Origin of the sequence: Bradyrhizobium sp. LTSP857 (assembly GCF_000938285.1) — a bacterium.
Taxonomy (GTDB): domain Bacteria; phylum Pseudomonadota; class Alphaproteobacteria; order Rhizobiales; family Xanthobacteraceae; genus Bradyrhizobium.
In genome coordinates this window covers 226325-308728 of record NZ_JYMS01000019.1, presented here as the reverse complement: position 1 = coordinate 308728, position 82404 = coordinate 226325, and the positions used below count along the sequence as shown (strand labels likewise).

Sequence of the window (82404 nt, the reverse complement as noted above, 5' to 3'; positions counted from 1 at the left end):
TAGAGCGTTTCACATTTTGATTGAAGCGTATCCTGCATTAGCGAAGTAGTTGCTGCATTCGCGGGGATTGAAGGTGCCGACGAGATGGCCGATATGACGCCATGTCTCTTCGACGGTGCGTTTTTGTGCGACACGCATGCAGTGCTTGATCTTGGCGAACGCCTGCTCGATCGGGTTGAGGTCGGGCGAGTATGGCGGCAGATACCAGAGCCTTGCGCCGGCGTCGGCAATGAGGCGGCGCACCGCTGCGGATTTGTGGCTTCCCAGATTGTCCATGACGACGATGTCGCCTCGCTTCAGCACCGGGACGAGCTGATGCTCGACATAGGCGCGGAAGCTGTCGCCGTTGATCGGACCGTCGAACACGCAAGGGGCGGCGAGCCGATCGCAGCGTAACGCACCCAGGAAGGTCATGGTGCGCCAATGGCCGTGCGGCGCGAAGCCCCGCAACCGCTCGCCTTTTGGCCCCCAGCCACGCAGCGGAGCCATGTTGGTCTTGATCCAGGTCTCGTCGATGAACACCAGCCGCTGCGGGTCAAGGCGAGCCTGGAAGCCATGCCAGCGCTGCCGCCGGCGCGCCACGTCAGTTCGGCCCTGCTCAAGGGCGAACAGTGTTTTTTTTAAACCGCAGGCCTTCGCGCCGCAGAAACATCCACACCGCGTTGTGCGAGACCTTGATGCCTTGCGCGACGAGTTCGTCCTTCAACTGGTGCAGCGTCAGATGCGGCGTCTGCTTGAGCCGCTCGACGATGAATGCCCGATGCGGCTCCAAAACCGGCTTGCGATGACCGCCCATCTTGCCCGGTGCCACTGAGCCGGTCGCGCGCTGGCGCTGGCACCACTTCACGACCGACGACACCGCAACCCCAAAACGGCTCGCCACCGCCCGGCAGCTATCTCCGGCCTCGACTGCCGCCACCGCCCTGACCCGAAGATCATTCGAAAGAGGTCGGACCATCTGATGCTGGCCTCCAATCCAGCCAGCATCTTGAATCATAAACCGACCTCTGAAGGAATCCCTCTCGATTCAATTAATCAAGGAAACGCTCTAACGCGCAGCAGGTCGCCGGCGACGCTTGCGACACCATCCGCTGTCCGGCCGGAGAGACCCTTCGTCCGTCTGGTCTACACACCCGGAACCGGGCGATCCGATATCGCACGTCGGCCTGCCCGAGCTGCAGGTTGAAGCCGCGATGTACGCCCGGTGTCCAGCGCACCATCCATAGGTTGGTCGATCTGGGCGCTCTGGACCGAATGGAGGCGAGAATTTGCGCCGACCCCAGCTTGATGACGATCCGACGATGTACCGTTGAGCGCCCCTTCGGGACGATCAAACGCATGTCGGGCGGTGGAAGGTTCCTCACCAGGGGGCTTAGGCGGTGAAAGGGAACGGAAAGAGCTGTGCCGTCGGCCGAACTCGACCAGACTTCAACCCATCACGCTACAGGCGCCTGGTAAAGCCGTTGCTCCGTCGGGCAAAACAGGAGCACGATGCCATCGTCGGGCACGTTGGCTTTTTTGCGTCATTGCGATTGATCCCGTCAGGCGCAATGTCCTCGCCCGCGCCCGACTTTCCCAATCGCACGAATTTCGTCATCGCATGATTTTGCGCATTCGCACGATCATCTGCGGCCGTCACCAGCGCATCTGACGAAAACGCGTCAAAACATGACGATTATCATCTCAATTAGCCCAAAAGCGTAGCACGTAGCGCCGCACAAAGTCGTGAACGTCATGGCCTGACGCGTCAGTCGCGCAAATATGCATTGCTGAAATTTCGATGCTTCATCGTTTGCATCGGTATAATTGTGGTCGCGCCAATTCGCCGACCTGATCGCCGTAAGCGATCGCCAGGCAAGGAGATGCATATGGCAACTGTTCTCACCATCAACGGCGAGACGAAATCCTTCGATGCGCCGCCCGAAATGCCGCTGCTCTGGGTGCTGCGCGACATCCTGGGGATGACCGGCACCAAATTCGGCTGCGGCATCGCGCAATGCGGCGCCTGCACGGTGCATGTCGACGGCAAGGCCGTGCGCTCCTGCGTGCTGCCGGTCAGCGCGGTCGCAAACCGCGCGATCACCACCATCGAACATGTCGGCACCACGCCGTCGGGCGCGAAGGTCCAGAAGGCCTGGCTCGATGCCGAAGTGATCCAGTGCGGCTATTGCCAGTCCGGCCAGATCATGTCGGCCGCGGCGTTGCTGGCGGCAACGCCCAACCCTGACGATTCCGACATCGACGCCGCGATGGCCGGCAACATTTGCCGCTGCGGCACCTATGTGCGCATCCGCGAGGCCATCAAGCTGGCCGCCTCCGGCCGTCAGTCGTGAGGCCCGCTATGATCACAGAGAAGACTCTTCCGAACGTTTCCCGCCGCACGCTGCTGACCGGCGGTCTCGCCACCGGTTTCCTGCTTGCCTTCCATCTGCCGTTGCGCGCCGCCGTCAACGAGCCGGTTCAGCGCGATGCGACCGACGGCAAGTTCGCACCCAACGCCTTCATCCGCATCGACGAGACCGGCCGCACCGTTCTCATGATGCCGCAGGTCGAAATGGGCCAGGGCACCTACACCTCGATCTCGGCGGTGCTCGCCGAGGAGCTCGACGCCGACTGGAGCAAGGTCGAGGTGCAGCACGCCCCGCCCAACGACAAGCTCTACGCCAATCCGACCTTCGGCCTCCAGGTCACCGGCAACTCCAACTCGATCCGCGCATGGTGGATGCCGCTGCGCAAGGCCGGCGCCACCGCGCGCGCGATGCTGGTGCAGGCCGCGGCCAGCCAATGGGGCGTTGACGCCGCAAGCTGCACGGCATCAAAGGGCGAGGTCGCGCATGCCGCAAGCGGCCGCAAGCTCGGCTATGGCGAGTTGGCGCTCGCCGCGCAGGGCCAGACGCCGCCCAAGGACGCCGCGGTCAAGGACCCCAAGGACTTCGTCCTCATCGGCCAGCCGCTGAAGCGACTCGACACGCCGGACAAGGTCAACGGCAAGGCGCTCTACGGCATCGACGCGATCCTGCCCGGGATGAAGATCGCCGCGATAGCCAATTGCCCGGTATTCGGCGGCAAGGTCGGGAAGGTCGACGACAGCGCCGCGATGAAAGTTGCCGGCGTGCGCAAGGTTGTCGTGCTCGACGACGCCGTCGCCGTGATCGGTGATCACATGTGGGCGGCAAAGAAAGGTCTCGAAGCGCTCAAGATCGAGTGGAACGAAGGCCCGCACGCAGGGATCAGTACCAAAGACATCTGGCAGGACCTGCGCGATGCCAGCGCCAAGGATGGAGTGGTCGCGAAGTCCACCGGCGACATCGCCAAGGCGCTCGCAACCGGCGACAAGTTCGAGGCAAGCTTCGAACTGCCGTTCCTCGCGCACGCCTCGATGGAGCCGATCAACGCCACCGTCCACGTCAGGCCGGATGCCTGCGAGATCTGGACCGGCACGCAGATCATGACGCGCGTGCAATCGGAGGCCGCGAAGGCGGCCGGCGTTCCCGCTGACAAGGTGATCGTCAACCAGCACCTGCTCGGCGGCGGCTTTGGGCGCAAGCTCGAGCCGGACATGGTGGTCGCGGCGGTGAAGATCGCCAGGCAGGTCGACTATCCCGTCAAGGTGATATGGACCCGCGAGGAGGACATCCAGCACGACGTCTACCGCCCGGTCTATCGCGACCAGGTCACGGCAACGCTGGTCGACGGCAAGGTCGCGGCCTGGAAGTACAAGATCGCGGGCTCGGCGATCCTGGCGCGCTGGCTGCCGCCGGCGTTCCAGAAGGGCATCGACATCGACGCGATCGATGCCGCGGTCGATGCGCCCTACGACTTCGCCAACTTCCACGTCGAATATGTCCGTGCTGAACCGCCGGCGGTGCCGACCGGCTTCTGGCGTGGCGTCGGTCCGAACAACAACGTGTTCGCCATCGAATGCGCGATGGATGAGCTGGCGCGCAAAGCCGGCAAGGATCCGATCGACTTCCGGAAGTCCATGCTGACCAAGAACCCGCGCATGCTCTCCGTGCTCAACCAAGTGGCTGAAAAATCCGGCTGGGGCCAGCCGCTGCCGGCGCGCGTCGGCCGCGGCGTTTGCGTACAGCCGTCATTCGCGAGCTTCATCGCGACCGTGGTGGAAGCGGAGATCGACGACATCGGCGAGATCGTGCTCCGCCGCATCACCTCGGTCGTCGACACCGGCATCGCCGTCAACCCCGATACGGTAAAGGCGCAGATCGAGGGCGGATTGATTTTCGGCCTCACCGCCGCACTCTATGGCGAAATCACCATCGACAAGGGTCGCGTGCAGCAGTCGAACTTCCACGACTACCGCATGATGCGCATCAACGAGACGCCGAAGATCGACGTCACCGTGGTCAAGAGCGGCGAAGCGCCCGGCGGCATCGGTGAGGCCGGCGTCAACGCCGGACCGCCGGCGCTGCGCAACGCGATTTACGCCGCAACCGGCGTGGCGCTGCGGCGCCTGCCGATCGACCGCAAACTCCTGGCTGCCGGGAGGAAGGCATGAGCAAGACAATGCGCATCCTCGCAAGCCTGGTCGTGATCGCCATCGTCGCGGTGGCGCTCGGCGTCTGGATCATCCGCGGGCCCGGCCCGCTCGATTTCGCCGGCGGCACCAAGGTGGCACTGGCGGATTATCGCGCCGGCAAGCCGACAGGCGTGCCGGCTTCGCTGGAGAAGGCGAGCCTGGTCGAACGCGGTGAATATCTGGCGAAAGCGGCCGACTGCATGGTCTGCCATACCAAGCCCGGCGACAAGGAATACTCCGGCGGGCTCGGCTTCAAGCTGCCGTTCGGCACGCTCTATTCGACCAACATCACGCCGGACAAGGACACCGGCATCGGCAATTACAGCGACCAGGATTTCCTCAACGCGGTCCAGCATGGCAAGCGCCATGACGGCGCGCGGCTCTACCCGGCAATGCCGTACACGTCCTACACTTTCATGACCGACGAGGACGTGCTGACGGTGAAGGCCTATCTGTTCAGCCTGCCGGCGGTGGCCGCAAAGGCGCCGGAGAACACGCTGTCGTTCCCGTTCAACCAGCGCTGGGCGATGATGTTCTGGTCGGCCGTGTTCAATCCGGACACGCGCTTTGCGCCTGATGCCTCGAAGAGCCCGGAGTGGAATCGCGGCGCGTATCTCGCCGAAGCGCTGGCGCATTGCGGCGAGTGCCACACGCCGCGCAATCTCGGCTTTGCGCTCGACAACCGCAAGAAGTTCGCCGGCGCCATCACCGCCGGCTGGCACGCCTTCAACATCTCCTCCGACAAGGCGACCGGTCTCGGCAATTGGCGCGACGAGGATCTGATCGCCTATCTGTCGCTCGGCCACGCGCCGGGCCATGGCTCGGCCTCGGGTCCGATGGGCGAAGCCGTCGACCACAGCTTCAGCCAGTTCGCCCCCGAAGACATCCGCGGCATCGTTGCGTATCTGCGCAGCGTGCCGCCGGTGCCCTCGCCCGACCTTCCGGCCGGCACCGCGCCGATCGCGCCCGCCTCGCACAAGGACGGCGTGACGGCGGATGCCCGCGGCAAGAAGGTGTTCGCCAGCGCCTGCGCCAGCTGCCACGGCTGGAGCGGCGAAAGCCCGGTGTCGCCGATGGCGACGCTGACCGGCACCTGGGCCGTCAACGACCCCGCCGCCACCAACGTCGCGCAGATCGTGCTCTCCGGCACCAAGCGCCACACGCCCGACAGCGCACTCTCGATGCCGGCGTTCGGCAATGCGTATAGCGACGACGAGATCGCAGCCGTGGCGAACTACGTGACGGCGCGGTTTGGGACGAAGGGCTCGAAGCTCACGGCAAAGGATGTCGCGGAGCTGCGGGAGCAGACGGCGGAGTGATTATCGTCGTCCCGGCGAAGGCCGGGACCCATACCGCGTGATCTATCGATTGAGGACGGCGCCAGTCCCGAAACAACCAGTCTTCGCCAAACTACTGCCTGTGGTTATGGGTCCCGGCCTTCGCCGGGACGACACTGAATGTGTGGCTGCGCCGTTCAGCTCAACCAGAACTTCGGCGTCGCCGGCTCCAGCCGGCCACCTGCGCGCACCGGCGCGATCCGCAGCGCGAGGCCCGTCGCGTCGTCCGTTTCCACAGCCACGCCACTGAGCGTCGCGACACCCGCTGCCGGCTCGAACCTCCCCGACGGAATCCCCGACGTGAACCGCCGCAGCGGCTCTTCCTTCTGCATGCCGATGATGGAGTCGTAGTCGCCGGTCATGCCGGCGTCGGTCATGTAGGCGGTGCCGCCGGTGAGGATCTGGTGGTCGGCGGTCGGCACATGGGTGTGGGTGCCGACGACGAGGCTGGCGCGGCCGTCGCAGAAGAAGCCGATGCCCTGCTTCTCGCTGGTCGCCTCGCAATGGAAATCGACGACGATCGCGTCCGCCGCAATGCCGAGCGGGCAGGCGCCGAGCTCGCGCTCGAGTGCTGCGAAGGGATCGTCGAACGGCGTCATGAAGACGCGGCCAAGCGCGTTGACGACGAGCGCATGCTTGCCGTTCTTGGTCTCGACCAGCGCAGCTCCACGGCCGGGCGTGCCGCGCGGATAGTTTGCGGGCCGCACCAGGCGCTCGGCGCGCTCGATGAACACCAGCGCCTCGCGCTGGTCCCAGGAATGGTTGCCGAGCGTCACCGCGTCGGCGCCGGCGTCGAGAAACTCCTGGTAGATCGCTTCCGTGATGCCAAAGCCGCCGGCGGAATTCTCGCCGTTGACGACGACGAAATCGAGCGACCAGTCCTTGACCATGCCGGGCAGATATTCGGCGATGGCATTGCGTCCCGCACGGCCGACGACATCACCCACGAAGAGAATGCGCAACTTCAGAGCTCCGGAAATCAAACACGTCCGATTCCGTTAGCACATAATCCAGCGCGACGTCGTGGGATAGTGCCGGAACGGCTTCGATCTCTTGCGCTGCAAAAGCAAGCCCGATCCCGACGATCTGCTTGGTCTTGCGCAGGTGCGCGAAGGTGAAATCGTAATGCCCCGCGCCGTAGCCGATGCGATGGCCGAGCCGGTCGAAGGCCGCGAGCGGCGTCAGCATGATGTCCGGGATGATCTCGGCCGCTGCCGGCGACGGTTCGGGAATCCCGAGCGGGCCGAGCATCAGCCGGTCATTCGGATGCCAGATGCGGAAGACCAGCGCCTGGCCGCGTGCGGTGACGCAAGGCAGCGCAAGCCGCGCGCCCTCCTCGGCGAGCATCCTCATTAGCGGCACGGGGTCGATCTCGCTGCGGATCGGCGAATAGCCGGAGACGATGCTGCCCGGCAGGAGCTTGAACGGCAGCCCGCGCTTGGCGAGCTTGGTGGCGGAGGCGGTGCGCTTCTTCTCGCTCAGCGCGTCGCGTTTAGCGAGGGCTTTGGCGCGGAGTTCGGCTTTGGAGTTGGACATGCGCTGGGTCTCCGTCGTCATCACCCGCGAAGGCGGGTGATCCAGTATTCCAGAGGCGATGGTGTTCACACTCGAACGCCGCGGCGTACTGGATGCCCCGCCTGCGCGGGGCATGACACCGAAATTGAACCGTAAGCATGCCGGGGACGCAATTTCGACAGGCACGAACCGGAAGAAAACAAAGTGCGAAGCCGCAAACGCCGTTGAAGCGGCGATCCCGGAGTTCCCTACGAAAGTAGGTGGGCACCATATGTCCGGGCCCACGGGCCCGGCCAGGGACAGTTCCCTAAAGGATCGATAAGGCCCCGGGGATATATGGCTCCGGACGCGCGTCGCAGCCTCGCCTGGCCAATGTAACAACGATACTGACGAATCACCAGCCCGGTGAACGGTCAGCCGATGGCGATCCCGTTGCCGACGGTCCGGTTCAGGACCTGGGTCGACTTCTCGATGCGCTCGGCGGCAGAGTTCAGCGCATTCACCACCGCGGTCTGGGTCATCCGGGCGCGCTCGACGGCGGCATTGCGGAAATCCCGCAGCTCGCCCATCTCCTGCTCCATGGTGCGGATGCGGTTGCCGGCGTCCAGCAGCTCGTCGCAGACGGTCAGCGCCGCCATCACGGTGAGCCGCGCATCGCCGATCTCGCCGAATTTTCCGCGCAGCGACTGGATCCGTGTCTCCAGGCTTTCGGCGAGCTTCAGCAGCCGCACCTCCTGGCCCTCCTCGCAGGCCATGCGGTATTGCCGGCCGTTGATGGTGACGTTGATGTGGCTCATCCATCCTCTCCGGTATCAAGTACCGAGCGTATCGTGACGATCGCGGAATCCAGCCGATCGGAGATCTCGCGGTTGGTGCGCTCGAGCTTGCGCGCCTTCACCAGCGCGCCGTCGAGCTCGTCGGCAAGCCGCGAGCGGTCCGCGCCCAGCGCCTGGATTCGCGTCGCAAGCTCGTTCTCGTCGCGATCGGCATCGCGCCGCCGCTCGACCGCGCTCTCGAGCGAGTCGAGCGCCGCCATGAGCCTGCGGGTCGCAATCTCGATCTCGACGGCCGAGGACTCCGTCATGGCGGAACTGTTGGAAACGCGATCGTTCATGCAGTCAGCGGCGGACCTTGTGGCCTTTGAATCCGGGCTTGCCGGCCGGCAAAAGACTCGGTTCGGCAAGCGGTTAGAAGCAGAAATTTACGTGGCAAGCTAGCGAAGCGCAACGCCGCCGCGAAACTATGCACTGCTAAGCAACTTTTACGGCCAAACCAGCGTTTGATTGCCTTGGACTCCCGGAACCGAGGTGCTATTTCAGCCCCGACCTCCAGTGGCCGAAAGGCTCCTTCCCGCGCGGGCGTACACCGTCGCCAAGCGCCTCATTTCAGACGGATTTCAGACATGACGCAGGTCGACCACACCCGTATGGCCAACGCGATCCGCGGCCTCGCAATGGATGCCGTCGAGAAGGCGAAGTCCGGCCATCCTGGCCTGCCGATGGGCGCCGCCGACATGGCCACGGTGCTGTTCACGCAGTTCTTGAAATTCGACGCCGCCGCAATTGACTGGCCCGACCGCGACCGCTTCGTGCTCTCCGCCGGCCACGGCTCGATGCTGCTCTATGCGCTGCTGTATCTCACCGGCAATGCGGACATGACGCTGGACCAGCTCAAGCAGTTCCGCCAGCTCGGCTCGCTGACGCCCGGCCACCCCGAGAACTTCCACACCAAGGGCATCGAGACCACCACCGGCCCGCTCGGCCAGGGCATCTCCACTGCGGTCGGCATGGCGCTCGCCGAGAAGATGCTCGCCGCCGAGTTCGGCAAGAAGATCGTCGACCACCACACCTATGTGATCGCCTCCGACGGCGACCTGATGGAGGGCGTGTCGCAGGAAGCGATCGCGATGGCCGGGCACTGGAAGCTCAACAAGATGATCGTGCTGTACGACGACAACGGCATCTCGATCGACGGCCCGACCTCGATCTCCGATTCCGTCGACCAGGTGAAGCGATTCAAGGCTTGCGGCTGGGCCGCCGAGAAGATCGACGGCCAGGACCAGGCCGCGATCGCAGCCGCCATCACCCGCGCCAAGAAATCCAGCAAGCCGACGCTGATCGCCTGCCGCACCACCATCGGCTACGGCGCGCCGCACAAGGCCGGCACCGCGAAGGCGCATGGCGAGGCGCTCGGCGCCGACGAGCTCAAGGCGGCCAAGGAAAATCTCGGCATCTCGCTCGAGCCGTTCTCGGTGCCGGACGACGTGCTCGAGGCCTGGCGCGCAGCAGGCAGCCGCGGCGTAGCCGCACGGCAGGAATGGGAGGGACGGCTCGGTGAGCTCGGCAGCCGCAAGCGCGCCGAGTTCGAGCGCCGCCTGCGCCATGAGCGTCCGGCCGCGCTCGCAAAGGCGGTGCGCGCCTACAAGAAGGAGCTCTTGGAAAAGCCGATGACTGCGGCGACCCGCAAATCGTCGGAAGCCGTGATCGAAGTCATTGCTGGCGCCATGCCGATGGAATTCCTGGCCGGCTCGGCCGACCTCACCGGCTCCAACAACAACAAGGCGAAGTCGGCGACCGGCTTCTCGGCCAAGACGCCGAAGGGCCGCTTCATCCATTACGGCATCCGCGAGCACGGCATGTGTGCCGCCATGAACGGCATCTTCCTGCACGGCGGCTTCGCGCCGAACGGCGCGACCTTCCTGGTGTTCACCGACTATGCGCGGCCGGCGATGCGCCTCGCCGCGCTGATGGGCGCCGGCGTCGTCTATGTGATGACGCATGATTCCATCGGGCTCGGTGAAGACGGCCCGACCCATCAGCCGGTCGAGCATCTCGCAGCACTTCGCGCCATTCCCAACATGCGCGTGTTCCGCCCCTGCGATTCCATCGAGGTTGCCGAGTGCTGGGAACTCGCTCTCAATCGCATCGACGGGCCGACAGTCCTCGTCCTGACACGGCAGAACCTGCCGCAGCTCCGCACCAATGCGCCGAACGAAAGCCCTTGCCAGCAAGGCGCCTACGAGCTGGTCGCGGCCCAAGGCGAGGCCAAAGTATCGCTGTTCGCCTCGGGCTCCGAGGTCGAGATTGCGGTCGCCGCCCAGAAGCAGCTCGCCGAGCGCGGCATCGCGTCGCGGGTGGTCTCGGTGCCCTCGCTCGAGCTGTTGTTAGCGCAACCAGAGGCCAAGCGCGCCGCCATCATCGGCAACGCCCCGGTGAAGGTCGCGATCGAGGCCGCCGTGCGCTGGGGCTGGGATGCCGTGATCGGCCAGGATGGCGAATTTATCGGCATGCATTCCTTCGGCGCGAGCGCGCCGGCCAAGGACCTTTACAAGCACTTCGGCATTACCGCCGAGGCCGCGGTTAACGCTGTCCTGAAGCGCGTTTCCTGAGAGTTGAGCTTGCCAAAAAAAAGGACTACGTAATTCCTCATATGATCAAGCTCCGCCCGGCCGAACCGGGCGTCCGCCCTAAAAAACCCTCGCTGACGCGTTAGCCGCGCGTCCGGCGGGATGACAACGGTCATTGAAGGAGACGAAAGATGGTAGTCCGCGTTGGAATCAACGGTTTTGGCCGCATCGGTCGCAACGTCCTGCGGGCGATCGCAGAGTCCGGCCGCAAGGACATCGAGGTGGTCGGCATCAACGACCTCGGCCCGGTCGAGACCAACGCCCATCTGCTCCGCTTCGATTCCGTTCACGGCCGTTTCCCCGGCACAGTGACCGTCGATGGTGACTCGATCAGCCTCGGTGGCAACAAGATCAAGGTGACCGCCGAGCGCGATCCCTCGAAGCTGCCCTGGAAGGATCTCGGCGTCGACATCGCGATGGAGTGCACCGGCATCTTCACCTCGAAGGACAAGGCCTCCGCGCATCTGACCGCCGGCGCCAAGCGCGTGCTGGTCTCGGCGCCCGCCGACGGCGCCGACGCCACCATCGTCTACGGCGTCAATCACCACGTGCTGACCAAGGAGCATCTCGTCGTCTCCAACGGCTCCTGCACCACCAACTGCCTCGCGCCGGTTGCCAAGGTCCTGAACGATACCGTCGGCATCGAGACCGGCTTCATGACCACGATCCACGCCTATACCGGCGACCAGCCGACGCTCGACACCATGCACAAGGATCTCTATCGCGGCCGCGCGGCGGCGATGTCGATGATCCCGACCTCCACGGGTGCTGCCAAGGCGATCGGCCTGGTGCTGCCGGAACTGAAGGGCAAGCTCGACGGCGTCTCCATCCGCGTGCCGACCCCAAACGTCTCGGTGATTGATCTCAAGATCGTCGCCAAGCGCGCCACCGACCCGAAGGAAATCAACGAGGCGATGAAGCGCGCCTCCGAGCAGCAGCTCAAGGGCATCCTCGGCTTCACCACCGCGCCCAACGTCTCGATCGACTTCAATCACGATCCGCACTCGGCCACCTTCCACATGGACCAGACCAAGGTGCAGAACGGCACGCTGGTGCGCGTGATGGCCTGGTACGACAACGAGTGGGGCTTCTCGAACCGCATGGCCGACACCGCCGTCGCGCTGTCGAAGGTGATCTAAGCGTTACTCTCGTGTCCCGGACGCGATGCAGCGTGAAACGCTGCGTCGCAGAGCCGGGACCCATTCAACCGCGGGACTCGCCGCAAGGTGGGTCCCGGTTCTGCACAGCGGCGCTACGCGCCGCAGTGCGCCCGGGACAAGGGCCTTCCAATGACGAAATCATTCCGCACCCTCGACGACGTCGACGTGAAGGGCAAGCGCGTGCTGCTGCGCGTCGATCTCAACGTGCCCATGGACAATGGGCGCGTCAGCGACGCGACCCGGCTCGAGCGTGTGGCGCCGACCATCACCGAAATCTCGGGCAAGGGCGGCAAGGTCATTCTGCTGGCGCATTTCGGCCGACCGAAGGGCCGCGATGCCAAGGACTCGCTCAAGCCCGTTGCCGAAGCGCTGTCCAAGGTCGTGAACAAGCCCGTCGCCTTCGCCGATGATTGCATCGGCGAGCCCGCGGCGACTGCTGTGGCGGCGTTGAAGGACGGCGACATCCTCTGTCTCGAAAACACCCGCTTCCACAAAGAGGAAGAGAAGAACGATCCGGCGTTCGTCGCGGAGCTCGCAAAGCTCGGCGACATCTGGGTCAATGATGCCTTCTCGGCTGCGCACCGCGCTCACGCCTCGACCGAAGGCCTAGGCCACAAGCTGCCGGCCTATGCCGGCCGCACCATGCAGGCCGAGCTGGTGGCGTTGGAGAAGGCGCTGGGGTCGCCGACCAAGCCGGTCATCGCGATCATCGGCGGCGCAAAGGTCTCGACCAAGATCGACCTGCTCGAAAACCTCGTCACCAAGGTCGACGCGCTGGTGATCGGCGGCGGCATGGCCAATACCTTCCTGCACGCCCAGGGCGTTGGCGTCGGCAAGTCGCTGGCCGAGAAGGATCTTGCGCCCACTGCACTCCGCATCATGGAGAAGGCCGAGGCCGCCAATTGCGCCATCATCCTGCCGGTCGACGCCACCGTCGCCTATCATTTCGCGGCGAACGCGCCGTCGCATGCCTACGGCCTCGATGCGATCCCGGCCGACGGCATGATCCTCGACGTCGGCCCGCAATCGATCGTCCGCATCCATGCCGCGATCGACGATGCCGCCACGCTGGTCTGGAACGGACCACTCGGCGCCTTCGAGATGCAGCCATTCGACCGCGGCACGATGGCGGCCGCCAAGCATGCCGCCGAGCGCACCAAGGCCAAGAAGCTGATCTCGATCGCGGGCGGCGGCGACACGGTCGCGGCCCTCAACCAGGCCCATGTGGCCGGTCAATTCACCTATGTCTCGACCGCAGGTGGCGCATTTCTTGAATGGATGGAAGGCAAGCCCCTGCCCGGTGTCGAGGTCTTGCGCACCAAGTAGATAGCGGCCGAACTGGCCCAAACGGGAGAAAGATACAGATGGCTCGGATCACGTTGCGTCAATTGCTCGATCATGCGGCGGAACACGATTACGGCGTACCGGCCTTCAACATCAACAACATGGAGCAGGCGCTGGCGATCATGGACGCGGCCAACCAGGTCGATGCGCCCGTCATCATCCAGGCCTCGCGCGGAGCACGCTCCTACGCCAACGACATCATGCTCAAGCACATGATGGACGCGGTCACCGAGATCTATCCGCACATCCCGGTCTGCGTGCATCTCGACCACGGCAACGAGCCGGCGACCTGCATGACCGCGATCCAGGCCGGCTTCACCTCGGTGATGATGGACGGCTCGCTGAAGGCCGACGGCAAGACCCCCGGCGACTGGGGCTACAATGTCGGCGTCACCAAGACCGTGACCGACATGGCCCATCTCGGCGGCATCTCGGTCGAGGGCGAGCTCGGCGTGCTCGGCTCGCTCGAGACCGGCATGGGCGACAAGGAAGACGGCCACGGCGCCGAGGGCAAGCTGAGTCACGACCAGCTCCTGACCAATCCGGACGAGGCCGTGAAGTTCGTCCAGGAGACCCAGGTCGACGCGCTCGCGATCGCGATGGGCACCTCGCATGGCGCCTACAAGTTCACCCGCAAGCCGGACGGCGACATCCTCGCCATGAAGGTGATCGAGGAGATTCACCGCAAGCTGCCGAACACGCACCTTGTCATGCACGGCTCGTCGTCGGTGCCGCAGGACCTCCAGGACATCATCAACGCCTATGGCGGCAAGATGAAACCGACCTGGGGCGTGCCGGTCGCCGAGATCCAGCGCGGCATCAAGAACGGCGTGCGCAAGATCAACATCGACACCGACAACCGCATGGCGATGACCGGCCAGATCCGGAAGGTGCTGAAGGACAATCCGGAAGAGTTCGATCCGCGCAAGTACCTGAAGCCCGCCATGGAAGCCATGGTCAAGCTGTGCAAGCAGCGGCTCCAGGAGTTCAATACCGCAGGCCAGGCCTCCAAGTTCAAGAAGGTCCTGACGCCCGCCGACATGGCCAAGCGCTACGCCAAGGGCGAGCTCGACCCCAAGATCGCTTAGCGATCGCGCACCCTCTCCCGTCATTCCGGGCACGCGAAGCGTGGGCTATGATGCGCAATTGCGCATCTGAGAATCCATAACCACAGCCTGGGGTTATGGATTCCGGGCCTGCGCCTTTTGGCGCATCCCGGAATGCCAGAGTACGGCTTTACCTTGCGACGAACGTTAACTCGGCAATTGCCCGAGAACGGTCTATTTTCGCAGGCAAGGCAGAATCGTTTTGGGAGGACCTCTCGATGAATCTGACTGAGCTCAACAGGATCGCGACCGCCATGGTCGCCCCCGGCAAGGGCCTCCTTGCCGCCGACGAATCCTCCGGCACCATCAAGAAGCGGTTTGACGCGATCGGCGTGGAATCGACCGAAAGTAGCCGCCGCGACTATCGCGAGATGCTGTTCCGGTCGAAGGACGCCATGAGCCAGTACATTTCCGGCGTGATCCTCTATGACGAGACGATCTGGCAGGACGCGAAGGACGGCACGCCGCTGGTCAAGCTGATCGAGAGCAGCGGCGCCATCCCCGGCATCAAGGTCGACGAAGGCACGCAAGCCTTGCCGATGTGCCCGGGCGAGCTCGTCACCGTCGGGCTCGACAAGCTCGCCGAGCGCCTGACGAAATACTACGAGCGCGGCGCGCGCTTCGCCAAATGGCGTGCCGTGATCGACATCGGCAGCGGTATCCCTTCGATGACCGCGATCGGCGTCAACGCCCACGCGCTGGCACGCTATGCTGCGCTGTGCCAGGCCGCGCAGATCGTGCCGATCGTCGAGCCGGAGGTCCTGATGGACGGCGATCACGATATCGACCGCTGCTATGAGGTGACGCAGCGCGTGCTCAACAAGACGTTCCAGGAATTGCGCGTGCAGCGCGTCGCGCTCGAAGGTATGGTGCTGAAGCCGAACATGGCGATCTCCGGAAAGAAGTGCGCAAAGCAGGCCTCCGTCGAGGAGGTCGCCGAGAAGACGTTGCGGCTGCTGAAGGCGTGCGTGCCGGCGGCAGTGCCAGGCATCGCCTTCCTCTCCGGCGGGCAGTCGGATGAGGAAGCAACTGCGCATCTCAACGCCATGCACAAGCTCGGCCCGCTGCCCTGGGGCCTGACCTTCTCCTACGGCCGCGCGCTGCAAGCCGCGCCGCAAAAGGCCTGGTCCGGCAAGGCCGAGAACGTTACGGCTGGACAAAACGCTTTCAGTCATCGCGCGCGTATGAATGGCCTCGCTTCCAAAGGCGAATGGCAAAGCAGCCTGGAAAAGAAAGCAGCCTAGATCTTGTCGAACAAATCGCCTCCACCGCGCCCGGCGCCGCGCCTCTATCTCGCGACGCCGCGGGTCGATGATCCCGCCTCGCTGGTGGCCGAGTTGCCAGGCCTGCTCGCCTCCGCCGATGTCGCGGCCGTGCTGGTGCAGCTGACGGAGACCGACCAGCGCACCATGATCTCGCGCATCAAGGCCTTGGCGCCGGTGGTGCAGAATGCGGGCGCAGCCCTCCTCATCGATGGCCATCCTGAGCTCGTCGCGCGCGGCGGCGCCGACGGCGCACATCTGGCAAACATCGCGGCGCTGGAAGAGGCGATGCCATCGCTCAAGCCCGATCGCATCGCCGGCGTCGGCGGGCTTGAGACGCGGCACGAATCCATGAACGCTGGCGAGATCGGCGCCGATTACGTGCTGTTCGGCGAGCCCGATGCGAAGGGCCAGCGGCCGTCGTCGCAAGCCATCGCCGAGCGGCTGGACTGGTGGGCGGAGCTGTTCGAGCCGCCCTGCGTCGGCTTTGCCACCTCGCTCGATGAGGCCCACGACTTCGCCGCCAGCGGCGCCGATTTCGTGCTGGTCGGCGAGTTCATCTGGGCCGATCCGCGCGGGCCCAAGGCCGCGCTGGTCGAGGCCGACGCCGCGATCAAGAAGGCTCATGCGGCTCTCGCCGTGGGCCAGAGCTAGCGCCCGAGATGAAGCTTTCGCGCATCACCTGTCTGGCCGCGCTGCTCTTGACGGCGCCTGCGGCGGCGCAGCTCCAGATCACGCCGCCGGCTGCGATTCCGAGCCCGCCGACCGAAAAGCAGAAACCCAAGGAAGCGGCAAAGGAAAAACCAAAGACCGCGCCGCACACGATCACCAGGAAAAAGGAAGCCGCGCCGGCGCCAAAGCCGTCCGCCTCGCCGAGCCCGGCCGCGACCGTGATCCCCGCGCCGGCGACCGACAATTCCAACGTCGATCTGGTGTTCGGCGCCTATCAGCGTGGCCAGTACAAGACCGCGTTCGACCTCGCCACTGCGCGCGCCAAGACCGGCGATGCCAAGGCCATGACCATGCTCGGCGAGCTCTATTCCAACGCCATGGGCATAAGGCGCGACTACGCCAAGGCGGTCGAATGGTACAAGCGCGCTTCTGATGCCGGCGACCGCGAGGCGATGTTCGCGCTCGCCATGATGCGCATCGCGGGCCGCGGCGGCCCGGTCGACAAGGGCGAGGCGGTCAAGCTGATGGCCTCCTCTGCAAAACTCGGCGAGCCCAAGGCCGCCTATAATCTCGCTTTGCTCTATCTCGACGGCCAGACCCTGCCGCAGGACGTCAAGCGTTCCGCCGAGCTGCTACGCCAGGCCGCCGATGCCGGGCTTCCCGAAGCGCAATACGCGCTCGCGACCTTCTACAAGGAAGGCTCCGGCGTGCCGAAGGACGCCGACAAGGCGGTACGGCTGCTCCAGGCGGCGTCACTGGCGGACAATGTCGATGCCGAGGTCGAATATGCCATCGCGCTGTTCAACGGCACCGGCACGCCAAAGAACCAGCCGGCGGCCGTGGCGCTGCTCCGCAAGGCGTCACGCCAGGGCAGCGCGATTGCGCAGAACCGGCTCGCCTGGGTCCTGATCAACGGCATGGGCGCGACCACGGACAAGGTCGAGGGGTTCAAATGGCACCTGGTGGCCAAAACCGCTGGCAAGGGCGATCCGGAGCTGGACAAGCAGCTCGCCGATCTGCCCGCCGACGATAGGGCCAAGGCCGAGGCCGCCGCCAAGAAATGGCTCGGGACCAAATGACTTGACGTTTGGCCCCTCGCGGGGCACCCAATCCCCTCAAATGGCGCGATCGCGCCCCTTCCCCCGATCAAGACCAGAGCTCATGCTGTATTCCGCCACTATCAACGTCATGGTCAAGGCCGCGCGCCGCGCCGGCCGCAGCCTCAAGCGCGATCTCGGCGAGATCGAGCATTTGCAAGTCTCGCTGAAGGGTCCGGCGAATTTCGTCTCGCTCGCCGACAAGCGTGCCGAAGAGATTCTCTACCAGGATCTCGCCAAGGCGCGGCCCGGCTACGGCTTCATCGGCGAGGAAGGCGGCATGCGCGAGGGCGGCGACAAGAGCCACACCTGGATCGTCGATCCCCTCGACGGCACCACCAACTTCCTGCACGGCATCCCGCAATTCGCGATCTCGATCGGGCTGTCGCGCGAAGGCACGATCATCGCCGGCGTGATCTACAATCCCGCCAATGACGAGCTCTACATCGCCGAGCGCGGCAAGGGTGCCTTCCTCAACGACCAGCGCCTGCGCGTAGCCGGCCGCCGCCAGCTCAACGAATGCGTGGTGGCCTGCGGCCTACCCCATCTCGGCCGCGGCGACCACGAGGAATTCCGCCGCGAGATGACCGCGATCCAGGACCGCCTCGCAGGCCTCCGCCGCTTCGGCGCCGCCTCCCTCGACCTCGCCTTCGTCGCCGCCGGCCGCCTCGACGGCTACTGGGAGCGCAATCTGCAATCCTGGGACATCGCCGCCGGCCTGATCATGGTGCGCGAGGCGGGCGGCACGGTGAGCGACATCGACACCCCGGGCGACGCAGTGGTGACGGGTGACGTCGTGTGCGGGAATGAGTTTGTGCACGGGGAATTGGTGAAGGTGCTGCGGAAGTAGGGGTCCTGTCCTCCACTACATGCAGAAGCAAAACGGATCATTCGGATCGCAATCGCAGTTCGATAGCGAGTGAGGCGTCGCGAGCTTCTCGTGCCCGGCGAGCTCCTTGAGTTTGTCGAAATTGTTCCGGTTGACCTGAACGAATACCGCCTTCTTGGTTTTTCCGATCGCACTTTTGAAATCTTTTGCAAGTCCCGCCTTGCGGGCTGCCTTCTTGAGGCTCTCCAAGCTCTTCGCATGGATATGAACCGTCGCCGGCGCGACCGTCTTGCTCTTCTTCGCGCCCTTCTTGACTGCTTTCTTGGCCATCTATTCCTCCATCGTCACTGTTGAATAACTATTGTCGGCCTGAATATCTTCTGTTGCAGGAATTGCTCAACCGCTCTCGCAGCGCCGAGCTCCGCTCGTCCTCCGGTCGCCGTAATCAGAAAGCCCGAGAAGCCGTCGAACAAGGCAGTACGGACATTCTTGACCTCCTTGGCGCCACCCTTATCGAGGTAGAGGCCCATGGTGAGCTTATGGGTGTCCCTTCGCATGGCTGAAACACCGAGGGTCGCATCGGAGACCTGGAACGCCGGCCCGATCGGGGCGAAAACCACCTTGGGCGTCGCCGACCCTCCAATCGTGGTCTGGAATTCGAGCTGGTCGACCATCGTAGGTGGCGCGCTCGCGCTGAGGCTGATGAAATCTTTACTTCCGTCTCCGGTGAGGTTTCCGAAGAAGGCCAGCAACATAAAATCATAGACCATCTTGTGGACGCCAACTTTGCCGTAGATCGGATAGATGATGTTGGCTTCGACAATGGAGTTGGTGCAGTAGGATTCGGGAACGTTCTTGATCAGACCGTAGAAATTGTCGGTAATCGTGAACGACCGCTCATTCTGGCGGTATCGATCGAAATTTCCTTTGAGCCCCAACTGCACCTGGGTCGAGACGGGCAGCGGACGGATGAAATTGATTTCAGGATCGATATTGTTCTGCTCGTACCCGGTCAGGTCGAAATTGTAGGCAACGCCGGTGGCAAGCAGGACATCGACGACGTATCGCGCGAAGCCGGTAAGTTTTCTCGGATCAAATTTAGCGATCGAAGCTTTATCGACCTCGTACTCATCAAATGTCGTCACAGCGTATCCATAGGAATTATCATCGACCTTCTGAAATGTTCGGCCACCAGGCACCGAAATGACCTGCCGGTCCTTTGGATCCAACAGGAAATTGCGAAGAGATTCGATGACCGCCTGACGCGTCTCGCAGCGGATTTGCCTGACGATGTTGTATGTCGATATGTGAGCCGTATCGTCCGGCAACGGATGAATCGCGCATCCGCTGATAATCAAAGCGCAAAGGACAACAGCAATTGCGCGTCGGCAATTCGCGAAATCTCGCGCCAACATGACCGCCCCCTGAAATATTCCCCAGAGCGATTATGCACGGAATCAAATCCACCGAAAGTTGAATCTTTTGCGCAAACCACCCAGGAGGATCGAATTACCATCCGGGCCTTTTGTGCGGCAGCGAAGTTCGCGCGCTATGCGCTGGGCCAGCATGCAATATCTTACGCCGCTCGCGCCGGCGCGGCGGGACAGTCAGCGGCATCAAAGCCCCGGGCGACGCGCTGGTCACGGGCGACGTTGGATGCGGGAATGAATTCGTGCACGGCGAGTTGAGGATTTTGAGGAAGCAGGAGAAGCTTTCCTCACGTCGTGCCAGAACTGAATGTCGTTGCGTGAGACCAAAGGAATGGAGGCCGCAAAATCGCGGCCTCCGGTCTTATGTCGATCAGCGACCTACCACGCTACCCACTTGTGACCGCGCCAATAGCCTCGGCCCTCGTGCTCCTTGAAAGCAAACTTTTCGTGCGGTCCCGACTTCCAATTGTCCTCATGAACGACGACACCCGCTTCGTGAGGGAAGTCGTACGCTTCGTGCGTATGCCAGCAGGTGTGGCCCTGACATACGATCGCCGCCGATGCAGTAAAGGTCGACATCATCAGCACGCCGGTGCCGACAGCGGCAGCGGAAAGGATTTTCTTCAGCATTTCTGCGATTTCTCCGTGGAACCCCTAACCCCGCGTGCAAACACATTTGCCGGCGTTGGGTTCCGTCAGAGAACGTGAAGCTTTCGTAAGGATTCTTGCGTGGAGTGCGCCCGCGTTTATGGCTTCACCGGCGCTGGCGGCCCATACGCCTCGCCTTCCTTCTCCGCCGCCTTCTCCCGGTCCCCCGCCAGCACGCGCTGCACCGAGACGAAGAACACCGGCACCATCAGCAGCGCCAGAATCACCACCGCGATCATGCCGCCCATCACGACGGTGCCGAGCGATTGCTGGCTGGCGCCGCCGGCGCCGTGGGCGATCGCCATAGGCAGGACGCCGCAGATGAAGGCGAGGCCGGTCATCAGGATCGGGCGGAAGCGCAGGCGGCAGGCCTCGATGGTGGCATCCACCAGCGGCTTGCCGTCCTTGCGCAGGTCCTTTGCGAACTCGATGATCAGGATCGCGTCCTTGGCGGCCAATCCAATGATGGTGATGAGGCCGACGGTGAAATAGACGTCGTTGGGCAGGCCGCGCAACATCGCCGCAACCACCGCGCCGACGATGCCGAGCGGCACGGTCAAGAGCACCGCGAGCGGAATGGTCCAGCTCTCATAGAGCGCGGCCAGACACAGGAACACCACGAACACCGACAGTGCCAGCAGGAACGGCGCCTGCGAGCCCGACAGCTTTTCCTGGAGCGATTGGCCGGTCCATTCATAGCCGAAGCCGCGCGGCAATTTCCCCGCAAGCCGCTCCATCTCGGCGATGGCGTCGCCCGAGGTGAAGCCGGGCTTGGCCTCGCCGGAGATGCGTACCGCCGGATAATAGTTGAAGCCGGCGATCTGCGTCGGGCCGCGCGCCCATTCGATCGTGGCGAACGACGAGAACGGCACGAGCTGGCCATGGCTGTTCTTGACGTTGTAGTTGAGGATGTCCTCGGTCTTCATGCGATCGCGGCTATCGGCCTGCACCACGACGCGCTGCATGCGGCCGCGGTTCGGGAAGTCGTTGATGTAGTTCGAGCCGAGATTGGTCGAGATCGTGTTGTTGATGTCCTCGAAGGTGACGCCGAACGCACCGGCCTTCTCGCGGTCGATCACGAGATTGACCACGCCCGCCTCGGGCAGGCCCTCGACATAGACCTTCTGGAGCACCGCGCTCGCATTGGCCTCCGCGATCAGCTGGTCGGCGGCGCGCATCAGCGCCGGATAGCCCTTCTGACCACGGTCCTGGAGCCGGAACGAGAAGCCCGAGGAGTTGCCGAGATTGTCGATCGGCGGCGGCTGCAGCGCGGAGATCTTGGCGTCGCGGATCGACGACGACAAATCGCGGTTGATGTCGGCGACAACAGCAGCCGCCGACTCCTTCGGCCCGCGCTCCGACCAGTCCTTCAGCGTGATGAAGGCCTGTGCGGTGTTCATGCCCTGGCCGGAAAAGCTGAAGCCGGTGAGGAAGGTGACGTTGTCGACGCCCGGCCGCTGCGCCAGATATTTTTCGACCTTCTCGATCACGGCTTCGGTGCGGCCATAGGACGAATCCGACGGCGTCTGCACGTCTGTGGTGACGAAGCCCTGGTCGTCGACGGGCAGGAAGCCGCCGGGCAGATTGACGAACGCCCAGGACAGGCCCGCGAGCAGCGCCACATAAACCAGCATCAAGCGTCCGGTGCGCTTCAGCGAGAAACCGACCGTGCGGGAATAACCTTCCTTGCCGCCTTCGAGCATGCGGTTGAACCAGCCGAACACGCCCTTCTTGGCATGGCCGTGCCCCGCCGTGACGGGCTTGAGCAAAGTCGCGCACAGCGCCGGCGTCAGCGACAGCGCCAGGAACGCGGAGAAACCGATCGCGGCGACCATGGTCACCGAGAACTGGCGATAGATGATGCCGACCGAACCCGGGAAGAACGCCATCGGCACGAACACCGCCATCAGCACCAGGGTGATGCCGATGATGGCGCCGGTGATCTGCGACATCGCCTTGCGCGTCGCTTCCTTCGGCGGCAGGCCCTCCTCGGCCATGATGCGCTCGACGTTCTCGACCACGACGATGGCGTCGTCGACGAGGATGCCGACCGCCAGCACCATGCCGAACATCGACAGCATGTTGATGGAATAGCCGGCGAGCAGCAGCGTGGTACAGGCGCCCAACAGCGCCACCGGCACCACGATGGTCGGAATGATGGTGTAGCGGATGTTCTGCAAGAACAGGAACATCACCACGAACACCAGCACCACGGCCTCTAACAGTGTCGTCAGCACCTTCTTGATCGAGGCCTCGACCACGGGGGTGATGTTGTAGGGGATCTCGTAGCCGATATTGGCCGGGAAGAAGCGCGACAGCTCCTTCATCTTCTCCTCGACCGCGCTCGCGGTTGCGAGCGCATTGCCGGTCGGCGACATCAGCACGGAGAGACCGGCGGTCGGCTTGCCGTTCAGGCGGGTGTTGAACTGGTAGCTGAGGCCGCCAACCTCGACGCGCGCGACGTCGCGCAGCCGCACGGTCGAACCATCGGCATTGGCGCGCAGGATGATGGCGCCGAATTCATCCGGCGAGGACAACTGGCCCTTGACCAGCACGAGTGCTGAGGTGCGCTGGCTGCCCGTCGACGGCTCGGCGCCGATGCTGCCGGAGGCGACCTGCGCGTTCTGCGCAGCAATCGCCTTGTTGACGTCGTCGGCGGTGAGCCCATAGCCGACGAGCTTGGCCGGATCGACCCACACACGAAGACTGCGCTCGGTCGAATAGAGCGTGGCACGGCCGACGCCGGGAATGCGGCGGATTTCGCCGAGCACGTTGCGGATCATGAAGTCGCCCAGCCCAACCTCATCGAGGCTGCCGTCGGTCGAGTTCAGCGTGATGATCTGGAGCACCGCGCTGGAGGCTTCCTCGATCAAGATGCCCTGCTGGATCACCGCGCGCGGCAGGCGCGCTTCGACGCGCTTGATGCGGTTCTGCACCTCGACCGAAGCCGCGCTGGTGTCGGTGCCCGGCACGAAGTTAGCCGTGATCTCGACCTGGCCGAGCGAGTCGCTGGTCGATTCGAAATTGAGGATGCCGGAGGCGCCGTTGAGCTCCTCCTCGATCAACCGGGTGACGCTGTTGTAGAGGTTCTCAGGCGACGCGCCCGGATAACTCGTCGAGATCGAGATCGAGGGCGGCGCGATGATCGGATATTGCGCGACCGGCAGCAGCGGGATCGAGATCGCGCCGATCAGACAGATGAACAGCGCAACGACCCAGGCGAAGATCGGCCTGTCGATAAAGAAGCTGGCCATGGATGCGTTACCGCGTGAGCTTCTGAGCGTGACGATTGTCGGCGGTCGCATCGGCTTCCGACCAGGATTGCGGCTTGACCTTGTCGCCGGCTGCAAACTTCTGAAAACCTTCGACCACGACCTTGTCGCCCGCCTTCAGGCCCTCGGTGACAAACCAGATGCCGTCCTGCACCGAGCCGGTGCGCACCGGCTGTACTGCGATGCGGTTGTCGTCCTTGACGACGAACACCTCGCTGCCGCCGCCGCCATTACGCTGCACCGCCTGCTGCGGCACCGCGATCGCGTCGGAGTCGAGACCCTGATCGAGGCGGACGCGGACATACATGCCCGGCAATAGTTCACGCTTGGGGTTGGGAAACTCGCCACGCAGCGTCACCTGGCCGGTGTGGGCGTCGACCTTGGCCTCGGAGAACAGCAGCTTGCCGTCGAGCGAATAGACGGTGTTGTCGTCGAGCACGAGGCGCACCTTGACGGCATCGGCCTCGATGCGATCGAGGTCGCCGCTCTCGAGGGCGCGGCGGAGCTGGTTGAGCTCGGTCACCGACTGGGTGAAGTCGGCATAGATCGGATCGAGCTGCTGCACCGTGGCGAGATTGGTCTCATTCTGGACCGCGAGCGCGCCCTCGCTGACCAGGGCAGCACCGACCACGCCGTCGATCGGCGCGCGCACGGTGGCGTAGTCGAGATTGAGTTTTGCGCGAGCGAGATCAGCCTTGCGCCCCTCGACTTCGGCCCGGGCCTGTAGCTCGGTAGCGATCGTCTTTTCGTTCTCGGCTTCGGGCGCGGCACGCTGGCTGGTGAGCGTCGCGATGCGGCGCGCCTGCTGCTGGGCCTGCATCAGCGCCGCCTCGGCCTTGGCGACCGCCGCGTCGTTGGCCATCACCTCGACCTCGAACGGACGCGGATCGATGCGGTAGAGCGCATCGCCCGCCTTCACCTCGCTGCCCTGGCGGAACAGCCGCTCGACCACGATGCCGGACACGCGAGGGCGGACTTCGGCGACGCGCGTCGGCGATATCCGGCCCGGCAGCTCACGCACCACGGCGCGGGCCTGCGGCTTGACGATGACGATGCTGACATCCGGATCGGTGGACTGGGCAGCGGAGACGGCGGAGCTGGATTCGTCGCAAGCACCGAGCAGCGGCGCAAAGGCCGCGAGCATCATAGCAACGCAAACCGATCGCGCACGAAGTCCTGACATGAAATGGGGTGCCCCGAAATTGTTGAAACTGATTACACGTCGCGGCAAGCCCGTTCTGGGCAATTTTGCGCGACTGATGCCATCAAAATAGGAGGGACTTGCTGCAACGCAACGCGTTGCGCAGGCGGCTCAATGTCACACGAGGTATCAGGCTGAGTTCAGGCCGCTTTTTGGGACTCACCGGATTGTGAGTCGGGTTCCATCGCGGCGCGCTGCGACAGAACATCGCAATGCTGAGAGCGGAATGGCTTCAGGTTAAGTCGGTTGAGCCGCGCTCTCTCCACTCCCGCATGCGGACCGTGCTATCGCATACGACGTTTGATGTCCGCTCACCTAGGCTTGCCTCAATGTGAACTATGGTTTACAGTGCCATTCGTGGTCGCTGTTGTACAGACAGAAGCATTTCGGGGCTGGCTTGCCGGATTACGCGACCGCCGTGCCGTCGCGCGCATTGCAAGCCGAATCGCATTGATCGAACGCGGCTCGCTTGGCGACGTGAAGTCTTTGGGCGCGGGCCTTTCTGAATTTAGAATCGACTACGGCCCGGGATACCGTCTCTATGCGGCGCAACGCGGAACCGTGACGGTCATCCTGCTCTGTGGTGGCGACAAGCGAAAGCAACAGGCGGACATTAAGCGGGCACGGGCGATGCTTGCGGAACTGGAGTAGTGCAATGGCGCTGAAAACAACACCATTTGATGCGGCGGAATATTTGGATACGCCGGAAGCACAAGCTGAATTCATTACGGCAGCGCTGGAGACTGGCGACGCGGCATTCATCCGTGACGCTGTGAATACGATTGCGCGTGCCCGCGGCATGAGCGAGATCGCAAAGTCTACAGGGCTGAGCCGCGAAGGGCTGTACAAGGCACTCGGTGAGGCCGGAAATCCGGAGTTTTCAACAATGCTGGGGGTGTTCCGCGCACTGGGCTTAGGTCTGACCGCACGTCCCTTACCCAGAAAGCCCGGTAAGCCGCGCAGGTCAGCGAAGCCGCGAGCCCGCAAGGCTGCTTAGGCTCGACACTCCGCCGCCTTCATCCGGTAGTGGCTCACCCCCCACTCCGTTCCGTCGGCATAGCCGAACAGGCCCGCGGTCGCGAGGAAGAACCAGCGCCAGCGGCGCATCCACAATGCGGTGTCCTCGCCATAGACATTGCGCAAGCTCGCCTCGATCGTGTCGCGATGTGCGTCGAAATTGGCGAGCCAGTCATTGGCGGTGCGCTGATAATGCGTGCCGCTCCAGCGCCATTCCTTCTCGATCGCGAAGATGTCGTCGTATTGCCGGACCAGATGATGGCTCGGCATCACGCCGCCGGTGAAGAAGTGCTGCGCGATCCAGTCCTCGCGGTTGGCGCGGTCGAACGCGTAGGAGCCGGCGCGATGGGTGAAGATGTGCATGAAGACGCGCCCCTCCGGCGCGAGCCATGCGCGCACGCGCGACATCAGCTTGCGCCAGTTCATCATGTGCTCGAACATCTCGACCGAGACGATGCGGTCGAACTGGCCCTCGGGCGCGAACACGTTCATGTCGGCGGTGACGACGCGCAAATTGAGCAGGCCGCGCAGCCGCGCCTCCTCCTCGATATAGGCGCGCTGCGACTGCGAGTTCGACACGGCCGTGATCTTCGCATGCGGGAATTGCCGCGCCATCCACAGCGACAGCGAGCCCCAGCCGCAGCCGAGCTCGAGGATGGTCTGGCCGTCGGCGAGAGCGGCATGCTCGGCGGTCTGGCGCAGCGCCTCCTCTTCCGCCTCCTGCAGGGTGCTCGCATCGGTCTTGTAGAAGCAGGACGAATATTTGCGGTTGGGACCGAGCACTTGCGCGAAGAAGTTTTGCGGCACTTCGTAGTGCTGGGTGTTGGCTGCATCGGTGTGCTCGGCAATTGGCCGCAGCATCATCCGCCCCGCAAAGGCGGCATCGTCGGCCGCGTCGTGCGCGGCGAGGCGGGTCGCGGTGCGCGAGCACAGCCGCTGGATCGCGGCGCGGATCACGATATCCGGCAGCGGCACGCGTTCGGCAGTCCCGATGATCGTGGAGACGACGCTCATGCGGCCATTCCCTCTCTGGGTGGCAGGGGAAAGAACATGCTGGTTCGGGATTGATAGGCGCGGTAGCGCTCGCCGCGCGAGGTCAGCATCTGCGCTTCCAGAGGCGGGATGCCGGTGACGTGGACCAGGATCCAGTACATGAAGATTGGCGCGAGCAGGCTGGCCCAGCCCCACGGATATCCGCTCGCGAGGCCGATCACGGGATAGGCGAGCCAGCCCAGCCATTCGAAAAAGTAGTTCGGATGGCGCGACCAGCGCCACAGCCCAACATCGCACACCCGGCCCTTGTTGGCGGCGTCATGCCGGAAGCGGCGCAACTGCGCATCCGCCAGCGCCTCGCCCGCGATTCCGATCAGCAGGATCACCGCACCGAGGACGTCCTGAACGCGCAAGGCCGGCTCGGGGACGTGCGCGGCGACGAAGATCGCAAACACCAGCGGCACAGAGCCCAAGGCCTGGTTTTGCAGGAAGATGAACATCCGCCGCGGCGCGTTGAGGCCCCACTCGGCGGCAAAGCGGGGGTCGTCGGTGATCCCCTTGGTGCGGATCGCGATATGCGTCCCCAGCCGGATCGACCACAGCGCGATGAGGCCAGCGACCAGCCATTGCCGCGCATTGGGGCCCTCGCCCGCCAGCGGCCAGAGGGCCGCGCCTGCGCCCGTCAGCCCCACCGCAAAGGTCCAGATGGTATCGACCCAGCCGGAATTGCCGGTGTGCTGCTGCACACCCCAGGCGAGCGCCATCAGGATCGCGAGCGAGAGCGCGATTGCCGCCAGCCCCCCAAGAAACATCGCCATGCAAAAAATCCGAGCTAAGTCTGTGGAATGCCGAAGTTTTGCAAAATACGTGGATATCAAAGCGCGGTTTCAGGATTGGGTTCCCGATCGGGCCCTGAAATCGGCACATCCGGCGCTTTTTTTGGGCTGGCGCTGTGCCATAGTGCCGACGCAAGCAAGCTTTCGTAACGGATGATACCGGACATGCCGTCAGGCGCCTCGCCCCGCTCCACCATCGATACCGAGTACACAAAACTATCCTCGCCCAGCGTTTTCCTGGTGCGGATGCTGGTCTTCCTGGTGCTGTGCGCGCTGGTCGGTGTGGTGCTCTACAAGCAGATCATCCAGGCCTTCTTCGCCAATCCCGGGCTCAACGCCCTGATCGGCGGCGTGATGTTCATCGGCATCATCCTGGCGTTCCGCCAGGTGATCCGGCTCTATCCCGAGGTCTCCTGGGTCAACAATTTCCGCATCGCCGATCCCGGCCTGGCGCCGGCCCGGCACCCGAAACTGCTGGCACCGATGGCGATGATCCTGGGCGGCGAGCGCACCGGGCGGATGACCATCACCCAGACCACCATGCGGCATCTGCTCGATTCGATCGCAACCCGCCTGGACGAGGCCCGCGACATCTCGCGCTACATGACCGGCCTCTTGGTCTTTCTCGGCCTGCTCGGCACCTTCTGGGGCCTGATCGAGACGGTCGGTTCGGTCGGCAAAGTGATCGACGGGCTCAAGGTCGGGGGCGATTCCGGCGCGCTGTTCGATACGCTGAAGGAGGGGCTGGCCGCCCCGCTCGGCGGCATGGGCATCTCGTTCTCCAGCTCGCTGTTCGGCCTCGCCGGCTCGCTGATCCTCGGCTTCCTCGATTTGCAATCGAGCCAGGCGCAGAACCGCTTCTACACCGACCTCGAGGACTGGCTTGCCACCACCGTGCGCGAATATGGCAGCGGCGAGGTGGGCGTTGCATCAAGCGGCGGCGTTGCGAGCGGCGAGCTCCAGGCGGCGGTCGAGCGGCTGCGTCTCGTGCTCGAGGAAGGCACCGCCAGCCGCAGCACCACCGCGTCGATGGCCAGTCTCGCCGAAGCGATCCAGGCGCTGGTGTCGCACATGCGCACCGAGCAGCAGATGATCCGCGAATGGGCCGACGGCCAGGGCGAGCAGAACCGCGAGATCCGCCGCCTGCTGGAACGCATCGCGCGCCAGCCGGAAAAGAGTTAGCTGATCGAGAACGGCCATGCTGGACCACGTCACCATCGGCATCACCGATATCGAGAGATCGAAGGTATTCTACGATCATGCCTTGCGGCCGCTGGGGATCACGCGCCTGTACGCCGAAGGTGAGCGCTTCGCCGGCTATGGCATCCGTCCGAAAGCCTTCTTCTGGATCGGCCTGCGTGAGCCGACCCAAACCGGCGCACATATCGCCTTCGCGGCGTCCGACCGGGCGACCGTGAAGCGCTTCTACGATGAAGCGATCGCCGCGGGCGGCAAGGACAACGGACCGCCCGGATTGCGTCCGCATTACCATGCAAACTACTACGGAGTCTTCGTGCTCGATCCGGACGGACACAACATCGAAGCCGTCTGCCACCTCCCATAACGCCAGGGCAGACAACAACAACGCAAAGGCACTTGAATGGCTCTAGCCCGTGGCCGCCGCAGCGAAGCCGGCTTCAACTACTGGCCCGGATTCGTCGACGCACTGTCGACGCTGGTGCTGTCGATCGTGTTCCTGCTGTCGGTGTTCTTGGTCGTGCAGTTCTTCCTGTCGCAGGAGGTCACCGGCAAGGACAAGGCGCTGGAGCAGCTCAATGCCAAGATCGCGCAGCTCAACGAGCTCTTGTCGCTGGAAAAGCTCGGCAAGCTCACGCTCGACGACCAGGTCTCATCACTCAAGGCAGGCCTCGCTTCGGCCGAGAGCGAGCGCGATCGCATCAAGGGCCTCTATGACGGCCTCGCCGCCGCCGGCAATGACGCGCAGGGCAAGAGCACCGAGCTCGGCAAGGCGCTCGACTCCGAGAAGTCGGTCTCGGCGCGAGCGCTGGCGCAGATCGAGGTGCTGAACCAGCAGATCAGCGCGCTGCGGCGGCAATTGGCAGCACTCGAAGAGGCACTCGACGCTAGCGAGAAGCGCGACAAGGAATCGCAAAATCGCATCGCCGATCTGGGTTCTCGTCTCAACGTGGCATTGGCGCAGCGCGTGCAGGAATTGTCGCGCTATCGCTCCGAATTCTTCGGCCGCCTCCGCGCCATTCTCGGCAACCGCCCCGACATCCGCGTGGTCGGCGACCGCTTCGTGTTCCAGTCCGAAGTATTCTTCGACACCGGCCAGGCGACGCTGTTGCCGGAGGGCCGCGCCGAGCTCGACACCGTCGCGAACGCGCTGATCGAGCTCGACAAGAAGATCCCGACCGAGATCGCCTGGGTGCTCCGCGTCGACGGCCACACCGACGTGCGGCCGGTGAGCGGCGCGAACTTCAAGTCGAATTGGGACCTGTCTGCGGCGCGCGCGATCTCGGTGGTGCAATATCTCATCACGCTCGGCGTGCCGGCGCAGCGCCTAGTCGCCGCCGGTTTTGGCGAATTCCAGCCGCTCGACAGCGCCAACACCGAAGACGCCTACAAGCGCAACCGCCGCATCGAGCTCAAGCTGACGGAGCGGTAGTGAGCGCGCTCCACCTCCGCCCTTACGTCGCCGCCGACGAAGCGGCTGCGATCGACCTCTGGCATCGCACCTGGCAACAGGCCTATCCGCAGATCGACTTCGCCGCGCGGCTGGACTGGTGGCGCGAACGCTGGCGCAAGGATCTGGTGCCGAAGTCCTCGATCGTCGTCGCCGAACAGGACGGCACACTGACCGGCTTCGTCACCATCGATAGCGAAGGCTATCTCGACCAGCTCGTGGTCGATCCGGATCACTGGGGCTCCGATGCAGCGCGGCTATTGGTGGACGAAGCGAAGCGCCTGTCACCCACAGGCGTCACGCTGCTCGTCAACAAGGACAACACCCGCGCCATCCGCTTCTACGAGCGCAACGGCTTTGCGCATGCGGGCGATGATTTGAACCCGACCTCGGGCCGGCCGGTGCTGAAGATGGCGTGGCGGGCGTGACGCTTGTCACGCCGGGAGCCTGCGGCGTCTGTTATTCGTGGCCGCGATGGCAAGCAGATGGAGGCGATCGATGCGGCTGAGCGACCTCGCCAAGGGTTCTACAGTCCTGCTGGGCATCATCGTCGCCGGATATTTATCGACGACCTATGTCGACCAACGCTTCGCCGAGCCCAAGGTCTCCAAATGGGCAGCGCCGGCGTCAACATCGGCTTGTGTCGATTCGGGCGGAAGCTGGAAGAACTGGCCGTGGCCGAACGTGCCGGCGCTCTCGCCGAAGTGCGACTGATGTCCGCTGGCGCGGTCACGACCAGCACTCAAAAACACGCAAGCTGAGAGTGCGCCCGACCGTTTCCAGGCACACTCTCTTCGATGTTCAACCGACCTCGTCGGACAATGAGCGAGACCGCGTTTCAGGTGCAACAATCGCCGCGATCAGGCTCACCAAGGCGAGGCTTGCGAGCCAGGCGGGCGCCGGCCAATAATTTCCATCAGCCCATTTGACCAATGCCGTCGCGATCAGAGGCGTCAGTCCACCGCCGAGTGCGGCTGACAATTGATAACCGAGCGAAGCGCCGGTGTAGCGGACGTTGGTCTTGAAGAGTTCGGGGCCGAACGATCCCATGATTCCGAACAGGACACCGTTGGCTATTCCGCCGATGGCCATGCCGAGGAAGATCAATGACGTGACTTTCGTGTTCACCAACCAAAACAGGGGGAATGCGAACAGTATCGTGAAGATCGCGGCCGCCATGAAGACCGGCCGGCGCCCGATCCGATCGGAAAACGCGCACACCGGGACAATGACCAGCAGTTCGGCGATTGCGAATGTCAGCACACCGTTGAGCATCAGCTCCCTGGACAGGCCGAGATTGGTCGAGCCGTAGGCGACCATGAAGGTCACATAGACGTAGAAGCCGCCGCTCGTCACGAGGAACAACCCACCTGCGAGCAGCACCTCACGCCACTGGGTCCGCAACGCTTCTGCGAGCGGAAATGCCGCGATCGCGTTGGTGCGCTTGGCTTTCGAAAAAGCCTGGCTTTCAGGCATCGAGAATCGGGCGAACGCGCCAACCACCACCAGCACGATGCTCAAAAGGAAAGGCAGTCGCCAGCCCCACGCGGCAAATTGATCGGTGCCCAGGGTTGCCGTGGTTGCGGCAAAGACCAGTGTCGCGATCACTAGTCCCGCAGGAGAGCCCAATTGCGGGAGACTGCCGAGGAGCCCACGCCGGGTTTGCGCCTCGCCTTCGGTCATGACCAGCACAGCGCCACCCCATTCGCCGCCGAGGCCAATGCCCTGGATGAGACGAAGCAACACGAGCAGGATGGGCGCAAATATGCCGATCGTATGGTAGTTCGGGAGACAGCCGACGAGGAGGGTCGCGATCCCGGTCAGCAGGAACGTCGCGATAAGCGTCGATTTGCGACCGATGCGATCGCCCATGTGCCCAAAGATGATCGCTCCGATCGGACGCGCGAGAAAGCCGACGGCGAAAGTGGCGAATGACAGCAGCGTGCCGGCCCATGGATCGAAGTTCGGGAAGAACTGCGAATTGAAAACGAGGGCCGCAGCCAGGCCGTAGACTTGGAAATCGTACCACTCGATCGTGGTGCCCACCGTGGCTGCCAGAGCCGTCCGGGGGAGCGAGCTGCCCTGCCCGCGGGTCGCAATGATCGTTATCTCCGAAATTTCCGCCATATTTCAACTCCTTACGCGGCCGATCGCGGCTGTAATGGCCTCTTGATTTCATATCGATCTTCGATTATCGATAATCTAAGATCACGTGATACGACAGGAATGTCAAGAATGACGCTATCCGACGCCCTCGCAGGCATCTCGGCGGTAAGGGTCTCCACGTCAGACCTCATCGCCGAGCAGTTGCGCCGCGCGATCCTGCTGGGAACGATCTCCGGCGGCGCACAGCTCAAGCAAAATGATGTTGCCGCGCGGTTTGGCGTCAGCGTCGCCCCGGTGCGGGAAGCGCTTCAGCGGCTGATCGCCGATGGGCTGGCGGTGCTGCATCCCAACCGCGGTGTGACCGTGTCTCCGATCTCGGAGCAAGATTTTCTTGAGATCGCCGAGTTGCGCAGTCTGCTCGAACCGCATGCGCTTCGTCACTCGGCGCCACGGCTCACCGCTGCCGACCTGCAATATTCCGAAGCCGTTCTGGCCAAGGCCGCCCAGGCGTCAGACCCGCTCGACCGCGCCAATTTACACTGGGAGTTTCATCGCAGCCTTTACAAACGGGCCGAGCGGCCGCGTCTGCTCGCGCAAATTGGCGGCCTGTACCAGGGGATCAATCGGTACCTGCTTCCGGCATGGGCCAATTCCGGCCTCAGCTCCGACTGGGTCGACAGCCATCTCCTCATCGTCTCGAAGATTCGCAACGGCGACATCGAAGATGCCTGCCGCTTGATCGTCGATCAGACGGACGCCTCCACCAAGCGCGTGCAGGCGCAGCTCCATCGGGAAGAGCTTTCCAAGGAAGAAAAGTAAATGCTCGCGTTCTCCAAATTCAAACTGCTGACGTTCGACTGCTACGGAACGCTGATCGACTGGGATACATCCATATCGAAGCTGGTGCAGCCCTGGCTCCTGCAGATGGAGTCCCAGGTTCCTCCGGATCTCGTCGTCAGCACGTTCGCTCTCATGCAGGCCAAGCACCAGCAGACGCGTCCGGCTTTGCTTTATCCCGAAGTGCTCCGACGCTCATGGCGCGACATCGAGGAACAGTTTGGCTGGGATGAAAACCCCGCCCGTGCGGACGAGTTCGCTCGGTCCGTGCCGTTCTGGCGTCCATTCGCGGACACCGTCGAGAGCCTGCGATATCTCAGCCAGCACTTCGCGCTCGGCATCCTCTCGAATGTCGACAATTCTTCGCTCGCGGGGACGCTCAGGATGCTGGAAGTGCCGTTCCTGTTCACGGTCACGGCGGAAGATGTGGGCTCTTACAAGCCCGGCCAACCGCATTTCGATGCAGCCATCCAGCAAGCTGCGCGGCACGGGATCGAGAAGAGAGAAATACTCCACGTCGCCCAAAGCAAGCACCACGATATCGCGCCCGGAAACCAGATCGACCTGACGACCGTTTGGGTGAACCGCCGCCATGGGAAGAAGGGCACTGGAGCGACCCTGGCTGCCGCGGCCGATCCGTCTCTGACGGTCAACTCGCTCGCCGAGCTGGTCGATCTTCACAAATCGGCTGTACGCTAGACACGCGAATGCACACCGGAGCATTCAGCGTGCCAACGCGCCCTCACGCCCCCTCGAACTGCAACCTCGCCAGCCGCGCATAAAGCCCGTTCACCGCCACGAGCTCGGCATGCGTGCCCTGCTCGACGATCTTGCCCTGGTCCATCACCAGGATGCGGTCGCAGGAGAGCACGGTTGCGAGGCGGTGCGCGATCACCAGCGTGGTGCGGTGGCGCATCAGCTCTTCGAGTGCGGTCTGCACCAGCGTCTCGCTTTCGGCGTCGAGCGCGGAGGTCGCTTCATCCAACAGCAGCAGCGGCGCATCGCGCAGGATCGCGCGGGCAATCGCGATGCGCTGGCGCTGGCCGCCTGAGAGCGTCACGCCGCGCTCGCCGAGCGGGGTCTCGAAACCTTCGGGCATGCGGCGGATGAATTCGGCGGCGTGCGCGAGCTCGGCCGCACGCTCGACCTCGGCATCGGTCGCACCGGGCCGGCCGAAGCGGATGTTCTCGCGGGCGCTTGCCGCGAACACGTTGGATTCCTGCGGCACCAGCGCAATGCGGGCGCGGAAGTCGCGCGGGTCGGCCGATCTGACCGGCACGCCGTCGAGCGAGATCGCGCCGCCACGCGGATCGTAGAAGCGCAGCAGCAGATGGAAGATTGTGCTCTTGCCGGCGCCGGAGGGGCCGACGATCGCGACCTTCTCACCGGGGCGCACCGTGAACGACACGGCGTCGAGCACGTTGACGTCGGGCCGCGCCGGATAAGAGAAGCTGACGCGATCAAACCCGACCTCGCCACGTGCCGGCACCGGCAGCGCGCGCGGCGACGCGGGCGCTGCGATCTCGGGCTGCACATGCAAGATTTCGAACAGGCGTTCGGCGGCGCCGGAAGCCGCCGAGACCTCGCCCCAGACTTCGCTGAGCTGGCCGAGGCCGGCGGCAGCGAACGCGGCATAGAGCACGAACTGGCCGAGCCGGCCCGGCGTGATCGTGCCGGTGAGCACGTCATGCGAGCCGATCCAGAGGATCGCGACCACGCTTGCGAACACGATGAAGATGATGATGGCGGTGAGCACCGCGCGCGCCTGGGTCGAGGTGCGCGCCGCCTCATAGGCCTGCTCGACCTCGCCGCCAAAACGCTTCGCAGCCAGCCCTTCGCTGGTGTAGGCCTGCACCGTGCGGATCGCGCCGACCAGCTCGCCCGCATAGGCGGAAGCATCCGCAAGCGTATCCTGCGCATTGCGCGACAGACGCCGCACCCAGCGACCAAAGGCGACCAGCGGCAGTACGATCAGCGGGATCGCGAGCAGCACGAAGCCGGAGAGACGCGGGCTGGTGATCACCATCATGGCTGCCGCGCCAAAAAACATCATCAGATTGCGCAGCGCGATCGACACGGAAGCGCCGACCGCGGATTTGATCTGCGTCGTGTCGGCGGTGAGCCGCGATACGAGCTCGCCGCTGCGCGCGGAATCGAAGAAGGAAGGCGAGAGCGAGAGCAGATGCGCGAAGACGTCACTGCGCAGATCGGCGACGATGCGCTCGCCGATCGTCATCACGAGGTAGTAGCGCGACGCGCTCGCGAGCGCGAGCACGGCGACGACCGCGATCATCACCGAGAAGTAGCTGTTGATCAGGGCGATGCCTTCCGGCGTCAGGCCGAAATCGATCATCCGGCGCACCGCGACCGGGACCAGCAGCGTGGTCAGTGCGGCGACCGTCAGCGAGACGAAGGCGAGCGCCGCGCGGCCGCGGTAGCGGGCCACATAGGGCGCGAGCGCCATCAGCGGCCGCAGCTTGGCGCGGCTCTTCGCCGGCGCCTCCATCAGTTCGGCTTCGATCGACGGGGCCTCTGCGGGCCCGGTTTCAAGCCGTTCTACTGCGCTCATGAGATCCGACCAAAAGAGAGAAGTCTGCTCCAGATAGGCCGGGGGACCGGTCGTGGCAAATCCGGGATGTCCCTTAAGTGACCGTCCGGTTCTGCTTGTCCCACAATGGCTTGTTTTAGGGTCCCCTGTGGGGTATAGAGCCGCCAAATCCGTCATCGACATCACTCAAGCGAGCGGCGCCGGTCGCCCTAGGAATTGCCATGAAAGCCGAGATTCATCCGAATTATCATACGATTAAGGTCGTGATGACCGACGGAACCGAGTACCTGACCCGCTCCACCTGGGGCAAGGAAGGCGACACGCTGAACCTCGACATCGACCCGAAGTCGCATCCGGCCTGGACCGGCGGCAACGCGCAGATGCTGGATCGCGGCGGCCGCGTCTCCCGCTTCCAGAAGAAGTTTTCGGGCTTCCTCAAGAAGGATTGATCCGGCCGTTTCGGCCGCGAACGAAAACGCCCCCGGGAAACCGGGGGCGTTTTTGTTTTTCGGGCTACCGCCGCGTCACTACCAGACCCGTCATCCTGAGGCGCGAGCCATGCGACGCAACGCGTCGCGTGGAGAGCCTCGAAGGATGTACGGCCGAGATGCAGCCGGGCCGTCGCCCTTCGAGGCTCGCCGAAGAGGCGAGCACCTCAGGGTGACGGTGAGAGATTGGATCTTACCGCTCGAACGCCGCCTTCAGCGCGTTGAGGTGCGGCACCAGCGGATTGCCGATCGAGGGATGATCGGCCGGCGGAGTGTGGATCGTGGTGTCGAGGCGGCGCACGCGGGTCTGGAGGCTCATCGAGCGATGGATCAGGTCCTGCAACTGCGAGGGCAGCTTCTCGATGGTGTCGGCGGCACCGGGATCGGCGGCCGAGAGCTTGACCTTGGTCTTCTCGCGGTTGGCCTGGCCCAGCGTCATCTCGCCTTCCTTGACCGCGCGATGCAGCAGCAGCCATGAGGCGAGCTGCATCAGGCGGGTGGTGAGGCGCATGCTTTCGGTGGCATAGGTGAGGCTGACGGAGCGGTCGAGCGCCTTGGCCTCGGTGCGGCCGGCGCCGTCGAGATAGGCGGCGGTCTCTTCGACCAGGTCCATGCCCTCGCGGAACAGGACGCCGAACGCCGCAGAATTGGTGAACCGCTCGCTGAGTTGAACGAGAGCGCCTTCGGCTTGCAAACGTTCCATGGTTAACGCCCCTTACGCAACTGTTTACCGGTCCGGCTTTGCGCCAGCTTATGATGAACAAATCATTGCGCGGGCGGGACGCGGAGTCCAGCGGCAAGCGCGGATATGGTTTCCGCGGGTCTTTCCTCGGAATTCAACCGCAGTGAGCTCTTCGTTTGACGCGTTTTCTTGACGCGAACCGGTATCCACTTCGCTCGAAAACGCTTTGGACCAAAAAAAGAGCCGCCGGAAAACCGGCGGCTTTGAAAGTTGATAACAGGGAGGCGTCAAACAGAGTGGACAGGAGCCACTCGGTGTCCAAACGAGGACAGTTCCAGTCATAAACCCGAAAGCTTAATCGGGAGTAAACGAGCGATTTTTTTGAGGGTTCGTTAGCCATGTCGGCCGCTGGCTGAGTGCGTGCGGAACAAGGCTCTCGTCGCCCCGGCGAAGGCCGGGGCCCATAACCACAGAGAGTGGTTTGACGAAGACTCGTCGTTCGGTACTGCTGTCAAAGCCCATAGACAGATCACGCGGTATGGGTCCCGGCCTTCGCCGGGACGACACCTGTGGTGAGACGACTACGACTTGAAGACGCTATTCGCCGCATCGCGCGAGGCGCGCTTTTTGGTGGTGGCTTCCTCCAGCCTCGCGATTTCGGTCTTGAGCAGGGCGACGCGCTCGGTCAGTTCCTCGACCGATAACAGTGAGAGGTCCTGTCCGATCTCGTGGGTGATTTTCTTGCGCGGGCGGTCGTCGTCTTCCGTCGCCATCGCCGTTCCTCCTGCATGCGTAGAAGTGGTTGCCAGCGTGGACCGCGCTGGCTAATCAAAGGCCTCATTCCATCCCGCACCTTCGCTCAAGGACAAATCATGGACAAGCTGCCCGCGCAAATGACCGTGGTCGCCATCTCCAAGCCCGGCGGACCGGAGGTGCTGGTGCCGGAACAACGCAGCATTCCGCAGCCCGGGCCCGACGAGATCCTGGTCAAGGTGCAGGCCGCCGGCGTCAATCGGCCCGACGTGGCGCAGCGCTCCGGCGCCTATCCGCCGCCGCCCGGCGCCAGCGACCTGCCGGGACTTGAGATTGCTGGCGAAGTGGTGGCCATCGGCAGCAACGCCAAGCGGCACAAGATCGGCGACAAGGTGATGTCGCTGGTCGCCGGCGGCGGCTATGCGCAGTACTGCATCGCGCAGGACGCCCAGGCCATGAGCGTGCCGCCGTCGCTGTCGATGAAGGAAGCCGGCGCGCTGCCGGAAACCCTGATGACGGTCTGGCACAATGTGTTCGAGCGCGGCGGGCTGAAGGCCGGCGAGACGCTTCTGATCCACGGCGGCTCCTCCGGCATCGGCACCATGGCGATCCAGCTTGCGAAGGCGTTCGGCGCGAAGGTGTTCGTCACCGTCGGTTCGCAGGACAAGATCGATGCCTGCCTCAAGCTCGGGGCCGATCGCGCCATCAACTACAAGAACGAAGACTTCGTCGCCGTGGTCAAGGAAGAGACCGACAAGGCCGGCGTCAATTTGATCCTCGACATGGTCGCCGGCGACTATGTCGACCGCAATTATGACGCCGCCGCGGTCGACGGCCGCATCGTGCAGATCGCAACCCTCAACGGCCCCAAGGTCACCGTCAACATCGCCAAGGTGATGGTGAAGCGGTTGACCCATACCGGCTCGACGCTGCGTCCCCGTAGTAATGCGGACAAGGCGGCGATGGTGGCCGCGATCGAAGCCAAAGTGATGCCGCTTTTGCGCGAAGGCCGCGTCAAACCGCTGATGGACAGCGCTTTCCCGCTGGAAAAGGCATCCGACGCACACCGGCGCATGGAGACCTCCGCACATATTGGCAAAATTGTGTTGGAGGTCTAGGCCGCTGGCCCACAGGACTGGGCGGAAACCCTTTGATTTCCCTCGCTTTCGTGGCATCTATCGCTGCGCGCCGAACCACTTCGGTCCGGTCTGAAATCGCCTTTGCGTGCCAGTCTTGCACACACAGTTTGCGTCGAACGCGGAGAATTGACCTTGCGTCTGATCAGGCGCCTCGCGCCCATCGCGCTGGGCCTCATGATTCTTGTCGCCGCGTCGCCTGCACGCGCGCTTGACGCTGTCAGCGTCCGCGGCGACGCGCCCGCGATCGACCTCACCGGCGTGCTCGAGCACCAGCGCAGCGACGCCGACCGCATCCAGGTCTCCACTGCGCCCGGAACCGACGGCATCGTCCGCCGCATCGAGGTGCGCGCCCGCGAAGGCGGCCAGAACTGGGTGGTGTTCGCGCTCGCCAACAACACCGACGACCAGCTCGACCGCCTGATCGTCGCCCCGCATTACCGCATCGTCTCTTCGGGCCTGCTGTGGCCCGACCTCGGGCTGTCGCGCATCGCGACCATCACGCCCTCGACCGGCGACCGGCCGGAGCGGCAGGAGAGCCCGACCGCCGACGTGTTCCGCATCACGCTCGATCCCGGTGCCGTCATCACCTTCGTCGCGGAACTGCGTACCGACAAGCTGCCGCAGCTCTATCTGTGGGAGCCGGAAGCCTACAAGGACAAGGTCAACTCCTTCACGCTCTACCAGGGCATCGTGATCGGAATCTCCGGTCTGCTTGCGCTGGTGCTGACCATCCTGTTCGTCGTCAAGGGCAGCATCATGTTCCCGGCCGCCGCGGCGCTGGCCTGGGCGGTGCTGGTCTATATCGGCGTCGATTTCGGCTTCTGGGGCAAGGTGCTCGACATGTCGAACAACGCCGAGCGCATCTGGCGCGCGGCGGGTGAAGCGATCCTGGCGGCCACCCTGCTGGTGTTCCTGTTCGCCTATCTCAATCTCAGCCGCTGGCATGTGCGCTATTCGCACATCACGGTGGGCTGGCTCGCCTTTTTAGGCTCGCTGGTGGCGCTCGCTTTGTTCGACCCGGCGGTGGCCTCCGGCATCGCGCGCATATCGCTGGTGCTGATCGCCTTCGCCGGCTTCGCGCTGATCGTCTATCTCTCCACCCACGGCTTCGACCGCGCGGTGCTGCTGATCCCGACCTGGTTCCTGCTGGTGATCTGGGTGGTCGCGGCCGGCATGACGGTGGCGGGCTCCGTCACAAACGACATCGTCGGCCCGGCGCTGCTCGGCGGCCTCGTGTTGATCGTGATGCTGATCGGCTTCACGGTCATGCAACACGCCTTTGCCGGCGGCGGCGCCACCACCGGCGTCGTCTCCGACATCGAGCGGCGCGCGCTGGCGCTGGCCGGTTCCGGCGATTTGATCTGGGACTGGGACGTCTCCGCCGACAAGGTTTTCACCAGCCCCGAGACCGAAGCCCTGCTCGGCCTCAAACGCGGCACGCTCGAAGGCCCGGCCGCGTCGTGGCTGGAAGTGTTGCACCCGCTCGACCAGGACCGTTTCCGCGCAGCGCTCGACAGCGTGCTCGACCAACGCCGCGGCCGCCTGGTGCAGGATTTCCGCCTGCGCACTCCGGACGGACATTTCATGTGGTTCGCGCTGAAAGCGCGCCCCGTGGTCGGCTCGGACGGCGAGGTCTCGCGCGTGGTCGGCACGCTCACCGATGTCACTGAGCTGCGCAACGCCGAGGAGCGCCTGCTGCACGATTCCGTGCATGACAATCTGACCGGCCTGCCCAACCGCAAACTGTTCATGGACCGGTTAGGTGCGGTCGCGCACTTCGCCAAGACCATGCCGACGCTGCGGCCGACGCTGATGGTGATCGACCTCGACCGCTTCAAGCAGGTCAACGATTCCGTCGGCATCGCGGTCGGCGATTCCATCCTGCTGACGCTCGCCCGCCGCCTCACCCGCATCCTGAAGCCGCAGGACACGCTGGCGCGGCTCGCCGGCGACCAGTTCGGCCTGATCCTGCTTTCGGAGCAGGACCCTGCCCGCATCACCGCCTTCGCCGAGACCATCCGCAAGACCATCCGCGCGCCGATCGCCTTCAACGACCGCGAGATTTTTCTCACGGCCTCGATCGGGCTCGCCCTTTCTGATCCGCAAGTTCAACTGACTGACGAGATCATCAAGGACGCCGAGCTTGCGATGTACCATTCCAAGCGCATCGGTGGCGACCGCATCGACGTCTACAAGTCGGCAATGCGTGCCCGCAAAACCGACCGCCTGACGCTGGAAAGCGAGCTGCGCCGCGCCATCGAGCGGCAGGAGCTCACCATCCTGTATCAGCCGATCGTGCGGCTGGAGGATCGTTCGGTCGCGGGCTTCGAGGCGCTGGTGCGCTGGGATCATCCGAAGCTCGGGCGCATGGCGCCGTCGGAATTCATCACCATCGCCGAAGAGACCAGCCTGATCATCGACCTCGGCATGTTCGTGCTCGACCAGACCGCAAAGCAGCTCTCGATCTGGCAGCGCGCGATGCGCTCGCGCGAGCCGATCTTCGCCAGCGTCAACGTTTCCTCGCGGCAGTTGCTGCGCCACGACCTGATCCACGACATCCGCACCGTGCTGTCGCGCTCCTCGGTGGCGCGCGGCACGCTGAAGCTGGAATTGACGGAATCGCTGGTGATGGAGAACCCGGAGCACGCGGCACAGATGCTGACGCGGATCCGCGAGCTCGGCACCGGACTGTCACTCGACGATTTCGGCACCGGCCATTCGTCGCTCGCCTATCTCCAGCGCTTCCCGTTCGACACCATCAAGATCGACCAGTCCTTCGTCCGCACCACCAATCGCGGCACCCGCCCGGTGATCCTGAAGTCGATCATCGCGCTCGCGCATGATCTCGGCATGGACGTGGTTGCGGAAGGCGCCGAGACCGATTCCGACGCGGTCGAGCTCTATCAGCTGGGCTGCGAATACGCGCAGGGCTTTGCCTTCGGCGAGCCGATGGACGCGGACGCCGCGATGCGGCTGCTGACGGAAGTGCGGCTGGAAGCGGCGAGCTAGTCGCTCTTTGCCGTTGGACGCCGCCGGTCACTCTTCAGCTTCGTGAACCGCACGGTCTGGCCGTCCGGCATCCGCGTGGCCTTGAAACCCGCGGAGAGGCAGGCTTCGCGCTGCGGCATCTGAATATCTGGGCTGCGCGAGGTGTCCCACCATGAGGCACGATTCGCCGCGCGCGGCAGAGCCCCGCCGATGATCTCCTCGATCTGCTCAAAGCTCAGCACGAATTCCGCCTGCTTGTGCCGCATCAGGTAATCGCGCAACGCGTCGTAGTCGTTCACCGCCGTCCTCTATCCATTTGTCCGCGGCCTGATCTGCTCAAAAGCAGGACTCGCGGAAACCAATTCTTAACTCATTGCGGCAGCGCCGTCCCGGCTTAAACACTACGCAAGATTTCAGGCGCATCCACTAAGGTCGGGAGCAACGGATGCTGTCTGGATGGCGCGAAGTCACGGCCCGCCGGCCGTGGCGAATTTCGGCGAAGCTGCTGATCATCTCGTCCGTCGTGACGGTGATCGGCTTTTCCGCCGTTTGCGTCAACGTGATGCTGGACATGCGTCGCGGCGAGGAGGCGTTGGCCCGCCAGACACTGGAAAACCTGGCCACGACGATCGAAGCCGACATCAGCCGCAATATCGAGATCTACGACCTGTCCCTGAAGGCGGTCACCAGCAACATGCTGCTGCCCGAGATCGCCTCGGTCTCGAAGCCGGTCCGCCACCTCATCCTGTTCGATCATGCGACCACGGCCCGGCATTTCGGCGCCATCCAGGTGTTCGATGCTGACGGCAGGCTGACCATCGACGCCTCCACGCTCGATCCCCTGCTGGAGAACCGCGCCGAAGAGGACTATTTCAAGGTTCATCGTGACAACCCCGGCATCGGACTGTTCATCAGCCGGCCGATGTTGTTCCGCGGCGCCTATTCGATCGTGCTGAGCCGCCGCATCAGCGATACCGACGGCGGCTTCATGGGAGTGGTCGCCGGCTCGATCCGCTTCAGCTATTTCCACGAGCTGTTCGAGCGGCTGAGCCTCGATCCCGAGGATACCATCACCGTGCTGAAGCGCGACCGCACCATCATGATGCGGCGGCCGTTCGACCTCGACATCATCGGCAAGAACCTCGGCGATCAGCCGGTCTGGAAGTCCGACAATCTCAAAGTGGGCGGCTCGTTCGCCGGACAGGGACCGATCGACGGCACACCGCGGCTCTATGTCCGCAGCAGCGGGACCAGTCCGTTGTTCGTGGTGGCCGGAAAGCCGCTCAGCTCGGTGTTCGCGCTGTGGCAGAGGGAGGCGCTTCGCATCGGCGCCGTGATCCTGGTGCTCGCCCTGTTCGTGCTGGGGTCGGCGATCCTGCTCGCGCGCGAGATCGGCCGCCGCGCCGACGCCGAAAGCAAGCTCGAGGAGATGGCGACGACGGACGCGCTCACGGGCCTGCGCAACCGCCGCAAGTTCGACCATGTCATCGATATCGAATGGCGCCGCGCCATGCGCCAGAAGACGCAGATCGCACTGCTGATGATCGATGCCGATCATTTCAAGGCCTACAACGACACGTTCGGTCATCAGGCCGGCGACCAGGTGCTGGTCGGCATCGCCATCTGCATCTCCGATTCGGTGCGCCGCGCCGGCGACTGCGCCGCGCGCTATGGCGGCGAGGAATTCGCCGTGCTGCTGCCGAACACCTCGGTCACCGAGGCCTTTGAGGTCGCCGAGATGATCCGCGGCAAGGTACAGGGCTGGTCTGACGACGGGGCCGGATCGACCGTCTCCTGCGGCATCGCCAGCCTCGTTCCCACCGCCGGCCTGGACTGGACTGTCCTGGTCGCCGCCGCCGACAAGGCGCTTTATGCCGCAAAAGCCGGCGGCCGCAACCAGTCCGTGGTGGCAAACCTTCCGAGGCTGTCGCTGGTGGCGTGAGGCGCTGCGATTGGGCGGTGAACACCAAATCCTCAGGTGTCGTCCCGGCGAAGGCCGGGACCCATAACCACAGGGAGTGGTTTGGCGAAGACTCGCAGTTCGGTACGCCTACCGCTCGCAATCGATAGATCACGCGGTATGGGTCCCGGCCTTCGCCGGGACGACGGCGGCTACTGCCCCAGATACTTCTTCATCTCCGCGATCAACCCGTCACGCAGTTCCGGCCGCTTCAGGCCGTAGGCGATGTTGGCGCGGAGGAAGCCGGGCTTGGAGCCGCAATCATGGCGCTCGCCCTCGAACTCGACGCCGTAGAATTTCTGCGACTTGGCGAGCCCGATCATGGCGTCGGTGAGCTGGATCTCACCGCCGGCGCCGCGCTCCTGGGTCTCCAGGATCTTGAAGATTTCCGGCTGGAGAATGTAGCGGCCGGTGATCGAAAGGTTGGAGGGCGCGGTGCCCTTGGCCGGCTTCTCGACCATGCCGTCGACCTCGAACATCTTGCCGGTGCGTTTCCCCACGCCGCAGATGCCGTATTGATGGGTGAGATGATCGGGCACCGCCTCGACCGCGATGACATTGGATTTTTCGCCGAGCTTGTTGGCCGTATCGATCATCTGCTTCAGGCAGCCGGGCGAATTGAGCACGAGCTCGTCGGGCAGCACCACCGCGAACGGCTCGTTGCCGACGATGTCGCGCGCGCACCAGACCGCGTGGCCGAGGCCGAGCGGCGCCTGCTGGCGGGTGAAGCTGACGGCGCCGGCTTCGGGCTGGTTCTGCGCCAGAACGTCCTGCTCGGCCTTCTTGCCACGCGCGGCCAGCGTCGCGTCGAGCTCGAACATCCGGTCGAAATGATCTTCGATGACATTCTTGTTGCGGCCGGTGACGAAGATGAAATGCTCGATGCCGGCTTCCCTCGCCTCGTCATAGACGTACTGGATCAGCGGCTTGTCGACGATGGTGAGCATTTCCTTTGGCATCGCCTTGGTGGCGGGCAGGACGCGGGTGCCGAGGCCGGCGACGGGGAATACGGCTTTGCGGATTTTCATGTGATTGATCGAATACCTTGGGGCGCACGTGAAAGAAGCAATGGCATCTTGCTAGCCGTTTTGCAGCCGGCAACAAAGGCGGTTGTAGGGCTCCGTCCCAGGGAATTTGAGAAAAAGGTCACCAGCAAAAATTCACCTTTGTTAAGATATTGGCAACCGTAACGAGGCCTCCTGATGGCGGATTTTCGGCCGGACAGGTGGGACATGAGGCAATTGGTGACAGGGATAGCTTTATCTTGGACCGGCGCAACAATGCTTGCGGCCGCCCTGCTGTTCCCACCTGCTGCGCAAGCGCAGTCCCAGAATGGTCTGTCGAACCTATTCGGTGGCATTTTCTCCGGCTCGAGCCCGGCGCCCTCGCAACCCGCCCCCGGTCCCGGCGGCGCTCAGCCTTGGAGCGGCGAGGACGGCGCCTCCGGCCATCCGCTGATGACCGCCGCGGCGATCCGCGAGGCGGCGTCCAATTTCAACAATTGCGTCGCCGGGATGTGGCCTGATGCCGCACGGCGAAACATCACCCAGGAGAATTTTCAGCGCTTCACCGCAGGGCTCGCGCCTGATCTGCGCATCATGGACCTGATGGATTCGCAGCCGGAGTTCACCAAGTCGATCTGGGACTATCTCGACATCCTCGTGAACGACAACCGCCTCGCCAAGGGCAAGGAAGTCCTCGCCAAATACAAGGCGCAGTTCGACGCCACGGAAAAAGCCTATGGTGTCGACCGCTATATCATCGCGGCGATCTGGGGCATCGAGTCCAACTATTCGACGCAGATGGGCGACCGCAGCGTACTGCAATCGACCGCGACGCTTGCCTGCGTCGGCCGCCGCCAGGCCTATTTCAAGGACGAGTTCCTCTCCGCGCTGGAAATCCTCAACCGCGGCGATCTCAGGCCCGAGCAGATGCGCGGCTCCTGGGCCGGCGCGTTTGGCCCGACCCAGTTCATGCCGACCGCGTTCAAGCGCTTTGCCGTGGACGGCGATGGCGATGGACGGCGCGACGTCGTCGACAATCCCACCGACCTGATCGCCTCCACCGCCAACAATCTGAAGAAGGACGGCTGGCAGACCGGCCAGACCTGGGGTTTTGAGGTCGTGGTGCCGCAGGGCTTCAACTACATGCTGGCCGACCGCGCCAAGGCGATGACGATCGCGCAGTGGGAAAAGCTTGGGCTCAAGCGCCCGACCAACCAGCCCTTCCCGCATCCGGCGGAGAACGCCTATCTGCTGGCGCCGGCCGGCGCGCAAGGCCCGGGCTTTCTGATGATGCAGAACTTCCGGGTCATCATGAAATATAATCCGGCTGAGGCCTATGCGATGGCGATCGGCCATTTCGCCGACCGCCTGCGCGGCGGCCAGCCCTTTGTGCAGCCCTGGCCGCGGCAGGAACGGGAGCTGTCCCGCACCGAGCGGCTGGAACTCCAGCAGCTGCTGGTCCAGCGCGGCTTCTACAAGGGCACGCCGGACGGCCAGTTCGGCGGCCAGACCCGGGAGGCGCTGCGCAGCTTCCAGGCCTCGATCGGGGTGCCGGCGGACGGATTTGCCTCCTCCGACGTGCTGGAACGGCTGCGCGGGCGGTAAAATCGCGCCGAAAGTAACCCTGAAGCGGGATTTTGGCCGATCCCCGGTGTATTGCCCCAAGAATCTGCAACAGAATTTGCCCGTTTGCGGCCTGATTCCGTTATTATATTGAGCTACTTCCAGACCCCATTGCGCGTGCCCGAGATCGCATGTCGAAGCACAAGTCCCTGTTGAAGGCACTGACCGAGACCGGCCCGTTGATCGCGCTGGGGACGGCGCTTGCGATCCTGGTCCTGATCGCGGGACCCGCATCGGCGCAGTTCTTCAACTTCCCCGGCTTCGGCGGCCCACCGCAACGTCAGGCTCCACAACAACGGGGCGGCGGCCGCGACGGTGGCTGGTTCGGCGGCGATTTCTTCGCACCATTCCAGCAGCAACAGCCGCAGGCCCCGCGCCAGGATTTTTCGCGCGCGCCGGCGCCGACCAAGCACGACGGCATTCCGGACAAGAACGTGCTGGTGATCGGCGACGCCATGGCGGACTGGCTCGCCTACGGCCTGGAAGACGCCTACACCGAGCAGCCCGACATGGGCGTGATCCGCAAGCACAAGACCACCTCCGGCCTGATCAAGTACCAGCCCAAAGGCGAGCCCTCGGACTGGGCAGCCGCTGCGAAGGGAATCCTGGAAACCGAGAAGCCCGAAATCATCGTCGTCATGCTCGGCCTCAACGACCGCATCTCGATCCGCGAACCCGTCGCGGACAAAGCGGACAAGGCATCGGATAAGGCTTCGGACAAGGACAAGAAGAACGACAAGGGCGCGCGCGCCAAGCCGCCAGGCAAGCCAGGAGATGGCAAGCCGGGCGACGCCAAGCCGAACGGCACCGACACCGCCGCCAAGCCCGACGACAAGCCGGCCGACACCGACCTTCCGCAGGACGATGCCGACAACGCCGACACGCCGGTAGCAGCCCCCGAAAAGACTGCGCGCAATCCAAACGGCCTCTACGAATTCCGCGACGACCGCTGGGTCGAGCTCTACAGCAAGAAGATCGAAGAGCTCGCCGCCGTCCTCAAGACCAAGGGCGTGCCGGTGCTCTGGGTCGGCCTGCCTGCGATCCGCGGGCCGAAGGGCACCGCGGACATGCTGTTCCTGGATTCGCTCTATCGCGAGGGCGCGGCCAAGGCCGGCATCACCTATGTCGACGTCTGGGACGGCTTTGTCGACGAAGCCGGCCGCTTCCTCCAGAAGGGCCCGGACTTCGAAGGCCAGATCCGTCAGCTCCGCAGCTATGACGGCGTCTATTTCACCAAGCCCGGCGCGCGCAAGCTCGCGCATTATGTTGAGCGCGAGATCACGCGCCTGCTCGCAGGCCGCTCCGGCCCGATCGCGCTGCCGAGCGAGCCGGCGACGCCCGACACCAGCGCCGAGCCCGGCAAGCCCGCGCCACGGCCGCTGGCAGGCCCGATCGTGCCGCTGGTTGCGGCCTCGATCTCGACCGATCAATTGCTGGGCGGACCGGGCACGCGTCCCGCTGCCGTCGATGCGCTCGCCGCGAAGACGCTGGTGAAGGGCGAGCCGCTGGCGGCGCCCGCGGGCCGTGCCGATGATTATGCCTGGCCACGCCGCGAAGTCGGGCGCGAGCAGGCCAAGGGCGATACGCCGATGGCGGCAACGACGCCGGATGGTGGTGCTGCTGCTCCCGGCACGCCGGGTGCGGCCGCAGCGATCGCGCCGCCAAAGCTGACGCCGAAGAAGCCCGCGGTGCCGCAGCAGCCCGCGCAGGCCACGCCGTCAATGCGCGATTTCTTTGGCTTCGGATCTCCGCAGCCACCGCCGCGACAGTTGGCGCCGGCACCGGGGCCGCGCAATCCGAATCCCGCGATCCCGCGTCCGCCGGGCAATGTCGGACGATCGGCGGAAGTGATCCGGTAGGCCACTGATCTCTTGTCCCGGCCGCAGAGCCGGGGCCCAGCTCTACCAACACCCACAAAGAATGGGCCCCGGCTCTGCAACGCGGCGTTTCACGCCGCATTGCGTCCGGGGCACGAGAGATGCGTGGTTCGTCGCTCAGCCGTAATAGCGCCAGCGCGGCGGTGGGCGGCGTGCGGGACGCGACATCAACAGAGCGAGCGCAAAACCGATGCCGCCGGCGATCAGGAGTGAGCCAAGCGGATTGTCCTGCACCTTCCGCGAAATCGCCTGTGAGCCATCGCGCAAAGTGTCGCTGGGGTTCTCGTAGGCATCCTTGGCATAGCCGGCCGCGGTCTCGCCGGCGTCACGCACGGCATCCTTGGCCTGGCCGTAGAGATTCTGCACGGTACCGGCAGCTTCGCGCGCCTTGCCTGACGCCTGTGTCTGCGCATCGCCAGCAAGATCACCGACGGCACCTTCCGCGCGGCCAGCGAATTCCTTGGCCGATCCAACAATCCGATCCTTGTCCATGATGATCCTCCTCGGGGGTCTGCCGGAGTAACCGATCAGGAGCAGCGCAGTTCCAATCGCCGAAAGAATGAGTGCGTAGCCCGGGTGAGCGCAGCGATACCCAGGAACGGTGCATGAAAAGTCCCGGATGTCGCTTTGCTCATCCGGGCTACAGAATGAGTCCGCCGTCAACGACCAATGTCTGGCCGATGATGTAGGAGGACAGCGGCGATGCCAGGAACAGCGCCGCGCCCGCCATGTCGGCCGGCGTGCCCAATCGCCGCAATGGAATGCGCGACAATGCGCCTTCGAGCCGCTTGGGATTGTCGGTCGTCACTTTCGTCATCTTGGTGTCGACGAGGCCGGGCGCGATGCCGTTGACGCGAATGCCATCCTCGGCCCAGGCCTCACCCAACGTCCGCGTCAAGCCGACCGCCCCAGTCTTCGACGCGTTGTAGGCGGGGTTGCCCATGGTGGAGTGATAGGCTGCAGTCGACGACACCATGATCAGTGATCCCTTCGAATCCCGCAACATGGAATGAAACCTTGTCGCGCACGCCATCAGGCTCATCAGATTGACCTCGACGACCTTGCGGAAACCGCTCATCTCGAATTCGCCGCGGCGATAGAGCACGGCGCCTTGCGCCAACACGAGCACGTCGAGCTTGTCGAAGGACGGCTTGAACGCTTCGATCGCGCCGGCATTGCTGACATCGAGCTGCACATAAGCAAGCCCCGTCAGATCAGAACCTTCCTCCGCCGAATATTCCGCAGGCCGAGCACGCGTGCCGCAAACCGCGACATGCGCGCCCTTGGCGCGGAAGGTCTGTGCGATACCGTTGCCGATGCCGCTGGACCCGCCGACGACCAGCACCTGCTTGCCTGAGAAATCCAGCTCGTTTGCCATCGCGGCCTCCCTTTTATTTTGCTTGTTTGACCTGTCTGCGGATCGATGCCAGCCTCGTCAATCTCATAACAAAAAACAAGCACTCCGCGAGGAAACCGCATGTCCGACTTCAAGCAGCTCAGCCGGTCTGTGAAGGGCCTGACCGTTCTCGTCACCGGCGCTGCGAGCGGCATGGGCCGCGCGACTGCGCGCGTGTTCGCCGCTGAGGGCGCGAACGTCGCCGCAACCGATTACGACGAGCAGGGCGCGCTGGCCGTTGCGAAGGAGATCGCCGCGAGCGGCGGAACGGCGAAGGCGTGGAAGCTCGACGTCGCCGACGTCGGCGAGATCAAGCGCGTCGTCAATGACGTCGCGACGCATTTCGGCGGGCTCGACGTGGTCGTCAACAACGCCGGCATCTCCGTCCGCGTCGCGATCGACGACGAGGCGTACGAGGACGCCTGGGCAAAAGGCATCGCCGTGATGCTGACGGCGCATCCGCGCATCATCCGCGCTGCCCTTCCGCACCTGCGCAAATCGAAGAGCCCGCGCATCGTCAACATCGCCTCGACCGAGGCGCTCGGCGCCACCGCTCTGCACAGCCCTTATTCGGCGGCGAAGGGTGGCGTGGCGAGCCTCACCCGCTCGCTGGCTGTGGAGCTTGGCCGCGAAGGCATCACCGTCAACTGCATCTGCCCGGGCCCGATCCGCACCGCCATCACCGACCGCATCTCGGAAGAGCACAAGACCATCTACGCCAAGCGCCGCACCGCACTCGGCCGCTACGGCGATCCCGAGGAGGTCGCGCATATGACGCTGAGCCTGTGCCTGCCGGCGGCATCGTTCCTGACCGGCGCGGTGATCCCGGTCGATGGCGGCCTGATGGCGCGCAACGCGTGAGAGAGGTGTAGCCCGGATGGAGCGAAGCGCAATCCGGGGAGGTTTTTCCGTGGAGTGAGAGCCCCGGATTACGCTGCGCTCCATCCGGCTACGGGCTGCTATGCGCAGCCAGCGTTGACAACGCCGGATGCGGGAGTAGCTTTTTCGCCAACAGAGCGGGCCAACCGCTCGCGGTCCGCGGAGAAACGCCATGACGATCGCCATCCGGCAGCTTCAGACGCATTTTGCCGGCGAGGTTTCCGGCCTCGATCTGCGAAAGCCTCTTACCGAGAGCGAGGCGCGCGAGGTCGAGTCCGCCATGGACAAATACGCGGTGCTCGTCTTTCACGACCAGGACATCAACGACGAGCAGCAGATGGCCTTCGCGCTCAATTTCGGCCAACGCGAGGACGCGCGCGGCGGCACCGTGACCAAGGCGCAGGACTACCGGCTCCAGTCCGGCCTCAACGACGTCTCCAATCTCGGCAAGGACGGCAAGCCGCTGGCCAAGGACAGCCGCACGCATCTGTTCAATCTCGGCAACTGCCTCTGGCACTCCGACAGTTCGTTCCGTCCGATCCCTGCAAAATTCTCACTGCTCTCGGCCCGCGTGGTGAACCCGAAGGGCGGCAACACCGAATTCGCCGACATGCGCGCAGCCTATGACGCGCTCGACGACGAGACCAAGGCGGAGCTCGAAGAACTCGTCTGCGAACACTCGCTGATGTATTCGCGCGGTTCGCTTGGCTTCACCGAATATACCGACGACGAGAAGGCGATGTTCAAGCCGGTGCTGCAACGGCTGGTGCGGACCCATCCCGTCCATCGCCGCAAGTCGCTGTATCTCTCATCACACGCCGGCAAGATCGTCAGCATGAGCGTGCCTGAGGGGCGCCTGTTGCTGCGGGACCTCAACGAGCACGCAACGCAAGCAGAGTTCGTCTACGTCCACAAATGGAAGCTGCATGACCTCGTGATGTGGGACAACCGCCAGACCATGCACCGCGTCCGCCGCTACGACCAGTCCCAGCCCCGCGACATGCGGCGTGCGACGGTGGCGGGGACCGAGCCGACGGTGCAGCAGCAGGCGGCGGAGTAGCGCGTCATCCACCGTCGGAGGTGGTCATCGCCCGGCTTGACCGGGCGATCCAGTACTCCGAGACGTTTGTGATTGAATCGATCGGCCGCGGCGTACTGGATGCCCCGGTCAAGCCGGAGCATGACAGCGGAGAATGAGGCTACGCGTGCCCGGCCTCGTTCGACAGCATACCGGGATCGATGCCGATCTTGCGCAGGGCGCGTCCATACTTTTCGTCGACGTCATCGCCGAAGATCAGATCCGCATCCGCGTCGCAATGCAGCCAGCCATTGCTCTGGATCTCGGTCTCGAGCTGGCCCGGCGCCCAGCCGGCATAGCCGAGTGCGAGGATGGCGTGCTTGGGTCCGGAGCCCTTGGCGATCGCGCGCAGGATGTCCACGGTCGCGGTGAGGCAGACGCCGTCGTCGATCCGCAGCGTCGCGTTGTCGATGTAGAAATCGCTGGAATGCAGCACGAAGCCGCGGCCGGTATCGACCGGGCCGCCGCGCAGCACCTTCATGCTTTCGGCGTTCTCCGGCAGCTTGATCTGCTCACCCTTCTTGATGATCCCGAGCTGCACCAGGAGCTCGGGGAAATCGATGCTGCCGGCCGGATGGTTGACGATGATGCCCATCGCCCCCTCCGCCGAATGGGCGCAGAGATAGATCACCGAGCGCTCGAAGCGGGAATCGCCCATCACAGGCATCGCGATCAGGAGCCGGCCGTCGAGATACCCGGCCGAACTGGGAAACGCCGAGCCCGCGACCCGGGTGCTGTCGCCAGTCCTTTTGCCAGTAGGAGCCATCGGTAAAGCACTCCGGTTTCCATTCCTATCCTGATGTCGGGCTCGGCCGCTGTCAAATCAAGGCTTGCAGAGAGCTGATTCAAGTGCATCCATCACAAGCAATTCAATGGTTTGCCCCGGAGTGACCCTGTAAAGACGTGCCATGCTCAGCATAGTTCCCCTGCGTGCGGCGATGGGCGTCGCAACAACCTTGCTCGCGTCGTCGCTGGCGCTTGCGGCGCGCGCCGACGACGCCTCGCCATGGCAGCGCGACGGACATTCCGCGGTGCGGCTGCTGGCGGGGTCGCGCAGCGGTGCGGTCCTGCTCGGCGGTATCGCCTTCCAGATCCAGCCGGGTTGGAAGACCTACTGGCGCAGCCCCGGCGATTCCGGCGTTCCACCGCGATTCGACTTCTCGAAGTCGGATAATGTCGAGGCGGTGACGATCATGTGGCCGGCGCCGCTGAAGTTCGACGACGGCGCGGGCGGCCATTCGATCGGCTATCACGACCAGATCGTGCTGCCGCTCCGCATCGTTCCGAAGACGGCCGACAAGCCGGTCACGCTACGCGCCGAGATCAATTACGCAGTGTGCGAAAAGCTCTGCATTCCCGTCGAGGCCAGCGCCGAGCTTGGCTTCAACAGCGTCGCCTCGACCGAGGACGGCGCGCTGTTCGCGGCGCTCGACACCGTACCCAAGCCCGCCACGATCGGCGACCCCAATCCGCTGACCATCCGCGACGTCAAGCGCGACGGCGCCAAGTACGTGGTGGTCGATGTGGTTGCGCCGGACAAAGGCAACGTCAATCTGTTCGTGGAAGGACCGACGCCCGACTGGTCACTGCCGATCCCAGCGCCAGTCGAGCACAGCCCGCCAGGGGTGAAACGCTTCTCCTTCGAGCTCGACGGGCTGCCGCCAGGCGCCAAGCCCGACGGCGCAGCGCTGAAGTTCACGCTGGTCGGACCGGAGAAGTCGTACGAGTTCAATACGAATTTGGAGTGATGGTCGTCCTGGCGAAAGCCAGGACCCATTGCCACCGAAAGTGGTTGGACGAAGACTCGTGGTGACCAGCTCGCGCAGCAACTTCTCCCTGGGGTAATGGGTCCTGGCGTTCGCCAGGACGACAGGGGGGCCAGAGCAAGCTCCACCCAACCGAATCTTAACGAATGGTTGCTAATTCCCAGGGATACCGCACATGGCTGCCGCAGCATGCGGGACGCCTGGGGATTCTTCGAATTGGCCGTGATGGATGCAGAACCTGCCTCGACCGGACCGGCCGGCCTGATCGCACGGCTGCGGGCCAAATTGACGGGCGGCTCAAGCGAAGCGTCGCTGACGCGGCGGCTGGCCGGCACCATCTTCGTCATCCGCGTGATCAGTGCGGGCCTCGCCTATGTCGCGCAGGTCCTGCTCGCGCGCTGGATGGGCACGTCCGACTACGGCATCTATGTCTACGTCTGGACTTGGGTGCTGCTGCTCGGCAGCATGATGGATTTCGGCATCTCGGCCTCCGCACAAAAAATCATTCCGGAGTACCGCACCAGCGGCGAGCATGCGCTGCTGCGCGGCTTTCTCTCCGGCAGCCGCTGGCTGACCTTCGCAGTGTCCACGCTGGTGTCGCTTGCGCTTGCCGGTATCGTCAAACTGCTCTCGCCCTGGATCGATCCGGCCGAGGTGCTGCCGCTCTATATCGGCTGCATGACGTTGCCGGCCTTCGTTGTCGCCAACACCCAGGACGGCATCGCACGCTCGCATGACTGGATGCAGCTCGGCCTGATGCCGCAATTCATCATTCGCCAGGCGCTGATCATGGGCATCACGGCGTCTGCCTTCCTGCTCGGCTATCATCTCGGCGCGGTCGCTGCGATGGTCGCGAGCCTAGGTGCGGTGTGGATCGCGATGACCGGGCAGATGGTGGTGCTGAACCGCAAGCTCGCCGACCACATCGCGCCCGGTCCCAAGGCCTACGACATCGGCGGCTGGCTCGCCGTCTCGCTGCCGATCCTGCTGGTCGAGAGTTTTTACCTGCTGCTGTCCTACACCGATGTGCTGGTGCTCCAGCAATTTCGCCCCTCAGACGAGGTCGGCGTCTATTTTGCGGTGGTGAAGACGCTGGCGCTGGTGTCCTTCATTCACTACGCGATGTCGGCGACGACGGCGCATCGCTTTGCCGAATACAATGCGCTCGGCGACAAGGCGCGCCTGTCGGCCTACGTGGCGCACGCCATCAACTGGACGTTCTGGCCGTCGCTGGCGGCGACCGCCGTGCTGCTCGGGCTCGGCAAGCCGCTGCTGTGGCTGTTCGGACCGCAATTCGTGATCGGCTACGACATCATGTTCGTCGCCGCGATTGGCCTGGTGGTGCGCGCCGCGATCGGCCCGGTCGAGCGGCTGCTCAACATGCTCGGCCAGCAGAAGATCTGCGCACTGGCCTATGCGCTGGCCTTCGTGATGAACCTCGTGCTCTGCATCGCGCTGGTGCCGCGCTTCGGCGGCCATGGCGCCGCGGCCGCGACCTCGATTTCGCTGACCTTCGAGACGGTGCTGCTGTTCTGGATCGTGCGGCAGCGCCTTGGGCTGCACGTGCTAGCGTTTGGCAAGTAGTCAGACCGTACTCGTCCGTCCCCTCGCCTTTCCCCCACGCAACGTCCATTTCGCAAGACACTAGCTAATGGGGCAAAATGACTGCCTATTCCTCGATCCAGGCACGATTTTTCTTATTCGCCCGAAGCAGTTGCCTCTCTGTGAAAGTTTATTCTACGTCATATTGCCCTGCTGACGAGATAAACCTAAGATTCCCCAGACCATGATTGATCCACTCTACGTCGCCTCGGGATTCGGCGTCGGCCTGCTTGTCGGGATGACCGGCGTGGGAGGCGGCTCGCTGATGACGCCGCTGCTGATCCTGCTGTTCGGCATCCATCCCTCCACCGCTGTCGGAACCGACCTGCTCTATGCGGCCGCAACCAAGACCGGCGGCAGCGTCGTGCATGGCTGGTCGCGCAGCGTACACTGGCCGGCCGTGCTGCGGCTCGCCTGCGGCAGCATCCCCGCAAGTGCGCTCACGCTGCTCGTGCTGTGGAAGCTCGACCTCAGAGCCGATTCCGAGCGCAATCTGGTCAATCTGGTGCTGTGCTTTGCGTTGATGCTGACGGCGACATCGCTGATCTTCCGCAAGTCGCTCATGGAGCGCTATCGCCGGCGCCTGGAACAGGTCGACGCGCGCACCACGGCAATCGCGACCGTCGTCACCGGAATCGTGCTTGGCGTCCTGGTCTCGATCTCGTCCGTCGGCGCTGGTGCGGTCGGCGTGACGGTGCTGCTGCTGCTCTATCCGCGCCTGCCGATGGCGACCATCGTCGGCTCCGACATCGCGCATGCGGTGCCGCTGACGCTGGTGGCCGGCACCGGGCACTGGATGCTCGGCTCGGTCGACTGGCACCTGATGGGCGTTTTGCTGCTCGGTTCGCTGCCCGGCATCGTTCTCGGCAGCTACAGCGCGACGCGCGTGCCGGAAACAGTCTTGCGCTTCGCGCTCGCTAGCGTCCTGTTCGTGGTCGCCGGCAGGATCATGTTCACGGAATTGAACCTGTCATCCGCGATCGTGACGGCGCTGGCCTGGAGTCATTGAACGGAGCGTGGCGCCGTCTTGTAGGGTGGGCAAAGCGAAGCGTGCCCACCGCGTCTCCTCGATCAGAGAAGGATGGTGGGCACGGCGCTCGCGCGCCTTTGCCCACCCTACGGTCCGAGGCCCTACTCCGCGGTCCAGCCGCCATCGATCGAGAGGTTGGAGCCGGTGATCTGCGCGGCGTCGTCGCCGCACAGGAACAGCGCAAGTGCTGCGACCTGCTCGGAGGTGACGAACTCCTTGGTCGGCTGCGCATCGAGCAGCACGTCGTTGATGACCTGCTCGCGCGTGAGACTGCGGGCCTTCATCGTGTCGGGGATCTGCTTCTCGACCAGCGGCGTCCAGACATAGCCGGGGCTGATGCAGTTGCAGGTGATCTTGTTGGTCGCGACTTCCAGCGCCACGGTCTTGGTCAGGCCAGCGATGCCATGCTTGGCCGACACATAGGCCGACTTGAAGGGCGAGGCGACCAGCGAGTGCGCCGACGCCGTGTTGATGATGCGGCCCCAGCCCTTCTTCTTCATGCCGGGAACGGCGGCGCGGATGGCATGGAAGGCCGAGGACAGATTGATCGCGATGATCTGGTCCCACTTCTCGGGCGGGAATTCCTCGATCGGCGAGACGAACTGGATGCCGGCATTGTTGACGAGGATGTCGACCGAGCCGAACGACTTCTCACCGAGTGCGATCATCCCGGCGATCTCGGCAGGCTTGGTCATGTCGGCAGGCGAGTAGACCGCCTTCACGCCGAAGTCGGATTCGATCTTGGCGCGCTCCTTCTCGATGTCCTCGGGCGAGCCGAAGCCGTTGATAACGACATTGGCGCCGGCGGCGGCGAAGGCCCGCGCATAGGCGAGCCCGATGCCGCTGGTCGAACCGGTCACGACGGCGTTCTTGCCTGACAAACTACCCATGTTATTCGCTCCTTTTTGGCGGGGGCGCGGTGACGTCCCCCGTGAGATCGTAGGTCACCATGGTCTCGTCCGACTGCGGCCGCTCGAGCCAGTCCTTGTGGCGCATCGACAAATGCACGTCGCGCACGCCGCTTTCCCAATGCTCGACCATGGCGACATGCGAGAAGTCGTAGTCCTTGGACGAGGATTCATAGTTCTTGCTGCGATAGATCAGGTGCACCACCGTGACGGTGCTTTCGCGCGACGCTTTCGCCAGGTATTCGACGGACGGATCGTTCTTCAGATAATCCGGCAATTTGCCGATCAGGTCGCGCACCGCCCTGCGGGCGTTGTGGATCTGCTTGTTCTTGTCGGTGTTCATCCGCGTGCGGCTGGAAAAGCGGATGTCCTTCTCGCGCTCGGCGGCCTCGAGCAGAGAGGTCGGGAAATCGCCGCGGGCGCTGAACAGGTCGACCTGGAAGATCAGGAGGTCGCGATCGATCTCCGCATCGAGCACGAAGTCGAGCGGCGTGTTGGAAGCGATGCCGCCGTCCCAATAGTGCTCGCCGTCGATGAGCACGGACGGAAAGCCGGGCGGCAGCGCGCCGGAGGCCATGATGTGCTCGGGGCCGATCTTCTTGCCGAGTTTCTTGAACTCGTAATTGTCGAAATATTTGAAATTGCCCGAGGTGACGCCGACGGCGCCGACCGACAGGCGCGTCTTGAGATCGTTGATGCGGTCGAAATCGACCAACCGCTCCAACGTCTTCTTCAGGGGTGCGGTGTCGTAATAGCTCTCCGCCTGGGGATGGCCCGGCGGCCACATCGGCGCGGGCGGGACGCGCGGGACGAAGAAGCCCGGCACGCCGAAGGTCGCGATCAGCGCGGCGCTGGTGGAGTTGAACAGCTCGCGGCTGTGGTCGCTCTTGCCGAACGGCTTCCACGGCACCGGCGCCGAGACCATCTCCCAGAATTCCTTGAGCCGCTTGACGCGGGTGTGGCCCTCATTGCCGGCGATGATGGCGGCGTTGACCGCACCGATCGAGATGCCGGCGACCCATTCGGGCTCGAAGCCATAGCCGCACAGGGCCTGATAGCCCCCGGCCTGATAGGAGCCGAGCGCGCCGCCGCCCTGTAACACCAGGACACGTTGCGCATTCGCGGGGACGCTGGCGGATTCCGGGCTGTTATGATCAATCATGCGGGAACAATAGCAGATGGCGAGCGACCGTGGCGACAGTTCGCCGCGGCGTCAATGCATCCCGGGATCAAGTCTGGCTTATCGGGGGTCCGTCGACGCCAGGATCATGGTCCAGAACACCTTGTACTTGGTGCCCGGAGCATAGCCCGCCGCTATGCCCAATTTTGTGACACCGCTCTTGAGCATGTTGGCCCGATGAGGCGGCGAATCGCGCCAGCCGGAAAATGCTTCCGCCAGCGTATGATAGCCGGCCGAGACGTTCTCGACCGCCACGGTCGCGGGATAGTTGCCGGCACTGAGGCGCTTGGCCAAGGGCGCGCGGACGTCATGGTCCATTTTGTTGGCCGCCGCCATGGCCTGGGACTGCGATTCCGCAAGCCGCATCAGGTCGGGATCGATGGCGACGATGCCGAGGCCGTTGTTCTGGCGGTACTGCGAGATCATGATCGCCGCAGCCTGCGCATCGAGCTTGGAGCCCGGCACGGACATATCGGCATACATGGACGGCTGCTGAACCGGCGCTTCGTTGCCTGCACAACCGGCGAGCAGCAAAAGGAAGAGAATTGCGGCCGCGGCGCGCATGAATCAGGCCCCCAATGAGGGGCCGTTGTTGCATACCAACCGTGGCTGAAAGGTGAATTTTGCAGAAAATTCGAGCTGTCGTCGCGGCTCAGGCGCCCGCAAATATCCGGTAGCGCCGGGGATTTAGCCCGATCGTGTCGCCGGCCCGGAGTTCCTTGTCGCGCGGTGCGTCGATCTCGATGGTTTCGCCGCCGAGCAAGGCAATTTCGGCCCGCTGCACGGGACCGAAATTCCGCACATGCTGCACGGCGCCCTCAAAGGCGCCGCTGCCGGGCGGGCCGATCAGCATGTCATGTCGTCGTACGAACAGTTTTGACGCGCCAGGCGCAAGGCCGTCCGCGATCAGGGTGAGCGGTCGATCGCCAAGCCGGACCACGCCGCCTTCGACCTGGACCGGCAGCTCGATGGATTCGCCGATGAAGCCGTGCACGAAAGCTGTCGCCGGGCTCTCATAGACGTCATTGGGCGAACCGATCTGCTCGATCTTGCCCTTGTCCATCACCACGACGCGGTTGGCGACTTCCAGCGCCTCCTCCTGGTCATGGGTGACGAAGATCGAGGTGACGTTGATCTCGTGATGCAGCGAGCGCAGCCATTTGCGCAGCTCCTTGCGTACCTTGGCATCGAGAGCGCCGAAGGGCTCGTCGAGCAACAGGATACGCGGCTCGATCGCAAGCGCACGGGCCAGCGCAATACGCTGGCGCTGGCCACCGGAGAGCTGGCTCGGATAGCGGTCGGCGAGCCAGTCGAGCTGCACGAGATCGAGCAGCTCCTTCACGCGCACACGGATGGTCGCCTCGTCCTTGCGGATCGCACGCGGCTGCACGCGCAGGCCGAAGGCGATGTTCTCGAACACCGTCATGTGGCGGAACAGTGCGTAGTGCTGGAACACGAAGCCGACGTGACGCTCGCGCGCGCCCTGCGCCAGCGCGTCTTCGCCGTTGAAGGCGACTTCACCGGAGTCGGGCCAATCGAGCCCCGCGATGATGCGCAGCAGCGTGGTCTTGCCCGAGCCGGATGGGCCGAGCAGCGCCAGCAATTCGCCGTTGTCGACCTTGAGGTCGACACCGTCCAGCGCAGCAAAGCTCCCGAATTTCTTGACGAGATTCCTGACTTCAATGGTCACGGGCGTCGTGTCCTTCGTCCAGATGACTTTCGAGAACGGTTTTTGCGATCAGCGTGATCAGCGCCAGCATCGCCAGCAGCGAGGCGATCGCGAAAGCCGCGACGAACTGGTATTCGTTATAGAGGATCTCGACCAGCAGCGGCATGGTGTTGGTCTCGCCGCGGATGTGGCCGGAGACGACCGACACCGCGCCGAACTCGCCCATCGCGCGGGCATTGCAAAGCAGCACACCGTAGAGCACGCCCCATTTGATGTTGGGCAGCGTGACGCGGAAGAAGGTCTGCAAGCCGGAGGCGCCGAGCGAGATCGCGGCTTCCTCTTCCTGCGTGCCCTGCTCCTGCATCAAGGGGATCAGCGCGCGCGCCACGAAGGGGAAGGTGATGAAGGTGGTTGCAAGCGCAATGCCGGGCACCGCGAACAGGATCTGGATGTCATGATCGCGCAGCCAGCCGCCGAAATAGCCCTGCGCGCCGAACAGCAGCACGAAGACGAGTCCTGAGATCACCGGGCTCACCGAGAACGGCAGGTCGATCAGTGTGATCAGGAACGTCTTGCCCTTGAACTCGAATTTTGCAATCGCCCAGGACGCGACCAGGCCGAAGATGAGGTTGAGACCGACCGAGATTGCGGCGACGACCAGTGTCAGCCGGATCGCCGAAAGTGCCTCCGGCTCGGCGAGCGCGGCGAGATAGGCGACGATGCCCTTCGAGAAGGCTTGCGCGAACACCACCACGAGCGGCAGAACGACGAAGACAGAGAGGAACAGAATCGCCAGCGTGATGATGACGATGCGCACCGCTTTGGGCTCGGTGCGGAGGTTGTTGCGCGCAGCTGCCGCATGCGCGCGTGCCTTCGCATCGGGCGGGGAAAGCGAGACCGTATCGGCGATTTGCATCGTCATCGTCTCGACCTCAACGCGCCGGAATCCGGTTTTGCGCCCAGCGCTGCAACCGGTTCACGGCAAAGATGATGACGAAGGAGACAACGAGCATGACGACCGCGATGGCGGTCGCATCAGCATAGCGGAATTCGGACAGCCGGATCACGATCAGGAGCGGCGCGATCTCGGAGACGTTCGGCAGATTGCCGGCGATGAAGATCACCGAGCCGTATTCGCCGACCGCACGCGCGAAGGCGAGCGCGAGCCCGGTGAGCAACGCAGGCGCGAGCGACGGCAGGATCACGCGAATGATGGTCTGCCAGCGGCTGGCGCCAAGACTGCCCGCGGCTTCCTCAATCTCGGGATCGAGATCCTGGAGCACCGGCTGCACGGTGCGGACCACGAAGGGGATGCCTATGAAGATCATGGCGACGAAGATGCCGAGCGGCGTGAACGCCACCTTGATGCCGAGCGCCGCAAGTGGCGCGCCCAGCCAACCCTTCTCGGCGAACAGCGAGGTCAGAGCGACACCGGCCACCGCCGTCGGCAGCGCGAACGGCACGTCGACAATGGCATCGAACAGCCGCCGGCCGGGGAAGCGGTAGCGCACCAGCGCCCAGACGATGATGCTGCCCATCACCAGATTGACGCAGGCCGCGGCAAAAGCGAGTCCGAACGAGACACGCAATGCATTCAGCGTGCGGCGGCTGGAGAGGATGGCCCAGAACTGCTCGGGGCTCAGCTCAAAGGACTTCAGAAAGAGGCCGGCGAGCGGGATCAGGATGATCACGGACAGCCAGGACAGCGTCAGTCCCATCGTGAGACCGAAGCCCGGCAATGTCCGGCGTCGTACTGCGATTGCGCTCACCAGGCCCCCTGCTAAAGCGACAGCGCCCGATCAGTTTTTGTAGATCTGATCAAAGACGCCGCCGTCGGCAAAATGTTCCTTCTGCGCCTTGGTCCAGCCGCCGAACACATCGTCGATCGTGAACAGCTCGACCTTTGCGAAGGAGTTTTCATACTTTTTAGCGATCTCGGCATCACGCGGACGGTAGAAATTGCGCGCGGCGATCTCCTGACCTTCCTTGGTGTACCAATACTGGAGATAGGCATCGGCGACGTTGCGGGTGCCTTTTTTATCGGCAACCTTGTCGACGATCGCGACCGGCGGCTCGGCGAGGATCGATTGCGGCGGCGCAACGATCTCGAATTTTTCGGGACCGAACTCCTTCAGTGCGAGATACGCCTCGTTCTCCCAGGCGAGCAGCACGTCGCCGACGCCGCGCTCGACGAAGGTCACGGTCGCGCCGCGCGCACCGGTGTCGAGCACCGGTACCTGCTGGTAGAGCTTGCCGATGAAATCCTTGGCCTTGTCGACCGAGCCGTACTTCTTCTGCGCAAAACCCCAGGCCGCGAGATAATTCCAGCGCGCGCCACCCGAGGTCTTCGGGTTGGGCGTGATCACGGCGACGCCCGACTTGAGCAGATCGTCCCAGTCCTTGATGCCCTTCGGATTGCCCTTGCGCACCAGGAACACGATGGTCGACGTATAGGGCGATGAATTCTGCGGCAGGCGCTTTTGCCAATCCGCCGCAGTGAGGCCCTTGCCCGCGATGGCGTCGATGTCATAGGCGAGCGCGAGCGTCACCACATCCGCCTGCAATCCGTCGATCACGCTACGCGCCTGCGATCCGCTACCGCCATGCGACTGCTTGATCTCGACGCTCTTGCCGGTTTCCTTCTGATAGGCGGCCGCGAACGACTTGTTGAAGTCGGCGTAGAGCTCGCGCGTCGGATCATACGACACGTTCAACAGATTGATGTCAGCGGCGAGAGCCGAGCTTGCCAAGAAGCCTGTCACGAGCAGGCCAGCCGCGAGCGGAACGATACGGCGGATCATGTCCATCTCCATTTACCTCGACGACATCGGCGTCATCGATGGCATGCGGGCATAACTCGGGGCGAAACGCTCTTAAGTCAACGGAACCGGATTTTCTTGTTCGCGGCGCTGCAGCCTGACTGTGCTACGGAATCTTCATCGTGTGGATGCCGCATTCTGTCTTGGCGCGACCGCGCCAGCGACCGGCGCGTTCGTCCTCGCCCTCAGTCGTTCTGCTCGTGCAAGGCATACACCCAACCGACAGAAAACCGGACTCTGTGAGTGGATGACGCGGCAATTTGGCGCGGACGAAAATCGCCTCGAGCTCCTCGCGCGAGACGTTGGCAAAGGGATTGAACTTCAGCCGCGCGCCGTCGTCCTCGACCACCGGAATGTCGGCGCGCGCGTTGCCCTGGAAGCGCTTGCGCCCGTTGATCCAGGCCGAAAACGGCTTCAGTGCATGCGCCAGCGGTTCCACCTTGCGGATGCGACAGCAGGCATCAGGATCGGAGAACCAGAGGTCGCGGTCGGCATCCTCGCGCGACAGCGTCTCTTCCGCGGGCTTGATCGAACGGACATCCTTTAATCCCAGCGCCGCGATCAGCGTGTCGCGATAGGCCAGCGTCTCCTCGAACAACCAGCCGGTATCGAGGAAGATCACAGGAATCGCCGGGTCGACATCCGCCATCACCTTGAGCAGCGTCGCCGATTCCGTGCCGAACGACGACACCAGTGCAAGCTTCTCGCGACCCACCGCCTTCAGGGCCGCGGCGATAACCTCCGCGGGCGATGCATCGCGCAACGCGCGATCGAGCTCCTCCGCTAATGGCAGCGCAGAGACGGATACCGACGAAGCCTGAGGCGCAATTGCGTTCACGTGCCGACACCTTCGGAGTGACGCAACTGCATGCGCCGGTGCAGCGCCGTGATCCGGCCGTCACCGGTCGGCTGGTAGAACACCGAATAGCGCTTCGCCGTCTGCATGAAGGCTTCCGCATCGGCCTGCTTCTTGACCTCGAAGGAATCGAAGCCGGCGCGCAGCATGAACACGAACTGGTCGCGCAACACCTGGCCGGTGGCACGCAGCTCACCGCGATAGTTGTAGCGCTCGCGCAGCAATCGCGCCTGGCTGTAGGCGCGGCCGTCGCGGAAGCTTGGGAACACCAGCGCGACGACGGCGATCTTGCCGAGATAGGGCACGAGCTCGGCGATATCGCGATTATTCGGCCAGATCACGCCGATCTTGCCGCCGCGCTTCAGCAACGCGTCCGCATCGCTCAGGAAGCGCTCGGCCGGCACCAGGATGTCGCCGCCCTCGGGCAGCTGCGTGTCGACGGCAAGCTTGACGAAGCCGTCCGCGACGATCTTTCCGCCGTTAACGAGTGGCATAGACGCGCTCCTTGAAGGGTTCGACACCGAGGCGCTTCACCGTGTCGACGAACAGCTCCTCCGGCCGCTCGCGCAGCGCCAGATAGGCTTCCACGATGTCCTCGACGACGTCGGCGACCTCGTCGAACTTGACACCGGGACCGATCAGATTGCCAAGCGCGGCATTCTCGTCGGCACGGCCGCCGATGGTGATCTGGTAGACCTCCTCGCCGTTCTTCTCGACGCCGAGAATGCCGATATGACCGACATGGTGATGGCCGCAGGCGTTGATGCAGCCGGAGATGTTGATGTGCAGCCGGCCGATCAGATTGGCCAGCTCGTGGTTGGCAAAGCGCCGCGTCAGCTCTTGCGCGATCGGGATCGAGCGCGCGTTGGCCAGCGAGCAATAATCGAGCCCCGGGCAGGCGATGATGTCGGTGATCAGATTGACGTTCGGCGTCGCGAGGCCAAGCTTGTCGAGCGCCTTCCACAGCGCCGGCAGGTCGCGCTTCGCGACATGCGGCAGAGCCAAATTCTGCTCATGACCGACGCGGATTTCGCCGAAGGAATATTTGTCGGCGAGATCGGCGAGCGCATCCATCTGCTCGGCGGTGGCATCGCCCGGAGGCGCGCCGATCGGCTTCAGCGAGATCGTGACGATGGAGTAGCCCGGATTCTTGTGCGAGGTCACCGAATTCTTGCGCCACACCTCGAAGTCGGGATCGGCCGCAGCTTGCCGCAACTCGTCCGGCATGTGCGGCAGCTTCTCATAGGCCGGATAGATGAAGCGCGAGCGGATGTCCTCGATCACCTCGTCGTCGATCTGAAGCGAGGAGTTGCGGATATGCTGCCACTCCTCCTCGACCTCGCGGGAGAACTTCTCGATGCCGAGCTCGTGCACCAGGATCTTGATGCGCGCCTTGTAGATATTGTCGCGGCGTCCGTACTGGTTATAGACGCGCAGGATGGCCTCGATATAGCTCAGGAGATCGCGGCCATGGACGAAGTGCTTGATGGTCTTGCCGATGAACGGGGTGCGGCCGAGGCCGCCGCCGACTAGAACCTCGAAGCCGGTCTCGCCCTTCTCGTTCTTGATCAGACGCAGGCCGATATCGTGAACCTTGATCGCGGCGCGATCGTGGTCCGATGCGGTGATCGCGATCTTGAACTTGCGCGGCAGGAACGAGAATTCCGGATGCAGCGTGGTGTGCTGACGGATCAGCTCCGACCAGATGCGCGGATCCTCGATCTCGCCGGGCGCGACACCAGCCCACTGGTCCGAGGTGACGTTGCGCATGTTATTGCCGGAGGTCTGCATCGCGTGGATGCCGACCTCGGCGAGATCGGCCAGCGCATCCGGCAGGTCCGAAAGCTTGATCCAGTTGAACTGGATGTTCTGGCGCGTGGTGAAATGGCCGTAGCCGCGGTCATATTTGCGCGCGACATGGGCCAACTGCCGCAACTGGTTCGACGCCAGCGTTCCATAGGGAATCGCGACGCGGAACATATAGGCGTGCAGTTGCAGATAGACCCCGTTCTGCAAGCGCAGCATCTTGAATTCGTCCTCGGTCAACTCGCCCGAGAGACGGCGTTGCACCTGGTCGCGGAATTCCGAGACGCGCTCGTTGACCAGCGTGCGATCGATTTCGTCGTAAGCGTACATGATTAAATGCCTTAGAGCTCGACCCGCGGTTAAACCGGCAAGTCGATTGTCACACCATCGCGGCGGATCTGCTCGCGCAGATTTCCGGGCACGATCTTGCCATCCTCACCGATCTGGACCGGAGCGATATAGGGACCAATCGCACCGACGTCATCGGCCACGGCCTCGGCGAGCAACGCTTTCGCCTCATCGGAGTTTCGCACGATCGCGGCGTCCGCGAGGTCAGCCGACCAGCCCTTGGCAGCGGTGCGGTAGACGACGACACCATCCCAGGTGCGGTTGGCGGTCACCACGGAGGAACCGGCGATTTTGAGTTTCTGTTGCAGAGGAGAGGTCATTCGGCAGCATCCAACAGGTCAGAGATGATTTGTTTGGGGGTTTCGCGGCGAAGCGAACCGGCATGCCGGACCACGTCGCCGATGATGAGGATGGCGGGACCGCCATTGGTCCGCCGCACGAGCTCGGGCAGGTCGCGCAGCGTGCCGATCGCGCCTTGCGCATCGGGCCGCGTCACGCGGGCAAACACGCCGACCGGCGTTTCCGGCGAGCGGCCGGCTGCGAACAGGCCGGCGCGGATAGCGGGCGCAGCTGTCAGGCCCATGTAGACCACGACGGTCATTTTGGTATCGGTCAGCGTCGACCAATCCACCGTTTCGGCATCGCGCGCCTTGTGCGCGGTGAGGAAGGTGATGCGGGTCGCTTCATGACGGTAGGTGAGCGGCACCTCGAAATCGGCGGCGCCGCCGAGCCCGGCGGTGATGCCGGGAATGATGGAATAGGCGATTCCGGCCGCGCGCAGGGCTTCGACCTCCTCGCCACCGCGACCGAACACGAAGGGATCACCGCCCTTCAGCCGCACCACGCGCTGGCCGGATTGCGCCGCCTCGATCATCCGTTTGTTGATGGCGTCCTGGCCGATGCCGGGCTTGCCGATACGGCGGCCGACCGGAACGCGCGTGGTGTCGCGGCGAATGCGGTCGAGGATTTCAGGTGAAACCAGTTCGTCATGGAAGACGACATCGGCATCCTGCAACGCGCGCAGCGCCTTGATGGTGAGAAGATCGGGATCGCCGGGGCCGGCGCCGACCAGCGCGACGGAGCCTTCCGGCTTGTCGGCACGCGCGAACGCGGACGGATCGGAAATAGCCTTGAGCGTCGCGTCCGCCTCGCCTTTGCGGCCGGCGAGCACGGAGGCGCCGATCGGCCCGTCGATCACGCGCTCCCAGAAGCGACGGCGCAGCGGAAACTCGGCGATGCGCTCATTGATGGATTTGCGGAAGCCGCCGATGAACTCGGCGAGCTCGCCAATGCGTGCCGGCAGCAGCGCCTCGATCTTCTCGCGCACGCGCCGCGCCACCACCGGCGACGTTCCGCCGGTGCCGACCGCGACCACGACATCGCCGCGATCGACGATCGCGGGAAAGATGAAGCTGGAATGGTCGAGATCGTCCATGACGTTGACGGGCAGGCCCAGCGCCTTGGCGCGGACCGACATCGCCACGCCGACATCGCCCGCACCCGCGCAGACGATCGCGATGACGCCGGCAAGATCGGCGGTGAGCGGATCGCCAGCCGCGATGTCTATGCGCGCTGCATCCTCGGAGCTGACGCCCAGATCATGATTGCCGTCGATCGCATGCACGCGAATGCGCGCGCCGGCCGCGGCGAGCACGCGCAATTTGGCGCGCAAAAGCTCGCCCGCGCCGATGAGGACCACCGGACCGGCCTTGAGATCGAGGAACACCGGCAAGAACCGCATGCGACACTCGCTTCCCCCACATCCGGGGTTGACTGGAATTATTTTCTATATATGTGTCGTTCTGAGTGCGCAAAGAGAAAATTTTTTCTTCTCTTCTGCACCGCAACTATAGAATTTTCGCCTCCAAACGCAAAGTGGCAGAGATGCATCTTCTCAGCACTGATTCCGGCGCAGATCGACTGGGCTCCGCGACTCCCGTTTCCCGGCATATTTCGGTCGAGCCGACCGCCCCGAGCATGGACCATCTCGACCAGCTGGAGGCGCAGAGCATCTATATCTTCCGCGAAGCCTTCGGCCGCCTGAAGAAGATCGCCCTGTTGTGGTCGCTCGGCAAGGACTCCAACGTCATGATCTGGCTGGCGCGGAAAGCGTTCTTCGGCCGCCTGCCATTCCCGGCTCTCCATGTCGACACCGGCAAGAAGTTTCCCGAGATGTATCGCTTCCGCGATCATTACGGCAAGGAGTGGGAACTCGATCTCCGCGTCGAGCCCTGCCCGCCGATCGATGCCGTCGACCCAACGCTGCCGCCGGCCGCCCGTTCCGCCGCGCGCAAGACCGAAGGGCTCAAGATGGCACTCGGCAAATACGGCTTTGACGGCCTGATCGCCGGCATCCGCCGCGACGAAGAAGCCACCCGCGCCAAGGAGCGCGTGTTCTCGCCGCGTGGCCTGGAAGGCAATTGGGACGTACGCGACCAGCCGCCGGAGTTCTGGGATCATTTCAATGCGTCGCCGCCGCAAGGCGCGCATTTGCGCATCCACCCGATCCTGCATTGGACCGAGGCCGACATCTGGGCCTACACCAAGCGCGAGAACATCCCGATCATCCCGCTCTATCTGTCCCAGAACGGCAAGCGCTACCGCTCGCTGGGCGATCAGGACATCACCAACCCGGTGAATTCGACCGCGTCGAACATCGACGAGATCCTGATCGAGCTCGAGCAGACCAAGGTGCCGGAGCGCGCCGGCCGCGCGCTCGACCACGAGACCGAGGACGCCTTCGAGCGCCTGCGCGTCGCCGGCTATCTCTGACCTTAGGACGCACCGCGGCTATGAACATGATCGTCACCCCCGCTTCGCCTGCGATCCCGAACGGCACCAATTCGATGCCAAATGGCACGACGCGACCGCAAGTGCGGATCGTCATCGTCGGCCATGTCGACCACGGCAAGTCGACCCTGGTCGGCCGCCTCTTGCACGAGACCGGCAGCCTGCCCGACGGCAAGATCGAGATGCTGAAGGCAGTCAGCGCGCGGCGCGGCATGCCGTTCGAATGGTCATTCCTGCTCGACGCGCTCCAGACCGAGCGCGACCAGGGCATCACCATCGACACCACGCAGATCCGCTTCCGTACCAATTCACGCGACATCGTGCTGATCGACGCGCCCGGCCACGCCGAATTCCTGCGCAACATGATCACCGGCGCTTCCCAGGCCGACGGCGCGGTGCTGATCATCGACGCGCTCGAAGGCGTGCGCGACCAGACCCGGCGGCACGGCTATCTCCTGCATCTGCTCGGCGTGAAGCAGGTCGCTGTTGTCGTCAACAAGATGGACCGCGTTGATTTCTCGGCCGATCGTTTCAAGGCGATCAGCAATGAGATTTCGGCGCATCTGCAAGGCCTCGGCGTGACGCCCACGGCCGTGATCCCGATCTCCGCCCGCGACGGCGACGGCGTCGCCGAGCGCACCGACCGGATCGGCTGGTACAAGGGCCCGACCGTGGTCGAGGCGCTCGACGCCCTCGAGCCGGCGCGTCCGCTCGAAGCGCTGGCGCTGCGGCTGCCGGTGCAGGCGATCTACAAATTCGACGACCGCCGCATCGTCGCGGGCCGCATCGAATCCGGCAGCCTGATTGCCGGCGATGAGATCGTGATCATGCCCGCCGGCAAGATCGCCAAGATCAAGACGGTCGAGAGCTGGCCGGTGACGCCGGTCGCGGGCCGTCAAGGCGCGGGCCGCTCGGTCGGCATCACACTCGACCGCGAGCTCTTCATCGAGCGCGGCGACATCATCGCGCATGCCAATGCCGCCCCGCGCGAGACGCGGCGGCTGCGCGCGCGCATCTTCTGGCTGCACGACAAGCCGCTCGCCCAGGGCGACCAGCTGCTGGTGCGCTGCGGGCCGAAGGAAAGCCGCGCCACCGTCGTTGCGATCGAGAAGGCCGTCGACCCCGGCGAACTCTCGAGCATCGAGAACAAGGCGATCGGCCGCAACCATGTCGGCGAGATCGATATCTCTCTGTCCAATCCGATCGCGACCGATCCCTACACCGACAATCCGCGCACCGGCCGCCTCGTCATCGAGGTGTCCGGGCGCATCGCCGGCGGTGGTCTGGTGCTGTCGGTCGATGCAGGCCAGCGTGCCGTGCCGGTCGACATCGTGCCGGTGGAATCGGCGCTTCGTCCCGACGAGCGCTCCGCGCGCTACCAGCACAATGGCGCGGTGGTCTGGCTCACAGGCCTGCCGGCCTCCGGCAAGTCGACGCTGGCCAAGGCTTTGGAACGGCGGCTGTTCACCAATGGCGGCTCGCCGATCCTGCTCGACGGCGACACGGTGCGCGCGGGGCTCAACAGCGACCTCGGCTTCACCGCGCATGATCGCAGCGAGAACATCCGCCGCCTCGCGGAAGTCGCGACGCATCTCGCCCGCAACGGCCACATCGCGATCGTCGCCGCGGTCTCGCCCGCCCGCGAGGACCGCGCCACCGCGCGCCGCATCGCGGATACCGCATTCCGCGAGATCCATGTCGCAACGCCGGCCGACATCTGCGAGGAGCGCGATCCCAAGGGCCACTACAAAAAGGCCCGCGCCGGTGCGCTTGCCTCTTTCACAGGCATCGGCAACGACTACGAGAAGCCGGAGGCGGCCGAGCTCGTGATCGATACGTCGACGCGGACCGTCGCAGATGCGGCGGACGACATCGAGCAGATGCTGAAGGCGACCGGCGTACTGTTCGACGAGGTCGTGGACCTCGCGGCGAATATTTGAGGGCACTCTCGTTGGTTGGCGCACAGCCACCACACATGTGGTGCGTTCCCTCCCCCCTTGCGGGGGAGGGCTAGGGAGAGGGGTCCACACGGGGACTCTCTCCATCGACAACAGCATTCCGCTCCGTCGAATTCATACACACCTCTTCCTGGGCTACCCCTCTCCCCCGCCCTCCCCCGCAAGGGGGGAGGGAGCACAGTTGAGCGCGTGGCGCCGAGCCGGGCTCGATCGTGCGAACGAGCCAGGTCCCCACCTCGCCTTGACATTTTGACAGACCTTTAGGGGCCTTCTCACCGCCCCGATTTTGGGGCTAATAAGGCCCCGAAAGCCGCTCCCTGTGGGCGCATTTTGCTGCTGTCGGGTCAAAAGCAGCCAAAAACAGCCATTTCCAACAAGAAAGACCACCATGAAACGCGTCGATGCCCACGGACTGAAAATCGCCCCCGTCCTGTTCGATTTCATCGCCAAGGAAGCGGCCCCGAAAACGGGGATCGCGCCGGATGCGTTCTGGGCCGGGCTTGCCGCCATCATCAAGGAGCTGGGGCCGAAGAACCGCGCGCTGCTCGCCGTCCGTGACACGCTCCAGGCCAAGATCGACGACTGGCACCGCGCCAACAAGGGCAAGGCGTTCGACCTCAATGTCTATACAGCCTTCCTGAAGGAGATCGGCTATCTCGTCCCTGAACCTGCGACGCAGAAGGTCGAGACCATCAATGTGGACGAGGAGATCGGCAAGATCTGCGGCCCACAGCTCGTCGTGCCCCTGACCAATGCGCGCTATGCGCTGAACGCGGCGAATGCGCGCTGGGGCTCGCTCTATGATGCCTTCTATGGCACCGACGCCATCCCGCACGATCCGTCCGAGGGCGGCAAGGGTTACAACAAGGCGCGCGGCGACAAGGTGATTGCCAAGGCCAAGGCGTTCCTCGATGCCGCCGTGCCGCTCGCGACCGGCAGCCACACCGACGTCACGGCCTATAGCGTGGTCGCGGGCCAGCTCGCGGTGAAGCTGAAGAGCGGCAATGCCACCGCGCTGAAGAACGCCGCGCAGTTCGCGGGCTTCCAGGGCGAGGCGGCAGCACCTTCCGCGGTGCTGCTCGGCAACAACGGCCTGCATGTCGAGGTCAAGATCGACCGCAACAGCGTGATCGGCAAGGACGATCCGGCCGGTGTCGCAGACATGATCATGGAATCTGCCGTGTCGACCATCCTCGACATGGAGGATTCGGTTGCCGCCGTCGATGCCGAAGACAAGGTGCTGGTCTATCGCAACACGCTAGGCCTGATGAACGGCACGCTGTCGGCCGATTTCGAGAAAGGTGGCAAGACGCTGACCCGTTCGCTCAACACCGACCGCAGCTACAAGACACCGGACGGCAAGGGCGAGGTCAAGCTGCACGGCCGTAGCCTGCTGCTGATGCGCAATTGCGGTCACCACATGTTCACCGACGCGGTGCTGGACGAGAAGGGCGAGGAAATTCCCGAAGGCCTGCTCGATGCCGCCGTCTCGGGGCTTCTTGCCATCCACGACTTGAAAGGCAACTCGAAGACCAAGAACAGCCGCACCGGATCTGCCTATATCGTCAAGCCGAAGATGCATGGCCCCGACGAGGTGTCGCTGACCTGCGAGATCTTCGACCATGTCGAGAAGATGCTGTCGCTGCCTGAGAACACACTCAAGGTCGGCATCATGGACGAGGAGCGGCGCACCACCGTCAACCTCAAGGCCTGCATCCAGCGCGCCTCCAAGCGTATCATGTTCATCAACACCGGCTTCCTCGACCGCACCGGCGACGAGATCCACACCTCGATGGAAGCGGGTCCGATGATCCGCAAGAACGAGATGAAGGCGCAGGCCTGGATCAAGGCCTATGAGGACTGGAACGTCGACATGGGCCTGATCGACGGCCTGCCCGGCCACGCCCAGATCGGCAAGGGCATGTGGGCGGCGCCCGACAAGATGGCGGACATGCTGGTGCAGAAGCTTGCGCATCCGCAGGCCGGCGCCACCACCGCCTGGGTGCCGTCGCCGACCGCGGCGACCTTGCACGCGCTGCACTACCACCAGGTCAACGTCACCGCGCGCCAGCAGGAGCTGACCAAGGGCGGTCCGCGCGCAAAGCTCTCCGACATCCTCACCATTCCGGTGTCGAAGTCGAACTGGGCGCCGGACGACGTCAAGCAGGAGATCGACAACAACTGCCAGGGCATTCTGGGTTACGTCGTGCGCTGGATCGACCAGGGCGTCGGCTGCTCCAAGGTGCCCGACATCCACGACGTCGGCCTGATGGAAGACCGCGCCACCTTGCGCATCTCCAGCCAGCATCTCGCCAACTGGCTGCACCAGGGCGTCATCACCGAAGCGCAGGTGATGGAATCGCTGAAGCGCATGGCCGTCGTCGTCGACAAGCAGAATGCGGGCGATGCCATCTACAAGCCGATGGCGCCGTCATTCGACGGCGTCGCCTTCAAGGCGGCCAGCGACCTCATCTTCAAGGGCCGCGAGCAGCCGAACGGCTACACCGAATACATCCTCACCGCGCGCCGCCGCGAGGCCAAGGCGCTTGGCTAAGAAGGCGGCGGGCTGAGGCTGGTCATACAAACACCGCAAGCCCCGGCTCACGCCGGGGCTTTTTTGTTTGGGGATCCGTCCGCGCCCGCTAAAACACCGCGAGATATTTCAGCAGAGACACGATGCCGATGATGATGACGACGACGCGCGCGATCTGCTTGGCGCGGCCGTCCATCGGCAGCATGTTGATGAGATAGAGCACGAGGATGATGACGAGAAAGGTGACGAGTACGCCGACCAACATTGCAGGGCCCCCTTCAGGCAAATTGCTAACGGTATCCTAACGCCTGTTGCTCGCGTCGGTTCCATTCGGGCAACCCATTGCAACTTCTAGTAAATGCGTACTTCTACCAGCAGGCTGGCTGCCTAAAACTTTACCCTTTTCGTTTCAGATGCCTAAACCGTATCTCGCCAGCCGCGAACGGTATGCAATTGCCGATGCTGTCGCGCCCCCCTGTTTTCTGATGTTGCCGGGCGCCGTTTGCGACCTTTGAGAATGGGAATTGGGGGATTTCGATGTTGAATCGTCTGACCGTGTCCGCGCTCCTGAAGGCGGTGATCGCGATCACATCGATCTGCGTGGTGATCGCGCTCTCGCTCACCGCCTACGAGTCCTGGGATCGCCTCAAGACCACCAACCGCATCTCGCATATCGCCGACGCCTCCGCCGATCTGTTCAAGGCGATGCACAATCTGCGCACCGACCGCTCGACCACCACGCGGCTCCTGAACGCGACCGACCCGCTCGACCCCGAAATCGAAAAGTATCTGCGCGCGCTCCGCGACGCCCAGATGCCGGCGATGGCACGTGCGCTCGAGCTGTTGCCGACCAAGGACTTCCCGCAATCGGGCACGATGGTGCCGGAGCTTGCGCGCCTCAACAAGTTGCTGATCGAGGAGCAGAAGCAGTTCTGGGAGGAGGTCGCCAAGCCCAAGGACCAGCGCCGCGCGGGCCTGCCGAAGGAATACATGGACACGACGCAAGGCCTGCTCGACGTGCTCGATAAGCTGTCGAACACGCTGGCCGCCACCGTCAACCACCAGGACGCCGAGATCGACCAGCTGCTATCGATCAAGCAGAACGCCTGGCTGCTCCGCAACACCGCCGGCGAAGCCTCGCTGATCGTCGCCAACGGGCTTGCCGCCGGCAAAATCACGGCGGAGGGCCGTTACGCCTATACCCAATATGTCGGCGGCACCGCCGCGATGTGGAAGGCACTGGACTTGTCGACCTCGGGCATGCAGTTGCCGCCGGCGCTCGCCTCGGCCATGGCCGCCGCCAAGACTGCCTATTTCGAACCGCAATATCTGGCTCTGCGCGACCGCCTCGCGGATGCGCTGGTCAAGGGCGAGAAGCCCGAAATGACGGCGAACCAGTGGAGCCCGCTCACGGTCGGCCGCATGGCAAGCGCGGTCGCGGTTGCTGAAGGCGCCCTCGATGCTGCGAGAGCCCACACAGTGGAGCAGCGCGGCGCTGCGCAACGCGCACTGACCGTGCAACTCGTGCTGTTGGCGCTCGCCATCGGGCTCGCGGTCGGCGCAATCATGCTGGTCAGCCGCCGCGTCATCCACCCGCTCAACACCATCCGCGACGCCATGCTGAAGGTTGCTGGCGGCGATCTTGCCGTCGACAGCGGCTATCTCGACCGCAAGGACGAGATCGGCGCTCTCGCCGGCGCGCTGGAGACCTTCAAGCAGCAAGCCATCGACAAGCTCGAGATCGAGGAGCACGAGCGCGAGCGCAATGCCGGCGCCGCCACACGCCAGCGCGCAGTCGAAGCCTATGTCGGAGAGTTCGAGGGCGCGGTACGCAAGACGCTCGGCGAATTGAGCGATGCCTCCGGCGCAATGCGCAAGACCTCGGTCGATCTGTCGGCCGTGTCGCGGCAGACCAACGACCGCGTCCAGGTCGCCGGCAAGGCGTCCAATGATGCCTCGATGAGCGTCGACAGTGTCGCCGCCGCTGCCGAAGAGCTCAGCGCCTCGATCAACGACATCAGCCAGCAGGCCGCGCATGCCGCTGGCATCGCCGGCCGCGCCGTCACCCAGGCGCGCGAGACCGATGGCACCGTGCAGGGACTGGCCAAATCCGCAGGCCGCATCGGCGAGGTCGTCGGCCTCATCAACACCATCGCGCAGCAGACCAATCTGCTCGCGCTCAACGCCACGATCGAGGCCGCACGCGCCGGTGAGGCCGGCCGCGGCTTTGCCGTGGTCGCCTCCGAGGTGAAATCGCTGGCGAGCCAGACGGCGAAGGCGACCGAGGAGATCTCCGAGCAGATCGCCGACATCCAGAAGGTCGCGGGCGACGCCATCAATGCGATCCAGACCATCGGCGGCATCATCGGCGAGGTCAACGAGGTCGCCACCGCAATTGCCGCCGCCGTGCAGGAGCAGGGCGCAGCGACCCAGGAGATCACCCGCAGCACACAATACGCGGCGCAGGGCACCAAGAACGTCTCGGACAACATCACCGGCGTCAAGGCCGACGCCGATGCCGCAGCCGCCTCCGCTGAAAACGTGAAGCACGCCTCCGAGCTGCTGGAGACCCAGAGCCGCCAGCTCGGCCACGAGGTCAGCGACTTCTTAGGCAAAATCCGGGCGGCGTAACGCTGGCGCTACAACCTCCGTGTCGTCCCGGCGAAGGCCGGGACCCATAACCACAGGGAGAAGTTTGGCGGATTACGCCTTCTTCGCTGCCAAGACCGCCATCCCTCGATAGATCACGCGATATGGGTCCCGGCCTTCGCCGGGACGACGGCGGAGATTGAGGCGCCGGCATCGCTTCACACACGCTGCCGCGCTACTCCTTCGCCACCACCGGCAGCTGGCGGAATTTGGCGCGCACGGACTCCGGTAGCGGCGAGAAGTTCATCGCGATGCCGCGACGGTCGTTGGCATTTCGGTTGGCGACTACCAAGCCGTCGTTGCCTGCGACGATGTCGCCCTTGCGCAAGGTGGGATCGTCCTCCGCCTTCACCGGCGCTAGCCCGGTCGAATCCTTGCCGTTGCAGGTGCAGCCGGCAACGATCTCGTTGCGGTAGCGGAAGGCGTTAGGCAGATCGGAATAGGATTTTCCGGCCTCGGTCGAGGCGTTGTCGATATTGCTGCCATACACCAGTGAGGTTTCCGAAGTCGGGCAGAAGCTCTTGCAGGATTGCGCCTTGCTCTCGGCATCAGCGCCCTGCGCCGGGAAGTAGCGGCCGTCGCAACCGCGCACGCAATAGGCCGTGCCCCCGCCATAGGCCGCGCGCTGACGCGGCGCGTCATAGCGCGGCATGTCATCGTTGGAGAACGGCATACGAATCTCCGGAGCGGGCCGCCCACGGAAGCCGCCGAACAGTGCCGAGAAGAAATCCTCCGCATGCGCCGACGGGGTCAGCGCGAGGCCAAGAGAGAGGCCAAGAGAGGCGACGGCGAAGACCGCCGCCGCATTGCGCCCAAGTTTGCTGATCGAACGTTTCGCCATGTGAATCTCACTCAACTCTTAGTTCACAGCCGACGTCGAGATATTCAGCGCCTGCCGCCCCGAAGGCAGCGTCGTCACGGCCGGGCGCTTGCGCCAGGAATCACTCCCCTTGTCTCCATCTCGCGCCATCAAGGGCGCGTTCTTCGGCAGCACCACGACCTTGGCGCCGACATTGACCCGGCTGAACAGGTCGGTGACGTCCTCATTGGTCAGGCGGATGCAGCCGGAGGAGACGAACTTGCCGATCGTGGTGGGATCGTTGGTGCCGTGGATGCGGTATTCGCTGGAGCCGAGATACATCGCGCGCGCGCCGAGCGGATTGCCGGGGCCGCCGGCGACGAAGCGCGGCAGATAGGGCTGGCGGGCGATCATCTCGGCCGGCGGATGCCAGTCCGGCCATTCCGCCTTGCGGGTGATGCTCTGCACGCCCGCCCAGGTAAAGCCCTGACGGCCAACGCCGACACCGTAGCGGATGGCACGGCCCTGGCCGAGCACATAGTAGAGATAGGTGTTGGCGGTATCGATGACGATGGTGCCGGCCGGCTCGTTGCGATCGAAGCTGACGATCTGCCGGCGCAGCCGATCTGGCAGCGCGGCATCGTCGGCGGCGGCCTGCGGCGCCTCGCTTGTGTAGCCCTGCGAATAGGTCTGGTCCTGCGGATACCCCTGCGGCTGCATCGGCGCATAGCCGAGCGTCTGGGCCTGTGCTGCGAACGGCACCGTCAGCAAAGCTGTCGCAAAGGCAAAAGCGGCGACGGCGCGCGGCGAGAAGCGGCGATGGGCTTCCGAGAACTTTGTCATGTGCTGCCCCGTGGAATGTCTGCATCTTCAGTGATGCGGCTTCCCAACAAACGCAGCAGAACCGACTCAAGTTCCATCGCCCTCTGCGGCAATGACGTCACAGTCAAGCGAGCTTAACTTCACGAAGCCGCGATGGAACCGTAACGGCCCCCCGGCGTTTTCCGATCACCAACGGGCGCCCGGACACCTCCGTGCGGGGAGAGCTATTGTGCGCGTCCTTCCCTCTGAACGTCTGATGCCCGGCAAGAACGAAGGCACACCGCTCCCCGATAGCCACGGCGAGCTGCCGCCGGTGATCCGCCGAACCGAGTTCGTCGCCTTTGCCCTCGCCGGCCTGCTCCTGATCGCCATTGTCGCGGTACTCTATGCCGCCAAGGCGTTCTTCCTCCCGGTCGTGATGGCCATCGTCGCCGGCACCATGCTGTCTCCGGCCGCGAGCTTTCTGGAGCGGCGGCACGTGCCTCGCGCCCTCGGCGCCGTGCTGATCGTAATCGCGGTGACGACGGTTGTCGCGTTCGTCGTCGCGCTGATTACCGTGCCCGCAATGGAGTGGAGCTCGCGCCTGCCGGAGCTGGGCGCGCAGTTGAAGGAGAAGGCGCATGTCTTCGACCGGCCGCTGGCGCTGTGGAAGGAGCTGCAGACCATGGTCGGCGGCTCCGAGGGACTGCCGAGCGTCCCCTTGCCAAAATTCGATTGGGTGCAACCGACGCTGGAATTCCTGTCGCCGACCTTCGCCGAATTCCTGCTGTTCTTCGCCACCCTGATCCTGTTCATCGCGAGCTGGCGCGATCTTCGGCGCGCGATGATCATGAATTTCAGCGATCGCGATGCGCGGCTGCGCACGCTTCGAATCCTCAACGAGATCGAAGTTCACCTCGGCAACTACCTGCTGACCGTCACCGTCATCAATGTCGGCGTCGGCATCGCCACCGGCATCGTCTGCGCGATCACCGGCATGCCAAATGCGGCCGGACTCGGCGCGCTTGCGGCCGCGCTCAACTTCATCCCGATCATCGGGCCGGTGGCGATGTTCGCCGTGCTGGCCGTGGTTGGGCTGGTCGCCTTCCCCACCATCGGCGGCGGCCTGGTGACGGCACTCGCCTTCGGCGGCGTAACTTTCCTGGAAGGACACTTTGTCACGCCGACCATCATCGGCCGCAGGCTGTCGCTGAACGCGCTCGCCGTATTCATCGCTCTCGCGTTCTGGACCTGGCTGTGGGGACCGATGGGCGCATTCCTGTCGTCGCCGCTCCTGATCGTTGCGCTGATCCTGAAGGAGCATCTCGCGCCGGCGGATTCGCCGCAGCTTCCGCAGGGGTAAGGGGTTTCGACGACGGAACTTCCGTCACAACGAAACGTTTTCCGCTCATCTCACCGCCAACAGTTCGGAGCCTGTAATGTCAATAACCGACGGCGAAGCCAGGATGAGAGACTGGACCGAAAAAGCCACCGCAGAACGCCTTGAGAAGGATGTAGCAGCCGTGAAAAACGATATCGCCGCCCTCACCGACCAGATCACCGACGCGCTCAACACGTTTGCAAACGCGACGGGCAAGCAGGCCCGGCGGGGCTACAAGCAGGCGCGCGAAAACATGGATTCGACGCTCGATGACATGTCGGATCGCGGCAGCGCGATGATGGGCGCGGCGCAAGACGCTTACGGCTCGATCGAAGAGACGCTGGAAGATGCGATCACGCAGCGGCCGCTCGCGACCGTCGGCATCGCGCTCGGCATCGGCTTCCTGATCGGCGCGGTCTGGCGCCGTTAAGGCGCACGCCGGATGGGTTACGGCGGCGCCTCAGCGCCGCCGGGATTGGCTTGTGGGGATTTTGAGGAGCAAGTCCATGTTTCAACGCATCATCGACGGCATCAGCGCCTCGACCGGCACGACGGTCCGTCTGACGTCGCTCGCAGCGGGCGCCGCGTTCGCGCTCTTCATCACCACATGCTTCCTCTGCGCAGCCGCCTTCATCTCCGTCCTGGAGAAATATGGCCCGGTGCAGGCCTGCCTCGCCGGCGCCGGCATCTTCTTCCTGCTGACGCTCACTGCGGCGGGGAGCTATTGGGGCTACAAGCGGGAGATGCGGAAGCGCGCCCGGATCGCCGCCGAGCGTGCCGCCAAGTCGACGGCACAAAGCATGCTCGCCGACCCCATGCTGCTCGCCACAGCACTCCAGATCGTCCGCGCGGTCGGCGTCAAACGGCTGCTGCCGATCCTGGCGATCGGCGGCGTCGCGCTCGGGATCATGGCAAGCCGCGCCGGCACATCGGATGAGGCTTCGGCCGAACCGGCCGAGTAGCGATGAGACCGCGTTAAGAAAGTTGCGCCGCCGACCGGAAGAGCAGGCTCGTTGAAATTCGACGGCGGAGTTTGCGCAATTTTTCATCAGCCGCAGTAAATCCGTCCCTATTCACGCAAACGCTACTCGGATAGGCAGGTGGTTGCCGCTAAAAGCAGCGCCCTGATTCCAAAAGCCATTTTCCGAGATGAAACCGTCCGTCAAAGCGAACCTCGCTGCATTCCATCACGACGCCAGGCTCTATTTGACGCTCGGCATCGCCAACTGGTCGATCTTCGTCGACCACATCCCGAACAATGTCGTCAACCTGCTGACGCTGCGAAACTTCGGCTTCAGCGGCGCTGCTGATCTGTTCGTGTTCGTGGTGGGCTATGGCGTCGCCGTCATCCACGGCAAGATGTCGCTGGAGCGCGGCTATGTCGTCGCGGCGACGCGCATCTTCCGCCGCGTCTGGCGGCTGTACGCCGCCTATGTCGTGCTGTTCGTGATCTATATCGACACCATCGCCTATGTCGCCTCGCAATCGATGGCACCGGAGATCATCAGTGACTACAACATCTCCGGGATACTCGAACATCCGCTGCGCATCCTGGTCCGCGGCCTCGTGCTCCAGGAAGAGCCGCTGAACCTCGATCTGCTGCAATTGATGATCCCGCTGATGGCGTTCTTTCCGCTGGCGCTGTGGGGGCTGTTGCGACGGCCAAACCTGACGCTGGCGCTGTCCATCGCGTTCTATTTCGCGGCACGCTGGTTCGAGTGGGGCTTCCGGACCTATCCGGACCAGGAATGGACCTTCAATCCGTTCTGCTGGCAGATGCTGATGGTGCTGGGCGGCTGGTTCGCCGTGACCGGCGCGTCCGGCCGCGCGCTTCACGGCATGCGCTGGCTGCGGGTGCTTGCGGGCGCCTATCTCGTGTTCGCGATGGGCATCACGCTGATGCGCCATTCGCCGGCGCTGTCGGCCTACCTGCCGGATATCGTGCTCAACAACATCTCGCCGACCGACAAGGAAAACCTCGCGCCCTATCGCGTGATCCACTTCCTCGCGCTCGCCTTCCTGGCGACGCATCTCATTCCGGCCGACCATCCTGGCCTGCAATTGAAGCCGCTTCAGATGGTGATCAAATGCGGTGAGGAGTGGCTTGCCGTGTTCTGCGTCGGCGTCTTCCTGTCCTTCGCCGGCCATCTGATCCTGATCACGGGAGCCAATCTGGTCGTGATGCAGATTGGGGTGAGCCTGGCCGGCTTCGCGGCAATGACGGCGGTCGCCTATTACATCTCCTGGTCGAAGCGGCAGGACGAGCCGGCGGCCTTGCGGCAGCGGGCTTAGCCGGGTCAGTTCACGCGATTCCACTAGGCCGGACGCCGCAGCTGCGCTATGCGGGGCGGAGCGGCCGCAGCAATGGCGGCTCCCCGCAAGGAGACCCGCTTGGTCATGGCGAAAGGCACGAGTGATACGGCCGAGAGCGCACCCCGGCGCGGCCGACCGCGCTCGATCGAGACCACCAACGCCATCCTCGAAAGCGCCTATGCGCTGATGGCCGCGACCGGCCTCGCCGCCACCACCATCGATGCCGTCGCGCGCCACTCCAGCGTCTCCAAAATGACGATCTACAAATGGTGGCCGTCGCGGGAGGCGTTGCTGATCGACGCCTTTCTCCATCACGCTGCGCAAATGCTGCCGCTGCCGCCTGAGAGCGCCGGCACGCCGGTGGCGCGCGCGCGTCGCCATGCCGCGGCCTATGCCGAGGCATTGCAAGGCGAGTTCGGCAAAGTGCAGCTCGCCGTCATCTCCGAATGCATCTCCAAGACGGGCTCGGCCGAGCTGTTCTACACGCGCTATCTGCAATTCCGCCGCGACGCGCTGGTGGAGATGATCGCCACGGGTCAAAAGGACGGCAGCATACTAGCCGAGGGGCCGGCGGAGGATCTCTACGACGCGATCTATGGCAGCCTGTTCTATCGCTATGTCTTCGGCATTGCGCCGATCACGCCTGCTTACGCGCGCAATCTGGTCGACCTGGTGTTGCGGCCGAAGGGCTAGGCCGGTAGCTGAATGCGCTCGACATCCGCCCCGATTCCCACAGGAGCATCAGTCTCATCATGATCAAACGAATCTCGCCATACGCAGGGCTGCTCCACGAAGTGGTCGAGCATGGAGGCGTGCTCTACATCGGCGGAATCGTCGCCGAGGACACGAGCGTCGACATGTCTGGCCAGGCAAACGATGTACTTGGCCAGCTGTCGCAACTCCTGAAGACTCTTGGGGCCGACCTGACCAGCGTATTGCAGGTGACCATCTTCGTTACGAATCTGAGCGAGAAGACCGCATTCAATGCGGCCTGGAAGGCGCATTTCGCGGAAGCTCATCTGCCGGCGCGCGCCATCGTCGGTGTGGCCGATCTCGGTCCGGGCGTCAAACTCGAGATGACCGCCATCGCGGCTCGGCCGACCTCTGCCTGAAGCGCAAGTCGAGGCGTCTACCGCGCCGGCTTCACCGGCTGCGAAAGCTTTTCCGTGCGGTCGCGCTCGGTCATGTCGACGACCGTATCCATCGGCGCGGTCAGTTCGTAGACGTAGGAGACGTCGGTGAAGTAGCGCTTGGCGGTGCCGCCGAGCGCTTCGGGCGCGACGCGGTCGAGCAGGATCAGGCCGAAATCGGAATCCGGGCGGCGCGTCGCCTCGCTGGTGTTGAACTCCTCCCAGCGGAACTGGAAGACCTCGGGGGCTTCCCCGGTCACCGTCCAGTTGGCGGTGATATGCGGGTGCTTGCCGACCAGCGACAAGCCTTCGTCGGAATGCGAGGCGAGCTCGAAGAACAGCAGCGACAGGCTCTGCGCAGCGCGCGCGCTGACCGCGATGTCCGGGCCGCTGACGGCG

The 82404-nt window shown here is 64.1% G+C and carries 80 protein-coding genes and 1 other RNA gene (1 of these 81 running past the window's edge); 43 read left to right on the top strand and 38 right to left on the bottom strand.

The genetic code is table 11. From position 1 onward, the window contains the following. Window positions 1-9: 9 nt before the first annotated feature. Window positions 10-958, bottom strand: a protein-coding gene (locus tag UP06_RS39730) for an IS630 family transposase (protein ID WP_156162900.1) whose coding sequence is annotated in 2 segments (ribosomal slippage) — window positions 10-621 and window positions 623-958 — 948 coding nt in all. Because the reading frame shifts where the segments join, the coding sequence is not laid out codon by codon here. A gap of 128 nt (window positions 959-1086) precedes the next feature. On the opposite strand from UP06_RS39730, the gene UP06_RS42530 reads away from it, so the two are divergent. The 4 genes from UP06_RS42530 to UP06_RS11200 all read left to right on the top strand — a co-directional run bounded on the left by UP06_RS42530 (window position 1087) and on the right by UP06_RS11200 (window position 5856). Beyond that, on the top strand, window positions 1087-1383 hold the full coding sequence (locus UP06_RS42530) for a transposase (RefSeq protein ID WP_349509930.1): 297 nt from the start codon (window positions 1087-1089) through the stop codon (window positions 1381-1383). A gap of 485 nt (window positions 1384-1868) precedes the next feature. After that, a complete protein-coding gene (locus UP06_RS11210; protein WP_197087180.1) occupies window positions 1869-2333 on the top strand; it encodes a (2Fe-2S)-binding protein in 465 nt (154 codons plus the stop codon). An 8-nt stretch (window positions 2334-2341) separates the two neighbouring features. Next, window positions 2342-4516 carry a xanthine dehydrogenase family protein molybdopterin-binding subunit gene (locus UP06_RS11205; protein ID WP_045002634.1) on the top strand — a complete coding sequence of 725 codons (2175 nt, stop codon included), beginning with the start codon at window positions 2342-2344 and terminating at the stop codon, window positions 4514-4516. Further along, window positions 4513-5856, top strand: coding sequence for a c-type cytochrome (locus UP06_RS11200; protein ID WP_045002590.1), 1344 nt, complete (start codon window positions 4513-4515; stop codon window positions 5854-5856). Before UP06_RS11205 ends, UP06_RS11200 begins: the two co-directional genes overlap by 4 nt. Before the next feature lie 155 nt (window positions 5857-6011). On the opposite strand, the gene UP06_RS11195 is transcribed toward UP06_RS11200, so the two are convergent. The 5 genes from UP06_RS11195 to UP06_RS11180 all read right to left on the bottom strand — a co-directional run bounded on the left by UP06_RS11195 (window position 6012) and on the right by UP06_RS11180 (window position 8503). Then, entirely contained in the window at window positions 6012-6836 is an 825-nt protein-coding gene (locus UP06_RS11195) for a TIGR00282 family metallophosphoesterase (protein WP_045002589.1), read from the bottom strand. Next, the gene (locus UP06_RS11190) at window positions 6814-7410 is read right to left on the bottom strand and encodes a 5-formyltetrahydrofolate cyclo-ligase (protein WP_045002633.1); all 597 of its coding nucleotides are present in this window, start codon (window positions 7408-7410) and stop codon (window positions 6814-6816) included. Before UP06_RS11190 ends, UP06_RS11195 begins: the two co-directional genes overlap by 23 nt. Before the next feature lie 184 nt (window positions 7411-7594). After that, window positions 7595-7754, bottom strand: a non-coding RNA gene (ssrS, locus tag UP06_RS39435) — 6S RNA. Between the two features lie 48 nt (window positions 7755-7802). Beyond that, window positions 7803-8186 (bottom strand): cell division protein ZapA, encoded by a 384-nt coding sequence (locus tag UP06_RS11185; RefSeq protein WP_045002588.1) that lies wholly within the window; start codon window positions 8184-8186, stop codon window positions 7803-7805. After that, a complete protein-coding gene (locus tag UP06_RS11180; protein WP_045002587.1) occupies window positions 8183-8503 on the bottom strand; it encodes a DUF4164 domain-containing protein in 321 nt (106 codons plus the stop codon). Before UP06_RS11180 ends, UP06_RS11185 begins: the two co-directional genes overlap by 4 nt. On the opposite strand from UP06_RS11180, the gene UP06_RS42410 reads away from it, so the two are divergent. The 9 genes from UP06_RS42410 to UP06_RS11140 all read left to right on the top strand — a co-directional run bounded on the left by UP06_RS42410 (window position 8472) and on the right by UP06_RS11140 (window position 18286). Continuing rightward, on the top strand, window positions 8472-8606 hold the full coding sequence (locus tag UP06_RS42410; protein WP_283806023.1) for a hypothetical protein: 135 nt from the start codon (window positions 8472-8474) through the stop codon (window positions 8604-8606). The two genes, UP06_RS11180 and UP06_RS42410, sit on opposite strands and share 32 nt — an antisense overlap. A gap of 185 nt (window positions 8607-8791) precedes the next feature. Further along, window positions 8792-10777: a transketolase gene (gene tkt / locus UP06_RS11175; RefSeq protein WP_045002586.1), complete on the top strand. Its 1986-nt coding sequence runs from the start codon at window positions 8792-8794 to the stop codon at window positions 10775-10777. A gap of 149 nt (window positions 10778-10926) precedes the next feature. Further along, window positions 10927-11934 carry a type I glyceraldehyde-3-phosphate dehydrogenase gene (gene gap / locus UP06_RS11170; protein ID WP_045002585.1) on the top strand — a complete coding sequence of 336 codons (1008 nt, stop codon included), beginning with the start codon at window positions 10927-10929 and terminating at the stop codon, window positions 11932-11934. Between the two features lie 150 nt (window positions 11935-12084). Beyond that, entirely contained in the window at window positions 12085-13281 is a 1197-nt protein-coding gene (locus tag UP06_RS11165; RefSeq protein ID WP_045002583.1) for a phosphoglycerate kinase, read from the top strand. A gap of 38 nt (window positions 13282-13319) precedes the next feature. After that, window positions 13320-14387, top strand: coding sequence for a class II fructose-bisphosphate aldolase (fba, locus tag UP06_RS11160; protein WP_045002582.1), 1068 nt, complete (start codon window positions 13320-13322; stop codon window positions 14385-14387). Window positions 14388-14623: 236 nt separating this feature from the next. After that, on the top strand, window positions 14624-15649 hold the full coding sequence (locus tag UP06_RS11155; RefSeq protein ID WP_045002581.1) for a class I fructose-bisphosphate aldolase: 1026 nt from the start codon (window positions 14624-14626) through the stop codon (window positions 15647-15649). A 3-nt stretch (window positions 15650-15652) separates the two neighbouring features. Further along, a complete protein-coding gene (locus UP06_RS11150) occupies window positions 15653-16321 on the top strand; it encodes a thiamine phosphate synthase (RefSeq protein WP_045002580.1) in 669 nt (222 codons plus the stop codon). An 8-nt stretch (window positions 16322-16329) separates the two neighbouring features. Beyond that, the gene (locus tag UP06_RS11145) at window positions 16330-17418 is read left to right on the top strand and encodes a tetratricopeptide repeat protein (RefSeq protein WP_045002579.1); all 1089 of its coding nucleotides are present in this window, start codon (window positions 16330-16332) and stop codon (window positions 17416-17418) included. A gap of 82 nt (window positions 17419-17500) precedes the next feature. Then, complete coding sequence (locus tag UP06_RS11140; RefSeq protein WP_045002578.1) at window positions 17501-18286, top strand: inositol monophosphatase family protein; 786 nt, start codon at window positions 17501-17503, stop codon at window positions 18284-18286. A gap of 15 nt (window positions 18287-18301) precedes the next feature. On the opposite strand, the gene UP06_RS11135 is transcribed toward UP06_RS11140, so the two are convergent. From UP06_RS11135 to UP06_RS11115, 5 genes are all read right to left on the bottom strand, one after another. Continuing rightward, on the bottom strand, window positions 18302-18595 hold the full coding sequence (locus UP06_RS11135) for a site-specific integrase (protein WP_045002577.1): 294 nt from the start codon (window positions 18593-18595) through the stop codon (window positions 18302-18304). A 14-nt stretch (window positions 18596-18609) separates the two neighbouring features. Continuing rightward, on the bottom strand, window positions 18610-19680 hold the full coding sequence (locus UP06_RS11130; protein WP_156162899.1) for a Y4kA family protein: 1071 nt from the start codon (window positions 19678-19680) through the stop codon (window positions 18610-18612). 393 nt (window positions 19681-20073) lie between these two features. After that, window positions 20074-20325: a hypothetical protein gene (locus UP06_RS11125; protein ID WP_045002575.1), complete on the bottom strand. Its 252-nt coding sequence runs from the start codon at window positions 20323-20325 to the stop codon at window positions 20074-20076. A gap of 116 nt (window positions 20326-20441) precedes the next feature. Further along, window positions 20442-23597: a multidrug efflux RND transporter permease subunit gene (locus tag UP06_RS11120; RefSeq protein WP_045002574.1), complete on the bottom strand. Its 3156-nt coding sequence runs from the start codon at window positions 23595-23597 to the stop codon at window positions 20442-20444. A 7-nt stretch (window positions 23598-23604) separates the two neighbouring features. Beyond that, window positions 23605-24798 (bottom strand): efflux RND transporter periplasmic adaptor subunit, encoded by a 1194-nt coding sequence (locus UP06_RS11115; RefSeq protein ID WP_156162898.1) that lies wholly within the window; start codon window positions 24796-24798, stop codon window positions 23605-23607. Window positions 24799-25173: 375 nt separating this feature from the next. Here UP06_RS11115 and UP06_RS11110 point away from each other — a divergent pair, with 375 nt between their 5' ends. Both UP06_RS11110 and UP06_RS11105 read left to right on the top strand, forming a co-directional pair. Further along, on the top strand, window positions 25174-25467 hold the full coding sequence (locus UP06_RS11110; RefSeq protein ID WP_045002572.1) for a type II toxin-antitoxin system RelE/ParE family toxin: 294 nt from the start codon (window positions 25174-25176) through the stop codon (window positions 25465-25467). Window positions 25468-25471: 4 nt separating this feature from the next. Then, entirely contained in the window at window positions 25472-25813 is a 342-nt protein-coding gene (locus UP06_RS11105; protein WP_045002571.1) for an addiction module antidote protein, read from the top strand. Here the strand turns inward: UP06_RS11105 and UP06_RS11100 are convergent. Together UP06_RS11100 and UP06_RS11095 are read right to left on the bottom strand one after the other, a co-directional pair. After that, window positions 25810-26847, bottom strand: coding sequence for an SAM-dependent methyltransferase (locus UP06_RS11100; protein ID WP_045002570.1), 1038 nt, complete (start codon window positions 26845-26847; stop codon window positions 25810-25812). The genes UP06_RS11105 and UP06_RS11100 overlap by 4 nt on opposite strands. After that, entirely contained in the window at window positions 26844-27644 is an 801-nt protein-coding gene (locus UP06_RS11095; protein WP_045002569.1) for a DUF1295 domain-containing protein, read from the bottom strand. Before UP06_RS11095 ends, UP06_RS11100 begins: the two co-directional genes overlap by 4 nt. 183 nt (window positions 27645-27827) lie before the next feature. On the opposite strand from UP06_RS11095, the gene UP06_RS11090 reads away from it, so the two are divergent. The 5 genes from UP06_RS11090 (at window position 27828) to UP06_RS11070 (ending at window position 31023) form a co-directional block, all read left to right on the top strand. Next, window positions 27828-28844: a hypothetical protein gene (locus tag UP06_RS11090; protein ID WP_045002568.1), complete on the top strand. Its 1017-nt coding sequence runs from the start codon at window positions 27828-27830 to the stop codon at window positions 28842-28844. Window positions 28845-28860: 16 nt separating this feature from the next. After that, window positions 28861-29226 carry a VOC family protein gene (locus UP06_RS11085; RefSeq protein ID WP_045002567.1) on the top strand — a complete coding sequence of 122 codons (366 nt, stop codon included), beginning with the start codon at window positions 28861-28863 and terminating at the stop codon, window positions 29224-29226. A gap of 36 nt (window positions 29227-29262) precedes the next feature. Beyond that, a complete protein-coding gene (locus UP06_RS11080; protein ID WP_045002566.1) occupies window positions 29263-30291 on the top strand; it encodes a peptidoglycan -binding protein in 1029 nt (342 codons plus the stop codon). Next, a complete protein-coding gene (locus UP06_RS11075) occupies window positions 30291-30737 on the top strand; it encodes a GNAT family N-acetyltransferase (RefSeq protein WP_045002565.1) in 447 nt (148 codons plus the stop codon). Before UP06_RS11080 ends, UP06_RS11075 begins: the two co-directional genes overlap by 1 nt. A 70-nt stretch (window positions 30738-30807) precedes the next feature. Then, window positions 30808-31023: a hypothetical protein gene (locus tag UP06_RS11070; RefSeq protein WP_045002564.1), complete on the top strand. Its 216-nt coding sequence runs from the start codon at window positions 30808-30810 to the stop codon at window positions 31021-31023. 87 nt (window positions 31024-31110) lie between these two features. Here UP06_RS11070 and UP06_RS11065 read toward each other — a convergent pair whose 3' ends face one another. Further along, a complete protein-coding gene (locus UP06_RS11065) occupies window positions 31111-32436 on the bottom strand; it encodes an MFS transporter (protein ID WP_082081342.1) in 1326 nt (441 codons plus the stop codon). Between the two features lie 42 nt (window positions 32437-32478). On the opposite strand from UP06_RS11065, the gene UP06_RS11060 reads away from it, so the two are divergent. Both UP06_RS11060 and UP06_RS11055 read left to right on the top strand, forming a co-directional pair. Beyond that, entirely contained in the window at window positions 32479-33234 is a 756-nt protein-coding gene (locus UP06_RS11060) for a GntR family transcriptional regulator (RefSeq protein ID WP_156162896.1), read from the top strand. Further along, entirely contained in the window at window positions 33235-33951 is a 717-nt protein-coding gene (locus UP06_RS11055) for an HAD hydrolase-like protein (RefSeq protein WP_045002563.1), read from the top strand. Window positions 33952-33994: 43 nt separating this feature from the next. Here UP06_RS11055 and UP06_RS11050 read toward each other — a convergent pair whose 3' ends face one another. Next, on the bottom strand, window positions 33995-35821 hold the full coding sequence (locus UP06_RS11050) for an ABC transporter ATP-binding protein/permease (protein WP_045002562.1): 1827 nt from the start codon (window positions 35819-35821) through the stop codon (window positions 33995-33997). A gap of 200 nt (window positions 35822-36021) precedes the next feature. Between UP06_RS11050 and rpmE the strand changes: the two genes are divergently transcribed. Then, the gene (rpmE, locus tag UP06_RS11045; RefSeq protein WP_008137002.1) at window positions 36022-36249 is read left to right on the top strand and encodes a 50S ribosomal protein L31; all 228 of its coding nucleotides are present in this window, start codon (window positions 36022-36024) and stop codon (window positions 36247-36249) included. Between the two features lie 232 nt (window positions 36250-36481). On the opposite strand, the gene rcdA is transcribed toward rpmE, so the two are convergent. Together rcdA and UP06_RS11035 are read right to left on the bottom strand one after the other, a co-directional pair. Next, window positions 36482-36991: a protease adaptor protein RcdA gene (rcdA, locus tag UP06_RS11040; protein WP_045002561.1), complete on the bottom strand. Its 510-nt coding sequence runs from the start codon at window positions 36989-36991 to the stop codon at window positions 36482-36484. A gap of 560 nt (window positions 36992-37551) precedes the next feature. After that, on the bottom strand, window positions 37552-37743 hold the full coding sequence (locus UP06_RS11035) for a DUF1192 domain-containing protein (protein WP_045002560.1): 192 nt from the start codon (window positions 37741-37743) through the stop codon (window positions 37552-37554). 99 nt (window positions 37744-37842) lie between these two features. Here UP06_RS11035 and UP06_RS11030 point away from each other — a divergent pair, with 99 nt between their 5' ends. Further along, window positions 37843-38841 carry an NAD(P)H-quinone oxidoreductase gene (locus UP06_RS11030; RefSeq protein WP_045002559.1) on the top strand — a complete coding sequence of 333 codons (999 nt, stop codon included), beginning with the start codon at window positions 37843-37845 and terminating at the stop codon, window positions 38839-38841. A gap of 153 nt (window positions 38842-38994) precedes the next feature. After that, the gene (locus tag UP06_RS11025; RefSeq protein WP_045002558.1) at window positions 38995-41871 is read left to right on the top strand and encodes an EAL domain-containing protein; all 2877 of its coding nucleotides are present in this window, start codon (window positions 38995-38997) and stop codon (window positions 41869-41871) included. Here UP06_RS11025 and UP06_RS11020 read toward each other — a convergent pair. Then, window positions 41868-42149, bottom strand: a complete 282-nt coding sequence (locus tag UP06_RS11020; protein WP_045002557.1) for a DUF7662 domain-containing protein — start codon at window positions 42147-42149, stop codon at window positions 41868-41870. The two genes, UP06_RS11025 and UP06_RS11020, sit on opposite strands and share 4 nt — an antisense overlap. 146 nt (window positions 42150-42295) lie before the next feature. Between UP06_RS11020 and UP06_RS11015 the strand changes: the two genes are divergently transcribed. After that, window positions 42296-43792, top strand: a complete 1497-nt coding sequence (locus UP06_RS11015; protein WP_045002556.1) for a GGDEF domain-containing protein — start codon at window positions 42296-42298, stop codon at window positions 43790-43792. A gap of 170 nt (window positions 43793-43962) precedes the next feature. On the opposite strand, the gene galU is transcribed toward UP06_RS11015, so the two are convergent. After that, window positions 43963-44838: a UTP--glucose-1-phosphate uridylyltransferase GalU gene (gene galU, locus UP06_RS11010; RefSeq protein ID WP_045002555.1), complete on the bottom strand. Its 876-nt coding sequence runs from the start codon at window positions 44836-44838 to the stop codon at window positions 43963-43965. A gap of 252 nt (window positions 44839-45090) precedes the next feature. On the opposite strand from galU, the gene UP06_RS11005 reads away from it, so the two are divergent. Both UP06_RS11005 and UP06_RS11000 read left to right on the top strand, forming a co-directional pair. Next, window positions 45091-46419 (top strand): lytic murein transglycosylase, encoded by a 1329-nt coding sequence (locus tag UP06_RS11005; RefSeq protein WP_502691540.1) that lies wholly within the window; start codon window positions 45091-45093, stop codon window positions 46417-46419. Window positions 46420-46568: 149 nt separating this feature from the next. Next, window positions 46569-48296 carry an SGNH/GDSL hydrolase family protein gene (locus UP06_RS11000; RefSeq protein ID WP_045002553.1) on the top strand — a complete coding sequence of 576 codons (1728 nt, stop codon included), beginning with the start codon at window positions 46569-46571 and terminating at the stop codon, window positions 48294-48296. Between the two features lie 135 nt (window positions 48297-48431). Here UP06_RS11000 and UP06_RS10995 read toward each other — a convergent pair whose 3' ends face one another. Together UP06_RS10995 and UP06_RS10990 are read right to left on the bottom strand one after the other, a co-directional pair. After that, the gene (locus tag UP06_RS10995; RefSeq protein WP_045002552.1) at window positions 48432-48806 is read right to left on the bottom strand and encodes a CsbD family protein; all 375 of its coding nucleotides are present in this window, start codon (window positions 48804-48806) and stop codon (window positions 48432-48434) included. Window positions 48807-48954: 148 nt separating this feature from the next. Next, the gene (locus UP06_RS10990) at window positions 48955-49692 is read right to left on the bottom strand and encodes an SDR family NAD(P)-dependent oxidoreductase (RefSeq protein WP_045002551.1); all 738 of its coding nucleotides are present in this window, start codon (window positions 49690-49692) and stop codon (window positions 48955-48957) included. A 99-nt stretch (window positions 49693-49791) separates the two neighbouring features. On the opposite strand from UP06_RS10990, the gene UP06_RS10985 reads away from it, so the two are divergent. Further along, the gene (locus UP06_RS10985; protein ID WP_045002550.1) at window positions 49792-50571 is read left to right on the top strand and encodes an SDR family NAD(P)-dependent oxidoreductase; all 780 of its coding nucleotides are present in this window, start codon (window positions 49792-49794) and stop codon (window positions 50569-50571) included. Between the two features lie 190 nt (window positions 50572-50761). Beyond that, on the top strand, window positions 50762-51649 hold the full coding sequence (locus tag UP06_RS10980) for a TauD/TfdA dioxygenase family protein (RefSeq protein WP_045002549.1): 888 nt from the start codon (window positions 50762-50764) through the stop codon (window positions 51647-51649). Window positions 51650-51788: 139 nt separating this feature from the next. On the opposite strand, the gene UP06_RS10975 is transcribed toward UP06_RS10980, so the two are convergent. After that, complete coding sequence (locus tag UP06_RS10975; protein ID WP_045002548.1) at window positions 51789-52433, bottom strand: YqgE/AlgH family protein; 645 nt, start codon at window positions 52431-52433, stop codon at window positions 51789-51791. A gap of 142 nt (window positions 52434-52575) precedes the next feature. Between UP06_RS10975 and UP06_RS10970 the strand changes: the two genes are divergently transcribed. From UP06_RS10970 to UP06_RS10960, 3 genes are all read left to right on the top strand, one after another. Further along, window positions 52576-53415, top strand: a complete 840-nt coding sequence (locus tag UP06_RS10970; RefSeq protein WP_045002547.1) for a protein-disulfide reductase DsbD domain-containing protein — start codon at window positions 52576-52578, stop codon at window positions 53413-53415. Between the two features lie 234 nt (window positions 53416-53649). Next, on the top strand, window positions 53650-55017 hold the full coding sequence (locus UP06_RS10965; RefSeq protein ID WP_045002630.1) for an oligosaccharide flippase family protein: 1368 nt from the start codon (window positions 53650-53652) through the stop codon (window positions 55015-55017). Window positions 55018-55219: 202 nt separating this feature from the next. Beyond that, window positions 55220-56044: a sulfite exporter TauE/SafE family protein gene (locus UP06_RS10960; RefSeq protein ID WP_045002546.1), complete on the top strand. Its 825-nt coding sequence runs from the start codon at window positions 55220-55222 to the stop codon at window positions 56042-56044. Window positions 56045-56166: 122 nt separating this feature from the next. Here the strand turns inward: UP06_RS10960 and UP06_RS10955 are convergent, their stop codons facing one another. From UP06_RS10955 to cysG, 12 genes are all read right to left on the bottom strand, one after another. Further along, window positions 56167-56955 (bottom strand): 3-hydroxybutyrate dehydrogenase, encoded by a 789-nt coding sequence (locus tag UP06_RS10955; RefSeq protein WP_045002545.1) that lies wholly within the window; start codon window positions 56953-56955, stop codon window positions 56167-56169. 1 nt (window position 56956) lies between these two features. Next, window positions 56957-58135 (bottom strand): DUF3734 domain-containing protein, encoded by a 1179-nt coding sequence (locus UP06_RS10950; protein ID WP_045002544.1) that lies wholly within the window; start codon window positions 58133-58135, stop codon window positions 56957-56959. A 78-nt stretch (window positions 58136-58213) separates the two neighbouring features. Beyond that, the gene (locus UP06_RS10945) at window positions 58214-58717 is read right to left on the bottom strand and encodes a CAP domain-containing protein (protein ID WP_045002543.1); all 504 of its coding nucleotides are present in this window, start codon (window positions 58715-58717) and stop codon (window positions 58214-58216) included. Window positions 58718-58805: 88 nt separating this feature from the next. Beyond that, on the bottom strand, window positions 58806-59843 hold the full coding sequence (locus UP06_RS10940) for a sulfate/molybdate ABC transporter ATP-binding protein (protein WP_045002542.1): 1038 nt from the start codon (window positions 59841-59843) through the stop codon (window positions 58806-58808). Continuing rightward, window positions 59833-60744 carry a sulfate ABC transporter permease subunit CysW gene (gene cysW, locus UP06_RS10935; RefSeq protein ID WP_045002541.1) on the bottom strand — a complete coding sequence of 304 codons (912 nt, stop codon included), beginning with the start codon at window positions 60742-60744 and terminating at the stop codon, window positions 59833-59835. The genes UP06_RS10940 and cysW overlap by 11 nt, the downstream gene beginning before the upstream one ends. 10 nt (window positions 60745-60754) lie before the next feature. Then, complete coding sequence (gene cysT, locus UP06_RS10930) at window positions 60755-61591, bottom strand: sulfate ABC transporter permease subunit CysT (protein ID WP_082081333.1); 837 nt, start codon at window positions 61589-61591, stop codon at window positions 60755-60757. Window positions 61592-61621: 30 nt separating this feature from the next. Further along, window positions 61622-62635 carry a sulfate ABC transporter substrate-binding protein gene (locus UP06_RS10925; RefSeq protein WP_156162892.1) on the bottom strand — a complete coding sequence of 338 codons (1014 nt, stop codon included), beginning with the start codon at window positions 62633-62635 and terminating at the stop codon, window positions 61622-61624. A gap of 112 nt (window positions 62636-62747) precedes the next feature. Beyond that, window positions 62748-63479: a phosphoadenylyl-sulfate reductase gene (locus UP06_RS10920; protein ID WP_045002539.1), complete on the bottom strand. Its 732-nt coding sequence runs from the start codon at window positions 63477-63479 to the stop codon at window positions 62748-62750. Continuing rightward, the gene (locus tag UP06_RS10915; protein ID WP_045002538.1) at window positions 63476-63991 is read right to left on the bottom strand and encodes a DUF934 domain-containing protein; all 516 of its coding nucleotides are present in this window, start codon (window positions 63989-63991) and stop codon (window positions 63476-63478) included. The genes UP06_RS10920 and UP06_RS10915 overlap by 4 nt, the downstream gene beginning before the upstream one ends. Continuing rightward, window positions 63978-65633: a nitrite/sulfite reductase gene (locus UP06_RS10910; RefSeq protein ID WP_045002537.1), complete on the bottom strand. Its 1656-nt coding sequence runs from the start codon at window positions 65631-65633 to the stop codon at window positions 63978-63980. The genes UP06_RS10915 and UP06_RS10910 overlap by 14 nt, the downstream gene beginning before the upstream one ends. Before the next feature lie 29 nt (window positions 65634-65662). Further along, window positions 65663-65971: a DUF2849 domain-containing protein gene (locus tag UP06_RS10905; RefSeq protein ID WP_045002536.1), complete on the bottom strand. Its 309-nt coding sequence runs from the start codon at window positions 65969-65971 to the stop codon at window positions 65663-65665. Further along, entirely contained in the window at window positions 65968-67392 is a 1425-nt protein-coding gene (gene cysG, locus UP06_RS10900; RefSeq protein ID WP_045002535.1) for a siroheme synthase CysG, read from the bottom strand. Before cysG ends, UP06_RS10905 begins: the two co-directional genes overlap by 4 nt. Before the next feature lie 236 nt (window positions 67393-67628). On the opposite strand from cysG, the gene cysD reads away from it, so the two are divergent. The 3 genes from cysD (at window position 67629) to UP06_RS10885 (ending at window position 72953) form a co-directional block, all read left to right on the top strand. Further along, a complete protein-coding gene (cysD, locus tag UP06_RS10895; protein ID WP_045002627.1) occupies window positions 67629-68423 on the top strand; it encodes a sulfate adenylyltransferase subunit CysD in 795 nt (264 codons plus the stop codon). 20 nt (window positions 68424-68443) lie between these two features. Next, window positions 68444-70381, top strand: coding sequence for an adenylyl-sulfate kinase (gene cysC, locus UP06_RS10890; protein WP_045002534.1), 1938 nt, complete (start codon window positions 68444-68446; stop codon window positions 70379-70381). Window positions 70382-70787: 406 nt separating this feature from the next. Next, window positions 70788-72953, top strand: a complete 2166-nt coding sequence (locus UP06_RS10885) for a malate synthase G (protein ID WP_045002533.1) — start codon at window positions 70788-70790, stop codon at window positions 72951-72953. Between the two features lie 88 nt (window positions 72954-73041). Here the strand turns inward: UP06_RS10885 and UP06_RS40695 are convergent, their stop codons facing one another. After that, entirely contained in the window at window positions 73042-73197 is a 156-nt protein-coding gene (locus UP06_RS40695) for a Thivi_2564 family membrane protein (RefSeq protein ID WP_084292245.1), read from the bottom strand. A 272-nt stretch (window positions 73198-73469) separates the two neighbouring features. On the opposite strand from UP06_RS40695, the gene UP06_RS10880 reads away from it, so the two are divergent. Continuing rightward, window positions 73470-75563, top strand: coding sequence for a methyl-accepting chemotaxis protein (locus UP06_RS10880; RefSeq protein WP_045002532.1), 2094 nt, complete (start codon window positions 73470-73472; stop codon window positions 75561-75563). 193 nt (window positions 75564-75756) lie between these two features. Here UP06_RS10880 and UP06_RS10875 read toward each other — a convergent pair whose 3' ends face one another. Further along, window positions 75757-76422 (bottom strand): DUF2865 domain-containing protein, encoded by a 666-nt coding sequence (locus UP06_RS10875; RefSeq protein ID WP_045002531.1) that lies wholly within the window; start codon window positions 76420-76422, stop codon window positions 75757-75759. Window positions 76423-76440: 18 nt separating this feature from the next. Next, the gene (locus UP06_RS10870; protein ID WP_045002530.1) at window positions 76441-77223 is read right to left on the bottom strand and encodes a L,D-transpeptidase; all 783 of its coding nucleotides are present in this window, start codon (window positions 77221-77223) and stop codon (window positions 76441-76443) included. A gap of 208 nt (window positions 77224-77431) precedes the next feature. Between UP06_RS10870 and UP06_RS10865 the strand changes: the two genes are divergently transcribed. The 6 genes from UP06_RS10865 to UP06_RS10840 all read left to right on the top strand — a co-directional run bounded on the left by UP06_RS10865 (window position 77432) and on the right by UP06_RS10840 (window position 81987). Next, window positions 77432-78544, top strand: coding sequence for an AI-2E family transporter (locus tag UP06_RS10865; RefSeq protein ID WP_045002529.1), 1113 nt, complete (start codon window positions 77432-77434; stop codon window positions 78542-78544). A gap of 76 nt (window positions 78545-78620) precedes the next feature. Then, window positions 78621-78992: an ElaB/YgaM/YqjD family protein gene (locus tag UP06_RS10860; RefSeq protein ID WP_045002528.1), complete on the top strand. Its 372-nt coding sequence runs from the start codon at window positions 78621-78623 to the stop codon at window positions 78990-78992. A 76-nt stretch (window positions 78993-79068) separates the two neighbouring features. Continuing rightward, window positions 79069-79524, top strand: a complete 456-nt coding sequence (locus UP06_RS10855; RefSeq protein ID WP_045002527.1) for a hypothetical protein — start codon at window positions 79069-79071, stop codon at window positions 79522-79524. Between the two features lie 187 nt (window positions 79525-79711). Continuing rightward, complete coding sequence (locus UP06_RS10850) at window positions 79712-80854, top strand: OpgC domain-containing protein (protein WP_045002526.1); 1143 nt, start codon at window positions 79712-79714, stop codon at window positions 80852-80854. Between the two features lie 105 nt (window positions 80855-80959). Next, window positions 80960-81568: a TetR/AcrR family transcriptional regulator gene (locus UP06_RS10845; RefSeq protein ID WP_045002626.1), complete on the top strand. Its 609-nt coding sequence runs from the start codon at window positions 80960-80962 to the stop codon at window positions 81566-81568. A gap of 59 nt (window positions 81569-81627) precedes the next feature. Further along, a complete protein-coding gene (locus UP06_RS10840; RefSeq protein ID WP_045002525.1) occupies window positions 81628-81987 on the top strand; it encodes a RidA family protein in 360 nt (119 codons plus the stop codon). Window positions 81988-82004: 17 nt separating this feature from the next. On the opposite strand, the gene UP06_RS10835 is transcribed toward UP06_RS10840, so the two are convergent. Further along, a protein-coding gene (locus UP06_RS10835; RefSeq protein WP_045002524.1) for a CHASE domain-containing protein crosses the window boundary here: on the bottom strand, window positions 82005-82404 show its 3' end. It continues 1256 nt past the right edge of the window; the window shows 400 of its 1656 coding nt (coding positions 1257-1656); its start codon lies beyond the right edge, outside the window; it ends in the stop codon at window positions 82005-82007.

Excerpts from the sequence above, each read along its gene's own strand:
- UP06_RS11210 (WP_197087180.1), top strand. The coding sequence starts at position 1,869 with ATGGCAACTGTTCTCACCATCAACGGCGAGACGAAATCCTTCGATGCG.
- UP06_RS11205 (WP_045002634.1), top strand. The coding sequence starts at position 2,342 with ATGATCACAGAGAAGACTCTTCCGAACGTTTCCCGCCGCACGCTGCTG.
- UP06_RS11200 (WP_045002590.1), top strand. The coding sequence starts at position 4,513 with ATGAGCAAGACAATGCGCATCCTCGCAAGCCTGGTCGTGATCGCCATC.
- UP06_RS11190 (WP_045002633.1), bottom strand. The coding sequence starts at position 7,410 with ATGTCCAACTCCAAAGCCGAACTCCGCGCCAAAGCCCTCGCTAAACGC.
- UP06_RS11185 (WP_045002588.1), bottom strand. The coding sequence starts at position 8,186 with ATGAGCCACATCAACGTCACCATCAACGGCCGGCAATACCGCATGGCC.
- UP06_RS42410 (WP_283806023.1), top strand. The coding sequence starts at position 8,472 with ATGGCGGAACTGTTGGAAACGCGATCGTTCATGCAGTCAGCGGCGGAC.
- UP06_RS11180 (WP_045002587.1), bottom strand. The coding sequence starts at position 8,503 with ATGAACGATCGCGTTTCCAACAGTTCCGCCATGACGGAGTCCTCGGCC.
- tkt (WP_045002586.1), top strand. The coding sequence starts at position 8,792 with ATGACGCAGGTCGACCACACCCGTATGGCCAACGCGATCCGCGGCCTC.
- gap (WP_045002585.1), top strand. The coding sequence starts at position 10,927 with ATGGTAGTCCGCGTTGGAATCAACGGTTTTGGCCGCATCGGTCGCAAC.
- UP06_RS11165 (WP_045002583.1), top strand. The coding sequence starts at position 12,085 with ATGACGAAATCATTCCGCACCCTCGACGACGTCGACGTGAAGGGCAAG.
- fba (WP_045002582.1), top strand. The coding sequence starts at position 13,320 with ATGGCTCGGATCACGTTGCGTCAATTGCTCGATCATGCGGCGGAACAC.
- UP06_RS11155 (WP_045002581.1), top strand. The coding sequence starts at position 14,624 with ATGAATCTGACTGAGCTCAACAGGATCGCGACCGCCATGGTCGCCCCC.
- UP06_RS11145 (WP_045002579.1), top strand. The coding sequence starts at position 16,330 with ATGAAGCTTTCGCGCATCACCTGTCTGGCCGCGCTGCTCTTGACGGCG.
- UP06_RS11140 (WP_045002578.1), top strand. The coding sequence starts at position 17,501 with ATGCTGTATTCCGCCACTATCAACGTCATGGTCAAGGCCGCGCGCCGC.
- UP06_RS11135 (WP_045002577.1), bottom strand. The coding sequence starts at position 18,595 with ATGGCCAAGAAAGCAGTCAAGAAGGGCGCGAAGAAGAGCAAGACGGTC.
- UP06_RS11130 (WP_156162899.1), bottom strand. The coding sequence starts at position 19,680 with ATGTTGGCGCGAGATTTCGCGAATTGCCGACGCGCAATTGCTGTTGTC.
- UP06_RS11125 (WP_045002575.1), bottom strand. The coding sequence starts at position 20,325 with ATGCTGAAGAAAATCCTTTCCGCTGCCGCTGTCGGCACCGGCGTGCTG.
- UP06_RS11120 (WP_045002574.1), bottom strand. The coding sequence starts at position 23,597 with ATGGCCAGCTTCTTTATCGACAGGCCGATCTTCGCCTGGGTCGTTGCG.
- UP06_RS11115 (WP_156162898.1), bottom strand. The coding sequence starts at position 24,798 with ATGTCAGGACTTCGTGCGCGATCGGTTTGCGTTGCTATGATGCTCGCG.
- UP06_RS11105 (WP_045002571.1), top strand. The coding sequence starts at position 25,472 with ATGGCGCTGAAAACAACACCATTTGATGCGGCGGAATATTTGGATACG.
- UP06_RS11100 (WP_045002570.1), bottom strand. The coding sequence starts at position 26,847 with ATGAGCGTCGTCTCCACGATCATCGGGACTGCCGAACGCGTGCCGCTG.
- UP06_RS11095 (WP_045002569.1), bottom strand. The coding sequence starts at position 27,644 with ATGGCGATGTTTCTTGGGGGGCTGGCGGCAATCGCGCTCTCGCTCGCG.
- UP06_RS11090 (WP_045002568.1), top strand. The coding sequence starts at position 27,828 with ATGCCGTCAGGCGCCTCGCCCCGCTCCACCATCGATACCGAGTACACA.
- UP06_RS11085 (WP_045002567.1), top strand. The coding sequence starts at position 28,861 with ATGCTGGACCACGTCACCATCGGCATCACCGATATCGAGAGATCGAAG.
- UP06_RS11080 (WP_045002566.1), top strand. The coding sequence starts at position 29,263 with ATGGCTCTAGCCCGTGGCCGCCGCAGCGAAGCCGGCTTCAACTACTGG.
- UP06_RS11070 (WP_045002564.1), top strand. The coding sequence starts at position 30,808 with ATGCGGCTGAGCGACCTCGCCAAGGGTTCTACAGTCCTGCTGGGCATC.
- UP06_RS11065 (WP_082081342.1), bottom strand. The coding sequence starts at position 32,436 with ATGGCGGAAATTTCGGAGATAACGATCATTGCGACCCGCGGGCAGGGC.
- UP06_RS11055 (WP_045002563.1), top strand. The coding sequence starts at position 33,235 with ATGCTCGCGTTCTCCAAATTCAAACTGCTGACGTTCGACTGCTACGGA.
- UP06_RS11050 (WP_045002562.1), bottom strand. The coding sequence starts at position 35,821 with ATGAGCGCAGTAGAACGGCTTGAAACCGGGCCCGCAGAGGCCCCGTCG.
- rpmE (WP_008137002.1), top strand. The coding sequence starts at position 36,022 with ATGAAAGCCGAGATTCATCCGAATTATCATACGATTAAGGTCGTGATG.
- rcdA (WP_045002561.1), bottom strand. The coding sequence starts at position 36,991 with ATGGAACGTTTGCAAGCCGAAGGCGCTCTCGTTCAACTCAGCGAGCGG.
- UP06_RS11035 (WP_045002560.1), bottom strand. The coding sequence starts at position 37,743 with ATGGCGACGGAAGACGACGACCGCCCGCGCAAGAAAATCACCCACGAG.
- UP06_RS11030 (WP_045002559.1), top strand. The coding sequence starts at position 37,843 with ATGGACAAGCTGCCCGCGCAAATGACCGTGGTCGCCATCTCCAAGCCC.
- UP06_RS11015 (WP_045002556.1), top strand. The coding sequence starts at position 42,296 with ATGCTGTCTGGATGGCGCGAAGTCACGGCCCGCCGGCCGTGGCGAATT.
- galU (WP_045002555.1), bottom strand. The coding sequence starts at position 44,838 with ATGAAAATCCGCAAAGCCGTATTCCCCGTCGCCGGCCTCGGCACCCGC.
- UP06_RS11005 (WP_502691540.1), top strand. The coding sequence starts at position 45,091 with ATGCTTGCGGCCGCCCTGCTGTTCCCACCTGCTGCGCAAGCGCAGTCC.
- UP06_RS11000 (WP_045002553.1), top strand. The coding sequence starts at position 46,569 with ATGTCGAAGCACAAGTCCCTGTTGAAGGCACTGACCGAGACCGGCCCG.
- UP06_RS10995 (WP_045002552.1), bottom strand. The coding sequence starts at position 48,806 with ATGGACAAGGATCGGATTGTTGGATCGGCCAAGGAATTCGCTGGCCGC.
- UP06_RS10990 (WP_045002551.1), bottom strand. The coding sequence starts at position 49,692 with ATGGCAAACGAGCTGGATTTCTCAGGCAAGCAGGTGCTGGTCGTCGGC.
- UP06_RS10985 (WP_045002550.1), top strand. The coding sequence starts at position 49,792 with ATGTCCGACTTCAAGCAGCTCAGCCGGTCTGTGAAGGGCCTGACCGTT.
- UP06_RS10980 (WP_045002549.1), top strand. The coding sequence starts at position 50,762 with ATGACGATCGCCATCCGGCAGCTTCAGACGCATTTTGCCGGCGAGGTT.
- UP06_RS10975 (WP_045002548.1), bottom strand. The coding sequence starts at position 52,433 with ATGGCTCCTACTGGCAAAAGGACTGGCGACAGCACCCGGGTCGCGGGC.
- UP06_RS10970 (WP_045002547.1), top strand. The coding sequence starts at position 52,576 with ATGCTCAGCATAGTTCCCCTGCGTGCGGCGATGGGCGTCGCAACAACC.
- UP06_RS10960 (WP_045002546.1), top strand. The coding sequence starts at position 55,220 with ATGATTGATCCACTCTACGTCGCCTCGGGATTCGGCGTCGGCCTGCTT.
- UP06_RS10955 (WP_045002545.1), bottom strand. The coding sequence starts at position 56,955 with ATGGGTAGTTTGTCAGGCAAGAACGCCGTCGTGACCGGTTCGACCAGC.
- UP06_RS10950 (WP_045002544.1), bottom strand. The coding sequence starts at position 58,135 with ATGATTGATCATAACAGCCCGGAATCCGCCAGCGTCCCCGCGAATGCG.
- UP06_RS10945 (WP_045002543.1), bottom strand. The coding sequence starts at position 58,717 with ATGCGCGCCGCGGCCGCAATTCTCTTCCTTTTGCTGCTCGCCGGTTGT.
- cysW (WP_045002541.1), bottom strand. The coding sequence starts at position 60,744 with ATGACGATGCAAATCGCCGATACGGTCTCGCTTTCCCCGCCCGATGCG.
- UP06_RS10925 (WP_156162892.1), bottom strand. The coding sequence starts at position 62,635 with ATGGAGATGGACATGATCCGCCGTATCGTTCCGCTCGCGGCTGGCCTG.
- UP06_RS10915 (WP_045002538.1), bottom strand. The coding sequence starts at position 63,991 with ATGCCACTCGTTAACGGCGGAAAGATCGTCGCGGACGGCTTCGTCAAG.
- UP06_RS10910 (WP_045002537.1), bottom strand. The coding sequence starts at position 65,633 with ATGTACGCTTACGACGAAATCGATCGCACGCTGGTCAACGAGCGCGTC.
- UP06_RS10905 (WP_045002536.1), bottom strand. The coding sequence starts at position 65,971 with ATGACCTCTCCTCTGCAACAGAAACTCAAAATCGCCGGTTCCTCCGTG.
- cysG (WP_045002535.1), bottom strand. The coding sequence starts at position 67,392 with ATGCGGTTCTTGCCGGTGTTCCTCGATCTCAAGGCCGGTCCGGTGGTC.
- cysD (WP_045002627.1), top strand. The coding sequence starts at position 67,629 with ATGGACCATCTCGACCAGCTGGAGGCGCAGAGCATCTATATCTTCCGC.
- cysC (WP_045002534.1), top strand. The coding sequence starts at position 68,444 with ATGAACATGATCGTCACCCCCGCTTCGCCTGCGATCCCGAACGGCACC.
- UP06_RS10885 (WP_045002533.1), top strand. The coding sequence starts at position 70,788 with ATGAAACGCGTCGATGCCCACGGACTGAAAATCGCCCCCGTCCTGTTC.
- UP06_RS40695 (WP_084292245.1), bottom strand. The coding sequence starts at position 73,197 with ATGTTGGTCGGCGTACTCGTCACCTTTCTCGTCATCATCCTCGTGCTC.
- UP06_RS10880 (WP_045002532.1), top strand. The coding sequence starts at position 73,470 with ATGTTGAATCGTCTGACCGTGTCCGCGCTCCTGAAGGCGGTGATCGCG.
- UP06_RS10875 (WP_045002531.1), bottom strand. The coding sequence starts at position 76,422 with ATGGCGAAACGTTCGATCAGCAAACTTGGGCGCAATGCGGCGGCGGTC.
- UP06_RS10870 (WP_045002530.1), bottom strand. The coding sequence starts at position 77,223 with ATGACAAAGTTCTCGGAAGCCCATCGCCGCTTCTCGCCGCGCGCCGTC.
- UP06_RS10860 (WP_045002528.1), top strand. The coding sequence starts at position 78,621 with ATGTCAATAACCGACGGCGAAGCCAGGATGAGAGACTGGACCGAAAAA.
- UP06_RS10855 (WP_045002527.1), top strand. The coding sequence starts at position 79,069 with ATGTTTCAACGCATCATCGACGGCATCAGCGCCTCGACCGGCACGACG.
- UP06_RS10850 (WP_045002526.1), top strand. The coding sequence starts at position 79,712 with ATGAAACCGTCCGTCAAAGCGAACCTCGCTGCATTCCATCACGACGCC.
- UP06_RS10845 (WP_045002626.1), top strand. The coding sequence starts at position 80,960 with ATGGCGAAAGGCACGAGTGATACGGCCGAGAGCGCACCCCGGCGCGGC.
- UP06_RS10840 (WP_045002525.1), top strand. The coding sequence starts at position 81,628 with ATGATCAAACGAATCTCGCCATACGCAGGGCTGCTCCACGAAGTGGTC.